This is a genomic window from Nocardioides bigeumensis (assembly GCF_039531755.1).
Taxonomy (GTDB): domain Bacteria; phylum Actinomycetota; class Actinomycetes; order Propionibacteriales; family Nocardioidaceae; genus Nocardioides; species Nocardioides bigeumensis.
The window spans coordinates 1-112,665 of sequence record NZ_BAAAQQ010000001.1 but is presented as its reverse complement, the minus strand read 5'-3'; the positions used below and the strand labels follow the sequence as shown (position 1 = coordinate 112,665).

General features: G+C 70.8%; 109 protein-coding genes, 4 tRNA genes and 2 pseudogenes (1 of these 115 only partly in view). 60 read left to right on the top strand and 55 right to left on the bottom strand.

Annotated features, from left to right (window positions below):
• The 3 genes in view from ABD295_RS00570 to ABD295_RS00560 are tightly spaced (each overlapping or abutting the next) and all read left to right on the top strand, a layout consistent with a single transcriptional unit that may run on beyond the window.
• Window positions 1–730, top strand: partial view of an Ldh family oxidoreductase gene (locus ABD295_RS00570; RefSeq protein WP_344301536.1) — the 3' portion only. Its footprint begins 275 nt before the window's first position; the window shows 730 of its 1,005 coding nt (coding positions 276–1,005); its start codon lies beyond the left edge, outside the window; its stop codon occupies window positions 728–730.
• Entirely contained in the window at window positions 727–1,650 is a 924-nt protein-coding gene (locus ABD295_RS00565; protein WP_344301534.1) for an NAD(P)-dependent oxidoreductase, read from the top strand. The genes ABD295_RS00570 and ABD295_RS00565 overlap by 4 nt, the downstream gene beginning before the upstream one ends.
• Window positions 1,650–2,597 (top strand): NAD(P)-dependent oxidoreductase, encoded by a 948-nt coding sequence (locus ABD295_RS00560; RefSeq protein ID WP_344301533.1) that lies wholly within the window; start codon window positions 1,650–1,652, stop codon window positions 2,595–2,597. The genes ABD295_RS00565 and ABD295_RS00560 overlap by 1 nt, the downstream gene beginning before the upstream one ends.
• A gap of 120 nt (window positions 2,598–2,717) precedes the next feature.
• Here the strand turns inward: ABD295_RS00560 and ABD295_RS00555 are convergent, their stop codons facing one another.
• Entirely contained in the window at window positions 2,718–2,915 is a 198-nt protein-coding gene (locus ABD295_RS00555; protein ID WP_344301532.1) for a hypothetical protein, read from the bottom strand.
• A 164-nt stretch (window positions 2,916–3,079) separates the two neighbouring features.
• Here ABD295_RS00555 and ABD295_RS00550 point away from each other — a divergent pair, with 164 nt between their 5' ends.
• Entirely contained in the window at window positions 3,080–4,471 is a 1,392-nt protein-coding gene (locus ABD295_RS00550; protein ID WP_344301531.1) for a serine hydrolase domain-containing protein, read from the top strand.
• Window positions 4,472–4,713: 242 nt separating this feature from the next.
• Here ABD295_RS00550 and glnA read toward each other — a convergent pair whose 3' ends face one another.
• Window positions 4,714–6,132, bottom strand: a complete 1,419-nt coding sequence (gene glnA, locus ABD295_RS00545) for a type I glutamate--ammonia ligase (RefSeq protein WP_344301530.1) — start codon at window positions 6,130–6,132, stop codon at window positions 4,714–4,716.
• Between the two features lie 196 nt (window positions 6,133–6,328).
• Here glnA and ABD295_RS00540 point away from each other — a divergent pair, with 196 nt between their 5' ends.
• Both ABD295_RS00540 and ABD295_RS00535 read left to right on the top strand, forming a co-directional pair.
• Window positions 6,329–6,769 (top strand): RDD family protein, encoded by a 441-nt coding sequence (locus ABD295_RS00540; protein ID WP_344301528.1) that lies wholly within the window; start codon window positions 6,329–6,331, stop codon window positions 6,767–6,769.
• A gap of 37 nt (window positions 6,770–6,806) precedes the next feature.
• A complete protein-coding gene (locus ABD295_RS00535) occupies window positions 6,807–7,664 on the top strand; it encodes an SCO4651 family lipoprotein (RefSeq protein ID WP_344301526.1) in 858 nt (285 codons plus the stop codon).
• Between the two features lie 54 nt (window positions 7,665–7,718).
• Here ABD295_RS00535 and ABD295_RS00530 read toward each other — a convergent pair whose 3' ends face one another.
• The 11 genes from ABD295_RS00530 to lpdA form a co-directional block, all read right to left on the bottom strand.
• Complete coding sequence (locus tag ABD295_RS00530) at window positions 7,719–8,426, bottom strand: DUF4191 domain-containing protein (protein ID WP_344301524.1); 708 nt, start codon at window positions 8,424–8,426, stop codon at window positions 7,719–7,721.
• A 36-nt stretch (window positions 8,427–8,462) separates the two neighbouring features.
• A complete protein-coding gene (gene lipA, locus ABD295_RS00525) occupies window positions 8,463–9,404 on the bottom strand; it encodes a lipoyl synthase (RefSeq protein WP_344301523.1) in 942 nt (313 codons plus the stop codon).
• Window positions 9,405–9,467: 63 nt separating this feature from the next.
• A complete protein-coding gene (locus tag ABD295_RS00520) occupies window positions 9,468–10,469 on the bottom strand; it encodes an ABC transporter permease subunit (RefSeq protein WP_344301522.1) in 1,002 nt (333 codons plus the stop codon).
• Entirely contained in the window at window positions 10,469–11,428 is a 960-nt protein-coding gene (locus tag ABD295_RS00515) for an ABC transporter ATP-binding protein (protein WP_344301521.1), read from the bottom strand. The genes ABD295_RS00520 and ABD295_RS00515 overlap by 1 nt, the downstream gene beginning before the upstream one ends.
• A 30-nt stretch (window positions 11,429–11,458) precedes the next feature.
• A complete protein-coding gene (locus ABD295_RS00510) occupies window positions 11,459–12,118 on the bottom strand; it encodes a hypothetical protein (RefSeq protein ID WP_344301520.1) in 660 nt (219 codons plus the stop codon).
• Entirely contained in the window at window positions 12,115–12,696 is a 582-nt protein-coding gene (locus ABD295_RS00505) for an RNA polymerase sigma factor (protein WP_344301519.1), read from the bottom strand. The genes ABD295_RS00510 and ABD295_RS00505 overlap by 4 nt, the downstream gene beginning before the upstream one ends.
• A 58-nt stretch (window positions 12,697–12,754) precedes the next feature.
• Window positions 12,755–13,507: a lipoyl(octanoyl) transferase LipB gene (gene lipB / locus ABD295_RS00500; protein ID WP_344301518.1), complete on the bottom strand. Its 753-nt coding sequence runs from the start codon at window positions 13,505–13,507 to the stop codon at window positions 12,755–12,757.
• 9 nt (window positions 13,508–13,516) lie between these two features.
• Window positions 13,517–14,050, bottom strand: coding sequence for a hypothetical protein (locus ABD295_RS00495; RefSeq protein ID WP_344301517.1), 534 nt, complete (start codon window positions 14,048–14,050; stop codon window positions 13,517–13,519).
• 58 nt (window positions 14,051–14,108) lie between these two features.
• Window positions 14,109–14,996, bottom strand: a complete 888-nt coding sequence (locus ABD295_RS00490; RefSeq protein ID WP_344301516.1) for a TIGR01777 family oxidoreductase — start codon at window positions 14,994–14,996, stop codon at window positions 14,109–14,111.
• A 36-nt stretch (window positions 14,997–15,032) separates the two neighbouring features.
• Window positions 15,033–16,967, bottom strand: coding sequence for a 2-oxoglutarate dehydrogenase, E2 component, dihydrolipoamide succinyltransferase (gene sucB, locus ABD295_RS00485; protein ID WP_344301515.1), 1,935 nt, complete (start codon window positions 16,965–16,967; stop codon window positions 15,033–15,035).
• A 97-nt stretch (window positions 16,968–17,064) separates the two neighbouring features.
• Window positions 17,065–18,441, bottom strand: coding sequence for a dihydrolipoyl dehydrogenase (gene lpdA / locus ABD295_RS00480; protein WP_344301514.1), 1,377 nt, complete (start codon window positions 18,439–18,441; stop codon window positions 17,065–17,067).
• Between the two features lie 170 nt (window positions 18,442–18,611).
• Between lpdA and ABD295_RS00475 the strand changes: the two genes are divergently transcribed.
• On the top strand, window positions 18,612–18,977 hold the full coding sequence (locus ABD295_RS00475; protein ID WP_344301512.1) for a hypothetical protein: 366 nt from the start codon (window positions 18,612–18,614) through the stop codon (window positions 18,975–18,977).
• Here the strand turns inward: ABD295_RS00475 and ABD295_RS00470 are convergent, their stop codons facing one another.
• Window positions 18,978–20,504 carry a leucyl aminopeptidase gene (locus ABD295_RS00470; protein ID WP_344301511.1) on the bottom strand — a complete coding sequence of 509 codons (1,527 nt, stop codon included), beginning with the start codon at window positions 20,502–20,504 and terminating at the stop codon, window positions 18,978–18,980.
• 84 nt (window positions 20,505–20,588) lie between these two features.
• On the opposite strand from ABD295_RS00470, the gene gcvT reads away from it, so the two are divergent.
• Complete coding sequence (gcvT, locus tag ABD295_RS00465; protein ID WP_344301510.1) at window positions 20,589–21,698, top strand: glycine cleavage system aminomethyltransferase GcvT; 1,110 nt, start codon at window positions 20,589–20,591, stop codon at window positions 21,696–21,698.
• Window positions 21,698–21,952, top strand: a complete 255-nt coding sequence (locus ABD295_RS00460; protein WP_344301704.1) for a hypothetical protein — start codon at window positions 21,698–21,700, stop codon at window positions 21,950–21,952. Before gcvT ends, ABD295_RS00460 begins: the two co-directional genes overlap by 1 nt.
• A 19-nt stretch (window positions 21,953–21,971) precedes the next feature.
• Here the strand turns inward: ABD295_RS00460 and ABD295_RS00455 are convergent, their stop codons facing one another.
• Window positions 21,972–23,471: an MFS transporter gene (locus ABD295_RS00455; protein WP_344301508.1), complete on the bottom strand. Its 1,500-nt coding sequence runs from the start codon at window positions 23,469–23,471 to the stop codon at window positions 21,972–21,974.
• Window positions 23,472–23,710: 239 nt separating this feature from the next.
• On the opposite strand from ABD295_RS00455, the gene ABD295_RS00450 reads away from it, so the two are divergent.
• From ABD295_RS00450 to ABD295_RS00435, 4 genes are read left to right on the top strand one after another with little or no spacing between them, the layout of a single operon-like run.
• A complete protein-coding gene (locus ABD295_RS00450; protein WP_344301506.1) occupies window positions 23,711–24,568 on the top strand; it encodes a PhzF family phenazine biosynthesis protein in 858 nt (285 codons plus the stop codon).
• A gap of 28 nt (window positions 24,569–24,596) precedes the next feature.
• Window positions 24,597–25,409 carry a thymidylate synthase gene (locus tag ABD295_RS00445; protein ID WP_344301505.1) on the top strand — a complete coding sequence of 271 codons (813 nt, stop codon included), beginning with the start codon at window positions 24,597–24,599 and terminating at the stop codon, window positions 25,407–25,409.
• Window positions 25,406–25,933, top strand: coding sequence for a dihydrofolate reductase (locus tag ABD295_RS00440; protein WP_344301504.1), 528 nt, complete (start codon window positions 25,406–25,408; stop codon window positions 25,931–25,933). Before ABD295_RS00445 ends, ABD295_RS00440 begins: the two co-directional genes overlap by 4 nt.
• A 4-nt stretch (window positions 25,934–25,937) precedes the next feature.
• Window positions 25,938–26,288, top strand: a complete 351-nt coding sequence (locus ABD295_RS00435) for a GntR family transcriptional regulator (protein ID WP_344301503.1) — start codon at window positions 25,938–25,940, stop codon at window positions 26,286–26,288.
• Between the two features lie 23 nt (window positions 26,289–26,311).
• Here ABD295_RS00435 and ABD295_RS00430 read toward each other — a convergent pair whose 3' ends face one another.
• Complete coding sequence (locus tag ABD295_RS00430) at window positions 26,312–28,525, bottom strand: CHAP domain-containing protein (protein WP_344301502.1); 2,214 nt, start codon at window positions 28,523–28,525, stop codon at window positions 26,312–26,314.
• 162 nt (window positions 28,526–28,687) lie between these two features.
• Between ABD295_RS00430 and dapA the strand changes: the two genes are divergently transcribed.
• From dapA to ABD295_RS00390, 8 genes are all read left to right on the top strand, one after another.
• Entirely contained in the window at window positions 28,688–29,593 is a 906-nt protein-coding gene (dapA, locus tag ABD295_RS00425; protein WP_344301501.1) for a 4-hydroxy-tetrahydrodipicolinate synthase, read from the top strand.
• Window positions 29,594–29,666: 73 nt separating this feature from the next.
• Window positions 29,667–31,358 carry a ribonuclease J gene (locus tag ABD295_RS00420; RefSeq protein WP_344301500.1) on the top strand — a complete coding sequence of 564 codons (1,692 nt, stop codon included), beginning with the start codon at window positions 29,667–29,669 and terminating at the stop codon, window positions 31,356–31,358.
• A 72-nt stretch (window positions 31,359–31,430) separates the two neighbouring features.
• Entirely contained in the window at window positions 31,431–33,998 is a 2,568-nt protein-coding gene (locus ABD295_RS00415) for a DNA translocase FtsK (RefSeq protein ID WP_344301499.1), read from the top strand.
• A 5-nt stretch (window positions 33,999–34,003) separates the two neighbouring features.
• Complete coding sequence (locus ABD295_RS00410; protein WP_344301498.1) at window positions 34,004–35,836, top strand: helix-turn-helix domain-containing protein; 1,833 nt, start codon at window positions 34,004–34,006, stop codon at window positions 35,834–35,836.
• Between the two features lie 46 nt (window positions 35,837–35,882).
• Window positions 35,883–36,515, top strand: coding sequence for a CDP-diacylglycerol--glycerol-3-phosphate 3-phosphatidyltransferase (pgsA, locus tag ABD295_RS00405; protein WP_344301497.1), 633 nt, complete (start codon window positions 35,883–35,885; stop codon window positions 36,513–36,515).
• Between the two features lie 85 nt (window positions 36,516–36,600).
• Window positions 36,601–38,931: a bifunctional metallophosphatase/5'-nucleotidase gene (locus tag ABD295_RS00400; RefSeq protein WP_344301496.1), complete on the top strand. Its 2,331-nt coding sequence runs from the start codon at window positions 36,601–36,603 to the stop codon at window positions 38,929–38,931.
• Window positions 38,928–39,422 (top strand): CinA family protein, encoded by a 495-nt coding sequence (locus tag ABD295_RS00395; RefSeq protein WP_344301702.1) that lies wholly within the window; start codon window positions 38,928–38,930, stop codon window positions 39,420–39,422. Before ABD295_RS00400 ends, ABD295_RS00395 begins: the two co-directional genes overlap by 4 nt.
• A gap of 163 nt (window positions 39,423–39,585) precedes the next feature.
• Window positions 39,586–39,906, top strand: coding sequence for a helix-turn-helix domain-containing protein (locus ABD295_RS00390; protein WP_344301495.1), 321 nt, complete (start codon window positions 39,586–39,588; stop codon window positions 39,904–39,906).
• Window positions 39,907–39,909: 3 nt separating this feature from the next.
• Here ABD295_RS00390 and ABD295_RS00385 read toward each other — a convergent pair whose 3' ends face one another.
• Together ABD295_RS00385 and ABD295_RS00380 are read right to left on the bottom strand one after the other, a co-directional pair.
• The gene (locus ABD295_RS00385) at window positions 39,910–40,710 is read right to left on the bottom strand and encodes a DNA-formamidopyrimidine glycosylase family protein (RefSeq protein ID WP_344301494.1); all 801 of its coding nucleotides are present in this window, start codon (window positions 40,708–40,710) and stop codon (window positions 39,910–39,912) included.
• The gene (locus ABD295_RS00380) at window positions 40,697–45,304 is read right to left on the bottom strand and encodes an ATP-dependent helicase (protein ID WP_344301493.1); all 4,608 of its coding nucleotides are present in this window, start codon (window positions 45,302–45,304) and stop codon (window positions 40,697–40,699) included. The genes ABD295_RS00385 and ABD295_RS00380 overlap by 14 nt, the downstream gene beginning before the upstream one ends.
• A 115-nt stretch (window positions 45,305–45,419) precedes the next feature.
• Here ABD295_RS00380 and ABD295_RS00375 point away from each other — a divergent pair, with 115 nt between their 5' ends.
• From ABD295_RS00375 to ABD295_RS00360, 4 genes are all read left to right on the top strand, one after another.
• The gene (locus ABD295_RS00375; RefSeq protein ID WP_344301492.1) at window positions 45,420–45,776 is read left to right on the top strand and encodes a hypothetical protein; all 357 of its coding nucleotides are present in this window, start codon (window positions 45,420–45,422) and stop codon (window positions 45,774–45,776) included.
• 151 nt (window positions 45,777–45,927) lie between these two features.
• Window positions 45,928–46,881, top strand: a complete 954-nt coding sequence (locus ABD295_RS00370) for an ABC transporter ATP-binding protein (protein ID WP_425573922.1) — start codon at window positions 45,928–45,930, stop codon at window positions 46,879–46,881.
• Between the two features lie 22 nt (window positions 46,882–46,903).
• Window positions 46,904–47,737 carry an ABC transporter permease gene (locus ABD295_RS00365; protein WP_344301491.1) on the top strand — a complete coding sequence of 278 codons (834 nt, stop codon included), beginning with the start codon at window positions 46,904–46,906 and terminating at the stop codon, window positions 47,735–47,737.
• Window positions 47,734–48,555, top strand: coding sequence for an ABC transporter permease (locus ABD295_RS00360; RefSeq protein ID WP_344301489.1), 822 nt, complete (start codon window positions 47,734–47,736; stop codon window positions 48,553–48,555). The genes ABD295_RS00365 and ABD295_RS00360 overlap by 4 nt, the downstream gene beginning before the upstream one ends.
• A 3-nt stretch (window positions 48,556–48,558) precedes the next feature.
• Here ABD295_RS00360 and ABD295_RS00355 read toward each other — a convergent pair whose 3' ends face one another.
• Genes ABD295_RS00355 through ABD295_RS00330 form a run of 6 tightly spaced genes read right to left on the bottom strand, consistent with a single transcriptional unit; the run spans window position 48,559 to window position 53,263 of the window.
• Window positions 48,559–49,563 carry a nucleoside hydrolase gene (locus ABD295_RS00355; RefSeq protein ID WP_344301488.1) on the bottom strand — a complete coding sequence of 335 codons (1,005 nt, stop codon included), beginning with the start codon at window positions 49,561–49,563 and terminating at the stop codon, window positions 48,559–48,561.
• On the bottom strand, window positions 49,560–50,462 hold the full coding sequence (locus tag ABD295_RS00350) for a hypothetical protein (protein WP_344301486.1): 903 nt from the start codon (window positions 50,460–50,462) through the stop codon (window positions 49,560–49,562). The genes ABD295_RS00355 and ABD295_RS00350 overlap by 4 nt, the downstream gene beginning before the upstream one ends.
• Window positions 50,459–51,016: a hypothetical protein gene (locus ABD295_RS00345; RefSeq protein WP_344301485.1), complete on the bottom strand. Its 558-nt coding sequence runs from the start codon at window positions 51,014–51,016 to the stop codon at window positions 50,459–50,461. Before ABD295_RS00345 ends, ABD295_RS00350 begins: the two co-directional genes overlap by 4 nt.
• Window positions 51,013–51,882, bottom strand: coding sequence for an ABC transporter ATP-binding protein (locus ABD295_RS00340; protein ID WP_344301484.1), 870 nt, complete (start codon window positions 51,880–51,882; stop codon window positions 51,013–51,015). Before ABD295_RS00340 ends, ABD295_RS00345 begins: the two co-directional genes overlap by 4 nt.
• Window positions 51,879–52,697: a zf-HC2 domain-containing protein gene (locus ABD295_RS00335; RefSeq protein ID WP_344301483.1), complete on the bottom strand. Its 819-nt coding sequence runs from the start codon at window positions 52,695–52,697 to the stop codon at window positions 51,879–51,881. The genes ABD295_RS00340 and ABD295_RS00335 overlap by 4 nt, the downstream gene beginning before the upstream one ends.
• Entirely contained in the window at window positions 52,694–53,263 is a 570-nt protein-coding gene (locus tag ABD295_RS00330) for an RNA polymerase sigma factor (protein WP_344301482.1), read from the bottom strand. Before ABD295_RS00330 ends, ABD295_RS00335 begins: the two co-directional genes overlap by 4 nt.
• Before the next feature lie 141 nt (window positions 53,264–53,404).
• Here ABD295_RS00330 and ABD295_RS00325 point away from each other — a divergent pair, with 141 nt between their 5' ends.
• Window positions 53,405–53,902, top strand: coding sequence for a superoxide dismutase family protein (locus ABD295_RS00325; RefSeq protein ID WP_344301481.1), 498 nt, complete (start codon window positions 53,405–53,407; stop codon window positions 53,900–53,902).
• 703 nt (window positions 53,903–54,605) lie between these two features.
• Here ABD295_RS00325 and ABD295_RS00320 read toward each other — a convergent pair.
• The gene (locus ABD295_RS00320) at window positions 54,606–54,881 is read right to left on the bottom strand and encodes a GNAT family N-acetyltransferase (RefSeq protein ID WP_344301480.1); all 276 of its coding nucleotides are present in this window, start codon (window positions 54,879–54,881) and stop codon (window positions 54,606–54,608) included.
• A gap of 17 nt (window positions 54,882–54,898) precedes the next feature.
• Between ABD295_RS00320 and ABD295_RS00315 the strand changes: the two genes are divergently transcribed.
• From ABD295_RS00315 to ABD295_RS00300, 4 genes are read left to right on the top strand one after another with little or no spacing between them, the layout of a single operon-like run.
• Window positions 54,899–56,047 carry a class I SAM-dependent methyltransferase gene (locus ABD295_RS00315; RefSeq protein ID WP_344301479.1) on the top strand — a complete coding sequence of 383 codons (1,149 nt, stop codon included), beginning with the start codon at window positions 54,899–54,901 and terminating at the stop codon, window positions 56,045–56,047.
• Entirely contained in the window at window positions 56,044–56,238 is a 195-nt protein-coding gene (locus ABD295_RS00310) for a DUF3046 domain-containing protein (protein WP_344301478.1), read from the top strand. Before ABD295_RS00315 ends, ABD295_RS00310 begins: the two co-directional genes overlap by 4 nt.
• Window positions 56,235–57,536, top strand: a complete 1,302-nt coding sequence (locus tag ABD295_RS00305; RefSeq protein ID WP_344301477.1) for an MFS transporter — start codon at window positions 56,235–56,237, stop codon at window positions 57,534–57,536. Before ABD295_RS00310 ends, ABD295_RS00305 begins: the two co-directional genes overlap by 4 nt.
• A gap of 43 nt (window positions 57,537–57,579) precedes the next feature.
• Window positions 57,580–58,383 carry an S-methyl-5'-thioadenosine phosphorylase gene (locus ABD295_RS00300; RefSeq protein WP_344301476.1) on the top strand — a complete coding sequence of 268 codons (804 nt, stop codon included), beginning with the start codon at window positions 57,580–57,582 and terminating at the stop codon, window positions 58,381–58,383.
• A 65-nt stretch (window positions 58,384–58,448) separates the two neighbouring features.
• Here the strand turns inward: ABD295_RS00300 and ABD295_RS00295 are convergent, their stop codons facing one another.
• Entirely contained in the window at window positions 58,449–59,135 is a 687-nt protein-coding gene (locus tag ABD295_RS00295) for a hypothetical protein (protein WP_344301475.1), read from the bottom strand.
• A 209-nt stretch (window positions 59,136–59,344) separates the two neighbouring features.
• Between ABD295_RS00295 and ABD295_RS00290 the strand changes: the two genes are divergently transcribed.
• The 8 genes from ABD295_RS00290 (at window position 59,345) to ABD295_RS00255 (ending at window position 65,996) form a co-directional block, all read left to right on the top strand.
• Entirely contained in the window at window positions 59,345–60,508 is a 1,164-nt protein-coding gene (locus tag ABD295_RS00290) for a sensor histidine kinase (RefSeq protein WP_344301474.1), read from the top strand.
• Window positions 60,505–61,164, top strand: a complete 660-nt coding sequence (locus ABD295_RS00285) for a response regulator (RefSeq protein WP_344301473.1) — start codon at window positions 60,505–60,507, stop codon at window positions 61,162–61,164. The genes ABD295_RS00290 and ABD295_RS00285 overlap by 4 nt, the downstream gene beginning before the upstream one ends.
• 231 nt (window positions 61,165–61,395) lie before the next feature.
• Window positions 61,396–62,454, top strand: a complete 1,059-nt coding sequence (gene recA / locus ABD295_RS00280; protein WP_344301472.1) for a recombinase RecA — start codon at window positions 61,396–61,398, stop codon at window positions 62,452–62,454.
• Window positions 62,438–63,046, top strand: a complete 609-nt coding sequence (locus tag ABD295_RS00275) for a regulatory protein RecX (protein WP_344301471.1) — start codon at window positions 62,438–62,440, stop codon at window positions 63,044–63,046. The genes recA and ABD295_RS00275 overlap by 17 nt, the downstream gene beginning before the upstream one ends.
• 170 nt (window positions 63,047–63,216) lie before the next feature.
• Complete coding sequence (locus ABD295_RS00270; RefSeq protein WP_344301470.1) at window positions 63,217–63,921, top strand: GNAT family N-acetyltransferase; 705 nt, start codon at window positions 63,217–63,219, stop codon at window positions 63,919–63,921.
• Window positions 63,922–63,964: 43 nt separating this feature from the next.
• A complete protein-coding gene (locus tag ABD295_RS00265; RefSeq protein ID WP_344301469.1) occupies window positions 63,965–64,819 on the top strand; it encodes a PPK2 family polyphosphate kinase in 855 nt (284 codons plus the stop codon).
• Window positions 64,816–65,613: a hypothetical protein gene (locus ABD295_RS00260; protein WP_344301468.1), complete on the top strand. Its 798-nt coding sequence runs from the start codon at window positions 64,816–64,818 to the stop codon at window positions 65,611–65,613. Before ABD295_RS00265 ends, ABD295_RS00260 begins: the two co-directional genes overlap by 4 nt.
• Window positions 65,610–65,996, top strand: coding sequence for a DUF3037 domain-containing protein (locus tag ABD295_RS00255; protein WP_344301467.1), 387 nt, complete (start codon window positions 65,610–65,612; stop codon window positions 65,994–65,996). The genes ABD295_RS00260 and ABD295_RS00255 overlap by 4 nt, the downstream gene beginning before the upstream one ends.
• A gap of 4 nt (window positions 65,997–66,000) precedes the next feature.
• On the opposite strand, the gene ABD295_RS00250 is transcribed toward ABD295_RS00255, so the two are convergent.
• The 5 genes from ABD295_RS00250 to ABD295_RS00230 form a co-directional block, all read right to left on the bottom strand.
• The gene (locus ABD295_RS00250; protein ID WP_344301466.1) at window positions 66,001–66,894 is read right to left on the bottom strand and encodes a hypothetical protein; all 894 of its coding nucleotides are present in this window, start codon (window positions 66,892–66,894) and stop codon (window positions 66,001–66,003) included.
• 67 nt (window positions 66,895–66,961) lie between these two features.
• On the bottom strand, window positions 66,962–67,717 hold the full coding sequence (locus tag ABD295_RS00245; RefSeq protein ID WP_344301465.1) for a sirohydrochlorin chelatase: 756 nt from the start codon (window positions 67,715–67,717) through the stop codon (window positions 66,962–66,964).
• A gap of 97 nt (window positions 67,718–67,814) precedes the next feature.
• Entirely contained in the window at window positions 67,815–68,558 is a 744-nt protein-coding gene (locus tag ABD295_RS00240; RefSeq protein ID WP_344301464.1) for a phosphoadenylyl-sulfate reductase, read from the bottom strand.
• Window positions 68,555–68,707 carry a hypothetical protein gene (locus ABD295_RS00235; protein WP_344301463.1) on the bottom strand — a complete coding sequence of 51 codons (153 nt, stop codon included), beginning with the start codon at window positions 68,705–68,707 and terminating at the stop codon, window positions 68,555–68,557. The genes ABD295_RS00240 and ABD295_RS00235 overlap by 4 nt, the downstream gene beginning before the upstream one ends.
• The gene (locus ABD295_RS00230) at window positions 68,704–70,419 is read right to left on the bottom strand and encodes a nitrite/sulfite reductase (protein WP_344301462.1); all 1,716 of its coding nucleotides are present in this window, start codon (window positions 70,417–70,419) and stop codon (window positions 68,704–68,706) included. The genes ABD295_RS00235 and ABD295_RS00230 overlap by 4 nt, the downstream gene beginning before the upstream one ends.
• A gap of 374 nt (window positions 70,420–70,793) precedes the next feature.
• Between ABD295_RS00230 and ABD295_RS00225 the strand changes: the two genes are divergently transcribed.
• Window positions 70,794–72,236, top strand: a complete 1,443-nt coding sequence (locus ABD295_RS00225) for a glycine hydroxymethyltransferase (protein ID WP_344301461.1) — start codon at window positions 70,794–70,796, stop codon at window positions 72,234–72,236.
• Window positions 72,237–72,301: 65 nt separating this feature from the next.
• On the opposite strand, the gene ABD295_RS00220 is transcribed toward ABD295_RS00225, so the two are convergent.
• Entirely contained in the window at window positions 72,302–73,951 is a 1,650-nt protein-coding gene (locus ABD295_RS00220; RefSeq protein ID WP_344301460.1) for an acyl-CoA dehydrogenase family protein, read from the bottom strand.
• Between the two features lie 18 nt (window positions 73,952–73,969).
• Between ABD295_RS00220 and ABD295_RS00215 the strand changes: the two genes are divergently transcribed.
• From ABD295_RS00215 to ABD295_RS21115, 5 genes and pseudogenes are all read left to right on the top strand, one after another.
• Window positions 73,970–74,926 (top strand): YihY/virulence factor BrkB family protein, encoded by a 957-nt coding sequence (locus tag ABD295_RS00215; protein WP_344301459.1) that lies wholly within the window; start codon window positions 73,970–73,972, stop codon window positions 74,924–74,926.
• Between the two features lie 43 nt (window positions 74,927–74,969).
• Window positions 74,970–76,079 (top strand): potassium channel family protein, encoded by a 1,110-nt coding sequence (locus ABD295_RS00210; protein ID WP_425573930.1) that lies wholly within the window; start codon window positions 74,970–74,972, stop codon window positions 76,077–76,079.
• A gap of 668 nt (window positions 76,080–76,747) precedes the next feature.
• Window positions 76,748–77,545, top strand: a complete 798-nt coding sequence (locus ABD295_RS00205) for a hypothetical protein (RefSeq protein WP_344301458.1) — start codon at window positions 76,748–76,750, stop codon at window positions 77,543–77,545.
• A gap of 916 nt (window positions 77,546–78,461) precedes the next feature.
• On the top strand, window positions 78,462–78,992 hold the full coding sequence (locus ABD295_RS00200) for a hypothetical protein (RefSeq protein WP_344301457.1): 531 nt from the start codon (window positions 78,462–78,464) through the stop codon (window positions 78,990–78,992).
• Window positions 78,989–79,033: pseudogene (locus ABD295_RS21115) on the top strand (hypothetical protein); the annotation flags it as partial. The gene ABD295_RS00200 and the pseudogene ABD295_RS21115, both read left to right, overlap by 4 nt.
• 123 nt (window positions 79,034–79,156) lie before the next feature.
• On the opposite strand, the gene ABD295_RS00195 reads toward ABD295_RS21115, so the two are convergent.
• Window positions 79,157–80,356, bottom strand: coding sequence for a cation:proton antiporter (locus tag ABD295_RS00195; protein WP_344301455.1), 1,200 nt, complete (start codon window positions 80,354–80,356; stop codon window positions 79,157–79,159).
• A 106-nt stretch (window positions 80,357–80,462) separates the two neighbouring features.
• On the opposite strand from ABD295_RS00195, the gene ABD295_RS00190 reads away from it, so the two are divergent.
• Complete coding sequence (locus tag ABD295_RS00190) at window positions 80,463–80,885, top strand: PGPGW domain-containing protein (protein ID WP_344301454.1); 423 nt, start codon at window positions 80,463–80,465, stop codon at window positions 80,883–80,885.
• A gap of 237 nt (window positions 80,886–81,122) precedes the next feature.
• A complete protein-coding gene (gene thrS, locus ABD295_RS00185) occupies window positions 81,123–82,379 on the top strand; it encodes a threonine--tRNA ligase (RefSeq protein WP_344301453.1) in 1,257 nt (418 codons plus the stop codon).
• Here the strand turns inward: thrS and ABD295_RS00180 are convergent.
• Complete coding sequence (locus ABD295_RS00180) at window positions 82,340–83,170, bottom strand: SDR family oxidoreductase (protein WP_344301451.1); 831 nt, start codon at window positions 83,168–83,170, stop codon at window positions 82,340–82,342. The two genes, thrS and ABD295_RS00180, sit on opposite strands and share 40 nt — an antisense overlap.
• 1,735 nt (window positions 83,171–84,905) lie before the next feature.
• Between ABD295_RS00180 and ABD295_RS00175 the strand changes: the two genes are divergently transcribed.
• Window positions 84,906–86,027, top strand: a complete 1,122-nt coding sequence (locus tag ABD295_RS00175) for a tyrosine-type recombinase/integrase (protein ID WP_344301450.1) — start codon at window positions 84,906–84,908, stop codon at window positions 86,025–86,027.
• A 17-nt stretch (window positions 86,028–86,044) separates the two neighbouring features.
• Here ABD295_RS00175 and ABD295_RS00170 read toward each other — a convergent pair whose 3' ends face one another.
• The 3 genes from ABD295_RS00170 to ABD295_RS00160 all read right to left on the bottom strand — a co-directional run bounded on the left by ABD295_RS00170 (window position 86,045) and on the right by ABD295_RS00160 (window position 88,445).
• Entirely contained in the window at window positions 86,045–86,557 is a 513-nt protein-coding gene (locus ABD295_RS00170; protein WP_344301449.1) for a hypothetical protein, read from the bottom strand.
• A gap of 201 nt (window positions 86,558–86,758) precedes the next feature.
• The gene (locus ABD295_RS00165; RefSeq protein ID WP_344301448.1) at window positions 86,759–87,112 is read right to left on the bottom strand and encodes a helix-turn-helix transcriptional regulator; all 354 of its coding nucleotides are present in this window, start codon (window positions 87,110–87,112) and stop codon (window positions 86,759–86,761) included.
• 226 nt (window positions 87,113–87,338) lie between these two features.
• A complete protein-coding gene (locus ABD295_RS00160) occupies window positions 87,339–88,445 on the bottom strand; it encodes a phage major capsid protein (protein ID WP_344301446.1) in 1,107 nt (368 codons plus the stop codon).
• Between the two features lie 278 nt (window positions 88,446–88,723).
• Between ABD295_RS00160 and ABD295_RS00155 the strand changes: the two genes are divergently transcribed.
• The 3 genes from ABD295_RS00155 to ABD295_RS00145 all read left to right on the top strand — a co-directional run bounded on the left by ABD295_RS00155 (window position 88,724) and on the right by ABD295_RS00145 (window position 89,931).
• A complete protein-coding gene (locus tag ABD295_RS00155) occupies window positions 88,724–89,101 on the top strand; it encodes a hypothetical protein (RefSeq protein ID WP_344301445.1) in 378 nt (125 codons plus the stop codon).
• Window positions 89,102–89,222: 121 nt separating this feature from the next.
• Window positions 89,223–89,660, top strand: coding sequence for an META domain-containing protein (locus ABD295_RS00150; protein WP_344301444.1), 438 nt, complete (start codon window positions 89,223–89,225; stop codon window positions 89,658–89,660).
• A gap of 121 nt (window positions 89,661–89,781) precedes the next feature.
• Window positions 89,782–89,931, top strand: coding sequence for a hypothetical protein (locus ABD295_RS00145; protein WP_344301443.1), 150 nt, complete (start codon window positions 89,782–89,784; stop codon window positions 89,929–89,931).
• Window positions 89,932–90,129: 198 nt separating this feature from the next.
• Here ABD295_RS00145 and ABD295_RS00140 read toward each other — a convergent pair whose 3' ends face one another.
• The 7 genes from ABD295_RS00140 to ABD295_RS00110 form a co-directional block, all read right to left on the bottom strand.
• A complete protein-coding gene (locus ABD295_RS00140; protein ID WP_344301442.1) occupies window positions 90,130–90,279 on the bottom strand; it encodes a hypothetical protein in 150 nt (49 codons plus the stop codon).
• Window positions 90,280–90,307: 28 nt separating this feature from the next.
• Entirely contained in the window at window positions 90,308–90,547 is a 240-nt protein-coding gene (locus tag ABD295_RS00135) for a hypothetical protein (protein ID WP_344301441.1), read from the bottom strand.
• The gene (locus tag ABD295_RS00130; protein WP_344301440.1) at window positions 90,544–91,179 is read right to left on the bottom strand and encodes a hypothetical protein; all 636 of its coding nucleotides are present in this window, start codon (window positions 91,177–91,179) and stop codon (window positions 90,544–90,546) included. The genes ABD295_RS00135 and ABD295_RS00130 overlap by 4 nt, the downstream gene beginning before the upstream one ends.
• A gap of 5 nt (window positions 91,180–91,184) precedes the next feature.
• Window positions 91,185–91,805, bottom strand: coding sequence for a hypothetical protein (locus tag ABD295_RS00125; RefSeq protein ID WP_344301439.1), 621 nt, complete (start codon window positions 91,803–91,805; stop codon window positions 91,185–91,187).
• Entirely contained in the window at window positions 91,802–92,032 is a 231-nt protein-coding gene (locus ABD295_RS00120; RefSeq protein WP_344301438.1) for a helix-turn-helix domain-containing protein, read from the bottom strand. The genes ABD295_RS00125 and ABD295_RS00120 overlap by 4 nt, the downstream gene beginning before the upstream one ends.
• A gap of 376 nt (window positions 92,033–92,408) precedes the next feature.
• Window positions 92,409–92,480, bottom strand: a tRNA-Val gene (locus ABD295_RS00115).
• Between the two features lie 66 nt (window positions 92,481–92,546).
• Complete coding sequence (locus ABD295_RS00110; protein ID WP_344301437.1) at window positions 92,547–93,368, bottom strand: aminotransferase class IV; 822 nt, start codon at window positions 93,366–93,368, stop codon at window positions 92,547–92,549.
• Window positions 93,369–93,471: 103 nt separating this feature from the next.
• Here ABD295_RS00110 and ABD295_RS00105 point away from each other — a divergent pair.
• The 3 genes from ABD295_RS00105 to ABD295_RS00095 all read left to right on the top strand — a co-directional run bounded on the left by ABD295_RS00105 (window position 93,472) and on the right by ABD295_RS00095 (window position 93,739).
• Window positions 93,472–93,544 (top strand) — tRNA-Gly (locus ABD295_RS00105).
• A gap of 28 nt (window positions 93,545–93,572) precedes the next feature.
• Window positions 93,573–93,643, top strand: a tRNA-Cys gene (locus ABD295_RS00100).
• Window positions 93,644–93,664: 21 nt separating this feature from the next.
• Window positions 93,665–93,739: transfer RNA gene (locus ABD295_RS00095), tRNA-Val, on the top strand.
• A 64-nt stretch (window positions 93,740–93,803) separates the two neighbouring features.
• On the opposite strand, the gene ABD295_RS00090 is transcribed toward ABD295_RS00095, so the two are convergent.
• From ABD295_RS00090 to ABD295_RS00060, 7 genes and pseudogenes are all read right to left on the bottom strand, one after another.
• Window positions 93,804–95,777: a toll/interleukin-1 receptor domain-containing protein gene (locus ABD295_RS00090; protein ID WP_344301436.1), complete on the bottom strand. Its 1,974-nt coding sequence runs from the start codon at window positions 95,775–95,777 to the stop codon at window positions 93,804–93,806.
• A 109-nt stretch (window positions 95,778–95,886) separates the two neighbouring features.
• Entirely contained in the window at window positions 95,887–96,789 is a 903-nt protein-coding gene (locus ABD295_RS00085; RefSeq protein ID WP_344301435.1) for a DUF4231 domain-containing protein, read from the bottom strand.
• 125 nt (window positions 96,790–96,914) lie between these two features.
• Complete coding sequence (locus ABD295_RS00080; RefSeq protein ID WP_344301434.1) at window positions 96,915–97,460, bottom strand: hypothetical protein; 546 nt, start codon at window positions 97,458–97,460, stop codon at window positions 96,915–96,917.
• 83 nt (window positions 97,461–97,543) lie between these two features.
• A complete protein-coding gene (locus ABD295_RS00075) occupies window positions 97,544–99,508 on the bottom strand; it encodes an ATP-binding protein (RefSeq protein WP_344301432.1) in 1,965 nt (654 codons plus the stop codon).
• A 186-nt stretch (window positions 99,509–99,694) separates the two neighbouring features.
• Window positions 99,695–100,375: pseudogene (locus tag ABD295_RS21110) on the bottom strand (AfsR/SARP family transcriptional regulator); the annotation flags it as partial.
• 61 nt (window positions 100,376–100,436) lie between these two features.
• Window positions 100,437–101,249, bottom strand: coding sequence for an ABC transporter permease (locus ABD295_RS00065; protein ID WP_344301430.1), 813 nt, complete (start codon window positions 101,247–101,249; stop codon window positions 100,437–100,439).
• On the bottom strand, window positions 101,246–102,145 hold the full coding sequence (locus ABD295_RS00060) for an ABC transporter ATP-binding protein (protein WP_344301429.1): 900 nt from the start codon (window positions 102,143–102,145) through the stop codon (window positions 101,246–101,248). Before ABD295_RS00060 ends, ABD295_RS00065 begins: the two co-directional genes overlap by 4 nt.
• 137 nt (window positions 102,146–102,282) lie before the next feature.
• Here ABD295_RS00060 and ABD295_RS00055 point away from each other — a divergent pair, with 137 nt between their 5' ends.
• Window positions 102,283–102,615: an STAS domain-containing protein gene (locus ABD295_RS00055; RefSeq protein WP_344301428.1), complete on the top strand. Its 333-nt coding sequence runs from the start codon at window positions 102,283–102,285 to the stop codon at window positions 102,613–102,615.
• Window positions 102,616–102,732: 117 nt separating this feature from the next.
• On the opposite strand, the gene ABD295_RS00050 is transcribed toward ABD295_RS00055, so the two are convergent.
• Both ABD295_RS00050 and ABD295_RS00045 read right to left on the bottom strand, forming a co-directional pair.
• On the bottom strand, window positions 102,733–104,433 hold the full coding sequence (locus ABD295_RS00050) for a bifunctional metallophosphatase/5'-nucleotidase (protein WP_344301427.1): 1,701 nt from the start codon (window positions 104,431–104,433) through the stop codon (window positions 102,733–102,735).
• An 89-nt stretch (window positions 104,434–104,522) separates the two neighbouring features.
• The gene (locus ABD295_RS00045; RefSeq protein ID WP_344301426.1) at window positions 104,523–105,134 is read right to left on the bottom strand and encodes a maleylpyruvate isomerase family mycothiol-dependent enzyme; all 612 of its coding nucleotides are present in this window, start codon (window positions 105,132–105,134) and stop codon (window positions 104,523–104,525) included.
• A gap of 56 nt (window positions 105,135–105,190) precedes the next feature.
• On the opposite strand from ABD295_RS00045, the gene ABD295_RS00040 reads away from it, so the two are divergent.
• The 3 genes from ABD295_RS00040 to ABD295_RS00030 are packed head-to-tail and all read left to right on the top strand — an operon-like array spanning window position 105,191 to window position 108,425.
• Window positions 105,191–105,634, top strand: a complete 444-nt coding sequence (locus ABD295_RS00040; RefSeq protein ID WP_344301425.1) for a MarR family winged helix-turn-helix transcriptional regulator — start codon at window positions 105,191–105,193, stop codon at window positions 105,632–105,634.
• Window positions 105,635–105,659: 25 nt separating this feature from the next.
• A complete protein-coding gene (locus ABD295_RS00035; protein WP_344301424.1) occupies window positions 105,660–106,634 on the top strand; it encodes an NAD-dependent epimerase/dehydratase family protein in 975 nt (324 codons plus the stop codon).
• Window positions 106,635–106,661: 27 nt separating this feature from the next.
• Entirely contained in the window at window positions 106,662–108,425 is a 1,764-nt protein-coding gene (locus ABD295_RS00030; RefSeq protein ID WP_344301423.1) for an FG-GAP repeat domain-containing protein, read from the top strand.
• Here the strand turns inward: ABD295_RS00030 and ABD295_RS00025 are convergent.
• Entirely contained in the window at window positions 108,410–109,096 is a 687-nt protein-coding gene (locus tag ABD295_RS00025) for a winged helix-turn-helix transcriptional regulator (protein WP_344301422.1), read from the bottom strand. The two genes, ABD295_RS00030 and ABD295_RS00025, sit on opposite strands and share 16 nt — an antisense overlap.
• 126 nt (window positions 109,097–109,222) lie before the next feature.
• On the opposite strand from ABD295_RS00025, the gene ABD295_RS00020 reads away from it, so the two are divergent.
• Window positions 109,223–110,086, top strand: coding sequence for a class I SAM-dependent methyltransferase (locus tag ABD295_RS00020; RefSeq protein ID WP_344301421.1), 864 nt, complete (start codon window positions 109,223–109,225; stop codon window positions 110,084–110,086).
• A 6-nt stretch (window positions 110,087–110,092) separates the two neighbouring features.
• On the opposite strand, the gene ABD295_RS00015 is transcribed toward ABD295_RS00020, so the two are convergent.
• Window positions 110,093–111,472, bottom strand: coding sequence for a cobyric acid synthase (locus ABD295_RS00015; protein ID WP_344301420.1), 1,380 nt, complete (start codon window positions 111,470–111,472; stop codon window positions 110,093–110,095).
• Between the two features lie 123 nt (window positions 111,473–111,595).
• Between ABD295_RS00015 and ABD295_RS00010 the strand changes: the two genes are divergently transcribed.
• The gene (locus ABD295_RS00010; protein ID WP_344301419.1) at window positions 111,596–111,859 is read left to right on the top strand and encodes a hypothetical protein; all 264 of its coding nucleotides are present in this window, start codon (window positions 111,596–111,598) and stop codon (window positions 111,857–111,859) included.
• A gap of 490 nt (window positions 111,860–112,349) precedes the next feature.
• The coding region (locus ABD295_RS00005; RefSeq protein ID WP_344301418.1) for a hypothetical protein at window positions 112,350–112,665 on the top strand (316 nt) is incomplete at its 3' end.

The window sequence follows — 112,665 nt, the reverse complement described above, 5'->3', positions numbered from 1 at the left end:
CCAGCGCGCCGTCGAACTGGCCATGGCCTCAGAGGCGACGTCGGTGGCGGCGGTCGGGGTGACCGGCTTCGCCGGCACGACCGGGGCTCTCGGCCATTTCACCGACCAGGTGGCCCGAGGCGGACGTATCGGCCTGTGCATGGTGGCGTGCGAGAGCGGCGTGGCGCCGGTTGGTGGGATCGACCCGGTGCTGGGCACGAACCCTCTGGCTGTCTCCTTTCCCACGGACGCCGACCCGGTGACGGTGGACATCTCGACGGCGGCGGTCTCCTACGGCACCCTCCAGCTGCTCGCGCGGGCGGGGCGACCCGCGCCGGAGGGCACGGTCATCGACAGCGCCGGCCGGTCGTCGACGGATCCTCTGGCAGCGGATTCCGGTGCCCAGCTGCCGATGGCAGCGCACAAGGGCTACGGGCTTGGCCTCGTCGTCGAGCTGCTCGCAGGCGCGATGCTCGGGGCCAAGGTGGGCCGCCTGGCCGCGCCCGGCACCGACGGTCTGCTCCTCGTGGTCGCGCCCGTGGACCAGTTCCGTCCCAGGGACCTGGTGATGTTGGACGCGGGGCGGCTCGTCGAGGAGCTCCGCGACAGCCGGCCCGCGGACCCCGCCCACCCGGTTCGCGTTCCCGGTGACCGTGCCGCGAAGGCTCGGCATCGCTCCCACACCACCGGGACGGTGTCGCTCGACGCGTCGCTGTGGGACGACCTCCTCGCACGGACGGGCGGGTCATGACGCAGGCGGCCCATGTGCTCGTGACCAGCAGGACCTTCTCCTCCGCCACGGTGGACCAGCGCGCGGCCTTGGAGGGAACGGGTGCCCGGGTCACCATCGGGCACAGCGATCACGACCTCGTTGGGACCGCTTCGACCCTGCGCACGGTGACACACTGGATCGCCGGCACCGCACCGGTGACCCGGGAACACCTGGATCTCGCCCCGAAGCTGGAGCTCGTCGCGCGCTACGGGACCGGCTACGACAATGTCGACCTCGACGCTGCCCGGTCACGAGGCGTCTGGGTCACGCACACGCCAGGGGCGAACGCCGCCGCGGTGGCCGACTTCGCGCTCGCGCTGTGCTTGGACGGCTGGACCACGACCAGCGCCCCGCGGCGCGACCTGTCGACGCTCAGCGTCGGTCTGTGGGGCCTGGGACGGATCGGGTCCCGCCTCGCGGTCCGGCTGCGGGCCCTCGGCTGCGAGCTGATGGCCCACGACCCGCATCTGCCCAGCGCCGCGTTCGAGGCGGCCGGGGCCCGCGGTATCTCGGCGGACGAGCTGGGCGGCTGTGACGTGGTCTCGCTTCACCGACCTGGCGGCGAGAAGGTGGTCAACGATGAGTGGCTCGGTCGGGTGAAGCGCGGTCTCGTCCTCGTCAACACGTCGAGGTCCTCGCTCGTCGATGCGCACGCCTTGAAGTCAGCGCTGCTGGACGGCCGCGTGGCGGCCTACCGCAGCGACGTCGACAAGCTCGACGACGATTCCCCCCTGGCCGACCCGGCGGTCAGCCACCTCCTGCGCGTAACCCCTCACCGGGCCTCACACTCGCAGCACGCGATCGACACCACGTCGGCCCGAGTGGTCGCGCAGGTGGTCGCGGTGCTTCGCGGAGAAGCGCCGGACGACGCGCTGGTGAGCGCCGAGGGGAAGGCCTGATGACTCCCACGGTGCTGGTCTACGACCCGATCATCGAGATCCCCTGGGACTACGAGGTGGAACGGGACCTGCTGTCCCGCGCCGGGGTGCGGCTCGTGGTGCCGGAGAACGATGTCGTACGCGACGCAGCGCTTGTCGAGGCCGATGTCGTGGTGGTGTGCTCAGGCATGCCTGATGACGTCCTCGGCAGGCTTCCCCGCTGCGTCGGCATCGTCTGCTACGGCGTGGGGATGAACGCTGTCTCCTCGGCTGCCGCAGCAGCCGCCGGCGTGCCCGTCACCAACGTCCCGGGCTTCTGCACCGAGGAGGTCGCGACCCACGCCCTGGCGCTGATCCTCGCGCTGAACCGCTCGTTGCCATCGTTCGCCGCGGCGGGACGTGCGGGGACGTGGGACCTCACGTCGATCCAGGGCTTCGGCGAGCTCCGGCGGCTGTCCACGCTTCGCGTGGGAGTAGTCGGGATGGGTCGCATCGGGTCAGCCGTCGCCGCCGCGTGCGTTGCCCTGGGGTGCGTCGTAGTCGGTCATGACCCCAACATCACCTCGTCGCCGGTGCCCTCGGCGGACCTGGTCGGTTGGGAGGAGCTGCTCGCCACGAGCGACATGCTCGTGCTGTGCGCATCACTCTCGACGGGGGAGGGGCCGATCCTCGATGCGGCCGCGTTTGAGGCCATGCGGCACGGCGCGAGCATCGTCAACGTTGCTCGCGGCGGACTTGTCGACGAAGGAGCACTCAGCGAGGCCTTGTCGTCCGGGCGCTTGGCCGGCGCAGCCCTCGACGTCCGGGCGACCGAACCGCCGCCGTACGACGATGCGATCACGAAACTCCCCAACGTGATCCTCACGCCGCACATGGCTGCGATCTCGCAGCAGTCCGATGCCGAGCTGCATGGTGGCGCAGCAGGACGTATCTTGGAGCTCCTGCGTCGCAGCGGTCGACTGTCATGACACTCTCGACCTCGCCGCCAAGACATCGCCGGTCATCTGAGGGCAGGTCGCCCGTCGAGCGCTACCTCAACGTCATGACCTCCCAGTGGCAGGGGCATCCCGAGGTCGAGGTCGACGACGTCACCCGGCGTCAGCATCGAGCCATGCCACCTCGTCGTCCGTGAGCTCCGTCGCGAGGTCTCGAGCCATGGCGTCCTGGCGGAGGGCGCGGATCGCCCGGCTCACAGTCTCGTCGATGGTCTCGTGACGTTCCGTGGCCAAACGGCTGATCCGCGCGTGCGTCTCCCTCTTGATACGGATCGTCGTCGTCTCACCCATGCGTCGATCATGACCAATGTAGACATAATCATCTACAGGCTGGTCGTGGCCGCAGCGGGCGTCTCCGAGCGCACGCTAAGCAGCAGATCCGGATGCGTGTAGTTGGCGGCTCACCAACGGCTCCGTGGATGGCGGGACGGGCCATGTAGGGCCACGATGTCAGCATGTCCACCGTCCTCGACCCGATCGCATCCCGTCTCGAGACCCTCGCCGCCAGGTTCCTCGTCGACCAGAGGCTGCCCGGTATGGCGATGGGGGTGGTGCTCGACGGCGAGCTGGCATGGAGCTGCGCGATGGGCTTTGCCGACCAGGCCTCTGGCCGCCGCGTCGAGGCGGACACGATGTTCCGGATCGCCTCGATCACCAAGTCGTTCACGGCGACGGCGATCCTGCAGCTGCGCGACAAGGGGCGGCTGCGGCTCGACGACCCCCTCGTCGCGCACGTGCCCGAAGCCGAAGCCATCGAGGACCCGTTCGGGCCGGTGGAGGACCTGACGCTCCGGAGGCTGTTGTCCCACACGTCTGGGCTCCAGAACGACGTGCCCGCCAACGACGACCTGTGGCAGCTGGCCCTGTGGACCGAGGAGGAGCTGCTCGCGCGACTGGACGGGGTGCGGGTGCTGGCGCCGCCGGAGACTGAGTGGCGCTACAGCAACGTTGCCTACGGGCTGCTCGGCGTCGTGGTGGGTCGGGTGTCGGGACAGCCGTACGACGCGTACGTCCGGGAGCACGTCCTCACCGTCGCTGGACTCAGCTCGACCACGTTCTTCCCCGACACGGCCCAGGCCTCCCGGGTGGCGACCGGCCACGGCCCGCGCCGGTTCGACGATGCGTTGTCCCCGAGCAGAGAGTTCGACTCCTCGACCTACCTCGCCGACGGCGGAATGTGGTCGACGGTTGCGGACCTTTCCCGTTGGGCGACAGTGCAGTTCCACACGAAGGACGAGGACAAGCGCGGGGACGGTGACCGGGTCCTGGACGGCCGCTCGCTGCGCGAAATGCAGCGTTCCGCCGTCCTGGCCGACACGAACTGGAACCTGGCCTACGGGTTCGGCTGGATGTCGCGGCGGCTCGGGGACGCCCGGTGGGTTGGCCACACCGGCTCCCTCTACGGCTGGCGTGCGGAGCTGCTGTTCCGGCCCGAGGACAGCCTCGCCGTGGTCACGCTTGTCAACGGCTCGGCTCGGCCCGCGTCCCTGGTGGACGAAGTGGCGTCGCTGATCCTGCAGGCACATCAGGACCGGCCGCCCGACCTCCCGCAAGGCCCTCCGCAACCTCTTCCAGCGGCGCAACGGGAGCTTCTCGGCAGCTACGAGGAGGACGAGTACGGCTTCGGCATCCGGGTGGAGGCCCGCGACGGCACTCTCGTCGTCCTCGAGGACGGCTCTGCGTCGGCCGCGCGCCTCACGGCCACCGACGACCCGCTGGTCTTCATGTTGGGCGAGGGCGAGTCCGTCGGCGAACGGGTCGTCTTCCTGCGGTCCGCGTCGGGCGCAATCGCCGGTGTCAACTACGTCGGGTTCCCCTTGCACCGCCTGGCGTACGTCGCCCGCTGACCACGCACAGCGTTCTCCGGCCACGGCACGAGGCCGCAGTCCCAAGAATCGCCGGGGCAGGCGGCAAGGTGCTGCGGATCCTCAAGCCCGCTCATCGGCATGAGCGGCAACCTCGACTGCCGGCACGGGGTAGTGGCAGGGCCCTGATGTGCAGTCGTCGAAATGCGAACGCGACGAGGGCCCCGGCAAAGCCGGGGCCCTCGTGCTCGAACGGTGAGTTCGAGCTTTACGTGCACAAGTGACTAGATGTCGAAGTAGAGCTCGAACTCGTGCGGGTGTGGACGGAGCGCCACGGGGGCGATCTCCATGGTCCGCTTGAAGTCGATCCAGGTCTCGATCAGGTCGGGGGTGAACACGCCGCCCTCGAGGAGGAAGTCGTGGTCGGCCTCGAGCGAGTCGAGCACGGCGTTGAGCGAGCCGGGCACGGTCGGGATGTCGGCGTGCTCGTCGGGCGGGAGCTCGTAGAGGTCCTTGTCGACGGGCTCGTGCGGCTCGATCTTGTTCTTGATGCCGTCGATGCCGGCGAGCAGCATCGCCGAGAACGCGAGGTAGGGGTTCGACGACGGGTCCGGGCAGCGGAACTCGATGCGCTTGGCCTTCGGGTTCGAGCCGGTGATGGGGATGCGCACGCAGGCCGACCGGTTGCGCTGGCTGTAGACCAGGTTGACCGGCGCCTCGAAGCCCGGCACCAGGCGGTGGTAGGAGTTCACCGTCGGGTTGGTGAAGGCCAGCAGCGACGGGGCGTGCTTGAGGATGCCGCCGATGTAGTAGCGCGCCATGTCGGACAGGCCGGCGTACCCGGTCTCGTCGTAGAACAGCGGCTCGCCGTCGTTCCAGATCGACTGGTGGCAGTGCATGCCCGAGCCGTTGTCACCGAAGATCGGCTTCGGCATGAACGTCGCGGTCTTGCCGTTGCGCCAGGCGACGTTCTTCACGAGGTACTTGAACTTCATGACGTCGTCGGCGGCCTTGAGCAGCTCGTCGAAGCGCCAGTTGATCTCGGCCTGGCCGGCTGTGCCGACCTCGTGGTGGGCGCGCTCGACGAGCATGCCGGTCTTCTCCATCTCGATGACGATCTCGTCGCGCAGGTCGCCGAAGTGGTCGTACGGCGCCACCGGGAAGTAGCCGCCCTTGTACTTGACCTTGTAGCCACGGTTGTCGGTCTCCGAGCCGGTGTTCCAGGCGCCGGCCTCGGAGTCGATGTGGTAGTACCCGGCGTTCGCCGTGGTCTCGAAGCGGACCGAGTCGAAGACGTAGAACTCCGCCTCGGGCGCGAAGTACGCCGTGTCGCCGATGCCGGTGCCCTTGAGGTAGGCCTGCGCCTTCTTGGCGATGTTGCGAGGGTCGCGCGAGTAGGCCTCGCCGGTGAGGGGGTCGTGCACGAAGAAGTTGACCACCAGGGTCTTGGCGGCGCGGAACGGGTCGAGGTACGCCGTCGTCGCGTCCGGGAAGAGCGCCATGTCGGACTCGTGGATGGCCTGGAAGCCACGCACCGAGGAGCCGTCGAAGTTCAGGCCGTTGTCGAAGACGTCCTGGTTGAAGGAGCTCACCGGCACCGTGAAGTGCTGCATGATGCCGGGCAGGTCGCAGAAACGGACGTCGACCATCTCGACGCTCTCGTCCTTGAGGTACCTCAGCAGCTCGTCGCTGTTTGCGAACATTCGTCCTCCTTGGCTCGGCTGGACGCCGGGCCGACGCGGGTCTAGGAATCGTGGCTACGGGTTGGGGCCAGATATCGGGGAAGCGGTCCCCCTGAACCTAGGCAGGGGCAGTTTCCCGACCGTATCCCGATTGTTTCCTGCGTGTAACAGGTCGCCCGGCCGGTGGAGACAACGCCTCGACACCTAGGCTGGAGCAGTGATCGAGACCGCCTCGTGGGCCCGGCGGACGCTCGCGCTCTTCGTCGACTGGATCGCCAGCACGCTGGCCGTCATCGCCGTGCTCGGCCCCGGCGGCTGGTTGGACGACCGCTACGCCGGCACCTACACGATGGGCGTCTTCCTGCTCGAGAGCAGCCTGCTGACCGCCCTGGCCGGCGGCTCGTTCGGCAAGCTGGCCACCGGCCTGAGGGTGGCGGCGTACGCCGGCGACAAGTCCGGCGGCCGGATCTGGCCGCGCCCGCCCGACCTGCTGCGGTGCGTCCTGCGCCAGCTGCTGATCTGCCTGGTCATCCCGCCGCTGGTGTTCCGGCCGGACGGGCGCGGTCTCCACGACCTCGCGGCCGGCAGTGCAACGGTGCCTCGCGCCGTCTTCGACGGCGTTCGTGGTTCGGCGGACCGCTCACCGGGTCCTCGTTAGTCTGAAAACCACCGAGACCCACACCGGAAGGCCTCACATGCGTACGAACCTGCGCGCTCCACTGCGTCGATCCCTGGCAGCGGCCGCTGCCACCACCCTGCTCGTCGGACTGACCGCCTGCGGCGGCGACGAGCCGTCCGAGCAAGCCGCCGACGAGACGACGTCCAGCTCCAGCGAGGAGCCCGACGCCACCGCCGACGCGGAGGAGACCGACGAGTCGTCCGACGAGGGCGAGGAGGTCGCCGAGGGCGAGGAGATCGACGCCGCGGACTTCCTGGAGGACTTCCAGGCCGGAGTGGAGAACTCCACGACCGCCCACATGACGATGTCCACCGGGATGGGTGGCATGAACATCGACGCCGAGGGCGACATCGACTACCAGACCGAGCCGGCGTCGATGTCGATGACGATGGCGATGCCGAGCATGGGCGGCGAGATCGAGATGCGCTTCGTCGACGGCATCTTCTACATGAACATGGGTCAGCAGTCGAAGGGCAAGTTCATCAAGATGGACCCCAACGACCCCAACAGCCCGATGGGCGACATCAGCGAGCTCACCGACTCGATGGACCCGGTGCGCCAGTTCGAGCAGTTCGCCGAAGGCGTCCAGAAGGTCGTGTACGTCGGCGAGGAGGACATCGACGGCGAGAGCACCGAGCACTACGTCCTCACCCTGGACACCTCCAAGGTCGAGTCGCTGAAGGACGCCGGGACCGCCGGGATCCCCAAGGAGCTCGACTACGACCTGTGGCTCGACGACGACGACCGGATCCGCCAGATGCAGCTGGACCTGGGCGACACCGGGTCCGTCGAGGTGCACCTCACCGACTGGGACGAGCCCGTCGACATCGAGGCCCCGCCGGCCGACCAGATCATGCAGATGCCGAGCAGCTGAGCACCGGCTTCCAAGAGATTCCCCGCGCCGGTCAGCCGGGGAATCTCGGCCGGCTCAGCGACCGCGGAGGTTGCCGCGCATGCCCTTCATGCTCGTGGGGATGGGCCCCTTGGGGAGCGGGAGCGCCGAACGCTGCGCGTCGATCGCCTTGACGCGGTTGAGCACGTCGGTCATGTCGGCCGGCTTGAGGCCCTTGGGGAGGCGCTGCACGTGGCGCACCAGCTTGGGCAGCGCGACCTGTCCCTCGCCGTCGCCGACGATCACCTCGTGCACGGGGGTGTCGGAGGCGACGCGTTCGTACTTGCGGCGCTCGTTGTTGAGCACCGGCCGCAGCCGGTTGGCGTTGCCCTCCGCGACCAGGACGATGCCCGGGCGGCCGATCACGCGGTGCACGACGTCCTGCTGCCGGGTGAAGGCGACCATCGGCGTCGTGGTCCAGCCGCGCCGCAGCACGTTGAGGGCCGCGGCTGCCGCGCCGGGCTTGCCGTCCATCTGCTTGAACGCCGACGCCTGGGCCCGGCGGCTGAAAACCAGCAGCGCGGTGGTGAAGCCGAAGAGCAGCCCGCCGATGACGGTCGCGATGATCTCGAAGATCCCGCCGTCGGGCGGCAGCAGCCAGAAGAGGCCGGCGCCGACGGCCGCGCCGCCGAGGAACGCGAGGAAGACCCAGAGGCCGAGGCGCTTGTCGCCGACCTTGGCGTACTTGTAGGTCTCGACGATCTGCTGGCGCCGGCTCATGTCCTCCGGGGCTGTGGTGCTCATGCGGGAAGCGGCCTCTTGGGTGGTGGGCGGGTGGGGTCAGACGGAGGCCACGCGGGCGTCCATGGCCTGACGGTACAGGCGTCCGGCGCGGTAGGACGAACGCACCAGCGGCCCGGACAGCGCGCCCGCGAAGCCGATCTCGTCGGCCTCCTGCTTGAGCTCGACGAACTCCTCGGGCTTGACCCAACGCTCCACGGGGTGGTGGCGCAGCGACGGGCGGAGGTACTGCGTGATGGTGATGATCTCGCAGCCCGCGTCGTGGAGGTCGTGCAGCGCCTGCGAGACCTCTTCGCGGGTCTCGCCCATGCCGAGGATCAGGTTGGACTTGGTGACCAGCCCGAAGTCACGCGCCGCGGTGAGGACGCCGAGCGAGCGGTCGTAGCGGAAGGCCGGACGGATCCGCTTGAAGATGCGCGGCACGGTCTCGACGTTGTGGGCCAGCACCTCGGGCCGCGACTCGAAGACCTCGCGCAGGAGCTCGGGCTTTCCGTTGAAGTCCGGGATGAGGTTCTCGACGCCGGTCCCGGGGTTGAGCTCGTGGATGGCCCGCACCGTCTCGGCGTACAGCCATGCGCCGCCGTCGGGCAGGTCGTCGCGGGCGACACCGGTGATGGTGGCGTAGCGCAGCTCCATCTTCTGCACCGACTCGGCGACCCGGCGCGGCTCGTCGCGGTCGAGCGGCTGTGGCTTGCCGGTGTCGATCTGGCAGAAGTCGCAGCGACGGGTGCACTGGTCGCCCCCGATGAGGAAGGTCGCCTCGCGGTCCTCCCAGCACTCGTAGATGTTGGGGCAGCCGGCCTCCTGGCAGACGGTGTGCAGGCCTTCGGACTTCACCAGGCTCTGGAGGGCGGTGTACTCGGGACCCATCTTGGCGCGGGTCTTGATCCACTCCGGCTTGCGCTCGATCGGGGTCTCCGCGTTGCGCACCTCCAGCCTCAGCAGCTTTCGGCCTTCAGGGGTCGCGGGCGCTTGGGTCACGTTGCCCAAGTGTACGTGGGACGGTGCAGTGACCCACGGGCCGGACGATCCCGGGAGCGTGGCCTACGGCACGTCGCGCCGACGGAACGTCGCGAGGCCGGCGAAACCCGGCAGCAGCAGGATCAGGGCGAGGTACGACGCTCCGCCGGCCAGCGAGAGCCGCCGCTGCCCGTCGCACGACTCCACGCCGTCCTCGTAGGTGCAGGTGTAGCTCTCGCTGGAGTAGTAGTCGACCCCGTCCTGGACCACCGCGCCGACGTTGGTGTGCAGCATGTAGCGCTCGTTGTCGCCGCCGAGCGGGAGCGCGGCGATGATGATCGTGCTGGCCACGGCAACGCCGAACAGGATGCCCAGGGTGACCACCGTGCTGCGGAAGAGCATGGTCAGGGAGTAGCCGAGCAGCGCCGCGCCGACCACGATCAGCGTGCCCCTCAGCACGATGCCCGGCACGAGGTCCCAGGTCTGGCCGGGCACGGCGATGTCGCGCGAGGCGGCGAGCCCCCGCACGCCCACCCAGAAGAGGGTCTGCACGACCAGACCCACCACGGCTCCGACGATGGCGAGCACCAGCGCCTTCGCAGCCCACACGCGGCCGCGCCGGGGCTCGAAGAGCAGCTGGTTGCTCATGGACCCGGAGGCCCAGTCGGCGCCGACGTACGTCGCAGCGGCGAGCAGCATCAGGACGGCCAGGATGACCGGGATCGCGGTACCGAGGTCGTTCACCACCGAGGGCACGTCCAACGGGGAGCGCTGGAGGTACCACTCGTCCCTGGGTGTGTTGGCGTCGATGCACTCCTGCTCGGGGTCCTCGGTCTCGAAGCCCGGGCCGAAGTACATCTCGGGGTCCTCGAGGCACATCTCGATGCTCTCTTGGACGTATGGCTGCTGGGCCTCCTGCTCCGCCTGCGCCGTCGCCTCGGCGATCTCCGCCTCGGACACCGGCCTGGTCGACCAGGCTGTGCCGCCGAAGACGAACAGCGGGATCACGAACGCCGCTGCCACCAGCACGCGCACCGCACGGCGCCAGCGGAGGCGCGCCAGCTCGACCCCCAGCAGCCTCCCCATCACGCCGCTCCCAGCTGCTCGTCGCGAGTGAGCTCGAGGAAGAACGTCTCCAGGTCGACGCGCACCGGGGTCAGCTCCGCGACCCAGTGGCCGCTCTCGCCGAGCGTGCGGCTGATCTCCTCTGGTGGCCGGTCACCGTCGACGGTCAGGAGCCCGTCCGGCGCGTCGGCGGCATCGAACCCGGCGGCCTTCAGCACCGTGCGCGCACCAGCAGGATCGGCCACGCGCACGCGGTACGACGTACCGGAGGACGCCAGCAGCTCCTGGACGTTGCCCGAGGCCAGCATCCGGCCGTTGCCGATGATCGTCGCCGACGTGCAGACCTGCTGGACCTCGGCCAGGATGTGCGAGCTCAGCAGGACGGTGACCCCGGTCGCTCCGAGCTCGCGGATGGTGTCGCGGATCTCGCGGATCCCTGCGGGGTCCAGGCCGTTGGTCGGCTCGTCGAGGATCAGCAGCTCGGGGTCCTTGAGCAGGGTCGCGGCGATCGCGAGTCGTTGCTTCATGCCGAGCGAGTAGCCCTTGAAGCGCTCCCGGTCGCGGCCCGCGAGGCTGACGGTGTCCAGCGCGCGGTCGACCGCGTCCGGCGCGGCGCCCATCGTGCGCGCCAGCAGCATGAGGTTCTGCCTCCCGGTGAAGTGCGGCGAGAACTTCGGCGACTCCACGACCGCGCCGACCCGGTCGATGACGTCGGGCAGCCGGCTTGGCACGTCGGCGCCGAGCAGTCGCATCGAGCCCGCGGTCGCGCGTGCCAGGCCGAGCAGCATCCGGATGGTCGTGGTCTTGCCGGAGCCGTTGGGTCCGAGGAAGCCGTGGACGCCGCCGGCCGGGACCGCCAGGTCGAGACCGTCGACGGCCACCCGGACCTCGCCTCGACGGGTCCGGAAGACCTTGCGCAGCCCGTGCGTCTCGATCACGAGTCCGCTGCTCGATCGTGCCCCAGGCTCAGCGTTCGTCATCCGGGGATGCTCGCACCCGCACGGGTGTGATCAGCCCAGGCTCGCCGTGGACCAGACCTTCCCGGAGTCGGTGACGAGCTCGATGCTCGCGGCGTGCGGGTCCGACGGCGTGATCCACGTGGCCGTGCCCGAGTCCGGCACCACCCACTCGCCTGCGGGCGCGGTGGAGTCGTCGTCGAGTCGGAGCCGGCAGACGTAGCGGACGCCCGGCGGTCCGTCGGTGATCCGCACGACGAGCACCTCCTCGTCGTCCACCCAGCTGGACAGCACCCGCCCGACCACACGGCCGTCGTCGGTGCGCAGCGCCATCGCGTCCCTCGGCGGCGCGTCGTCGGTGAGGGCCTGCACGCCGAGCAGACCGAGCACGCCGACCACGAGGCCCACTGCGGCGGCGGCCGCCAGGAGGACCGCGCCGCGTACCCGCTGTCGCGGCTGCGGCGTCGCCTCGGTGCGCAACCGTGCCAGCACCCGGCTCTCGAACCCGGCCGGGGGCTCGATCGCGGGTCCGGCGGCCAGGGCCACCTCGAGGTCGCGGGTCAGGTCGTCGTACGTCGCGCGGCAGTCCGCGCAGTCGCGCAGGTGCGCACTGATCGCCGCAGGGTCGGGTGAGGCCCCCATGGCGAGCTCGACCAGGGCGTCCTCGCCAGGGTGCGGGAGGAGCGGCTCCTGGGGGCCCAGTGGCGCCGTCATGGGCTCTCCTCGACCAGTCCGGACCGCAGCGCGCGCAGTCCGGCGCGCAAACGGGTCTTCGCGGTCCCGAGAGGGATGTCCTCGCGCCGGCTGATCTCAGCGGCCGTGCAGCCGAGGATCGTGGCCAGCACGACCGCGCGTGCCTGGGCAGGCGGGATCTCCCGCAGCCTCGCCCGAGCCCGCGCCGACTCCAGCTCGATGCCGGCAGCGTTCTCGGGTGATCGCGGGTCGTCCTCCAAGGTCTCGCCGACCAACCGTTCCAGCGCCTCGCCGTCCACCGGCAGCAGCCGCCTGGCCCGGACCACGTCGATCGCGAGGTTGCGGGTGATCGTGAGGAGCCAGGTCAGCGCCGAGCCGCGTCGTGCGTCATAGCCGCTCGCCGCCCGCCAGGCCCGCAGGAACGCCTCCTGGCTCACGTCCTCGGCGAGGCCGCGGTCGCGCGTGATCGACAGGGCGAGCCCGAAGACCCTGCTCTGGTAGCGCCGCACGAACGCCGTCGTGGCGGCGTCGTCGCCCACCGCCACGCCCGCGAGCAGCGCGGCGTCGTCCGCGCGCTCGGCGCGGGAGTAGAGCTCCACACTGCACAGTACGACGCCGGGGCCGTTCTGGATTGCCGGGCTGAAGGGCCTCCGGACGTCAACGACTCGGCGTGACCAGCTCGATCCTGGGCTCCATCTTGGGCTCGCTCCGGGCTGCCTTGGCCGGGTCGGGGCGCGGCTCGTAGTCGGGCGTGGGGGAGTAGGGGCCCCACGCGAGGTAATGGTCCAGGTGCCGGCGGACGAGCGGCGCCACCTCGTGCGTGGTGACGTCGCGGCCGAGCTCCTCGCTCAGGGTGGTCACGCCGGCGTCGGCGATGCCGCACGGGACGAAGCGGTCGTACCACTCGAGCGAGACGTCGCAGTTGAGCGCGAAGCCGTGCATCGCCACGCCGCGGCTCACCCGGATGCCGATGGCGGCCACCTTGCGCTCGGGGCGGGCTCCGTCGGCTCGCAGCCAGACACCGCTGCGTCCCGGCACCCGGGCGGTGGTCACACCCAGGTCGGCGCACACGTGGATGAGCGCCTCCTCGAGGCGGCGTACGTAGTCGACGACCCTGACGTGGTCGGGGAGCCGGACGATGGGGTAGCCCACCAGCTGCCCCGGGCCGTGGAAGGTGATCTTGCCGCCGCGGTCGACGTCGATGACGGGCGCGCCACCCGGATCGACAGGACGCTCGTGGGGCTCGGTGCGCTTCCCCGCGGTGTAGACAGGCGGGTGCTCCAGCAGCAGCACCGTGTCGCCGCGGCGACCGTCAGCCACGTCGGCGTGGACGGCGCGTTGGAGGTCCCACGCCGCGAGGTAGTCGATCGCACCGGCGCCCAGCCCGCGCGTGTCGTAGTCGAGGGGCACCTCCTCAGACTAGCCCGACCCACCCGCAGGCAGGCGCTCGTGTACGGCGGCGACGACCCAGCCACGACCCCCGCGCACCAGCGTGACCCGACGAGACACGGGTGCACCGCGCGGCAGCGCCGTCGACCAGTCGGCCCCCCTGGCCACGCCACCGACGACGCGGTCGGTGACCGAGACGACCAACCGGCGCGCCGACAGGCTCAGCACCTCTGCGTCGAGCACCTGCGTCGTCAGGCCCTCGACACGCAGACCCCGGTCGAGGTAGCCGCGCAGCAGCCGGACGTCGCGCCTCGCGGCGACCGACCCGGAGGCGTAGAGGGCGCGGAGCGCGGCTGCGTCGCCGGTCGCCCAGGCCGCCGATCGCCGCCTGTCCCAGTCGTGCAGGACGGTGAGAGGGTCCTCGGGGGCGCCCAGGTGGGGGACGGTCACACCCGCAGCGGCCGTCGATGGCTCGGGAGCGAGGGACCCGCCCTCGACGAACGCCGCGCCGACCACCAGCGCGATGATCGCCAGCATCCCGGTTGCTGCTGGTCCTTGTCGCACCCAGCCAGCCTGCCTGCTTCCAGCCGACAGCGTCGGGCGCTGTCCACAGGCGCCTAAGTCAGGACTGCTGGGCCAGGGCGGCCGCGATCACGTCGCGGACGTCGCGGTCGCGGAACTCGAAGCCAGCGGCTTCCAGGGCGGCCGGACGTGCGTTGATCGAGCCGAGCAGCTCCGGTGCCGCCGCGCCGGCGGCCCGGCGCAGGATCGCGGCGGGCGCGGCCAGCCGGGCCTTGCGCCCGAGCGCGGACGCCAAGGCGTCGGTGAACTCCGCGTTGGTCGGGGTGTCGGGGCAGCAGAGGTTGAACGGACCCTCCGCCGACTCGCGATCGAGCAGGAAGAGGACGGCGGCGAGCCAGTCGCGCAGCGAGATGCACGCGAAGTGCTGGCGGCCGTCACCGAGCCGCGCACCGAGTCCGAGCCGGAACGGCAGGATCAGCTGCTGCAGCGGCGCGGCCTTCCGGTCCAGGACCGGAGACGTGCGCAGCACGACCACGCGCGCCCCGGCCTCGGACGCCGGTGACGCAGCCTGCTGCCAGGCGCGGGCCACCTGCGTGAGCAGCGAGTCGCCGAGGCTGCTGGACTCCTCGGTCAGCACCTCGTTGCCGTGGTCGCCGTAGAACCCGATGGCGTTCTGGGCCAGGAACACAGGCTGGCTGGACGACGACGCGATCGCGTTGGCCAACGTGTCCGTGGTCGCCACCCGGCTGCTGAGCATCTCGCGCTGCCAGCGCTTCGAGTGCGGGTTGCCGGCGGTGGCCACGCCGGCGAGGTTGACCACGACGTCGGCCTGCTCGACGGCGTCGGGCTCGAGGCGCCCGGTGTAGGGGTCCCACTGCAGCTCGTCGGCGCTCTCGGCCGCCCGTCGGACCAGGCGCACGACCTCGTGACCCTCGGCCGCAAACGCCGACGTGAGCGCTTGGCCGAGGAACCCCGAGGAACCTGCCATCAAGACCCTCACGTCAGCCCCCGACCCGGACGAGGCTCAGACCTCAAACTGGGCCCCCTCCAGGCGGCCCTTCACGTCGACGAGGAAACGCGCGGCGTCCGCGCCGTCGACCACGCGGTGGTCGTAGGTCAGCGCGAGGTAGACCATCTGGCGGACCGCGATCGTCTCGCCCAGGTTGTCGTCGTCGATCACGACCGCACGCTTGACGACGGCGCCGGTGCCGAGGATCGCGACCTGCGGCTGGTTGATGATCGGGGTGTCGAAGAGCGCGCCCCGGCTGCCGGTGTTGGTGAGCGTGAAGGTCCCGCCCGAGAGCTCGTCGGGCGTGATCTTGTTGGTGCGGGTGCGCTCGGCCACATCGGCGATCTTGCGGGCCAGCCCCGCGATCGATAGGTCGCCCGCCTCCTTGATGACCGGCGTGAGCAGGCCCTTCTCGGTGTCCACCGCGATCGCGAGGTTCTCGCGGTCGAAGTAGGTGACCTCGCCCTTCTCGGTGTCGATCGCCGAGTTGAGCGACGGGTGCTGCTTGAGCGCATCGATCGCGGCCTTGGCGAAGAAGGGCATGTAGGTGAGCTTCACGCCCTCACGGGCGGCGAAGTCGGCCTTGAGCGCGTCGCGCAGCCGGCTGATCGACGTCACGTCGACCTCGACGACCGTGGTCAGCTGGGCGCTCACCTGGAGCGACTCGACCATCCGCTTGGCGATGACCTTGCGCAGGCGCGAGAGCGGTTCGGTCTTGCCACGCAGCGGCGACTCGGTCGCGGCCGCCGCGGGTGCGGCGGCGGGTGGCTCTGCCGGCGTCTCCTGCGCCGCGGCCGGCTGCTCCTTGGCCTTCGCCGCGTCGAGCACGTCCTGCTTGCGGATGCGACCGCCCACGCCCGATCCCGTCACCGTCGCCAGGTCGACGCCGTGCTGGGTGGCCAGCTTGCGGACCAGTGGGGTGACGTACGCCCGGTCGCCGGACTCGCCACCGGTGTTGGCTGCGGGCTCCGCTTGAGCCTCGGGCTGGGACTTCTGCTCGGGCTGGGACTTCTGCTCGGGCTGGGACCTCTGCTCGGGCTCGGACGTCTGCTCGGGCTCAGGCTCAGGCTCTGCCTGCGTCTCTGCCTTCGTCTCCGGCTCGGGCTCTGCCTCCTGCTCCGGCTCCGACTTCTGCTCCGGCTCGGGTGCGGCCTGCTCGGCGTCACCGTCACCGGACGCAGCGCCACCGGAGCCGTCACCTGAGCCGATGATGGCCAGCTCGGCGCCGACCTCGACGGTCTCGTCCTCGCTGACCTTGATCTCCAGCAGGGTGCCGGCCACCGGCGAGGGGATCTCGGTGTCGACCTTGTCGGTGGACACCTCCAGGAGTGCCTCGTCGACGGCGACCTCGTCACCGACCTGCTTGAGCCAGCGGGTGACCGTGCCCTCGGTGACGGACTCGCCCAGCGCGGGCAGCGTGACGGGGGTACTGCCCCCGCCCCCGCCCCCGCCGCCGCTCGAGCCGCCGGACCCGCCGCTCGAGCCGGAACCGGCGTCGTCCGTCGACTCGACCGTGCCCTGGTTGCTCTCCGCTGCCGGCTCGTCGTGCTCGGACGCCGGGGCGTCCTGCTCGGACTGCCCGGACTGCCCGGACTGCCCGGACTGCTCGTCCTCGGGCTCCGAGGCGGACTCGGCCGGCAGCTCCTCCTCGGCAGGTTGGTCTGCCCCCGTGTCGTCCGAGCCGCCGCTGTCGCCGCCGCCCGACGACTCGTCCTTGTCCCCGATGACGGCGAGGAGACCGCCGACCTCGACGGTCTCGTCCTCGTTGGCCTTGATCTCCAGCAGGGTGCCGGCCACGGGAGAGGGGATCTCGGTGTCGACCTTGTCGGTCGAGACCTCGAGGAGAGCCTCGTCGACCGCGACCTCGTCACCGACCTGCTTGAGCCAGCGGGTGACGGTGCCCTCCGTGACGGACTCGCCGAGGGCGGGGAGGGTGACTTCGGTAGCCATGGGGTTCCTTCACGGGGTGGTGGGTGGGGCGGTAAGTCGGGTGGGGCGGTAAGTCGGGTGGGGCTGGTGATCAGGTTGGTGGGGCTCAGTCAGGCGGTCACGAGTGCGCGTGCAGGGGCTTGCCGGCCAGGGCCAGGTGAGCCTCGCCGAGCGCTTCGTTCTGGGTCGGGTGGGCGTGGACAAGGGGGGCGACGTCCTCGGCGTGACCCTCCCAGCCGTAGATCAGCTGGGCCTCGCCGATCAGCTCGCCGACCCGGTCGCCGACGAGGTGGATCCCGACGACAGGGCCGTCGACGAGGCTGACCAGCTTGACGAAGCCCTGGGTCTTGAGGATCTGGCTCTTGCCGTTGCCGCCGAGGTCGTAGGTGAGGGTGCGCACCGCCTCGGCGCCGTGCTTCTCGACGGCCTGTGCCTCGGTCAGGCCGACCGAGGCGAGCTCGGGGTGGGAGTAGGTGACGCGGGGGATCCCGGCCTCGTCGATGAGCGCGGGTGCGAGGCCGGCGATCTCCTCGGCGACGAAGATGCCCTGCTGGAAGCCGCGGTGGGCCAGCTGCAGGCCGGGCACGATGTCGCCGACGGCGTACACCTTGTCGAGGTTGGTGCGCAGCCGGTCGTCGGTGAGCACGAACCCGCGCTCCATCGCGACCCCTTGCTCGTCGTAGCCGAGCCCGTCCGTGGTCGGACCGCGCCCGACCGCCACCAGCAGGAGCTCGGCCTCGAGGACGTCACCGCCCTCGACGGTGACGGCGACCCCCTGGTCGGTGGTCTTGACGCTCTGGAAGGAAGTGCCGGTGCGGAAGGCGATCCCGCGCTTGCGGAAGGTGCGCTCCAGGACCTTCGACGACGCCTCGTCCTCGGCCGCGACGAGACGGGGGAGGGCCTCGACGATGGTCACCTCGGCGCCGAAGGAGCGCCACACGCTGGCGAACTCGACGCCGATGACGCCGCCTCCGAGAACGATCACGGACTCGGGTACCCGATCGAGGCGCAGCGCGTGCTCGGAGGTGATGACCCGCTCGCCGTCGACGTCGAGGCCGGGCAGGCTGCGGGAGTAGGAGCCGGACGCGAGCACCAGGTGCTCGCCTTCGTACGACGTGTCGCCGACGGTCACCTGACGCGGCCCGGTCATCCGGCCCTCGCCCTCGATGACGGTGATGCCGCGCGACTTGATCAGCCCGCTCAGGCCCTTGAAGAGCCGGGAGACGACACCGTCCTTGTAGGCGTTGACGCCGGGCATGTCGATGCCCTCCAGCGTCGCGCGCACACCGAACTGCTCGGACTCGCGCGCCTGGTCGGCGATCTCGGCCGCGTGCAGCAGGGCCTTGGTCGGGATGCACCCGACGTGCAGGCAGGTGCCGCCGAGGTTGCCCTTCTCGACCAGTCCGACGGAGAGTCCCAGCTGCGCGGCACGCAGGGCACAGGCGTAACCGCCGGATCCTGCCCCGAGAACGAGGATGTCGAACTTCTCCGGCACGGTGGTCCTTCCCGATCGGCCACAGGGGTGGTCAGCGTGATGACCAACCCATCCTTGCACTTGCCGGGTCGCAGATCACAAGAGGGCGACCAGGCCGTCGCGGGGTGCCGCGGGCGGCGGACCACGCTCACGTGCGGGTTCCGTGCGGACCTCTCGGGCACAATGTCGCCATGGGATTGTTCGACCGCTTCCGCGGGTCACGGCCGCGGACGCGACGGCCGTCGGGTGACCTCGCGCGCACCGGCTCCACCCGTGTGCGCGCCTCCGAGCGCGCCGACGAGGAACACCTCAACGCGTGGGTGGCCGAGCGCACCGGCGTCGAGGGCTTCGTGGAGCCGCGCACCGCGGTCAGCGACGTGACGCTGCTCCTGGTGGCGCACGACGGCGAGTGGACGCGGCGAAGGGTCCCGTCGGTCGCGTGGGCGCACCAGTTCTGCAACCACCACCGGGTGCCGTCCTACGACGCCGCGGTGGTCGGCATCCCTCAGCGGATGCGCGACTTCAACCGCCGCAAGAAGCGCGACGGCCTGCTCTAGTCAGTCCTTCGACGCGGCGAGCGCGCGGGCGAAGTCGACCAGCGTCGCGACGGCGAAGCCGGTGCCCCCGCTGATCCAGTGGCCGGACGGACCGCCCGAGTTGAACGCCGGCCCGGCGATGTCGAGGTGCGCCCAGTCGATCCCGTCGGTGAACTCGCGCAGGAACGCAGCAGCGTAGAGACCACCGCCGTAGCGCACCCAGTCGTGCTGGAGCAGGTCGGCGATCTTGCTGCCCTTGACCCGCTCCGCCACCTCGTCGGTGATGGGCATCGCCCAGTGGGCCTCGCCCGCGGACTCACCCGCGGCGATCACGTCGGCGACGACCTGCTCGCTGCCGAGCACACCGCCGATCCGCTCGCCGAGCGCCACGACCATGTGGCCGGTCAGCGTGGCCACGTCGAGGATGACGTCGGGCTTCTGCTCCGTCGCCCGCACCAACGCGTCGGCGAGGACCAGCCGGCCCTCGGCGTCGGTGTTGAGCACCTCGACGGTCCTGCCGCCGTACATCGTCAGCACGTCGCCGGGCCGGGTGGCGTTGCCGGAGACCATGTTCTCCGCCATCGGGGCGAAGGTGGACACCTTCACCGGGAGTCCCAGGCGCGCGATGGCGATCGTCGCCTGGACGACCGCGGCCGCGCCGGCCATGTCGCACTTCATGGTGTGCATGCTGTTGGCGGGCTTGATGCTCAGGCCGCCGGAGTCGAAGGTGATGCCCTTGCCCACCAGGGCGAGGTGCGCGACCGCGCCGCGGGGCGCGTAGGTCAGCTCGACCAGGCGCGGCGGGGCCGCCGAGCCCTGCCCGACGCCGAGGATGCCACCGCAGCCGAGCTCGGCCAGCGCCTTCTCGTCGTGGACGACGACCTTGACCTTGGTGCCCTTGACGCCGCCCTTGCTCCTGGAGGCTGCCTTGGCGGCGTCCTGCACGGCGTCGGCGAACGACGGCGGGCGCAGGTCTCCGGGTGCGAGGTTGACCCAGTCGCGGGTGTCGGCGACAGCCGCCGCCACCACCTGCGCCTCCTCGAAGGCCGTCACGACCTCCTGCTTGCGGCCCTCGGCGCTGAGCACCACGACGTCGCTCGGTGCCTCGTCGGCTGCGTCCTTCTTCTGCTTGTACGTCGTGAACGTGTAGCCGCCCAGGTCGAAACCCTCGACGACCGCGCGGACCTGCGCGGGCGTGCTGCCCGGCAGGGCCAGCGCCACCGACGCGGCGTTGGCGACCGAGCGTGCGGCCACACCCGCGGCTCGGCGTACGCCCGCGGGATCGAGGTCGGCCTTGCGCCCCATGCCGACGAACACGACGAGCGGCGACGAGATGACGCCGTTGGTCGGCACCTTCGTCACCTCGCCGGGCTTGCCGGTGGCACCCAGCCCCGCTAGCAGCGGCCGCAGCTTGCGACCGTACGCCGCCGCGACTTCCTCACCGCCCGCGGCGATCTCGACGGTGTTGCGGGCCTGGACGAGGCCGACGACGACAGCGTCGGCCCGAGTCTTCGCGGGGCTCGCGCTCCGCAGCGTGTACGTCGTCACCCGGGAAGGATAGGCCCGAGCACGAGAGAAGCAGACACCGTGGCTGACTCGGGCGCGACCGTGACGTGGAGTACCTTCGCCAGCATGCTGCTCCAGTCCCCGCTTCACGACCGCCACGTCGCACTCGGAGCCAAGCTCGCGGAGTTCGGTGGCTGGTCGATGCCGTTGGAGTACCCCACTGGTGTCGTGAAGGAGCACACGGCCGTTCGCGAGCGGGTAGGAATCTTCGACGTGTCCCACCTCGGGAAGGCGATGGTCACCGGCGCCGGTGCGGCGGCGTACGTCAACGCGACGCTCACCAACGACCTCGGCCGGATCGCGCCGGGCCAGGCGCAGTACACGCTGTGCTGCGACCCCGAGACCGGGGGCATCGTCGACGACCTCATCGCCTACTACCAGGACGACGAGCACGTGCTCCTCGTTCCCAACGCCGCCAACACCGCCGAGGTCGTCCGCCGCCTCCAGGCCGAGGCCCCCGAGGGGGTCACGGTGCGCGACCACCACCGCGACTACGCCGTGCTGGCCGTCCAGGGCACCCTCTCCGACGAGGTCCTGACAGCGGTCGGTCTTCCGGCCGGGCACGAGTACATGTCGTTCGTGGAAGCCGAGTTCGGTTCCGGACCTGACACCGGGGGCGTCGTGGTCTGCCGGACCGGCTACACCGGCGAGCGCGGCTACGAGCTCATCGTTGCCAACGACCTCGCCGGCGAGCTGTGGGACCGACTTCTCGAAGCAGGGGAGCAGCACGGCATGTTGCCGTGCGGGCTCGGGGCGCGGGACACCCTGCGCACCGAGATGGGCTATCCGCTGCACGGCCAGGACATCTCCCTCGACGTCACCCCCAACCAGGGTGGGATCGGCTGGGCCGTCGGCTGGGGCAAGGACACGTTCTGGGGCAAGGACGTGCTGGCCGCGGAACGCGCCGACGGCCCGCGACGGCGGTTGCGCGGCCTGGTTGCCGTCGGCCGCGGCATCCCGAGGCCGGGCATGGGTGTCACGCTGGTGGCCGACGTACCCCTGTGCGACATCACCTCCGGGACCTTCTCGCCGACGCTGAAGAAGGGCATCGGGCTCGCGTTGGTTCCGACTTTCGTGAACCCGGACGCAGAGGTGGGTGTCGACGTGCGAGGCCGCCGGGAGATCTTCCAGCTGGTCAAGCCGCCCTTCGTCCAGCCCTCGGTGCGTGAGTCGTGATGCTGCCTGATCAGCCGCCGACGTTCCGCGAGCCGTCGCCGACCGAGAACCCGTGGTGGTGGTCGCTCGAGGACGACGCCGGCGCTGCCGTCGAGGTGTCGCCCGAGCACGCGGGGCAGCGCTTCCCGACGCAGGCCGACGCCGAGTCGTGGGTGGGCGAGGTGTGGGCCGACCTCGCCGAGCAGGGGGTCGACGGGGTCACGCTCCACGAGGGCGACCGCAAGGTCTACGGCCCGATGTCGCTGCACGCCTGAGCGTCGCGACCCCCGGCCACTACGCCGGGCTGGGCTGCTTCTCCTTCTCGGTGCCGGGGCCGCCGCCCTCGACGTCGGCGTCCTCCGCGGTCAGCGGGGTGGCGATGTTCTCCAGCGACTCACCCTCGGCGTGCACGCCGAACACGATGGCGACGATGCCACCGACGATCATCAACGCGGCGCCGATGAAGTAGCCGATCGCGATGCCGGTGATGTCCTTGGACGCGGACGCGTTCTCGATGAGGGAGCCGAAGAGCAGCGGGCCGGTGATGCCACCGACCGCCGTACCGATCGCGTAGAAGAACGCGATGCACAGGGCGCGCGTCTCCATCGGGAAGACCTCACTGGCGGTGAGGTACGCCGCGCTGGCGCCCGCCGAGGCGAAGAAGAAGATCGCCGCGCCGAACATCGTCAGGGTGACCGCGGTGAGGCTGCCGAGCATCATGCCGGCGATGGCGAGACCGACCCCGGAGATCAGGTAGGTGCCGGCGATCATCTTGACCCGGCCGACGGTGTCGAAGAGCCGGCTCAGCAGGAGGGCGCCGCAGAAGTTGCTGACCGCGAAGATCGCGATGTAGTAGCCGGTCTGCTTGACGTCCATGAAGGTGCCCAGCGTGTCGCCGTAGGTGAAGAAGAAGGCGTTGTAGAGGAAGGCCTGCGCGACGAAGAGCGAGAAGCACAGCACCGTCCGCTTGGGGTAGAGGGTGAAGACCGTCTTCGCGATGAGCACCAGGCTGATCGTCTTGCGCTGGCGCACCGTGATGGTGCCGTCCTCCGGCTCGGGGAGCGAGCCGGACTGTCCCTCGACGGTGTGCTCGATGTCCTTGACGATCTTCTCGCCCTCGTCCTCGCGACCGTGGATGAACAGCCAGCGCGGCGACTCGGGCACGTTGCGGCGCACGATCAGGATGCCGACGGCGAGGATCGCGCCGAGGCCGAAGGCGAGGCGCCAGCCCCACTCAGCGTCGATCAGGGTCGGGTCGAGCAGAGGGATGGTGAGCAGGGAGCCACCGGCGGCACCGACCCAGAACGAACCGTTGATGGCGACGTCGACACGGCCGCGGTACTTCTTGGGGATCAGCTCGTCGATCGCGGAGTTGATGGCGGCGTACTCGCCACCGATCCCGGCGCCGGTGAGGAACCGGCAGGCGAAGTACCACATGGGGTTCATCGAGAAGGCCGTCAGCACCGTCGCGACCGTGTAGACGGCCAACGTGATCAGGAAGAGCTTCTTGCGCCCGAGCTTGTCGGTGAGCTGTCCGAAGAACAGGGCACCGATGCAGGCGCCGGCGACGTAGATCGCGCCGGCCAGGCCGACGTCGAAGCTGGACATGCCCAGCCCCGTCGTACCGTCCTTCAGGGCGTCGGACATGGAGCCGACGATGGTCACCTCGAGGCCGTCGAGGATCCACACGGTCCCGAGGCCGATCACCACCAGCCAGTGGAAACGGGACCAGGGGAGCCGGTCCAGCCGGGCCGGGATGTCGGTGGTGATGGTGCCGGTCTGCACGCCTGCCATGAACGCTTCTCCCTCGCACATGCATGCCCCCCGAGCGGAGGCGCTCTCTCGACATTGCCCCCGCACATCGCGGTGCGGGCAGACCCCCAGGGGTGGTCCGGTCACATAAGTACCCGCGAGTGCCCGGCGCATGAGGAGGTGTTGGTTTGCCGGGCGCGCGCGGCGGCCTGCCGCTGACCCGCCACCGTGAGGACGGAGGCGGCTGGCCGCGGACGATGCTCGTGGGCGAGGCTGGCCCCGTGTCCACCCGACAGGAGTTCCGCGAGTTCCGCCAGGTCGACGTCTTCTCCGCCGAGCCGCACCTGGGCAACCCGGTGGCCGTCGTCCACGACGCGGACGGGATGACGGGGGAGGAGATGGCCCGCTTCGCGCGCTGGACCAACCTCTCGGAGACGACCTTCCTGCTGCCGCCCACCACTGCCGAGGCGGACTACCGCCTGCGCATCTTCACCCCTGCCGAGGAGCTGCCCTTCGCGGGCCACCCGACGCTGGGGAGCGCGCACGCGTGGCTGGATGCCGGGGGAGTGCCCGGACGTGAGGGCGAGCTCGTCCAGGAGTGCGGCGCCGGGCAGGTGCGGGTCAGGAGCCGTGGGCGTCTGGCCTTCGAGGCTCCGCCCCTGGTGCGCTCCGGCCGGGTGACGGCCGAGCAGCGCCGCGCGGTCGTCGCGGCCCTGCGTCTGTCGCCCGAGCAGGTGCTGGACGTCGAGTGGGTCGACAACGGTCCCGGCTGGGTGGGTGTGCTGGTGCCGGACGCCGCGACCGTGCTCGGCCTGCGGCCCGACTGGTCCGCCTTCGCGGGCCTGGAGGTCGGCGTCGTCGGCCGCTACCCGGGCGCCGACGTCGGCGCGGGTGAACCGCTGGTCGAGGTGCGGGCGTTCTGCCCGAGCCTCGGGGTGGTCGAGGACCCGGTCACGGGCAGCCTCAACGCCAGCCTGGCGCAGTGGCTGACGCGCAACGGCACCCTGCCGCCGGCGTACGTCGCCTCGCAGGGAACCTGCCTTGGCAGGCAGGGACGTGTCCACATCGAGACCGAGGGCCGGTCCATCTGGGTCGGTGGCGAGACACGCACCATCGTGGCGGGAACGGTCGTCGTCTGAGGCCCGGTCGGGGCGTAGGGTCGGCGTCGTGCAGCAGTACCTCGACCTTCTCCGGCGGATCCTCGACGAGGGCGTGGAGAAGGGTGACCGGACCGGCACCGGCACGCTGAGTGTCTTCGGCCACCAGACGCGCTTCGACCTCACCGCGGGCTTCCCCCTGGTGACGACCAAGAAGGTGCACACCCGGTCGGTCTTCGGTGAGCTGTTGTGGTTCCTCCGGGGCGACACCAACATCAAGTGGCTGCAGGACCGCGGCATCACGATCTGGGACGAGTGGGCCGACGACGCCGGCGACCTCGGCCCCGTCTACGGCTATCAGTGGCGCTCGTGGCCGGCCCCGGACGGCCGGCACATCGACCAGGTGAAGCTGGTGCTCGACCAGCTGCGCAACGACCCCGACTCGCGGCGGCACCTGGTCAGCGCGTGGAACGTCGCCGACATCCCCGACATGGCCCTGGCGCCGTGCCACGCGTTCTTCCAGTTCTACGTCGCGCCCGCCGACGACGGGGGACCGGCGCGGCTCAGCTGCCAGCTCTACCAGCGCAGCGCCGACGTGTTCCTGGGCGTGCCGTTCAACATCGCGTCGTACGCCCTGCTGACGCACATGTTCGCGCAGGTCCTGGGTCTGCGTGTCGGCGACTTCGTGCACACCCTCGGCGACGCGCACCTCTACGCGAACCACCTCGACCAGGCCCGGCTCCAGCTCACCCGCGAGCCGCGGCCGCTGCCGACGCTCTGGCTCGACCCGTCGATCACGGAGATCGACGGCTTCGACCTCGAGCACGTCGCGGTCGAGGGCTACGACCCGCACCCGGGGATCAAGGCGCCCATCGCCGTATGACCTCCCCTGGCGCGGGCGGCAAGCGCGTCGTGCTGGTCGCGGCCGTCGCCGACAACGGCGTGATCGGCGTCGACGGCGGCATCCCTTGGCGCCTTCCAGAGGACTTCGCGCACTTCAAGGCGGTGACCATGGGCCACACGCTCGTGATGGGCCGGGCGACGTACGACTCCATCGGCAGACCCCTGCCGGGGCGGACGACGGTCGTGATCACCCGTGATCCGGGGTGGTCGGCCGACGGCGTGCTCGTCGCTCACTCCTTCGACGACGCGCTGGCCCTCGCCGTCGACCTGCCCGGCGACGTGATGGTCGTGGGCGGGGCGCAGATCTACGCGCTGGCGCTGCCGCAGGCGACCCACCAGGTGCTGACCGAGGTGCACATGTCGCCGGACGGGGACACGACGTACCCCGCCTGGGACCGGGCCGAGTGGGTCGAGACGAAGCGGGAGCCCGGCGACCAAGCCGACTACGTGTGGTGGGAGCGACGGCCGACCCCCGAGCAGGTGCTGCCCCCGGTGGGAGGCTGACATCGTGATCACCATCGACGCCTCGGCCACCGAGCCGCCGTTCGAGCAGGTGAAGCAGCAGATCACCGCGCAGGTCGCCTCAGGGGCGCTGCAGCCCGGCGACAAGCTGCCGACCGTACGCCGGCTGGCCGCCGACCTCGGGATCGCGCCCAACACCGTGGCGCGGTCCTACCGCGAGCTCGAGGCCGAGGGCGTGGTCGACACCCGCGGTCGCTCCGGCACGTTCGTCAGCGGCAACCAGGTGGACCGGGCCGCGCGCGAGGCCGCCGCGGCGTACGTCGAGAAGATCCGCGCCCTGGGTGTCGACGGCAAGGAGGCCCTGGCGCTGGTGCGTCGGGGCCTCGGCCTCTCCTGAGACAGACTGCAGGTCCGAAAGGTCTAGAAGGCGTCAGCGAGGGCCAGGTCGGTGCCGGTCGAGGTCTCGGTGGTGTCCCACGTCAGGCCGCTCCCGGGAGCCACGTCGAGCCCCGTGCACGCGAGCGACGAGCGGCCGACGGTGCGGCAGTAGGACACCCCGGAGGCGGTCGGCAGGAAGGCGCGGTAGTCGGCGTTGCCCCACGACGTGCGGCCGCTCGTCCGGGTCCAGGTCCAGGAACCGTCTGCCAGGACGTGGCAACCGACCGCCTGCCGCTTCTCCGACCCTGCGCGACCACACAACGCGGGGCCGGCCGCCGTGTCGATCCAGGTGCGGTTCACCGCTTCGAGAGCACCGGAGCGGCCGGCGACCACGTCGGCGCGCCAGCGCAGCTTCTTGGTGTCCAGGCTGGTGCAGGCCGGTCGGTACTTCGACCCGGAGCGGATGGTCCGGCACCACGAGACCCCGGACCCGTCGCCGACGTACGCCTGGGTCATGGCGTGGGAGACCCCGTTGGTGCGGGCCTTCACGAAGCGCCAGCCCGACCAGGTGAGCACCCGGCATCCGGCGGGAGCGGTGCCTCCGCAGAGCGCGGGCCCGGCCGACGTCGGCAGCCAGGTGCCCTCGGTCGGACCCGACGCCTTGGGGTCGGACTTGCGGTCGTAGCCCCAGGCGAGCTTCTCCGCGTAGAACGGCGTGCAGGAGAGCCGGGCAGAGCCGGGCTGCGGGCGGACGGTGCGGCAGTAGGACATCTTGTCGCCCTGGGCGACGAACGCCCGGCTCGTGGGTGCACCCCACAGGATGTCGCGCTTGAGCGAGCGGTAGCGCCAGCCGTGCTCGCCGAGGACCGCGCAGCCGAGTCGCTGGTGCCGGGGACCGCCGGCGAGACCGCACACGGCGGGACCTGCATCGGTCGCCGTCCACGTGCGACCGTCGGCGAGCAAGCGCAGCCGTCCGGACCGGAGGTCGCGACCCCAGGTCATCGTCGTCGAGTCGAGGACCGTGCACACGGCTCGAGGTCGGGCGAGGCGCCCGACGGTGCGGCAGTACGCCGCGTCCCCGGCCACCTCGACGAAGTGCCGACTCCCCACGTGGCCCCAGTCGGTGCGGCGCGGCAGCTGCGCCCGTCGCCAGCCGACGTCGGTCAGCACGGTGCAGGCCACCTTCTGCTTCCCGGTCTTTCCGGTGCGTCCGCAGAGTGCGGTGCCGGCGTCGGTGTCGATCCAGGCGCGGTCGGCCGACTCGGCGCCGGGCGAGAGCCGGACCCGCACGGGCCGTGAGCTGTTGCCGGCGCGGTCGAAGGCCACGACGGTGTAGACGTAGGCCTGACCAGGGGAGACCTGCCGGTCCCAGTAGGTGGCGCGGGTGGTGACCGCCAGCGGGGCGCCATCGCGGGAGATCCGGTACCCCGCCACTCCCCAGCCGTCGTACGACGGGCGCCAGGCCAGGCCGACCCGGCCCTGGTGCGAGACGAGTCTCGGCTTTCCGGGGACGGTCGGCGCGGTGGCGTCGTAAGGGACGACGTCCGCGAGGTGGAGGAACTTGTCGGGCCAGTAGCCGCTGGCGCGCGAGACGGTGACGAAGCGGAAGCCGTTGGCGCCGTCGAAGTTCATCTCCGAGATCACGATGCTGCCGTCGTAGTTGACCTGCTCGACGTAGGCGACGTGGCCGCGCTTGAACCACGCGACCGCGCCCGTGGTGGGCACCTTGTCGGGCTTCTTGCCCATCGACTTCGCGACGTCCTTCCAGTCGACCGCGTCACCCCAGTGCCGACCGGCGTACCAGTTGGAGAAGGAGATGCCGTTGCGCTGGCTCAGCCGGTGGGCGACCCAGGAGGTGCACTGGCCCTGGTAGAAGCCGCGGTTGTCGCCGACGCACGTGGTGCCGAGGGTCGCCTCGTTGCAGTCGGGCGCCTCGGGGTAGCCGTAGCCGTAGCCGTCGTGCGCCGCGTGCGTGCCGGGGGAACCGATGGGCTCCGGCTCCTCCTCCTTCTCAGGCTTCGCGGGCGTCTTCGCAGGAGTCTTGGGGCCGGGGTTCTTCGGTTGGGGGTTGGCCGACGGCTTGGGGCCGGGCTCGGGTGCGCCGGGTCCCCAACCGGGGTCGGCCGTCGCGGCCGCGGTGCCGGAGAGGAGCAGCCCGGCGACGACGAGGACGACGCAGAGAGCGCGCGCCCCAGGCGCGCGGCGTTCAATGCGGTGGCGGCCGCGGGGGCGCGGTCGTGTGGAAAGGCTGGCCACGGTGGACGGTGCTCCTCGAAGGCAGATATGGCGGGCGCCCCCGAGGGCACCCTCCGATGGTGCGATCCACGTGCGGATCGCGGACGAGAACGCACAAACTGATCCACTCGCCAGGGCGATGGGCTATAAGGCTGCGGGTGGTCGGGCGATAGCCTGGGAGGCATGTCCGAGACCACGGCCCCGGCTGCCCCGTTCGGGCGGGTCCTCACCGCGATGGCCAGCGCCTTCCGCGACGACGGGTCGGTCGACCTCGACGGCACCCAACGGATCGCCGCCCACCTGGTCGAGCACGGCCATGACGGCGTGGTGGTGTCGGGCACCACCGGCGAGTCGCCCACCACGACCGTCGCCGAGGACGGCGACCTGCTCCGCGCCGTGAAGGACGCAGTAGGTGACCGCGCGGTCGTCGTCGCCGGCGTCGGCACCAACGCCACCGCCCATTCGGTCGAGCTGGCCCGCCAGGCGGAGAAGGTCGGCGCCGACGGCCTCCTGCTCGTCACCCCCTACTACAGCAAGCCCAGCCAGGCAGGCGTCCTCGAGCACTTCCGGCAGGTCGTGGACTCGACCGGTGTGCCGGTGATGCTCTACGACGTCCCAGGTCGTACCGCCACGACCATCGCCCCGGAGACCTACGCGGCCGCGGCCGAGTGGGACAGCGTCGTCGCGATCAAGGACGCCGTCGGCGACTACGCGCGCGGCGTCCGGATCATGCGCGACACCGGCCTGGCCATCTACTCCGGCGACGACGCCAGCACGCTCGGCTGGCTCGCCCACGGCGCCTGCGGCACGGTCTCCGTGGTGGGTCATGCCTGCGGCGACGACACCAGGCTGATGGTCGACCGCTTCTTCGACGGCGACCGGGCGGGCGCGCTGGCGGCGTACCAACGCATGCTGCCGGCCGTGGACGCGATCATGGGCGTCGCCAACTACGGTGCGACCACCGCCAAGGCCGCCCTCGAGCTGCTCGGCGTCCTCGACAACCGCAACGTCCGTGGTCCCTTGGTGCCCCTGGACGACGACGAGGTCGCGGCGCTCCGCACGGGTCTCGTCGCGGCCGGCGTCCTGTGACCAGCCCGTCCGAGACACACCCTTCTGAGACCACACCAGTCCGCACGACCCCATCCCGACCGAATCGAGTCTCGTGAGCCATCCCCATCCTGAGCTGAGCGCGCCCGGCCCCCTCGCGGAAGGCGGCCTCCGGGTCATCCCGCTCGGCGGCCTGGGCGAGGTCGGTCGCAACATGACCGCCTTCGAGTACGCCGGCCGCCTGCTTCTTGTCGACTGCGGCGTCCTCTTCCCCGAGGAGAACCACCCCGGCGTCGATCTGATCCTTCCCGACTTCGAGCCGATCAGGGACCGGCTCGACACCGTCGAGGCGCTGGTCCTGACCCACGGGCACGAGGACCACATCGGCGCGACGCCGTACCTCCTCCGCGAGCGCGGCGACATCCCGCTCATCGGGTCCGAGCTCACCTTGGCGCTGCTGGACTCCAAGCTGCGCGAGCACCGCCTGCGCGAGACGGTCCACCACGTGGTGTCCGAGGGCGATCGGCTCACGGTCGGGCCGTTCGAGCTCGAGTTCGTGGCGGTCAACCACTCGATCCCGGACGCGTTGGCGGTGGCCATCCGCACGCCCGCCGGGCTGGTGCTGCACACCGGCGACTTCAAGATGGACCAGCTGCCGCTCGACTCCCGGATCACCGACCTGCGCGCCTTCGCCAGGCTGGGGGAGGAGGGGGTGGACCTCTTCCTCACCGACTCCACCAACGCCGAGGTGCCCGGCTTCACCACGCCCGAGGTCGACATCTCGCCCGTGCTCGACCGCGTCTTCGCCAAGAGCGAGAAGCGGATCATCGTGGCCTGCTTCGCCTCGCACGTGCACCGCGTGCAGCAGATCCTCGACGCGGCCGTGGCGCATGGCCGCAAGGTCGGCTACGTCGGGCGCTCGATGGTCCGCAACATGGGCATCGCCCAGGACCTCGGCTACCTCCACGTGCCACCGGGCGTGATGGTCGACCCCAAGGACCTGGCGGACCTGGCGCCGGAGCGCCAGGTGCTGGTCTCCACAGGCTCGCAGGGCGAGCCGTTGTCGGCGCTCTCGCGGATCGCCCAGAACAACCACGACTTCGTGCACATCGCCGAGGGCGACACGGTGATCCTGGCCTCGTCGCTCATCCCCGGCAACGAGAACGCCGTCTACCGCGTGATCAACGGCCTGTCCCGCTTGGGTGCCCAGGTCGTCCACAAGGGCAACGCGCTCGTCCACGTCTCCGGCCATGCCAGCGCCGGTGAGCTGCTCTACTGCTACAACATCGTCCGCCCACGCAACGTCATCCCGGTCCACGGCGAGATCAGGCACATGCGGGCCAACGCCGAGCTGGCCAAGGCCACCGGCGTACCCCCCGAGAACGTCGTGGTCGCCGAGGACGGCGTCGTCGTCGACCTCATCGACGGCAAGGCCCGCATCGCCGGCAAGGTCGACGTCGGCTACGTCTTCGTCGACGGGTCGTCGGTAGGTGACATCACCGAGTCGTCGCTGAAGGACCGTCGGATCCTGGGGGAGGAGGGCTTCATCTCCGTGGTCGTGGTCGTCGACTCGGTCACGGGCAAGGTCGTGAGCGGACCGGAGATCCACGCCCGTGGCTTCGCCGAGGACGAGTCGATGTTCGACGAGATCAAGCAGCCGATCATCGACGCGCTCGACGCGGCCGTGCGCGAGGGCGTCGGCGGCTCCTACCAGCTCCAGCAGACCGTACGCCGCGTGGTCGGCCGCTGGGTCAACAAGGCCCATCGGCGCCGGCCGATGATCATCCCGGTGGTCATCGAGGCCTGAGTCGCGAGCGGTCACCTCGACACGCTCGAATGTGACCGGTGTTGCTCGTGTGACTCACGTAGGGTCGTGAGCATGGCGACCCGGACGTCTTCCCCGCCGGGGTCGCGGAGCAGGAGCACGTCCACACGAGGACGCTCGAGCACCCGATCCCGGAGTTCAGGACGAAGCAGCACTGCACGGAAGGCCGCACCCTCCAAGAGGGGCCGCGGCCGGTCGAAGGCTGCCCGCCCGGCGCCGCGCGCCGTGCGCAGCGGGCCGGGTCCGGTCTTCCGCTTCTTCGCGATGCTCGGTCGCGGCGCCGCCGCGGTCTGGATGGCGGTCGCCCACGGCATCGGCGCAGCCGCCCGCGGCATCGGCCGCTCGGCGCGCGAGCTCGACCCCGAGCACCGTCGTGACGGCGTCGGCCTCCTGCTGATCGGCCTGGGCGTGGTTGCCGCGGCCGCGGTCTGGTGGCAGCTGCCCGGTGGTCCGGCCGAGACGGTCCGCACCATCGTGGCCGGCTCGGTCGGCAAGGTCGGCTGGCTGGTCCCGGTCATGCTGGTCGTGGTCGGCGTGCGCAACATGCGCGACCCCGAGCACAACGGCCCGGTCGGTCGCCAGCTGATCGGTTGGCTCGCCCTCGCCTTCGGCGTCCTGGGCATCGTGCACGTCGCCGCAGGCAACCCCCAGCCCCAGCTGGGCGACGCCAGCCCGCTGCAGGAGGGCGGCGGCGCGATCGGCTACGTCGTGTCCAGCCTGCTGCTCGACCTGCTGCGCTCGGCGTACGTCGTGGTGCCCCTGCTCGCGCTGGTGGCCTTCTTCGGCCTGCTGGTGATCACCGCCACCCCCGTCTACCAGGTGCCCCACAAGCTGGCCGCCTTCCGCGACCGGCTGCTCGGCCGCGAGGCAGCCGACGAGCAGCCCGACGCGGTGCGCGACGGGCTTCACCTCGAGGACACCCAGCCGATCCGGACCAGGCGCCGCAAGCCCTTCGACCCGGACGCGGTGCCCGAGGGCGACCCGGCGTACGACAGCCCGGTGCTCGAGGACCGCGAGATGAGCAAGCGCGGCCGCAAGAAGGCGCAGGTCGAGGACGCCCCGACCGAGGAGACGCACCTCGACGCAGCGGACCTGCAGCCACCTCCGCACACCCCGCTGCCGCAGCGGGTGGAGCAGCTCGCGCTGTCCGGCGACATCACCTACTCCTTGCCCGCCAACGAGGTGCTCAAGCCCGGCTCGGTGCACAAGGCGCGCTCGAAGGCCAGCGACGACATCGTCGGCCGGTTGACCCAGGTGATGGAGGAGTTCGCGATCGACGCCGTCGTGACCGGCTACACGCGCGGCCCGACGGTCACCCGCTACGAGGTCGAGCTCGGCCCGGCGGTGAAGGTCGAGAAGGTCACCGCGCTCTCGAAGAACATCGCCTACGCCGTCGCGTCCGCGGACGTGCGGATCCTCTCGCCGATCCCGGGCAAGTCCGCCATCGGGATCGAGATCCCCAACATGGACAAGGAGATCGTCTCCCTCGGCGACGTGCTCCGCTCCGGCAACGCACGCAGCGACCACCACCCGATGGTGTGCGGCCTCGGCAAGGACGTCGAGGGCGGCTTCGTGGTCGCCAACCTGGCGAAGATGCCGCACCTCCTGGTCGCCGGCGCCACCGGCTCCGGCAAGTCGTCGTTCATCAACTCGATGATCACCTCGATCCTGATGCGCTCGACGCCCGACGAGGTCCGGATGATCATGGTCGACCCCAAGCGGGTCGAGCTGAACTCCTACGAAGGCATCCCGCACCTCATCACGCCCATCATCACCAACCCCAAGAAGGCCGCCGAGGCGCTGGCCTGGGTCGTGCGCGAGATGGACATGAGGTACGACGACCTCGCCAACTTCGGCTTCCGGCACGTCGACGACTTCAACAAGGCGGTCCGCGCGGGCAAGGTGAAGGTGCCGGCGGGCAGTGAGCGGGAGCTGACTCCCTACCCGTACCTGCTGGTCGTCGTCGACGAGCTCGCCGACCTGATGATGGTCGCCCCGCGCGACGTCGAGGACGCCGTCGTCCGGATCACCCAGCTCGCCCGTGCCGCCGGCATCCACCTGGTGCTCGCCACGCAGCGCCCGTCGGTCGACGTCGTCACCGGCTTGATCAAGGCCAACGTGCCGTCCCGACTGGCCTTTGCGACGTCCTCGCTGGCCGACAGCCGGGTGATCCTCGACCAGCCGGGCGCCGAGAAGCTGGTCGGACAGGGTGACGGGCTCTTCCTGCCGATGGGCGCGTCCAAGCCGGTGCGCGTCCAGGGGTCGTGGGTCACCGAGGCCGAGGTCCACCAGGTCGTCGCGCACTGCAAGGCCCAGCTCGAGCCGACGTACCGCGAGGACGTCACCGCGCCGCAGGCGGCCAAGCGCGATCTGGACGACGACATCGGCGACGACATGGACCTCGTCGTGCAGGCGATCGAGCTCGTGGTCTCCACGCAGTTCGGGTCCACGTCGATGCTGCAGCGCAAGCTGCGCGTCGGGTTCGCCAAGGCGGGCCGGCTGATGGACATCCTCGAGAGCCGGGGAGTCGTCGGCCCGAGCGAGGGCTCCAAGGCACGCGACGTGCTGGTGAAGCCCGACGAGATCGACCAGGTCATCGCCACGCTCCAGGGGGAGGGCTGAGCACCATGGGCGCTGCAGAGGCACAGGACTTCGACTTCGACGAGAGCCTGGAGGCGGGCGACCCGGGCGACCCCAGAGACTCGAGTGGCGAGGCGGGTGGCGATTCGGGGCGCACCCGCGCCCTCGTCATCGCCCCGGACGCCGTCGTGGTCAGGCGTGACGGCCGGGTGCACGCCGCCGTCGCGCTGATCGCGGGCGCGGTGGGGGCGGCCTACCTCGTCCGCTCGCTCAGCGGCGGGTCGGCGCTCGACTGGGCGCTGACGGGGCTCATGGCCGCGATCTTCGCCGGGTACGCCGCCGGGCTGGCCGACTCGCGCACACCGCTGCTCGTCGCGGATCCGCACGGTGTGCGCATCCGCCTCGGGCGCACCTGGCGCGGCCTGACCTGGGCCTCGCTCGAGCGGGTCGAGCACGACCCGCGCGGCCGGCTGCGCGATGGTCGCCTCCTGTTCGTCTCGCGGACCCCCCACCACGTCGTCGACGAGCTCACCGGTGCGGCCCGACGGCAGGCACGATGGAGCGAGCGGCTGTACGGCGAGCCGCTGGCCGTTCCGCTGGGGCTGGCCACCCGGGTCAGCCACCACCCGGACGAGCTGACCGCCGCCCTGCAGGAGCTGGCGGGCGGACGCGCCCTCGTGGTCGAGGCCCTGCCCGCCGAGCTCCTCGTCGACGTCGACAGCGACGACAGCGACGGCACCGACGACACCGTCGGCACCGTCGACAGCGACACTGTCGGAGACACCGACCACCACGACGCCGGGCCGGCCGAGGGCGCCGAGCGCCCTGCTGGCCGCTGGCGCCGCCTCGTCCACGACCCTCGGCCCGCACTCGCCGGCACCATCGAGCAGCTGGCTGCCAGCAGCACCCCCGCCCCCCTGCGGGAGACCGTGTCCGGTCGTCGCGCCGAGGTCACGGTCGACCTCAACCGCGCCGCCGACGACGACGAAGCTCTCGACCACGACGTCCGCCAGCCCGGTGAGCTCCGGCGTGCCGGGAGCGTGTCGCTGGTGGAGGACACGCAGGCCTGGGGTGACCGCGAGCTCTTCGCCGAGACCCCCGTCCACCTCGTGGCCCCGACCGGAGACCCCGTCGAGACCCTGCAAGTCGACGACGATGCCCCCGAGCCGGCTCCGGACCCTGTCGTCGGACCCGAGCTCGCGGCGGCTCGGACCCGGCTCGGCCTCAGCGTCGACCAGCTGGCCGAGCGCACGCGGATCCGTCCGCACGTGATCGAGGCGATCGAGGTCGACGACTTCGCTCGGTGTGGTGGCGACTTCTACGCCCGGGGCCACCTGCGCACGCTGGCGCGGGTGCTCGGGCTCGACGCGCCGCCGCTGTTGGCGGCGTACGAAGAGCGCTACTCCCAGGCGCCCGTCGACCCGCGACGGGTCTTCCAGGTCGAGCTGGCGTCGGGCGGCTCGATCCGCTCGACGCGCGGCGGGCCCAACTGGTCGGTGCTCGTCGCCGCGGTGATGGCGCTGGTCCTGGCCTGGTCGATCGCCCGGTTGATCATGGACTCACCGGTCGAGCAGAAGCTCGCTCCTGCGCTCAACGGCTCTGCCGGACCGGGCCACGGCAACCGGGCTGCCGGGCCCACGGTCCCGGTCCTCGTGCGGGCAGCAGGCGGTGGCGCCCACCTGGTGGTGCGCGACGGCACCGGCAAGATCGTCTACACCGGCGACCTGGCCTACGGGCAGACCGCCTCTCTCGAGGTGTCGCCGCCCATCCAGGTCGAGACCTCCGACGGCTCGGTCGAGGTCGTCGTGGACGGCTCCGAGCGCGGCGCCGTCGGCGAGACCGGCCAGGAAGCGACCGAGACGTACGTCGTGCGCGGCTGACCGGGAGGTGGCCGGCGGTTGCCGACCCGGCATACTCGACTCGACCATGAGCACCAGCAACTGGAACCTCCCCAACGTCCTCACGACGCTGCGCATCGTGATGGTGCCCTTCTTCGCCTGGGCACTGCTGCAGGACGGCGGCGACTCGATCCTGTGGCGTTGCGTGGCGTTCGCGATCTTCGTGGGCGCGATGATCACCGACAAGATCGACGGTGACATCGCGCGTGCGCGCAACCTCGTCACCAACTTCGGCAAGATCGCGGACCCGATCGCTGACAAGGCGATCACCGGCATGGCGTTCATCGCGCTGTCGATGGTCGGGGACATCTGGTGGTGGGTCACCATCGTGGTGCTGCTGCGCGAGTGGAGCGTGACGCTGCTGCGTCTGTCGGTGCTCAGGCACGTCGTGATCGCCGCGAAGTCGAGCGGCAAGGTGAAGACCACCTTCCAGGCGATCGCGTTGTCGGGACTGACCCTGCCCTTCCCGCACGGCGACTCCGCGCACGGCGGCGCCTTCGACCAGTTCGGCTGGCCGGGCGCCGCCCTCTTCTACCTCGCCCAGGGGCTGCTGGCCATCGCGGTCGGCCTGACGCTGTGGTCGGGCTACGAGTTCTTCCGCGACGTGTGGCACCAGCGTCACAAGATGCGCGCGTCGGCGCCCGCCGACGGTCAGCGCTGAACCCCTTCAGCCGGGTTAAGGTGACCGAACGGCCGGGTCGCCACGGCGTCCTGCGCTCCGGGACATGACACGAGGGGGACCCGTCTTGCGCACGCACTCCACATCCGTCCGTCGATGCGCCCGGCTCCTCCTCACGTCCGGCGTCGGTCTCGCCCTCGCGGCCACCACGCTCAGCCTGGCCGCGGCCTCCGTCGCCAACGCGGCCCCGGTGCAGATCCAGATCTTGGCGACCAACGACTTCCACGGGCGGCTGCTGCCGGGCAGCAACGGACAGGCCGGCGCCGCCAAGCTCGCCGGGGTCGTGAAGCAGCTCGAGACCGACTTCGCGGGGGAGACCTTCTTCGCTGCCGCCGGTGACCTGATCGGCGCGTCGACCTTCGACTCCTTCATCCAGAAGGACAAGCCGACCATCGACGCGCTGAACGCCGCCGACCTCGACGTGTCGGCGGTCGGCAACCACGAGCTCGACCAGGGGTACGCCGACCTCGTGAACCGGGTGATGGCGCCCTACGACGCGACCACCAACCCCCTGGGCGGCGCCCAGTGGAAGTACCTCGCCGCCAACCTGCGCAAGAGGGCCGACAACTCTCCTGCGGTCGACGCGAGCTGGGTGCAGACCGTCAACGGCGTGCAGATCGGCTTCGTCGGCGCGGTGACCGAGGAGCTCCCGTCCCTCGTGTCGCCCGCCGGCATCGCCGACATCACCGTGACCAACATCGTCACCGAGGTGAACGCCGCAGCCGCCGACCTGACCACCAACCAGGGCGCCGACCTGGTCGTGCTCCTCGTCCACGAGGGCGCGACCACGACCGCGGCGTCCTCGGCGACCGACCCCGCGAGCGCCTTCGGCCGGATCGTCAACGGGGTGAGCACCAACATCGACGCGATCGTGTCGGGCCACACCCACCTCGCCTACAACCACTCCATCCTCCAGAACGGCCGCCAGCTGCCGGTCGTCTCAGCCGGGCAGTACGGCACCAACCTCAACAAGCTCGTGTTCAACGTGGAGAACGGCCTCGCGCCCTCGGTGGTCTCGCAGACCGTCGTGCCCGTCGCGACGACCGCCGTCACCGCCCCCGGCGCGGTGACGCTGCAGAGCTCGGTGCAGACGAACATCATCGATCCGGCGATCGCCAAGGCCGACGTGCTGGGGGCGGTTCCGCTCGGCCGGATCGGCGCGGCCCTCGGACGGGCCAGGCTCTCTGCGGTCGTGGGCGACTCCGACGAGAACCGTGGCGGCGAGTCGACGCTGGGCAACCTCGTCGCCGAGGTGCAGCGCTGGGCGACCAGCGCCCCCATCAGCGGCGAGGCCCAGATCGCCTTCATGAACCCAGGTGGGCTCCGGGAGGACCTGAGCGCCGCGACCTATCCCGCCGTCGTGACCTACCGCCAAGCAGCCGACGTCCAGTCGTTCGCCAACACGCTGGTCAACATGCGGCTGACCGGCGCCCAGATCAAGACCGTGCTCGAGCAGCAGTGGCAGCGCGACGCCGACGGCAACGTGCCCTCGCGGCCGTTCCTGCGACTGGGCACGTCGAAGGGCTTCCAGTACACCTACGACCCGACTCGCAAGGAAGGCGACCGGGTCACCGGCATCTGGCTCAACGGCACGGCGCTGTCGCCGACGACGGCGTACTCGGTGACGGTGAACTCCTTCCTGGCTTCGGGCGGTGACAACTTCCGGGAGTTCGCCAACGGCACGCAGAGGCGCGACACCGGCAAGGTCGACCTGCAGGCGATGGTCGACTACTTCGCCGAGCTCGCCAGCGTGTCGGGTGACCCGCCGCTCCCGGTCGACTACAGCCAGCACTCGATCGGCGTCAGCCGGCCCACCGGCGCCCCGAAGTTCTACCGGATCGGCCAGAGACTCGACCTGAGGCTCACGTCGTGGCGGATGACGGCCAAGACCGACAAGACCGATTCCCAGGTGGCTGCCAAGATCGGCTCGGTCAGCCTGGTGCGACCCAAGGTCGACAACACGGTCGGCACCGACCCGTTCGACGAGTACGGCAAGGCGCTGCTGAACTCGCGTCTCGGGCTGCGGGTGCCGATCGGCGAGCAGACGCTCATCCTCAGAGGTCCCGGCACCGGGACCGTGCTGCGCCTCCCGGTCGAGATCCGCAAGGCCAAGCCGACGGTCAAGGGCAAGGTCTTCCGCAAGAGCAAGATCCGCGTCGACCGCACCCGGCCGAAGATCCGCGTCAAGCTGAAGGTCGAGGGCATCGACAAGATCCAGGGCAAGGTCAGGATCAAGACCGGTGGCCGCACCTACCTCGGCCAGCTCAACGACAACAAGGTCACGCTCACGCTGGCCCGCTACGGGGAGCGCGGCATGAAGAAGATCCAGGTCACCTACCTCGGCACGAAGGCGATCGCCTCCGCGCGCGAGACGCTGCGGGTCAAGGTCCGCCGCTGAGCCGCGCGGCAGATCCGGCGTACGAGTCCGCCGCCCGCCTCCTTCGCACCGCGGAGGGGGCGGGCGCCACGCTCGCCGTCGCCGAGTCGTTGACGGGTGGCCGCCTCGCCGCGGCACTGACCGCCGTCCCTGGTGCGTCCGCCGTGGTGCTGGGCGGCGTCGTCGCCTACTCGCCCGAGATGAAGCGCGACCTGCTCGGCGTCCCCGCGACGCTGATCGAGACCCACGGCGTCGTGTCGGCCGAGTGTGCGCGCGCGATGGCGACAGGTGTCCGGGCGGTCACGGGGGCGACGTACGGCGTCAGCACGACCGGCGTCGCCGGTCCGGAGCCCTCCGAGGGACACCCCGTCGGCACCGTCTTCGTGGGCGTCGACGGCCCGGGCGGCACGACCGCGCTGGCTCTCGAGCTCACCGGGGACCGGGCCACCATCCAGGCCCGGACCGTGGCGGAGGCGCTCGGGGCGCTGGCCGACCGCCTCGCCGAGGGGTAGCCCGTCCGGAGCCGATCGGGGGGCGCCCCGACCTGCGCGACGCGCCGAGCGGCACGGGCGTGCGGGACTCCCCGCGGAAGAAACCCCGACCGGGTAGCGTTGTGCACCTCACCCCGGGTCGACGACGACCGGACCGGGTCTCGTGCGGAGAGGAGAGAGCGCCATGGTGTTGTTCCGCAGCCTGCTCGGTGGCGTGCTGCGCGCGCGCCGCATGCAGCAAGGGCTCACCCTGCGCCAGGTCTCCCAGAATGCACGGGTCAGCCTCGGCTACATCTCCGAGATCGAGCGCGGCCAGAAGGAAGCCTCCTCCGAGCTGTTGTTCTCCCTGTGCTCGGCCCTCGACCTCCCGCTGTCGGAGGTCCTCCGCGAGGTGAGCGACGCGGTCGCGCTCGAAGAGGCCGCGTTGGAGCTGGCCGCGACCCCCTTGCCGGTGGTCCCCGTCGGCCGGCGCACCAGCGGCGACGTGGTCGCCTCGGCCGCCTGACGATCAGTCGCGAACCGGCTGGCACGACGGGCACCAGTAGACGATCCGCTCCTGCCCCTCGGGGCCCATCTCGTCGCGGCGGACCGGGGTGCCGCAGCGCGGGCAGGGCGTTCCGCGCTTGCCGTAGACCCAGAGCTGACGGCCACGCCGCGTGTCGCCGGTGGTGGTGCGCTCGACGCGGTTCTTGTTGAGGTCGAGCATCTGGTGCGCGCGCCGGGCCAGCCGGCGTACGTCGCCGACCTGGGCGATGGGGGTGCGCGGGTGCACTCCGGCGACGAAGCACAGCTCGGAGCGGTAGACCGAGCCGACGCCGGCCAGGCACCGCTGGTCTAGCAGCACCTCCCCGACCGGCCGCTCCGGATCGGCGATCATCCGCCGGACGGCCTCGTCCTCGTCCCAGTCGGGGCCGAGCAGATCGGGTCCGAGGTGGCCCACCACCCGGTCCTCCTCGGCGGTCGGCACCAGCTCGACGACCCCCAGGGCGAAGCCCACCGCCTCGTGCGCGGCGGTGCGCAGCACCACGCGCGCCTCGAAGGCTGGCCGCCGCCACCGGGACCCGGGCGCGTGCACGTGCCACACGCCCTCCATCTTCAGGTGGGTGTGCAGGGTGATCGGCGGCGAGGCGTCGGCCGGCGCGAACCGGGTCAGGAGGTGCTTCCCGCGGCTGACGGTCGTGACGACCGTGGCACCGACCAGGTCGGCGGTCGCGTGCTGGGGCACCCGGAAGTCGGAGGTCGTCACGACGTGCCCGTCGAGGACTCGGAGCCTCCTGGCGGCGGCGTAGACGGTGTCACCCTCGGGCACGGAACCGCAGTCCTCGCGGGGTGGTCACGAAGCCGGCGTCCTCGAGGGCGACGCGCAACGGCGTCGGTCCGCTGCCGAGCAGGTGCTCCCCGTCGGCCTTCTCGACGATCATCCGGCCGAGGGCCCCGCGCCGGGCCGCGTCGGCCAGGGCGTGCGCGGCGGGCCCGAGCTCGTTGCCCGTCTCCGACCAGCTGAGCAGGGTCTTGCCGCCGCGCTCGACGTAGAGCACGAGGGACCCGTCGACGAGCACCACCAGCGCGCCGGCCTTGCGGCCGGGTCGGTGGCCGCCGCGCTGGCCGGTGTCCGGGTCGGTGTCGCCGCTCGGCCAGGGCAGCGCGGCGCCGTAGGGACTCGCGGGGTCGGTGGCCGCCAGGACGATGGCGGCGGGCTTGGCGTCGGCGGACCCCAGGTCGGCCGGCTCGGCGAAGGTGCGCAGCCGGTCGACAGCACCGGACGTGCCGAACTGGGCGGCACCCAGCCCGTCCACGAAGTAGCCCCGGCGGCAGCGGCCGGAGTCCTCGAACGCCGCGAGCACCTTGTAGGCGGCCGCGAAGCCGCCGGCCACGCGCTCGCTGACCACGGCGCCGCGGGTCACGACCCCGTGCCGGTCGAGCAGTCGTTCGGCGACGGCGTGCGCCCGACGGGTCGGATCGGTGTCGATCTCGGGGAGCGCCGCCCACCGGCCCGCCGTCTCGGGAGGTCCCGAGCGCACCGGCATCCGGCCCCGGCCACGGGTGGTGCTGCCCAGGCGAGGTCTGGCCCCCGCCCCCGCGCGCTGGCGCTGCGTCCGATGGGCGCCGCCGGAGCCGACGAGGGCCCGCAGGGGCGCGAGGGTGTCGTTGCCCACGCGTCCCGCCCAGACGAGGTCCCACAGCGCCGAGGACAGCGCCTGGTCGGTGACGGCGCGGTCGAGGCGGCGGGCGACGGAGTCGGCGAGCTGGCGGAAGAACCACGCACCGCCGGGCTCGAGGGCATTCAGCAGCGCCCGGTGGACGTCGTCGACGTCCAGGTCCTGCGCGGCCGGCAGAGTCAGGGCAGCCTGGTCGGCGAGGTGCAGGGAGACCCATCCGTCGGACCCCGGCAGGGGGGCGTGGCCGGCCCAGACGACCTCGCCGCTGCTGGTGAGCTCGTCGAGGTACGCCGGCTCGTAGTCGGGCACGCGCGCCGCCAGGACCAACGGCTCGAGCGCGGATGCGGGCAGTGAGCAACCGGCGAGCTGGTCGACGACGGAGAGGACACCGTCGACGCCCCGCAGGCCCCGGCCGCTGCCGGGCGCGACGTGTGCCCAGGCGGCGAGGAACCGCGCCAGGGCCGCGGGCTCGACGGGCTCGACCTCCTTGCGCAGCCGTGCCAGCGAGCGCCGGCGCAGCCGCCGGAGCACCTCGGCGTCGCACCACTCGGTCCCCGACCCGGCGGGACGGAACTCGCCGTCGAGCACGCGGCCCTGCGCCGCGAGGCGCTCCAGGGTGTGCCGGACCACGGCGACGCCGAGGCCGAGACGGGTCGACACCTCGTCGGTCGTGAACGGTCCGTGAGTGCGGGCGTGCCGCGCGACGAGGTCGGCCAGCGGGTCGTCGAGGGACTCGGTGAAGGCGTCGGGCGTGCCGGGCGGGACCGGGACCCCGAGCCCGTCGCGCAGCCGGCCGACGTCCTCCACGGCCGCCCAGCGTTCCGTGCCGGCCATCCGCACCTCAACGACCCGGCGGGTCTCGGTGAGGGTGCGCAGCCAGTCGTCGACGTCGGCGCCGTCGATCGCGCGGTCACGCACCTCCTGGGTCGACAGCGGGCCGAGCAGGCGCAACAGGTCGGCGAGGCCCTCGGCGTCACGTGCACGCCGATCGGGAGCGGTGCGCTGCAGCTCCGCCTCGACCTCGGTCAGCACCTCAGGGTCCAGCAGCTCGCGCAGCTCGGCGCGGCCGAGCAGCTCGGCGAGCAGGCCCTGGTCGAGCGACAGCGCCGCGGCGCGCCGCTCGGCGATGGGGGAGTCGCCTTCGTAGACGAACTGGGCGACGTAGCCGAAGAGCAGCGTGCGGGCGTACGGCGACGGCGACTCGGTCGCGACGTCGACGACCGACACCTCGCGCCGGTCGACCTGGCGCATCAGCGCGACGAGCGCCGGCAGGTCGTAGACGTCCTGGAGGCACTCGCGGACGGCTTCGAGGACGATCGGGAAGGAGGGGTACTTGGCCGCCACCTCGAGCAGCTGGGCGGCGCGCTGGCGCTGCTGCCACAGCGGACTTCGCCGCCCCGGGTCGCGGCGGGGGAGCAGCAGGGCCCTCGCGGCGCACTCACGGAACCTCGCGGCGAACAGGGCCGAGCCGCCGACCTCGGCGGTGACCAGCTCGTCGATCTCGTCGGGCTCGAAGACGACCACCTCGCCGGTGGGCGGCTCCGCGTCGGTCTCGGGGATGCGGACGACGATGCCGTCGTCGGACGCGACCGCCTGGCCGTCGACGCCGTAGCGCTCGCGCAGCCGGGCGTTGATGGCGAGCGCCCAGGGTGCGTGCACCGGGGTCCCGAAGGGCGAGTGCACCACCAGGCGCCAGTCGCCGAGCTCGTCGCGGAACCGCTCGACCATGATCGTGGTGTCGCTGGGGACCGTGCGGGTCGCCTCGACCTGCTCGTGGACGTAGCCGACGAGGTTGGCAGCGGCGTAGTCGTCGAGGCCGTTGGCCGACGCCCGTGCCCGTGCGGGCCCCTCGGGCAGCGACGCCAGCTCGCGGGTGAAGGCGCCGATCGCGGCACCGAGCTCGGCCGGCCGGCCGAGGGTGTCGCCCTTCCAGAACGGGAGCCGGCCGGGCACGCCCGGCGCGGGTGTCACCAGCACGCGGTCGTGGGTGATGTCCTCGATGCGCCAGCTCGTGGCGCCGAGCGCGAACACGTCGCCGACGCGGGACTCGTAGACCATCTCCTCGTCGAGCTCGCCGACCCGGCGGCCCGGTCCCTCGCCACCGACGAGGAAGACACCGAAGAGCCCACGGTCGGGGATGGTGCCGCCGCTGGTGACCGCGAGCCGCTGGGCGCCGGGACGGCCGCTGAGGCGGCCGGTGACGCGGTCCCAGACGATGCGGGGGCGGAGCTCGGCGAACTCGTCGCTCGGGTAGCGCCCGGACAGCAGGTCGAGCGTGGCGTCGTACGCGCTGCGCGGCAGCTGGCTGAAGGCGGCGCTGCGGCGGACCACGGCGAAGAGCTCGTCGACGTCCCAGTCGTCGACGGCGGTGGCGGCGACGACCTGCTGGGCCAGCACGTCGAGGGGGTTGGTGGGCACCCGCATGGACTCGATGGCGCCCGTGAGCATCCGCTCCACCGCTACCGCGGTCTGGGCGAGGTCGCCACGGTGCTTGGGGAAGAGCACGCCGCGGCTGGTCTCACCGACCTGGTGACCGGCACGCCCCACGCGTTGGAGAGCGCTGGCGACGCTCGGCGGCGACTCGATCTGGATCACCAGGTCGACCGCGCCCATGTCGATGCCGAGCTCGAGGCTGCTGGTGGCGACCACGCACGGGAGCCGGCCGCGCTTGAGGTCGTCCTCGATGATCGCCCGCTGCTCCTTGGAGACCGACCCGTGGTGGGCCTTGGCGATGACGGTGTCGGCGCCGCGCGAGGCGCCCGACTGGGCCATGACATGCGCGGGCGGGCCCGCGTCGTCGTTCGAGCCGGCCGTGACCGCGCCCTCCTCCGCCCGCGCGGTGGCGATCTCGTTGAGCCGGGCCGTCAGGCGCTCGGCGAGCCTCCGGGAGTTGGCGAAGACGATCGTCGACCGGTGCTGCTCGACCAGGTCGACGACCCGCTCCTCGACGTGCGGCCAGATGCTGGTGGAGCGCTGGGGGTCGTCGCCGTCCTCGTCGTACGCCTCCGGGGCGGTCATGTCCTCGACCGGGACGACGACCTTGAGCTCCCAGGACTTCTCGCTGGGCGGCGCGACGATCTCGACCGGCGCCTGCCCGCCGAGGTAGCGCGCGACCTCCTCCAGCGGCCGGACCGTCGCACTGAGACCGATCCGCTGCGCAGGACGCTCGAGGAGCGCGTCCAGCCGTTCGAGGCTGACCGACAGGTGCGCGCCGCGCTTGCCGCCCGCGACCGCGTGCACCTCGTCGACGATGACGGTCTCGACGCCGCGCAGCGACTCGCGGGCCTGGCTGGTCAGCATCAGGAACAACGACTCGGGCGTGGTGATCAGGATGTCGGGCGGACGGCTGACCAGGGCGCGACGGTCGGCCGCGCTGGTGTCGCCGGACCGGACGCCGACCTGCACCTCGGGCAGCCGTTGGCCGAGTCGCTCCGCGGTGTGCCGGATGCCGGTCAGCGGGGCGCGCAGGTTGCGCTCGACGTCGACGCCGAGGGCCTTGAGCGGAGAGATGTAGAGGACCCGGCAGCGCCGCGCCTTGTCGTCGGGGACCGGCTGGGTGAGCAGCCGGTCGATCGACCACAGGAACGCACTCAGGGTCTTGCCCGAGCCGGTCGGCGCCACCACCAACGCGTGCCGTCCGGCGCCGATGGCCTCCCACGCGCCCTCCTGAGCGGGCGTGGGCGCAGCGAACGCCGCCTCGAACCACGTGCGGGTCGGCTCGCTGAAGCCCCCGAGCGCGCTCACCCCGTCCACTCCTCCATCCTGCCGGACGCCACCGACAACCCCCCTGGCGAGCGGCCACCAACCGCAGGTGAAAAACGCCCGAGCCGTTGTCGGTGGCTCGTGCTGGACTTGCGGCATGACGCAGCAGGGGCCAGAAGCACAGGAGCAGACCCGCCGGCGGTTCGACGCGCTGGTGGCGGACCTGGCCGGCAGGCCGGGCGTGACCCCGCCGTCGGGGAGCAGGGCGTTCGGCGGGTCTGGGATGAAGGTCGACGGCTCGATCTTCGCGATGGTCGACGTGTGGGGGCGGTTCGTGGTCAAGCTGCCGGCCGAGCGGGTGGCGGCGCTGGTGGCAGACGGGTCGGGCAGCGCGTTCGACAACGGCAAGGGTCGGGTCATGAAGCAGTGGTTGGTGGTCGACGACGCCCGCCAGGAGCGGGCGCTGACCGAGGAGGCGCTGGCCTTCGTCGGCGGTGCGAGCGTCAGGCACTAGGGGGCGCAAAGGTGCCCGGATCCTCGCGGGGCAGCTGGCCGGACGCGCGTTGAGCGCCACGCCCGACGCCTGAGCCGTCCGGCCACCTGTGCTCGGCGCACCGCCGTCGCATCGGACCACTTCCGGGGGACTGTCGGTAGCGTCGTGGTTCGTGACCTCCAGCAGCACCAGTGCCCCGATGATCAGCGCGAAGGGCGTGCGCAAGAGCTTCGGCGACTTCGAGGCCGTCAAGGGCATCGACGTCGAGGTGCACAAGGGCGAGGCGTTCGGCTTCCTCGGTCCCAACGGCGCCGGCAAGTCCTCGACGATGCGGATGATCGCGGCGGTCTCGCCGGTCAGCGGCGGCGAGCTGCGCATCCTCGGCATGGACCCGGCCGTCGACGGGCCCGCGATCCGTGGCCGGCTGGGCGTCTGCCCCCAGGCCGACACGCTCGACAACGAGCTCAACGTCCGCGACAACCTCTACATCTACGGCCGCTACTTCGGGATCCCGCGCGGGGAGGTGGCCTCCCGCGTCGACGAGCTGCTCGAGTTCGTCCAGCTCGTCGACAAGGCCAAGTCCAAGGTCGAGGCCCTCTCCGGGGGCATGAAGCGACGGCTCACCATCGCGCGCAGCCTGATCAACCGCCCTGACCTGCTGCTGCTCGACGAGCCGACGACCGGACTCGACCCCCAGGCACGGCACGTGTTGTGGGAGCGGTTGTTCCGGCTCAAGCAGTCAGGGGTCACGCTGGTGATCACCACCCACTACATGGACGAGGCCGAGCAGCTCTGCGACCGGCTCGTCGTGATGGACAAGGGCCTGATCGTCGCCGAGGGCTCGCCGCTGACCCTGATCCGCCAGCACTCCACCCGCGAGGTCGCCGAGCTGCGCTTCGGCGTGGCGGCCGAGGGCCAGACCCACGACGGGCTCGCGGAGAAGGTCGCCGACCTCGGCGAGCGGGTCGAGGTGCTGCCCGACCGGCTGCTCGTCTACAGCGACGACGGCGAGGAGGTCATCGCCAAGGTCCACGAGCGGGGGCTCCAGCCGGCCGCCGTGCTGGTCCGGCGCTCCACGTTGGAGGACGTCTTCCTCCGCCTGACCGGCCGCACGCTCGTCGACTGAGCGGCTGGGGGAGGGAGACGACATGAGCTGGGCGGGCAACGTGACCTCCACCCGCGAGGTGATGCTGCGCGGGCTGCCGCTGGGGGAGGGCGTCGGCCGCCAGGTCGACTACTGGTGGACGGTCTACAAGCGCACCTGGCGGGGCACGATCATCTCCTCGTTCCTCGCGCCGATCTTCTACGTCCTCGCCATGGGGGTGCTGCTGGGCGGCTTCATCGAGGGTGACCCCGCCCGGCTCGAGGGTGCGACGTCCTACCTCGCCTTCATCGTGCCGGGACTCGTCGCCGCCCACGCCATGCAGACCGCGGTCGGCGAGACGACGTACCCCGTCATGGGCATGATCAAGTGGCGCCGCGTCTACGACTCGATGCTGGCGACGCCGCTCCAGGTGGTGCACCTGGTCGTCGCGCACCTGCTGTTCGTGACGTTCCGAGTGGCTACCAGCTGTGCGGTGTTCATGCTGGTGCTGACGCCCTTCGGGGTCTTCGAGACATGGTGGGGACCGCTCCTCGCCTTCGTCTCCCAGGTGCTGGTCGGGATGGTGTTCGCCGCGCTGGTCTACGGCTTCACCGCGAGGCTGCACTCGGACGAGGGGTTCGGCGTGCTCTTCCGGCTCGGCGTCTTCCCGCTCTTCCTGTTCTCCGGCGCGTTCTTCCCCGTCACCAACCTCGGCGACGTCGGCGCGTGGATCGCCCGGCTCACCCCGCTGTGGCACGGCGTCAACCTGTCCCGGATGTTCTCGGTCGACCACGTCGACTGGGGGGTCGCGGCGATCAACGTCGCGGTCCTCCTGGCGCTGCTGGCGTTCGGCGTCTGGTGGGCCATCGCCGGCCTGACGAAACGCCTCGTCTCATGACGGCCCCGACCTACGACGGCGACCTCGACCGACCCGGTCGCGTCACCCCGCTCGGCCCGTGGCAGGCGCTCAAGATGATCGTGCTGCGCAACTACCTCGTCTACCGGCGCGTCTGGAAGCTCTTCCTCACTGGGTTCCTCGAGCCGGTGTTCTACCTCCTCTCGATCGGCATCGGGGTCGGCCAGCTCGTCGAGGGCTTCGAGTTCAACGGCGAGCCGATCGAGTACGCCGCGTTCGTGGCCCCGGGGATGCTCGCGGCTTCGGCGTTCAACGGCGCGCTGCTCGACTCGACCTACAACGTGTTCTTCAAGCTGAGGTACGACAAGCTCTACGACCAGATGCTGGCCACGCCGCTGACCACCGGCGACGTCGCGCGCGGCGAGATCGTCTGGGGTCAGCTGCGCGGCGGCTCCTACTCCGCCGCCTTCCTGGTCGTGATGCTGGCCATGGGACTCATCGATTCGTGGTGGGCGCTGCTCGCGCTGCCGGCCGCGCTGCTGATCGGCTTCGCGTTCAGCGCGGTCTTCATGTCGATCACGACGTTCTTCAAGAGCTGGCAGGACTTCGACAAGATCACGCTCGTCCAGCTGCCGCTCTTCCTCTTCTCGGCGACCTTCTTCCCGGTGACCGCCTTCGACGGCTGGCTGCGCTGGGTCGTGGAGGCGACCCCGCTCTACCGCGGCGTGGTGCTCTGCCGCGAGCTCACGACCGGTTCGGTGACCGTCGCGAGCGCCGTGTCGGTGGTCTACCTCGTGGCGATGGGGCTGGTCGGACTGGCCGTCGTCCGCCGCCGTCTCGACAAGCTGCTGCTCACCTGAGGCTCACTCGGCGATGAAGACCTCGGCGTACGCCGCGTCGAGCCGGTCGGTGTCGAGCGAGGTCACCACGGTGTCGTCGCCTTCTCCGGTACGCGACAGCCGACCCAGGTCGTCGTCGAGGTCGACGCTCCACGTGCCGCTGACACCCTTGCCTGCTTCCGGGACCGTGAAGAGCGCTGAGGTGGCGAGGTCCCAGAACCTCGGCGACGGCATCGAGCTGAGCACGCCGATCTGTCCGACCACGGGCGCCGACTTGCCGGCGGGCGGGCCGAGCGGCACCACCTCGTGCGGGACGACGGTGAGCGGGACCGGCCCGTCGAGCACCTCCGCCAGGGCGTCCGGGTCTGCTGCGGCGTTCCACTCACCGATGCCGTCGCCCTGGGAGGCGCCCTCGACGATGCCGGTCATCGCCACGACCCGGTCTATGCGGGCGTACGACGCCGGGTCGTCGCGCAACGTCGCGGCGAGCTCGGTCATCGGGCCCAGCGCCACCACGACCAGGTCGTCGTGCTCCCGGGCCAGGGTGGCCAGCGTCCGGTCCGCAGGCTGGGGCGACGGCCTCCCGGTCCCGGCGAGGTCCCGCTCGAGCCCGCTGTCGGTGAGGGCGCCGATGGTCCACAAGGAGGGGAACGCGACGCCGTGAGCGCCGCGCGGCGTTCGTCCGCAGGACACCGGGACGGGGTCGGCCCGTACCGCCCGGACCAGGTCACCCACCAGGTCGACGCCAGCCGGGCAGGTGACGATCCCGGTCGTCGGGACAGTCACGGCAAGCACCCGCACCCGCGGATGGCGCAGCAGGTAGGCCAGCGCGACGAGGTCATCGGGTGCGAGGTCGCTGTCGACCACGACGGGGACCGCGTCGGGGTCCTTGGCGGCAGCCGGCGCGAGCCGACCCTCGACGAAGAGGTCCCCGTCGTCGTCGCTCGCCCCCGCGCACCCGGACGCCAGCAGCGCCACGATCGCGAGAGCGGCGACTGTCTTCTTGAAGCCGTTCATGAGGTCCTTCACGGGATCACCAGGTACTGGCAGACCACGCCGGTCACGGCGAGGAGCCCGCCGATGACGGTGGGCCAGGTGCGGGCACCGCGGGGGAGTGCCAGGGCGACGAAGAGCAGGGCCAGGCCGATCAGCCACAGGTCGTGGCCGGCAGCGAGGCGGGCGGAGACGAACAGCCGGGCCCAGTGGTCCTGGAACTCACCGGGGGCGCTCAGGAGCCAGTCGGCCGGGAAGGTGAGGGGGTCCGCGCTGACAGGGCCGACCTCCACCGAGACCGGCTGGACCTGCACGACCGAGAAGGGCGTCACCAGCGCGGACTGGAACGCCCAGGAGAAGCCCACGAACGGAAACCAGCCGATGAACAGCGCCAGCATCGCCGACGCGCGGTGCTGGAACCGGCGCCCGGCCGCGGCGCCCACGCCCACCGCGAGCGCCGTCAGGCACACCGGCTGCAGGATCTCCGGAGCGGTGAACTGGGCATGCAGGGTGCGGCCGGGCTCGTCGCCGAGGTCGAGGCCGCCGTACGTGCGCACGAGCATCGCGCCGACGGCGGTCAGCACGGCGGCCACACCGATCAGCACCACGGCGCCGGTGAGCCTCCCGAGGGTGCGCGTCGCCTCCCCGACCGGCGCGTCGGCGGCGAGGCCGACCCGCTCCCGGTGAAAGCTCGAGGCGACCGCGAACGACGCGCAGATCACCAGCGGACCCACGAGGCCCGGGCTCACGGTGTAGCGCGCACCCGACCAGTCCTCCGGGAACTGCATCGAGGCCACGGAGAAGGCCACGGTGAGCACGACCCCGACCCACAGCGCCGGGCTGCGCAGCAGGCGTGCCGCTTCCAGCCGAGCCAGCGCACCGACGACGCCGCGTTGGGTGGTGTCGGCCACGCGCTCCTGCGCCAGCGTGCTCATCGCGAGCTCCCTGCCGCGAGGAGCACGCCGGCGACGGCGAGCAACGGCCACGGGTGCTCGCGCCAGAGCAGGCTGACGTCGCCGACGGGTCCTCCGAAGCTGCCGACGGTCGAGCCGGCGGCCACCCACAGGAGCGGCAGCGCCGCGGCGCGCCCGGGATCCTTGCCGTCGGGGACCCACACGGCGACGGCGAGCGCACAGGTGCTGAGAGCGAGAAGCGCGGGGAAGGCGGTCCCCAGGCCGGCCGCGGGCAGCAGGGCCGTCACGACCAGCCACACCGGCAGGACCGCAACAGCGATCCAGGCGAGCCGGAGCCCCCGCCGGCGCCAGGCAGACAGGGGTACGGCGGCGAGCAGGGCCGCGGCCGGGTCACGAAGGGCGAGCACGGCCAGGGCGGCGAGCGCGCCGACGGTCAGCGACAAGGCCAGCGGAGTGCCGCGGTCCGTGGCCCGGGAGAGGGCAGCGACGGCCACGAGCCCCGTGGCCGTCACGGCGACGGGGGTCCATGCCATGCTGCGCGCGGTCGGCAGCGCAGCCTGCGTCGTGGCGCTCACTGGTGGCCGGCCGAGACGAGGAGGTAGCCGTCGTCCAGCGTCGCCGCCACCAGGTCGGCCCCCGCGGGCGGCGCGCCGATGTGGCGGTAGGTCCCGGCTGCCGTCATCCACGTGCGGAGCGCCGTCGGGTCGGGGTCCTCGGACTCCCAGACCCGGCCCTCCGCCGTGGCGATCAGCTCGGCGGGGGTGCCGAGGAACCACACCCGGCCCTCGCGCATGACCGCCACCCGGTGGCAGAGCGCGGCGACCTCGCCCGTGTTGTGGGTGGAGAGCACCACCGTGCCGCGCTGGGCGCTGGTCGCCAGCAGGGAGCGGAGCTCGAGCCGCTGCTCCGGGTCGAGCCCGGTCGCCGGCTCGTCGAGCAGCAGCAGCTCGGGCGACCCGAGCAACGCGGCCGCCAGCGCGACCCGCTGCTGCATGCCGCCGGACAACGTGCGGATGCGGTGGTGCATCCGATCGCCCATGCCCACCGACTCGAGCACTCGGGTGCACTCGCGACGCCGCCAGGCCACGTCGGTGTGCTCCTTGAGCACGGCGACGTAGTCGACCAGCTCGAGCGGCGTGAACGACGGGTAGAGCCGCGGGTTCTGGGGGAGGTAGCCGAGCCGGCGGCGTACCTCCACGCGCTCCTGCGGGACGCCCGGGTCCCGCCCGAGCAGGCGCAGCGACCCCGAGTCAGGTGCGAGGACCGTGCTGAGCATCCGCAGCAACGTCGTCTTGCCTGCACCGTTGGGACCCAGGAGTCCGAGCACGCCAGGGCCCACGGCGAGGTCGATCCCGTCGACGGCGGCGGTACGGCCGTAGCGCTTGACCAGGCCCGTCGCTTCGACGGTCAAGGCGGTGCGCACGGGGGCTGTCTCGGTCATGCGGTCCTCCGATAGGCGACGTGCTCGCGACGTGTGACGGTGAGGGCGACGGCGGCCAGCGCCACGGCCAGCGCGGTCACCTGGAACCCGGCGCCGCCGAGCACGCCGATCAAGGCGTCACCGGCCGATGCGCGCAGGGCGGCGGGGGCGCCGACGCCGATCGCCCAGGTGGCTCCGAGAGCCGCCGCGGCGACAGCGGGGTCGAGCCGGGTCGTGCCGGCGAGGAGCACGAGGCTGGCCAGCGCCAGCCCGGGCAGGATCCAGGCCACCGCGATCGTCGTGGGGACCCCCGCGAGCAGGGCGCCCAGCACGCCGACCGGGAGCGCGCCAGCGGCGACGAGCAGCGCTCGCCGGGCGACCAGCCGGAGGCCGGCGAGCGGGGCGGCCAGGGCGATCTCGCCGGCCGGGTCGACGTCCTCGCGATAGGCGACGACGACCGCGGCCAGCGGGGCGATCGGGGCCATGGCCATCACCAGCCAGGGCGAGTACCGGCCGAGGAAGGGGTCGGTGACGAGCGGGAAGACGAGGAGCAGCAGGAGGGCGACGAGCCAAGCGCCGAGCAGCGGCCTCGAAGCCAGTCCGAGCCGCAGGAGCGGGCCCTGACGTGGCTGGTCGACCACCGCGACCAGCGACTCCCAGCGACGCCCCTGGCGCTCCCCGGCGACGTCGTCCGCTCCTGCGGCGAGGGCGCTGCGGCACGCGGCGCAGGCCAACAGGTGAGCCTCGACGGAGGCGGCGAGGACAGGGTCGGCGTCGCCGGCGCGGTACGCCGCCAGCGTGGGTTCGGTGACGTGCCACCCGTTCGATGCGGTCACAGCAGTGCCTCCCGGAGCTCGTGGCGGGCTCGGCTCATGCGGCTCTTGACGGTGCCGCTGGGGATGCCGAGCAAGGTGGCGGCCTCACGGGTGGTGAGACCGTCGAGGACGGTGGCCTGGACGACGGCGCGCAGCTCGGGCGAGAGCCGCTGCAGCGCCGTACCGACGTCGCTGTGCTCCACCCGGGCCAGCACCTCCTCCTCCGAGGAGACCGCGCTGTCGCTGCGCAGCCGGACCAGCCGCTCGACGACGTTGCGTCGCGGCCGGAGCTGATGGAGCAGCGAACGGATCGCGATGCCCCAGAGCCACGCCGCGACCTCGCCCTCGCCCCGCCACGACGCCGGCTTGCGCCAGACCGCGAGGAAGGTGTCCTGGAGCGCCTCGTCGACGATGGCATGGTCGGCGCAACGGCGCCCCAGCCGGAGCGACAGCCACGGCTCGTGCCGCACGAAGAGCTCGTGGAGCGCGCCGCGGTCGCAGTCGCGGATCGCGCGGACCAGCTCCGCGTCCGTCCGCTCGTCGCGTCCGACGCCGTCCGACATCACGCTCGACATCACGCCTCCCATCACACCCCCTTGTGGCGCCGAGTGCCCCGAACGGTTCACGCATGTCTCGATGACTTTTTCGCGCGAACCGATCGCCCGGTTCTCCGGCACAAGGAAGTGCCGCAGGTCCCGACGGTCGGGCGCGGAGGGGGGAGATGTCTGATGAACAAGCTGACGAGCGGCGTCGTGGCCGGAGTCCTGGTCCTGGGCGTGCCGACGGCCGCCATCGCCGCGAGGATGCACGTCGACCACGGGCGCGGCCCGACGGTCGTGCACGACGCGGCGTACGGCGCGATCCAGACGCAGGTGCACGCGTGGAGCGGCGACGGGAGCACCCGCGTGCGGCTCATGGTGGACGGCCTGCCCGCGGGGCAGACCTTCGGCGCGCACGTGCACACGCTCCCGTGCGGTTCCCTGCCGGGCGACTCGGGCGGGCACTACCAGCACTCGACCGACACGTCCGTGCCTCTCGCGCAGCGAGAGATCTGGCTCGACGTCACGGCCGGCGCCGATGGTCACGCGTCGACCACGACGGAGGTGCCGTGGGAGATCGCCCCTGGTACCGCGGGCTCCGTCGTCGTGCACGCGCTGCCGACGAACACCACGAACGGCGCCGCCGGGGCTCGGCTCGCGTGCACCACCGTCACGTTCGGTGAGTAGCCCCAGCCGCTGGGGCTGGGTCGTGCCGTTCTTCGCATGCCGAAGCGACTCGTCGTAGGCGTCGTCACAGTCGCGGCGGTCGGCCTCGCCGTGCGCCCGGCGCTCTTCGAGCCGTGCACGTAGGCCCCGCGCGCAAACCACCCCTTCGTTCGTTCCTCACGAAGGGGTGCCGGGCCCATCCACAGCGCCGGGGGGCCTACCTCGACAGAACCCGGCTTTCGCGCAGCAGCGAGGACCAGCGCTGGCGGCCGGCCTGCGGGTCCGCGGGTGGAGGAGCGCGCACCAGGTCGGCTCGGCGAGACGTGCGTCGGCGGCCGGCGGGAAGCCGCCAGCGGACGCCTTGCACGTGACCGCGTCTTGCGCTGCCCCACCCCCGCGGACCCGCGAACCGGCCGCCCGCGTTGGTCCTCGGCGGTGCGCGAAGCCAGGTTCCGGACCACCAAGGCCCCGCGCGCTGTGGATGGGCCTGGCCCCCTCTTCGTGAGGGACGAGCGAAGAGGGTGGTTTGCGCGCGGGGCCTTGGTGGGCCGGGACGCGGCGCACAGCGCAACGACTAGGACCCCAGAAGACCACCCGACCCGACGGGAAACGCAAAGCCCCCCGCAGGGGACCTCACCCAAGAAGCAGCTGGAGCCAAGCGGTGTCGACCCAGCGCCCCTGCTTGTGACCGACCTCCCGCATCACGCCGACGTCCTCGAAGCCGCTAGGCGCGGTGCAGGGCGAGGCTCGCGTCGTTTGTCAGGGCGACCAAGGCCAGGACCGTGTGCACGTCGTCGGCGCGGAGCCGCGCGAGCAGGTCGTCGTAGACCGCCCGGCCGATGCCGCGCCCGCGGGCCTGCCCTGAGAGGTAGAGCGAGGTCTCGCGGGCGCGGGCGTAGGCAGGCTCGAGGTCGAAGGTGGCGACCGAGGTGCGCACGTCGTGGTCGTAGACGGTCTTCACCGCGTCGAGGTCGGAGTCGTGCGCAGGTCGGATCTGCATGCTGACAGGATGACGTCATGCGCATCGAGCCCGACACCAAGGACTGGACCTGGGTGCTGGACCGCCCCTGCCCGGACTGCGGGTTCGACGCCCCGGCTCTCGACCTGTCTCGCGTGCCTCAGGCGATCCGCGACAACGCGACGCTGTGGGAGGTGGTCCTCGAGACCGACGACGCGGCGGTGCGGCCCTCGCCGGTGGTGTGGTCCCCGCTGGAGTACGCCTGTCACGTCCGCGACGTCAACGAGCTGTTCGACCAGCGGCTCGAGCAGATGCTGACCGAGGACGACGCGCACTTCGCCAACTGGGACCAGGACGAGACCGCCGTCGAGAAGGACTACCTCGGCCAGGACCCCGCGGCCGTGGCCGCCGAGGTGGTCGCGGCCGCCGATCGTGTCGCGGCCCGCTACGAGACGGTCGGCGAGGCCGACTGGGACCGGACCGGGACGCGCAGCAACGGCGACCGCTTCACCATCGACACCTTCGCCCGTTACCACCTGCACGACCTGGTCCACCACGCCCACGACGTGTCCCACGTGACCAAGCGGGTCACGGTGGCGTCGTACGACGCGTTCGCAGACGACTACACCGCCGGCGTCGGCGGAGCTGCCGACGAGGTCAGGGCGGCGATCGAGGAGTTCGCCGGTGACCTCGGTCCGGGCGCGCGGGTGCTGGAGGTCGGCAGCGGTCCCGGCTGGGACGCCGAGCTGCTCGAGGCGGCGGGGCTGTCGGTGCGCCGCACCGACATCACGCCCGCCTTCGTGCGCCGGCTGCGCGAGGCGGGTCACGAGGCCGACGTGCTCGACCCGCTGACCGACGACCTGACCGACCCGCGCACCAAGCACGTCGAGGGGACGGGGTACGACGGCGTGTGGGCCGACGCGTCCCTGCTCCACGTGCGACGTGAGGACCTGCCGACCGTGCTCGCCAAGCTGGCGGCCGCGACGCGCGCGGGTGGGCACCTCTTCCTCGCCGTCAAGGAAGGCGACGGGGCGCGCTTCTCGACGCACGGTCACGTGGGCGCCCCGCGGCACTTCACCTTCTGGCGTGAGGGCCCGCTGCGCGAGGCGCTGACGGAGGCGGGGTGGCGCGTCGACCGGATGGACAAGAACGGCGACCACACGGGCCAGGACTGGCTCGTCGTGAGGGCGGTCCGGGCAGGGGCGTGAAGCACACCGAGTTCTGGGGCCGGATGGAGGCCGCGCTCGGGTCGGCGTACGCGCGCTCGTGGGCGCACGACTTCGTGATGGCCGAGCTCGGGGACCGCACGGTCGAGCAGGCGCTCGCGGCCGGTTTGCCGCCCAAGCAGGTGTGGCTCGCCGTGTGGCGGGCGCTGGAGCTCCCCATGAGCGAGCGATGAGCTCCGCCGGCGCCGGTCAGGGCACCGGCGCCTTCCCGGCTGAGGACGCCGCGCTCGTCCAGCGACGCACGATCGGCACCTTGGTCGCCGCCCAGGCCGTGGGTGCGCTCGGCATCACCATCGGCATCGCCACCGCCTCGCTGCTGGCCAAGGAGATCTCCGGGTCCGAGCGCCAGGCAGGCCTCGCGCAGACCTTCCAGGTGCTCGGGGCGGCCGTGGCGGCGTACCTCCTGGCCCGCGTGATGGCCCACCGAGGACGCCGTGTCGGACTGGCGCTGGGCTACCTGATCGGTGCCCTGGGTGCCTTCGTGGCCGTGCTCGCCGGCGTGGTCGGCTCGATGGCGCTGCTGCTGGTGGGAGCGGCGATGCTGGGCTCGACCACGGCGGCCAACAGTGGTTCCCGCTACGCCGCCACCGACCTCGCGTCCACCGAGACCCGTGCCCGGGCGCTGTCCACCGTGGTCTGGGCGACGACCATCGGAGCGGTGGTGGGGCCCAACTTGACGGGGCTCTCGGCGCGCGTGGCGAGGACCCTCGGCATCCCCGAGCTCACCGGCCCCTTCGCGATCGGCTCGATCGGCATGCTGCTGGCCGCGCTGGTGATCTGGCTGCGGATGCGTCCGGACCCGCTCTTCCTCGCCCGCCGGCTCGCGGGTCAGCCCGAGCAGGCCGACGTGACCGGCACGTCGTGGGGGCGGGTCGGCGCCGCCGTCCGCGAGAGGCCGGTGCTGCTCGGCGCGATGGTGGGTCTGTCGGGGGCGCACGCCGCGATGGTCGCGGTGATGGTGATGACGCCGCTGCACATGGAGCACGGCCGTGCCGAGCTGCGGATCATCGGTGTCGTCATCAGCGTGCACGTGCTGGGCATGTTCGCCTTCTCGCCGGTGGTGGGCTGGCTCACCGACACCGTGGGGCGCGGCCCCGTCCTGGCGGCGGGCGGGCTCGTGCTCCTGGTGGCGCTGCTCTTCTGCCGCGCCGCGCCCCCGGGCAGCTCCGCTCAGATCTTCGTGGGGCTCTTCCTTCTCGGTCTCGGGTGGTCGCTGGCGACGGTCGCGTCCTCGACCCTGATCGCCGACCACGCCCCGCTCGACGCCCGCACCGACGTGCAGGGCGCGGCGGACCTGATGATGGGGCTGACCGCGGCGTCGGCCGGGGGAGCGGCGGGGTTGGTCGTGGGGTCCTTCGGCTACCACGTGCTCGCGCTGGCCTCGGTCTCGCTGGCGCTGGCCGTCGTCGTCGCAGCGGTGTCCGTGGGCCGTGGGCGCCAGGACCGTGAGTCGGTGCTGAGCAAGGAGTAGACGAGCAGGTCCGGGGCGACGCCGGACCTGGCAGGGTGTCCGCGTGAGACCGGACCAGGCCGCCGCCGACGTCGCCGTCATCGGCGGCTCGGGCTTCTACTCGTTCCTCGACGACCCGCGCGAGATCGTCGTCGAGACGCCGTACGGCGAGCCGTCGGCGCCGATCTCGGTGGGCGTCGTCGCCGGGCGCTCGGTGGCGTTCGTTCCCCGGCACGGCGCCGGTCACCGGTTCCCGCCGCACGCGATCAACTACCGCGCCAACGCGTGGGCGCTGCGGTCGCTGGGGGTGCGTCAGGTCGTCGCGCCGTGCGCGGTGGGCGGGCTCAGGTCCGAGGTCGCCCCTGGGGACGTCGTCGTCCCCGACCAGCTGGTGGACCGCACCCAGCGGCGGGTGCAGTCCTTCGTGGAGTCCGGGGCGGTGCACCTGCCGTTCGCGGACCCCTACTGCGGACGGCTGCGCCACGCGGTCCTCGCCGCGGGGCCGAGCCTCGTCGACGGCGGGACGATGGTGGTGATCGAGGGCCCGCGCTTCTCGACCCGGGCCGAGTCGGCGCACTACGCCGCCCAGGGCTGGACGCTGATCAACATGACGGGCCACCCCGAGGCGGTGCTGGCCCGCGAGATGCGGCAGTGCTACGCCGCGATCGCGGTGGTCACCGACATGGACGCCGGGGCCGAGGAGGGCGAGGGCGTCGGCCAGGAGGAGGTCTTCGCCCGGTTCGCCGCCAACCTCGACCGGCTCCGCGGCCTGCTGACCGACGTGATCGCCACCCTCCCGGACCCCGACGGCTGCTCCTGCTCCACCTGGGCAGACGGCCTCGAGCTCACCTACGACATCCCCGGCTGAGGTAGGTGACCACGAAAGGCACCTTCCGGAGACCCCCGGATGGTGCCGATCGTGGTCACCTAAGTTCAGCCGGCGAGCCGGGCCCGCTGGATCAGTCGCAGCCCAGCGACGTACGACGGGGCGTAGCACGCGGTCGCCAGCGCGATGCCGATCGCGCCGCCGAGGACCCCGAAGGCGATCATCGGGAGCAGCGACAGCGGCACCAACCACCAGCTGAGCACGCCGGCGCGCGCGAGCCCGGCATACATCACCGGAAAGCCCAGCAACCCGCACACCTTCGCGCTGAGCAGCCAGATCACCATCGACGGCGCGCCGTTGGTGCCCTCGAAGACGGCGACGGCTTGGTCCATGGTCAGGACGTTGCCGGTGGTGGCCAACACCCAGTCGGAGTAGAGCAGCCCCGTGAACTGGATGGCGCCGAACGCCCCGGCCAGTCCGCCGACCGTCGCGAGGGCCCGGCCGCGCCGGCCGCGGACCAGGCCGATCGAGGCGATGGCCGCGAAGGCGAAGAGCACCCACGAGTAGTGGAAGAGGTTCGCGGACAACCCGGACACGAACGGGTCCTCGGCGAGCGAGGCGATGTACGCCGCTGCGCTGGCGTCCTCCTGCGGCGGTGACGTGGCGGCGCCGGCGACGAAGAGCAGCGGCGCGGAGATCGAGGCGAGCCCGGCCAGGAGACCGAGCGTGCGTCGGCTCCCGGTGCGCTCCTCCTCGATCGCGGCGGTCGAGGTGTGGGTGGTGGTGATGGTCATGACGAGCCCCTCTCGGCTGGTGGGCCGCTCCGGTCGAGCGGCGACGAGGAGAACTCTCCGGCGAACCGCCACCTCGGCGGATCGGCTCGGGAGCCCGACCGTCCGGCACCGGACGACGACGTCCACGACCCCGGGTCGTCCACAGGGAGGACGCGCGGTCGTTCCCGGAGACGACCTCAGGCGCTCCAGGTGCTGCCTAGAGTGACGCCGTGACCAGCACCTTCCGCCGCCCGGGTCCGCTGCCCGCCATGGCTGCGGCCCTCGTGATGGCCGCGGCCGCACTGTTCGAGGCGGGTTGGGGCGGTGAGCGCGCGGAGCTCTCCCCGCTGAGCGTGACCTCGGCGCTCCTGACCGGCGTGTCGCTGCTGGCGGCGTACTTCTCGCCCGCCGGAGGTGTCGCCGTTCTGGCCGCCACGGTCGGCGTGCCGGGGCTGTTCGTTGACGACCTCCCGCCGAGCGGCGGGGCGCAGCTGATCGCGTCCATCGTCCTGGTGGGGTACGCCGGTTACCGCCTTTCAGCGCGTGGCGCTCTGATCGCCTACCTGCTGCTGGCGTTCGTCCCAGCCGTCACGATCATCTCCCTGGGCGAGTCGGTCTGGGAGCTCCTCTTCTACGCGCTGATCCTCGCGCCTGCCTGGGTCGTCGGGGTTCTGCTGCGTCGCGAGCAGGTGCGTTCCGCCGAGCTGGCCAGGCTCGCGGCGGAGCTGCGCGCCGAGCGGGAGAGGCAGGCCGAGGTCGCGGTTGCCGCAGAGCGCACCCGCATCTCCCGCGAGCTCCACGACGCAGTGGCCCACACCGTGAGCGTCATGACCCTGCAGGTCGGCATCGCCCGCCGTCGGTTGGGGGGCGACTCCGTCGAGGGGGAGCTGCTCCAGGGTGCGGAGAAGCTCGGGCGGCAGGCCGTCGACGAGCTGCGGCGGATCGTGGGTCTGGTCCGTGAGGGGGAGCATGCCGCGCTGGCACCGATCCCGTCACTGACGCAGCTCGACGAGCTCGTCGACCAGGTCCGCGCGGCCGGGGCCGAGGTCCGGGTGCACGTCGACGGGCGGCTGGAGGAGGTGCCGCAGGCGGTGGGGATCTCGGCGTACCGGATCATCCAGGAGGCCCTCACCAACGTGCTCCGCCATGCCCCGGGCGCCGCCTGCGACGTCACGGTCGTCCTTGCCGCTGACGAGCTGCGCGTCTCGGTCACCAACGGTCGCGCCACCCGCACACTGCTGACGGACGGCACCCCGGGAGGCCACGGTCTCACCGGCATCCGGGAGCGGGTGCACGTCCTGGGAGGCCGGTTCGAGTCCGGCCCGGTGCCAGGAGGCGGATTCGCGGTCCGTGTGGAGCTGCCCCTCCCGGAGTCAGAGAAGGTGGACGCATGAACGCGCTCCGGGTGGTGCTGGCCGACGACGAGGCGATGGTGCGCGCCGGGCTGCGGCTGCTGATCGACACCGAGGACGACCTCGAGGTCGTGGGTGAGGCGGTCGACGGCGAGGACGCCGTGCGGGTGGTGGCGGCGACGTCCCCCGACGTGGTCCTCATCGATGTGCGCATGCCGCGCCTGAACGGGCTCGACGCCGCCGTGCGCATCCTGTCCGAGGCGCCGGACACCCGGGTCGTCGTGCTCACCACGTTCGACGAGGACGAGGTCGTCGACGAAGCACTCCGGCGTGGTGTCGCCGGATTCCTGCTCAAGAGCTCTCCGCCGGAGGACATGTTGGAGGCGATCCGACGCGCCAGCCGCGGGCAGGGCGTGCTCGACCCGAGCGTCGTGCCTGGCGTGATCTCGCGGTACGCCGCCACGCCGGCCGCGCTCGGTCGTGCCGCGGCGCTCGACCTGCTCACGCCGCGCGAGACCGACGTCCTGCGGCTCGTCGGACGCGGTCGCAGCAATGCCGAGATCGCGGCCGAGCTCTACCTGGGGGAGACCACCGTCAAGACCCACCTCGGGCGCATCCTGGACAAGCTCGAGCTCCGGGACCGGGCCAGGGCGATCGCCTTCGCCTACGACTCGGGCCTGATCTCGCCGGGGGAGTGACTCGCCGGCGGCCGACCGGGAGAGCCGGGCGGCGCGACCTGCCACCAGCCGACGGGCGACACGCCGACCCGGCAACTCGTATCGAACACCTGTTCGGCCTAGATTGTCTCCACAGGTGACGTGACCGGGCGGTTCTCCACAGGCGGCCCGACTCGTCGGAGGTCGATGTCGGAGCCTCCGTCTAGCGTCCCCCACACAGACGTTGAAACCATCGGAGAAGGGGATAGCCAGATGGCTGGAGGAGACCGCGACAAGGCGCTCGACGCCGCACTCGCCAACATCGAGAAGCAGTTCGGCAAGGGCTCGGTCATGCGTCTGGGCGACGACGTGCGGGCGCCTCTGGAGGTGATCCCGACCGGCTCCATCGCGCTCGACGTGGCCCTTGGCCTCGGTGGCATCCCGCGTGGGCGGGTGGTGGAGATCTACGGCCCGGAGTCCTCCGGCAAGACGACGGTCGCCCTGCACGCGGTGGCCAACGCCCAGCGCGCCGGGGGCATCGTGGCGTTCATCGACGCCGAGCACGCGCTCGACCCGGAGTATGCGAAGAACCTCGGCGTCGACACCGACGCGCTGCTGGTCTCCCAGCCCGACTCCGGTGAGCAGGCGCTCGAGATCGCCGACATGCTGGTGCGCTCCGGTGCCCTCGACCTGATCGTCATCGACTCGGTCGCCGCGCTGGTGCCCCGCGCCGAGATCGAGGGCGAGATGGGCGACTCCCACGTCGGCCTCCAGGCCCGGCTGATGAGCCAGGCGCTGCGCAAGATGACCGGTGCGCTCAACGGCGCCGGCACGACCGCGATCTTCATCAACCAGCTGCGCGAGAAGATCGGCGTGATGTTCGGCTCGCCCGAGACCACGACCGGTGGTCGGGCGTTGAAGTTCTACGCCTCGGTCCGCCTCGACGTGCGCCGCATCGAGACGCTCAAGGACGGCACCGACGCGGTCGGCAACCGCACCCGCGTCAAGGTCGTGAAGAACAAGGTGGCCCCGCCGTTCAAGCAGGCCGAGTTCGACATCATGTACGGCAAGGGCATCAGCCGTGAGGGCGGGCTCATCGACGTCGGGGTCGAGGCCGGCCTGGTCCGCAAGGCGGGCGCTTGGTACACCTACGAAGGCGACCAGCTCGGCCAGGGCAAGGAGAACGCGCGCAGCTTCCTCAAGGACAACCCCGACCTGGCCAACGAGCTGGAGAAGAAGATCCTCGAGAAGCTCGGCGTCGGCCCCACGGTCGACACCCCGGCCGCGATCGACGACCTGTCCGACGAGCCCATCGGTGTCGACGACTTCTAGGTGGCAGGGCGACGTCTCCGTCGGGGTCGACGCCTGGACCCGGCGGGACTCGACCGCTCCGCCACCTGACCCGGCGGCGGAGGGGCCCGACGCCGACCACGAGGCGGTCGCCCGCAAGATCTTGCTCGACCAGCTCACCGGCCGGGCTCGCACCCGCCGAGAGCTGGCCGACAAGCTCAGCGCCCGCAACGTCCCTGACGACCTGGCACAGGCCCTGCTCGACCGGTTCGAGGAGGTCGGGCTGGTCGACGACGAAGCCTTCGCCAAGGCGTGGGTGGCCGACCGGCAGCGGGCCCGCGGCCTCGCGCCCCGGGCCATCGCGCAGGAGCTGCGACGCAAGGGAGTCGACGACGAGGTCGCCCGGGAGGCGCTCGACGAGCTGACCGGTGAGAGCCAGGCAGAGGCTGCCCGGACGCTGGTCCGCCGCAAGCTCAGGTCCACACGCGGCCTCGACACAACGGTGGCCACCCGCCGTCTGGTGGGGATGCTGGCTCGCAAGGGTTACCCCGCCTCCCTCGCCTTCCGGATCGTCAAGGACGAGCTCGGCGCCGACCTCGAGGATGCGGGTATCGACGAAGCGGGTCTCGACTGATCGGGTCTCGACTTTCCGCTCGCAAGCTCGCTGCTCGACCACCGGGACTGCTCGACCACCGGGGCTGCTCGACCACCGGGGCTGGTCGACCACCGGGGCTGGTCGACCACCGGGGCTGTTCGACCACCGGGGCGCTGCTCTACGGCCGGGCGCGTCGATACTCTCCCCGGGTGACCACCCACCTCACCGTGCGCGACCGTGGCCACGAGCTGAGCGGGGTCGTGCGCGAAGGTGAGTCATGGGCGGCGGCGGCCACGCGCACCTGCGCGAGCCTGACCCACGATCCGGTCCCTCTCGACCTGTCGGGAGAGGTGAAGCGCTTCTCGATCGACCACGACACGACCGTGACGGTGCGCGCCATGTCCCGCGGCGACCTGCCCGACGTGGTGCGGTGGCGGCAGGCCGCGCACGTGAAGAAGTGGTGGATCAGCGACGGCGAGCCCACCGAGGAGCGCGTCTTGGCGCAGTACCTGCCCGACATCGACGGCCGCACCCCCACCCGGATGTGGGTCGTCGAGATCAACGGCCGGTCGGTGGGGTTCGTCCAGGACTACCGGCTCTCCGACTACCCCGAGTTCGCCGTGCTGACCCCTGACCCGGCCGCGATCGGCGTCGACTACGCCATCGGCGAGCCGACCTGGGTCGGCCGAGGGTTCGGGGTGCGGGTGCTGTGGGCGTGGATGCTGCGTGCTCGGCATCGCTTCCCCGACGCGACGGCCTACTTCGCGGCGCCCGATCACCGCAACGAGCCGTCGCTGAGGGTGCTCGACAAGGCGGGCTTCCAACGCGGGATCTGGTTCGACGAGGCGTTGGCCGACGGCACCACCGGGACGGTCGTGGGCTGCACCCTCGACGTACGCCGGGTGCTGGCCTGAGGTCGAGGCGCACGTGAGCGATGATGGGCGCCATGATGAGCGCATGAGCGACGCCCCCAGCACGATGGTCCCCAGGCTTGAGCGGGGTTCGGTCGACCTGACGTCCATCGAGACCGATGCGGCCCCAGGCTTCGACGGCAAGAAGGCCGACGGCAAGGCGGCGCTCGCGGCGATGGGCGAGGAGCTGGCCGACCTGCAGGAGCGGTTGTTCGCCGACCGCTCGACGGGCGGTACCCGCCGGATCCTGCTGGTGCTGCAAGGCATGGACACCTCCGGCAAGGGTGGGACGCTGCGCCACACCGTCGGCCTGATGGATCCGCAGGGCATCAAGATCACCTCGTTCAAGGCGCCGACCGACGAAGAGCGCTCCCACGACTTCCTGTGGCGCATCGAGAGGGCCTTGCCGCAGGCGGGCTACATCGGTGTCTTCGATCGCTCTCACTACGAGGACGTCCTGATCGCGCGGGTGCGCGAGCTTGCGCCGGCCGAGGAGATCGAACGCCGGTACGGCGCGATCAACGACTTCGAGGCCAGGCTGGTCGGCGAGGGCACGACCGTCCTCAAGTGCATGCTGCACATCTCGGCGGACGAGCAGAAAGCCCGGCTGCTCGAGCGGCTGGACGACCCGGCCAAGCACTGGAAGTACAACCCCGGCGACCTCGACGAGCGGGCGCTCTGGCCGGCGTACCGTGACGCGTACGAGATCGCGCTCGAGCGCACCAACACCGACGTCGCCCCGTGGCGGGTGATCCCCGCCGACAAGAAGTGGTTCCGCAACCTAGCGATCGGCGACCTGTTGCTGCAGACGCTTCGTGGCTTCGGGCTGGGCTGGCCGGTCGCCGACTTCGACGTGGCCGCCGAGCGCAAGAGGCTCGCCGAGGAGAAGCCCGTCACGTGACCCTCGAGACCGTGCGCGTCACCCGCTACGTGACACCGCTGCGCGAGGGCGGCTCGTTGCCGGGGATCGTCGAGGCCGACGACCTGGGCACCTACGTCTGCAAGTTCCGCGGCGCCGGGCAGGGCGTGCGCGTGCTCGTGGCCGAGGTCGTGGTGGGCGAGCTGGCCCGTCGCCTCGGCCTGCGCACGCCGCGCCTGGTCACGCTCGACCTCGACCCGGCGATCGCGCGCTACGAGGCCGACGAGGAGGTCCAGGACCTGCTCAACGCCAGCCCCGGGCTCAACCTGGGCGTCGACTTCCTGCCCGGTGCGTTCGGGTACGACGGACCCAAGGACGGCGACGGACCCGGACAGGGTGCGTTCGCCGGCATCGCGGCGAAGGTGCTCTGGCTCGACGCGTTCACCGCCAACGTCGACCGCTCCTGGCGCAACCCCAACCTGCTGACCTGGCACGGCGACCTGTGGGTGATCGACCACGGCGCCGCTCTCTACTTCCACCACGGCTGGTCCGGCGGGATCGGGGACCCGGTGCGCTTCGCCCAGCAGGCGTGGAGCGTCGACGACCACGTGCTGCGTTCGTATCGTGCCGGTCTGCCCGAGACCGACCGCGAGGTGTCCGCGCTGCTCTCGCCCGACGTGCTGGCCGAGGTGGTCGGCTGCGTGCCCGACGTGTGGCTGGAGCCGGTGCCAGGCGCCGAGTCCCCGGAGGCCCTCCGCGGTGCCTACGTCGCCTACCTGGCTGCCAGGCTCGCCACTCGGCAGTGGTTGCCGGCTGCACACGGCGGTGCCGCATGAGTGCGTCAGAGCTGCCCTACCAATACATCGTCCTGCGCTGCGTCCCGCGACCCGAGCGGGAGGAGTTCGTCAACGTCGGGGTGGTGCTCTACTGCCAGGCCAGCGACTTCCTCCAGGCCGGATGGCGCGTCGACGTCGAGCGGCTGCACGCGCTGGACCCGCGAGTGTCGACCGACCAGGTCTGCGCCGCGCTGGAGTTCATCGACGCCGTCTGCGCGGGCGACCCGCGCGGGGGTGCGGCCTCGGAGCAACCGCGCGGCACGAGGTTCGGGTTCCTGAAGGCACCACGCAGCACGGTCCTCCAGCCGGGGCCGGTGCACGGCGGCGTCACGACCGACCCGGCTCGCCAGCTCGAGCACCTCGTCTCGACCCTGGTCGGCTGATCCTCTACAGACCCGGCGCTCCCTCGTGCCACCACTGGGCGGTCTGCAGCATCCAGAACGTCGCGAACGGCACGAGCAGGGCGAGCTCGACGGCGAAGACCCAGTACTCCCAGCGGCCGGCCGGGTCGCCACTGGTGGCGAGGAAGTACACCGCGGCCACGAGCAGCGCGAGGATCATCACGACCGCGATGAGCGCGTAGCGCAGGTCCACCGAACGCCCGCGCATCATCGAGGTGCGCGCGCCGGCCTTGGGTTGCAGGGCGTTGCTCACCGCGACGTACGCGAGCGCGACGAACAACGGGACGGCCGCGACGTAGTGACCCCACTGCACGTAGGTGTCGTGCCAGCCCACGTCGAAGACCACGAAGCCGACGTACACGAACGTGGCGAACGTCAGCCCGACCGTTGCCTGCTTGCGCTGCAGCGTGTCCCAGCCGACCCGGCCGTCCTTCACCGCGAGCACGACGACCGCCACCAGGGCGACGGCTCCGACGATCCCGAGCGTCCAGGCGCCGTTGGTGATGCCCGGCTCGAAGGTGGTCGGCACGCACGACGTCTTGGCGCCGGGACAGTCGACCGGATCGTCGTTCACGATGGTCCCCTCGGCGACCGCCGCCGGGATCAACGCCACCACCGGGGCGAGCATCCCTGCGACGTTCAGCATCACGTCCTCGAGCAGCCGCTCGCGACCCTTGATCGCCACCAGCGCCACCCCGACGCCGATCAGCGTCCCGACGAAGACGCTGCGTGCGGGGGTGAAGTAGTAGGCGCTGATCGACCCGAGGCGGGTGTCGTTCACGAAGAACTCGTAGGCGACGGAGACGCCCAGCAGCGTCACCAGGGCGAGGACGCCCAGACGGAGGTAGTTGTACGTCGAGATCGCAGGCGTGGGGGGCATGCCTCCGATTGAACGCCCCCATCGCCGTCAAGGGGACGCGGACTAGACCGCGTCCCCCGACGACCAGCTAGACCGGAACGAGCTCGACCGCGCCGACGGCGTACCTGGCCAGGACGACGCGCGCGATCTCCTCGTGCGCACCGAGCGGCTCGGACACCGCGACCGCGCCGGCCTCGAGCGCCAGCTCCTTGGCCCGGTCGGGGAGGAAGCCGGGCGCCAGGAAGAGCGAGGCGACGGCGATGTGGCGGCGGCCCTCTGCGCGGAACGCACGCACCGCCTCACCCGTGGCGGGCGGCGAGGACGAGGCGAAGGCGGCGGTCACCGGCAGCTTGTGGTGGGTGCCCCAGACACGGGCGAGCCGCGCCACTGCCTGGTTGGCGAGCGGGTCGGTCGACCCAGCCGCGGCCAGCACGAGCGCGTCGAGCTCACGCACCCGAGCGTCCTTGAGCGCCTCGCGCATCCGCAGGTCGAGCACCTCGAGGAAGCAGCTCTCCAGACCGAGGATGCGGGTGGCCCGGATCTGCAGGCCCTGCCCGGTCGTGGCGTGCCGGGCCGCAGCCTCGGCGATCGCCTCGGGCACGTCGACCTTGGCGTGGTAGGCCTCGGTCAGCAGCAACGGGACGACGACGATCTCGTCGTAGCCGGCCTTGACCAACCGGTCGACGACCGTGTGGAAGGACGGCTTGGAGAGCTCGAGGAACGCGGGCTCGATGCGAAGGTCCGGGCGCATCGCGCGGACCTCGGTGACGAGGGCGGTGATGGTCTGGGCGGATCGCGGGTCACGGCTTCCGTGGGCCAGGGCGATCAGTGCGGGTGCTGCCATCGGGGTCAGCCTCCGTTCGTTTCGGTGGTGCGGGGGTGGGGCGGTGGAGTTCGACGACGTTGTCGGGGATGCGGGGGTCTGGGGGACCAGGCGGGCCTCAATGGATGCCGCACTCGGTCTTGCCGGTGCCGGCCCATCGGCCGCTGCGCGGGTCGTCTCCCGGAGCGACGCGGCGCGTGCAGGGCCAGCAGCCGATCGAGGGATACCCGTCGTAGACGAGCGGGTTGACGAGCACGTTGTTGTCGACGATGTACTGCTCGAACTGCTCGTCGCTCCAGCGGGCCAGCGGGGAGACCTTGACCTTGCCCTTGCGGGCGTCCCAGCCGACCACCGGCGCGATGACCCGGTTGTGGGTCTCGGCGCGACGCAGGCCGGTCGCCCAGGCGTCGTACTCGGTCAGCGAGTCGGTGAGCGGCTGGACCTTGCGCAGCTTGCAGCAGAGGTCGGGGTCGGTCTTGTAGAGGTCCTTGCCGTACGCCGCGTCCTGCTCGGCGACGCTCTGCACCGGCGTGATCGTGAGCAGGTTGACCGGCATGGTCACCTCGACCGCGTCGCGGGTGCCGATCGTCTCGGCGAAGTGGTAGCCGGTGTCGAGGAAGACCACGTCGAGGCCGGGTGCGACCTTCGAGGCGAGGTGCGCCAGCACGGCGTCGCCCATCGACGAGGTGACGCAGAAGCGGTCGCCGAACGTCGCCACGGCCCACTCGATGATGTGCTCCGCCGGGGCCAGCTCGAGCTCCGCGCCGACGTGCGAGATCAGCGCGCGCAGCTCCTCGGGGGAGCGTCCCTCGGTGTGCGTGCCGCGGAACTCCCGCGCCGCCCGGGTGGTCGCGGTGCTCATCGGGTGACGTCCGGTCGAGCGATCTGGCCGAGGAACGTGACAGAGAACGCGCGCAGGCAACCGCGGCACTCCCAGCCGTCCTCGCGGGGGAAGAGGTTCTCCTCGCCGCAGTAGGGGCAGTGGAACGGGCTCGCGTGGCGCGTGCTCATGCGGTGGTCACCACCCTCTCGCCGCGGAGCAGCTCCTCCTCGGCCCGAGCAGCCCAGGTGGCGAACGACTCGTCCTCGAGGCGGTCGGCCAGGAAGTTGGTGACGACGTTGCTGACGTAGTCGTCCAGCCCGGCGCTGGTGACCTTGTGGGCGCGGAGCTTGCGGCCGAAGTTGGCCTGCAGCCCGGTCGCGCCGCCGAGGTGCACCTGGTAGCCCTCCACCTGCGCGCCCTCGTGCATCACCAGCTGGCCCTTGAGGCCGAAGTCGGCGACCTGGGTGCGGGCGCAGGCGTTGGGGCAGCCGTTGACGTTGACGGTGATCGGCACGTCGAGGTCGGGGAACCGCCGCTCGAGCTCGTCGACCAGGTCGCGCGCCCGGTTCTTGGTGTCGACGATGGCGAGCTTGCAGAACTCGATGCCGGTGCAGGCCATCGTGTTGCGGCGCCACTGCGACGGCCGTCCGGACAGCCCGATCTCGTCGAGCCGGTCGAGCAGTGCGTCGACGCGGTCGGGGGCGACGCCGATGAGCACGATCTTCTGGTACGGCGTCAGCCGGGCGCCTGCGACGCCGTGCTCCTCCATCGCGTCGGCCAGGTCCTTCAGCAGCGAGCCGGAGACCCGGCCGGCGGTGGGCGCGACGCCGATGTAGAAGTTGCCGTCCTTCTGCTCGTGCACGCCGATGTGGTCGCGGTGGCCGACGGGCGACGGTGGCGACGGGTTGGTGACGAGGGCGCGGCCGAGGTACTCCTTCTCGAGCACCTCGCGGAACTTCTCGACGCCCCAGTCGGCCACGAGGAACTTCAGGCGGGCGCGGGAGCGCAGCCGGCGGTAGCCGTAGTCGCGGAAGATCGACGCCACGCCTGCCCAGGCGTCGGCGATCTCGTCGACGGGGATCCAGACCCCCATCTTCTGGGCCAGCATGGGGTTGGTCGAGAGGCCGCCGCCGACCCAGAGGTCGAAGCCGGGCCCGAGCTCGGGGTGGACGGTCCCGACGAACGACACGTCGTTGGTCTCGGGGGAAACGTCGTGGCTGGGGTGGCCGGTCAGCGCGGTCTTGAACTTGCGCGGCAGGTTGGAGAAGTCCTTGTCGCCTATGTAGCGCTCGAAGATCTCCGCCAGCGCAGAGGAGCCGTCGATGATCTCGTTCTTCGCGACGCCGGCGACCGGCGAGCCCAGGAAGGGACGCGGCGAGTCGCCGCAGGCTTCGAGGCTGCTGAGCCCGTTGTCGTCGAGCAGCTGCCAGATCGCGGGGACGTCCTCGATGCGGATCCAGTGGTACTGGATGTTCTCCCGGTCGGTGACGTCGGCGGTGTCGCGGGCGTAGTCGACGCCGATGACGCCCAACGCACGCACGGTGGCGGGGGAGAGCAGCTGGCCGTCGGTGCGGACCCGCAGCATGAAGTAGCGGTCGTCGAGCTCCTCCTCCTCGAGCACGGCCGTCTTGCCGCCGTCGATCCCGGGCTTGCGCTGGGTGTAGAGGCCCATCCAGCGGAACCGCCCGCGCAGGTCCGCGGGGTCGATCGAGTCGAAGCCACGCTTGGAGTAGATGTTCAGGATGCGCGCCCGGACGTTGAGCGGGTCGTCGTCCTTCTTGGACTGCTCGTTCTTGTTCTGCGGCTCGGCGTAGCCGAAGGACCACTGGCCCTCGGCCCGCTTGGGGCGCGGGACGTCGGTGTGGCGCGGAGGCTGCGACTGGTAGCGCAGGTCAGGCATCGGAGGAGTCCTTGCTGAGGTTCGCTGAGGGCCGCGCGCGACGGTGAGCGCGGAGGGGACGAGAAGCTGCGGCGTGGATCAGCGATGCCAACAGATCATGCTGCGCGTACGCATGAGGTCCACGTGGCGACGTACCACGAGGTGCGCGTGCGTTGCAGCGGAGACCATGTCAAGCAGTCTCAGGGGGCGGACACCCGGTCCACAAGTCGAAATCTCGTGATGTGGGACGTCGTGCCAGCATGTGAGACCGCTCGTCGCCCGCAGCGCAGCCGGCGTGAGCGACCTCACGATGTGGAACTCCTGCGGGCCGGCCTCCGTCCGGCGTCGCTCGGGCGCCCTGCGTACCGTCCGAGCGCGGCCCTAGGATTCGCCGCATGACCGACCAGTCCGCTCTCATCAGCAGCGCCTACTCGCAGGCACTCTCCGTCATCGAGTCCGTGGAGCCGCGCATCGCGGAGGCGACGCGCAAGGAGCTCGCCGACCAGCGCAGCTCGCTCAAGCTCATCGCGAGCGAGAACTACGCCTCGCCCGCGGTGCTGCTGACGATGGGCACCTGGTTCAGCGACAAGTACGCCGAGGGCACGGTGGGTCACCGCTTCTACGCCGGCTGCCAGAACGTCGACACCGTCGAGGCGCTCGCGGCCGAGCACGCGCGTGAGCTGTTCGGGGCGCCCTACGCCTACGCGCAGCCGCACTCCGGCATCGACGCCAACCTCACCGCCTTCTGGTCGATCCTGGCCCACCGCGTGGAGGGTCCGTGGCTGGAGAAGTTCGGCGCCAAGAACGTCAACGAGCTCACCGAGGCCGACTGGGAGACCCTGCGCGGCGAGCTCGGCAACCAGCGGCTGCTCGGCATGTCGCTCGACGCGGGCGGCCACCTCACCCACGGCTTCCGGCCCAACATCAGCGGCAAGATGTTCTACCAGCAGCAGTACGGCACCGACCCGGAGACGCAGCTGCTCGACTACGACCTCGTGCGCGCCAAGGCGCGCGAGTTCCAGCCGCTGATCCTGATCGCGGGCTACTCGGCGTACCCCCGCCGGATCAACTTCGCCAAGATGCGCGAGATCGCCGACGAGGTGGGCGCGACCCTCATGGTCGACATGGCGCACTTCGCAGGGCTCGTCGCGGGCAAGGTCTTCACCGGCGACGAGGACCCCGTGCCGTTCGCGCACATCACCACCACGACCACCCACAAGTCGCTGCGCGGCCCCCGTGGCGGGCTGATCCTGGCCCAGGAGGAGTACGCCTCCTCGGTCGACCGCGGTTGCCCGCTGGTGCTGGGCGGCCCGCTCTCGCACGTGATGGCGGCCAAGGCCGTGGCCCTGGCCGAGGCTCGCCAGGACTCGTTCCGCACCTATGCCCAGCAGGTCGCCGACAACGCCAAGTCGCTGGCCGACGGGTTCCTGACGCGGGGCGCCAAGCTGGTCACGGGTGGCACCGACAACCACATCGTGCTGCTCGACGTGACGTCCTTCGGGCTCACCGGCCGTCAGGCCGAGTCGGCGCTCCTCGATGCCGGTGTCGTCACCAACCGCAACTCGGTGCCCAACGACCCGAACGGCGCGTGGTACACCTCCGGCGTCCGTTTCGGCACGCCCGCCCTGACCACCCGCGGCTTCGGCCACGACGAGTTCGACAAGGTCGCCGAGCTCGTCGTCGACGTCCTGAAGAACACCCGGCCCGGCTCCACCAAGGCGGGCGGGGCGTCCAAGGCGACGTACGAGCTGGGCGACGGCGTCGCCGACCGCACCCACGCCGCCTCGGCCGAGATGCTCGACAAGCACCCGCTCTACCCCGGCCTCGAGCTCACCTGACCGCGAGATGGTTGACCACGATCAGCACGGGTTCCGAGCATCTGGCCCGTGCCTTTCGTGGTCAGTTATCCGACCGTCGGGGTGGTGCGGGCCACGATCGCCCGGAGGTCGTCGGAGCCGACGTCGAGGGCGCCGAAGGTGGCGGCGTACGACGGCGTGAGCCGCGACGCCATGAAGGTGTCGGCGACCGCGGCGGGGGAGTGGCGCACCAGGAGCGACCCCTGGAGGCAGGCCGCCATCTGGCCGGCCAGCCTCCGGGCCGCGCCCTCGTTGGCGGCGCCCTCGCCGAGCAGGGTGAGGGTGTCGTCGACGGCCCGGTCGAGGCGCTCATCGGCCCCGCGGGCCCGCCCGACCTCCTTCACCCACGCCTGCAGCGCGGCCGGCTCGCGCGACAGTGCGCGCAGGACGTCGAGGGCGTTGACGTTGCCGGAGCCCTCCCAGAGCGAGTTCAGCGGCGACTCGCGGAAGAGCATCGGCAACACCGACTCCTCTACGTACCCGTTGCCGCCCAGGCACTCCAGCGCCTCGGCCACCACGACGGGTGTGCGCTTGCAGACCCAGAACTTCGCCAGCGGCAGCGCGATCCGCCGCAGAGCCACCTCGTGAGGGTCGTCAGGGGCGTCGACCGCGGCCGCGAGGCGCAACGCGAGCGCGGTGGCCGCCTCGGACTCGACGGCCAGGTCGGCCACGACGTTCTGCATGAGCGGCTTGTCGGCCAGCAGGGAGCCGAAGGCCGAGCGGTGCGCCACGTGCCACGACGCCTCGGCGACGGCGCGCCGCATCAGTGACGCCGACCCAAGCACGCAGTCGAGCCGGGTCGCCGCGACCATCTCGATGATCGTGCGCACGCCCCGGCCCTCCTCGCCGAGCCGCACGCCCCACGTGCCGTCGAGCTCGATCTCGGCCGAGGCGTTGGAGCGGTTGCCGAGCTTGTCCTTGAGCCTGACGATGTCGATCCGGTTGCGCGTGCCGTCAGGCAGCACGCGCGCGACGACGAAGCACGACAACCCCTCCAGCGCCTGCGCCAGCACCAGGAACACGTCGTCCATCGGCGCCGAGGTGAACCACTTGTGACCGTGCAGCGTGTAGCCGCCGTCGCCGGTCGGGCGCGCCTCGGTGACGTTGGCACGCACGTCGGAGCCGCCCTGCTTCTCGGTCATGCCCATGCCCGCGAGCGCGCCCGTCTTCTCGCTGGCTGGCCGGACGCCTGGGTCGTACGACGTGGCTGCCAGCAGCGGGACCCACTCCTTCGCGATCGAGTCGTCGACGCGCAGGGCCGGCACGGCGGCGTACGTCATCGAGATCGGGCACCCGTGGCCCGGCTCGGTCTGCGACCAGGCCAGGAAGCCGGCCGCGCGGCGTACGTGCGCGTGCGCGGCGCCCGCCTCCTGCTGCTCCCAAGGGGCCGCCTGCAGCCCGTGCCCGACCGCACGGGTCATCAGCCAGTGCCACGACGGGTGGAAGCGCACCTCGTCGACCCGGCGCCCGAACCGGTCGTACGACGCCAGCTCGGGGTGGTGCCGGTTGGCGAGCAGACCGTGCTCCCTGGCCTCGGCCGAGCCCGCCTGGGCGCCCAGCGCGACCAGGTCGTCGAGCACGTCGGCCCCGGCGTACGTCAGGACAGCCTCGCTCAGCGCAGCGTCGGACATCACGACGTTGTGGTCCTCGAGCGGCGGGGCCTGGTTGGTCGTTGCGCGCAGGTCTGGCGTCCCCATGTGGCTACGGTAGAGGCCATGGCGACGACCGAGGAGCCGGCCGAGTCCGCGCCGTCCTCGCGTCTGATCAGGGTGCGCGAGACGCTGTGGCGGCTGGTGGTGACGACGGTCGGCTCGTGCCTGCGCTATCGGGTGACCGGCCTGGCCGCCGAGGCGGCCTTCTTCGCCGTGCTGTCGGTGCCGCCGCTGGTCTTCGCGCTGGCCGGCGCGATCGGCTTCGTGTCCGAGCGGTTCAGCGCCGCGCAGGTGCAGGACATGCGCAACGCCGTGATCGACCTCTTCTCGCAGGCCCTCACCGAGCGTGCCGTGCAGCAGATCATCGTGCCGACGATCAACGAGGTGCTCTACTCGCCCCGCTACGACATCATCTCGCTCGGCGTCATCCTGGCGCTCTGGTCGGGCAGCCGGGCGCTCAACGTCTTCGTCGACACCATCACGATCATGCACGGGCTCGGCGGCCAGCGCGGGATCGTGAAGACCCGGGCGCTGTCGTTCCTGCTCTACATCCTCGCCATGGTCACCGGCGGGCTGATGATCCCGCTCATCGTCGCCGGTCCGACGCTGGTGCGCCGGGCGCTGCCCGAGCGGGCTGAGTTCCTGATGGCGTTCTACTGGCCGCTGGTGATCGTGGTCTGCATCTGCTTCCTCGCCACGCTCTACCACGTGTCGGTGCCGGTGCGGACGAACTGGAGCTTCAACCTTCCCGGCGCCACGTTCTCGCTGCTGGTGTGGATCCTCGGCTCCGCCGGGTTGCGCTGGATCCTGACGGTGACCGCTGCGCAGTCCCGGTCGATCTACGGGCCGCTCGCCGCGCCCATCGCCGTGCTCCTGTGGCTCTACCTCCTCTCGATCGCGGTGCTCATCGGTGCCGCCGTGAACGCGTCGTTCGACACGGTCTTCCCGCAGAAGTCGACGAGCAGCGCCCGAGCCGAGCTGATGGCGCGCCTGCGCAGTGCGATGGGCGGGCGGTCCTGAGTGGGAGACTCCTGACGTGCTCGACGATGCCCCGACGTCTTCCTTGGCGTCCTCGACGGCGCCTGCCCCTCTCGTGGGGTCGACGACCGGCAAGGTCTCGCTCCCGGAGCGGACCCGCTCGCCGTGGTGGGAGCTGGGCCGACGGCTGCTCCTGGCGATCTTCATCCTGGTCGGCACGGTCATGCTGGTGTACTTCGACCGGGACGGCTACCGCGACAACAACGACCCCGAGAACAACTACGCGCTCAGCCTCATCGACGCGTTCTACTACACGACCGTCACGCTCAGCACGACCGGGTACGGCGACATCGCGCCGGTCAGCGACCAGGCCCGCTTGATCAACGCGTTCGTCATCACTCCCGCCCGCATCGGCTTCCTCGTGCTGTTGATCGGGACCACCCTGGAGGTGCTTGCCTCGCAGGGCCGCGAGATGTTCCGGGTCGCCCGGTGGAGGAAGAAGATGGGTCACCACATCGTCGTCGTGGGCTACGGAACCAAGGGCCGCAGCGCCGTGGAGACCATCGTCGGCAACGGCCTGAGCCGCGAGAGCATCGTCGTCGTCGACCCGAGCCGGGCCGCGCTGGCCGACGCCCATGCCGACGGGCTCGCCGTGATCACCGGCGACGCCACGCGGCGTACCGTGCTCCGCCAGGCCGGCGTCGAGTCCGCCACCCAGGTCATCATCACCACCGACCGCGACGACTCCAACGTGCTGTCGTGCCTGACGGTGCGCCAGCTCAACCCGGACGCCTACATCATCGTCTCGGCCCGCGAGCACGAGAACGTCCCGCTGATGAAGCAGTCGGGCGCCGACTCGGTGATCACCTCCTCCGACGCCGTCGGCCGGCTGCTCGGCCTGTCGTCGCTGTCGCCGACGCTCGGCTCGGTGATGGAGGACCTGCTGACCTACGGCGACGGGCTCGAGGTCGCCGAGCGCGAGCTGCTCGTCACCGAGGTGGGCAAGCCGCCGCAGTCTCTGCCCGACCAGGTCATCGCGGTCGTGCGCGACGAGAAGGTCTACCGCTACTTCGACCCCATCGTCTCCCAGCTCGCTCGCGGCGACCGCCTCATCGTGGTCCGCTCCGCCAAGGAGATGCCGTGGGCCCCGCGCCCCGGTACGCACGGCGAGGACGTCTCCACCGACGACGAGTGATTCCGGTTCGAGCCGCTCATCCACAGGCTCGACCCCCTGGCCGTTGCCTAGTCATCTAGTTGGCTAGGCTGGGCCACGGCCCCCACCGATAAGTTCTCGGAGGGCCTCATGTCTGCTCGTCGATCCCTGTACGCCGCGATCGGGCTCCTGCTCGCGTTGTGTGTCGCCTGCTCGGGCGATCCTGAGCCTCAGGTGGAGCCAGCGCCGAGTACGCCGACGGCGGACCCGTTGCCGACTGAGTCTCCGACGCCCGAGCCGAGCGAGGAGCCGGAGACGGCTGAGGAGTTCCTGCGACGGTGGGTAGTCGAATACGAGGACATGCAATCCACCGGCGACTCAGCCCCCTTCAGGGCCACGTCTCGCGGTTGTCGTGAGTGCCTCGCCATCGCAGACAGGTTCGAGGGCATCTATTCGTCGGGAGGCTTCATACGAGGTGGGGCCATCACGGTGACCGATGTCCGGAGGGCCGGGAGGATCGGAACGGCAGAGTCGTGGATCTTGGAGTTCGATGCGACGAGGACTCGCTATCGAGAAACCTCCGGCGCTCCGGCTCAAACCCTTCAGGGGGGTCACTCGGGATTTCGTTTCGTCCTCGAGCCTGACGGGGGCGCATTCACGATCCGCGAGCTGTACCAGGAGTCCCTGTGAGGGGCCGAGCCTGGTTGGCCGTGTTGCTTGCCGTTCCGATCGTCGCGTTTACAGGTGGTCCAGCAAGCGCATGTGGGGCTGACGCCGTGTTGGGGCAAGTCGGACTCGTCTGCTTTGAAGGCGGGCAAGACTTGACCAACTACGCGAGTTCGGCAGAGGGGTCCATGTACTCCTTCAGAGTCAGTCAGTTGTGCCAGGACGACGGCGACCAGCAGACATGCGACAACCCGCGGGCGTGCAACACAGAAAACGTCGTCGGCACGCTCTTCACCGTCTATCGGCGATTGATCGCCACCCCCAATGCCGACTGGGAGGCGTTCGCCGTGGTGTGCCTGATCGCGGGGGAGGAGCCGCGGTTCGAGGTGATCACCTGGCAGCGGGTGTTCGAGGTGATGAAGACGCTGGAGTGGCCCGAGGCGGAGTTGGCGATCCAGCCGGTGGGTGGCAAGACGTTGGTGAACTTCGAGACGAACTTCTTCACCACCACGACTGAGCCGAGCACCCAGACGGTGCGGCTGCTGGGCCGGGAGGTTCAGATCGAGGCGACGCCGGTGTCGTACACCTGGCACTGGGGCGACGGGAGCGACGCGTACGAGACCGACAACCCGGGCGCGGAGCACGTGGATGGCGAGGAGCATCAGGTGTTCCACGTCTACACCGACGCCGACGTGACCGAGCGGCCGTCGGTCGACGTCACCTACCGAGGTCGCTACAAGGTCGAGGACGAGCCGTGGCGGCCCATCCACGAGACCCTGACCGTCACCGGTACTCCGGTCCCGCTCGAGGTGGTGACGGCGCGTGTCCACCTCGTTGGTTGAGATCGTGTGGCCCTTGTCGTGCCAGGTTCGTCGAGGACCACACAGTCCCGCTGGTGGGCCGCGAGGCTGGTACGCCGCCATGGTTCTCGTGCTCGCGTTGTGTGTCGCCTGCTCAGGTGATCCTGAGCCACAGGTGGAGCCAGCGCCCAGTACGCCGACGGTGCACCGGTCGCCCACTGAGTCGTCGACGCCCGAGCCGAGCGAGGAGCCGGAGACGGCTGAGGAGTTCATCCAGCGATGGGTGGACCTCTACATGGACCTTCAAGCAACTGGGCGCTCGAGCGAGTTTGGGCAGATCTCTGACGAGTGTGAAGCCTGTGCGGACACGGTTGCTCGGTACTCGCGGATTTATGAGCTCGGCGGCGTGATTCGCGGACGGCGTGATGACTATCTCGTCGCTGAAACAACTCGCCGTGTCCCGGGGAACGGAGACGTGGATCGCCGCGTTCGACGTGACACCGACCAGGTACCGCGAGAGCTCACGCGGAGAGTGGCAGCGCCTCAAGGGAGGGGACATTGCATTCCGCTTCGTCCTGACACACGACCGTCGTCACGGGTACAACGTTTCAGAGCTGTACCAGGAGTCGGTGTGAGGCGGGCTGCTGCTGGACTGCTCTTCGTTACGGCGCTGGTCCTGCTGCCGGCCAGCGCCGCCTTCGCCGACTGCACCAGCGACGCATCGCTGTTGGCCGGACAAACGCGTTGCTTCAACAGTGGCGCTGAGCTGACCGAGTATGTGAGCTCCGCGGAGGGGGCTGCGTACTCGTACCGGCTGAGTCAACTGTGCTCCGACCTGGGTGATTCTGGGGTCTGCGACAACCCGCGCGCGTGTGTCTCGGGGAAAGATCCCGGGACCCTCTACTCGGTTCTCCGGCGGCCCGTCACGTCACCCAATGCCGACTGGGAGGCGTTCGCCGTGGTGTGCCTGATCGCGGGGGAGGAGCCGCGGTTCGAGGTGATCACCTGGCAGCGGGTGTTCGAGGTGATGAAGACGCTGGAGTGGCCCGAGGCCGATCTGGCGATCCAGCCGGTGGGTGGCAAGACGTTGGTGAACTTCGAGACGAACTTCTTCACCACCACGACTGAGCCGAGCACCCAGACGGTGCGGCTGCTGGGCCGGGAGGTTCAGATCGAGGCGACGCCGGTGTCGTACACCTGGCACTGGGGCGACGGGAGCGACGCGTACGAGACCGACAATCCGGGCGCGGAGCACGTGGATGGCGTGAAGCATCAGGTGTTCCACGTCTACACCGACGCCGACGTGACCGAGCGGCCGTCGGTCGACGTCACCTACCGAGGTCGCTACAAGGTCGAGGACGAGCCGTGGCGGCCCATCCACGAGACCCTGACCGTCACCGGTACTCCGGTCCGGCTCGAGGTGGTGACGGCGCGGGTCCATCTCGTCGGGGGAGTGTCGCACTCGTCCCCCCCGGCGTCGCGGCGGTGACGATCACCTGGTTCCTCGGCATCTGGCTGGTCGTCCGGGGGCTGGTCACGCTCGTCGGGGCAACCACGGCCGGACCGCGCTCGACATCACCTGGCTGCTGGGCCTGGTCGCGGTGATCTGGGGCAGCGCGATGATCGCGATCGGCCTGCTCACCCGCAAGGCGCTCAGCCAGGCAGGCCGGGCGTCGATGTCGGGGCCGGCTCCCGTCTGAGCACGACCGTCGCCAGCAGCGGACAGATCAGGACGGTCAACGCTCCCGCGCTGACCAGCAGCGACGCGTTGTCGCTCGTCATCTGACCGGCGTCGAGGGACACCGAGGTGACAGCGACGATGATCGGCAGCCCGGTGGCGGCGAAGGACCCCACCGCCACGCTCTCGCGGGAGCCGAGCGGCGGCCGCCGGAGCAGGCGGCTCGCGAGGAACACGGGTACGCCGCGGATCGCGATGATCAGCAGCACCACCAGCGCCAGCTCGCCCGGGTGGCTCGTGATCGCGTCCGGGTCGATCGCCATGCCCGAGGTGACGAAGAAGACCGGCACCAGCAGCCCGAAGGCGATGCCCTCGATCTTCTGCTCGAGGTGATGGTTCCCCTCGGGAACGGCCAGCCGCAGGATGAAGCCCGCCGCGAACGCCGCGAGCACGATGTCGAGGTCGAACACCTCGGCCACCGTGATCAGCGTGACCAGCATCAGCATCGTCATCCGCACGGTCGTCTGGCCGGTCGTGTCGGCCCCCTGACGGACCAGGCTCCCCAGCCGCGAGGTTCCGCGCCGGAGCTGGAGCGGCGCCAGCGCGAGGACCACCGCCACGAGCGCGAACGCAGCCAGCACGAGCAGCGACTTCAACGCTCCGCGCGTCCCCAGCAGGATCGCGATGGCCACGATGGGCCCGAGCTCGCCGTAGGCGCCGTGCCGGAGCACGGCCGCGCCGACCGGCGTCCCGAGGATGCTCTGGTCCTTGAGGATCGGCAGCAGCGTGCCGAGCGCGGTGGACGTGAGCGCGATCGCCACCGCGACCTCGTTGACGAGCTGCCCGGCGGCGGCCAGCAGGCCCACGACTCCGAACGCCAGCGCGAGGCAGGTCAGCCAGGTGCCCAGCGCGACCCGACCGGCGCGGCCGCTGAGCTCGGAGGGTTCGATCTCGAAGCCGGCCAGCAGGAACAGCATCGCCAGACCGAGCTCGCGCAGCAGCTCGACGGAGGTCTCGGTGCCGGCCAGGTCGGCCACGAAGGGCCCGATCATCACGCCGAGCGCGAGCAGCAGCACCACCTCGGGGACCAGCCGACGAGGGACCAGGGCAGCGACGAGTGGGGCCACGGCGGCCGCGAGGAGGATCCAGAACAGCGAGGTGAAGGCGCTCTCCACGTCCACCACCCCCGTTGCGCGGCTCGAGCCCGACCAGCGAGCGAACTCTAGACCCGCCGGGTGGGAAGTCCGGGTCGGCCTTGCCCTCGTCTGACAAGGTGTGGCCATGAAGAGCGCAGCGCGCCGGGTCGCGCTCGAGAGCCTGGGCTGGATCCTCGTCGTGGCCGGCATCGCCGCGCTCATCCTCCCCGGACCCGGCCTGCTCATGATCTTCGCGGGCATGGCGATCCTGTCGCAGCAGTACGACTGGGCCGAAAAGCGCCTGGAGCCGGTCAAGAAGCGCGCGCTCGGTGCCGCCGAGGAGAGCGTCGAGACCTGGCCGCGGATCGTGCTCGGCTGCCTGAGCGGCGTTGCCGTGATCGGGTTCGGCTTCTTCTGGGGTCTCGGGCCCGACGCGCCCGGCTGGTGGCCGATCGACGACAAGTGGTGGCGCTTCGGCGGCTGGGGTCCCGGTACGACGCTGATCCTCTCGGGGCTGATCGGCATCGGGCTGATCATCTACAGCTACCGCCGCTTCAGGTCTGCTTGATCGTTCCGGGGTTTCGTGACGTCGCCCAGCGGCTCCTCCTCAACGACCGGCGGCAAACCGAGCGACAAGGTCAGCGCACCGGCGTACCCTTGACCACATGAGGCACCTGATCGAGACGACGACGGCGGCACCACTCCGGCGCTGACCGTCCCTCGAGCGAGACCAGACCAAGCCCCGGAGCCAGGCTCCGGGGCTTCGTGCGTTCCTGGGCCGGCTCCACGATCCAGGAGACCGATCATGAGCAGACCAGCCGCCCCGCCCCTCGACCATCGCGAGATCAACCAGCACCTCAAGATCTTCGCCACCGACCCGCTGGCGGGTGCCGGGCTGCCGCTGTGGTTGCCCAACGGCGCGGTGATCCGCGCCGAGCTGGAGGCGTTCGCCCGCGACATCGCCCGCGCCGACGGCTGCCAGGGGGTGTACTCGCCCGTGCTCGGCAAGCGGGCGCTCTTCGAGCGGTCGGGACACTGGGCGAAGTTCAGCGACGACATGTTCCCGCCCATGCCGGTCGGTGGGGAGGAGCTCGTGCTGCGTCCGGCCAACTGTCCCCACCACACCTTGGTGTACGCCGCCGAGCGGCACTCCTACCGCGACCTGCCCGTGCGGCTCCACGAGGTCGGCGCGATGTTCCGCGCCGAGCGCTCGGGCGTCCTGTCCGGGCTGGGGCGTGTGCGCGAGATCCACCTCGACGACACCCACGTCTTCTGCCGACCCGACCAGCTCGCCGCGGAGGCCGAGCGGGCCCTGCGCAGCGCCCTGCACGCCCAGGACGTGCTGGGCCTGAGCATCGACCACGTGCGGCTGTCGCGGCGCGGCGAGGGTGACGGCTACCTCGGCGCGGACGAGGACTGGGAGCGCGCGGAGCGCCAGCTCGCCGAGGCCGCGCACGCGGTCGGGCTCTCCGAGCGAGGGCTCGAGCTGGTCGACGGCCAGGGGGAGGCGGCTTTCTACGGTCCCAAGCTCGACGTGCAGGTCGCCGACGCCCGCGGGCACGAGGAGACCATCGCGACCGTCCAGGTGGACTTCAACCAGCCGGAGCGCTTCGACCTCACCTACGACGACGCCGACGGATCGCGCAAGCGCGTGGTCATGATCCACCGCGGCACCGTCGGGTCGATGGAGCGCGTGGTGGCGGCGTTGCTGGAGCGGTACGCCGGCCGGTTGCCGTTGTGGCTCGCGCCGGTGCAGCTGTGCGTGCTGCCCGTCTCGTCTGCCCAGGACGACGCGGCCCGGAGGATCGCCGACGAGGCCCGCGGCGCGGGGCTGCGGGTGCGCGTCGAGCACGACGGCTCGCTCGGCGCTCGGATCCGGGCCAGCAGACAGCGTCGCGACTGCGTGATGGCGGTGCTCGGTCCGGCGGAGGTGGAGCACGGCCAGGTGCAGGCGATCGACCCCGGGGCTGGCCAGGACGGCGTGGTCGCGCTCGAGCGACTGGTCCCGCTCCTGCGTGACGCCTACGAGTCCCGCGGGGACGTGGACTGGCCGCCGGCCTGAGCCCACGCGCGGGCGATGACGTCGGCCATCGACCGCGGCGGCCGGCCCAGCAGCAGCCCGGCGACGCGGTTGGCGGCGAGGAACCCGTGGTCGTCGTAGTAGTCGAACATCGCCCGCAGCCCGACCCGTTTGTGCTCCGGCAGGGCGGCGCCCGCTTCGCGCTCCCACTCGTCGGGGTCGACGCGCTCGACGGCCACCGTCCGCCCCATCACCTCGGCCGCCGACTCCGCGGCCTCGCGCACCGTGACGAGCGGTCCGCCGAGCTCGTAGGTCGCGCCGACGTGCCCGTCCTCGAGCAGCATGGTCGCGGCGACCTCGGCCACGTCGGCCAGGTCGACGAGGGCGTGCGGCAGATCGACGTCGTACGGCACCCGGATCGCGGGCTCGTCGGCGAGCAGTCCCGGCAGGAGGTTCTGCGCGTAGGCGCACGGCTGGAGGATCGTCCAGTCGCGCCCGCTGCGGCGTACGACGGCCTCACCCTCGGCCTTGCCGAGATGATGCGGCATCGCGGGGAGGTAGGGCGACGCGACCGAGTGGTAGACCAACCTCGACACGTCGGCCCCGCCGGCGGCGTCGACCGCCTCGGCGACGTACCCCGACTCGTCCAGATGGAAGTTGGGAGCGATGACGTAGACGGCCGAGCAGCCGTCGAGCGCCGCCTTCAGCGAGGGCCACTCGGCGCGACCGATGGAGACCACCTCCGCGTCGCGTGCTCGCAGGGAGTCGGCCACCGCACGACCGGTCTTGCCGTGACCGCCGAGGACGGCCACGCGGGGGGAGGGAGTGCTCATGGAGGGACGCTACAGAACTTCGGGGGAACCCGCGCCGCCCCTCTCGGCGGGGTCTCCCCTGAGGGCCATCCCTGACGTGAAGGTTAAGGAGGTTCAGGCGCTCGTGCGGGCGGAAACGCCCGAGACCACCCGACCGGGGCTCAAGAACAGACGATGGTCGGAGTTGTCGGTGATCCGGGGACAACCGCCCGTTCATGCGCTAGACAGCACGCGCTGGACAGCAGCCTCGGCTCCATCTCCGGCCGGCGGCGGTCGCGGCTGAGCGAGCCGAGGTCGAGAAACCCCCGAGTGTCGGCGGGTTAGACGGCGCCCCGGGGGGTGTGGGGCGCCTGGCCCGGGCCCGGACGCGCATGGGGAGGCGGCCGGGAGCCCCCGGGCGTGTTCGGAGTCTCGTCCCCTCCCTGACGAACGTCTACCTACTAATGAATGGCGTGAGATGCCGGACGCTTCTTAGGTCACGCTCCACCCCGCCCTGGGACCGACGCCGAGCGGGACGCCCGTCCACGAAACTGGGTCAACCGGCAGACGGGCCTGCCTCCCACCCAGCGTCTCCAGGAGCAGGCTTGTCGTCGTCCCCGAGCAGCTACGCACCCACTCGAACCAAGCGCGTCCAGGTCCGGATGGGTGAGGGTTGGGCCTACGGATACGTCTGGGACTGGTCGGTCGACGACGCCGGAACCTGGTGGGTGCACATCTGGTGTCGGGGTGCGGCGGGCGAGCCACCCCGGCTGCACACCTTCCGGCATGCCGAGGTGCTGAACGCTCAGCCGAATGTCTGACGAGCTGCTCAGCTGCGGGGTCCACGCAAACGAGTCCGCCCCGGCGCTGGCTCAGGCCAGGACGCCGGGGCGGCTCCACGTTGGTAGGTCGGCAAGACACATCCCCCCAGAGGTCTCGCGCAGTTCCCCCCTACCCGTGAGACCCATTCTGCAACGAACAAGGCCCCAAGTGGCAGGAAAATCCCCCGGTTCAAGGCAAAACTTCAAGAATTGCTACTTCCGGCTCTTGCGCAGGGTCATGTCGATGCACTCGTTGTGGTCCGAGCCGCCTCGAGGTCGAGGTCCAGGACACACCATTGCCGGCGGCGGGACCGTGCTGGACCGGACCGTCGAGATGCCGACAGCACCGCCCCGGCGGCTCGGGGGGTAGCGCCGAGGCGGGCTGCTGGCGTAGGTCACGTTAACCGGACATCTTGACGCCTGCCCAGAAAATGCGGAATCCGCTGTCAGTCCTGGGCGCGGAAGACGCCGCCACGTCAGTCGAGTGAACGCATAGCGAGGCGGCGTCCGCCATTGGCGAGGGCCACGCACCCGAAAGGTCAGCGTGGCCCTCTAGCGACCGACAGCTCCTGCCGACCGCATTACCCCCCAGCTGACCGAGATCAAAGGCCCGACGAGGGAGTACATGTCGTGGCTGACGCTACGCCGAGCCGGGTGTCCGTGAATCACCCGAGAGTGTGCAATTCGTGCACGAGGCCGGCTCCCCAAATGGGATACCGGCCTTCGACCTGCGATCGAGCGTGTGGGCGATACTGGGTTCGAACCAGTTTTCATGCAACTTTCTCGGCGCGCGCGTATGGGTCTCGGTACGTCTCAGTGGGAGCGGAAAACCCGCTCTGACCTGCGCAAACGTCGGCGGCAAGTAGGGACTTGCGGCCCTTCGGGCGTACGTTCGGGGTGCTGCCGAATGGCACGCGGATTGCACGCGGATCGCACGAAGACCGAGAAGAGGGACCATGGCAGGACGCGCAGGACACCGAGGCTTCGGGTCAATCAGGAGGCTCAAGTCCAAGAGGTGGCAGGCCTCCTACGTCGGGCAGGACGGCGAGCGTCACAGCGCACCAACCACCTTCTTCGCCAAGCCCGACGCCGAGGCCTGGCTGGCCAACGAGCGGCTGCGGCTGAACTCCGGTGCGTGGTCCTCGCCCGTGGAGCGCAAGGAGGTCGTCGCCGCCAGGGCCGTCACGTTCGAGAAGTACGCCACTACCTTCATGGTCGACCGGACCCTCAAGCCGAAGACGCGTGAGCACTACGAGTCGCTGCTTCGCAAACATCTCCATCCGACGTTCGGGGCGTTGCCGGTGAAGGCCATCACCCCGTACGTGGTGAAGGCGTGGCACACGCCGTACGCCGACCGCACGCCGACACTGCGCTCCCACGCCTACGGACTGCTGCGGACCATCTTGGGCGAGGCCGTCCACGACGGAGTGATCCCGGCCAACCCGTGCCACATCAGGGGCGCGGGCAACGCGAAGAGGGTCCACAAGATCAAGCCAGCCAGCCTCGCGGAGCTGGAAGCGATCACGACGGCCATGCCGGAGCGCTACCGGCTGATGGTGCTGCTCGCGGCGTGGTGCGGGCTGCGTTTCGGGGAGTTGACCGAGTTGCGGCGCCGCGACGTGGACGTGAAGGGCGGCGTTTTGCACATCAGGCGTGGTGTTACGCGGGTGGGCGGCGAGTACGTGATCGGCACCCCGAAGACCGACGCTGGCACCCGAGACGTGTCGATCCCGCCGCACCTGCTGCCCGTGGTCCGCGAGCACCTGACGAGCAACATCACAGGAGGGCGCGACGGGCTGCTGTTCCCGGCCACCGATGGGGTGAGCCACATGGCCTCGTCGAGCCTCTACAAGGTGTTCTACAGGGCTAGGAGCCTCGCGGGGCGGGACGACCTCCGCTTCCACGACCTTCGCCACACCGGGGCAGTTCTCGCAGCATCCACGGGAGCGACGCTGGCGGAGTTGATGGCTCGGCTGGGCCACTCCACCGCTGGCGCGGCGCTGCGCTACCAGCACGCCAGCCAGGACCGGGACAAAGTCATCGCTGAGGCCCTGTCGGCGTTGGTGCAGCAGCGCTGAGGGGTCGTGCTCGCTGCTCACCCGAGGATGGCGAGGCCCGCGCCGACCAATGTGATGAGCAGTCCCCGGACCTCCCAGCGCATCGCTGCCGTGGCTGCCTGGCGACCCTCCTCGTGCCGGGTGGTCACGAGATGGTCCAACGCGGCGATGCGTTTCGACAGGCCGTCGGCTACCTCACGAGCGCTCTGACGATCCTGCGCGCGAACGTCCTGCACGCTCTGTGCGAGAGCGTCGACATTCTTCGCCAGCTTGTCCACCCGCACGGCAATGTCGTCCTCGGGCCTGATGGGATGCCAGACCAAGATGGTGCCGGCCATTGCCGCTGAACTTGCCATCGCTGCTCCTCCCACCTCGATGTTGATCGACTTCGTGAGGCCCAGGGTTCGGCGCACCCAACCGTGGGCGGCGCGCCACCGCGCGGTGAGGCCGGGCTCGAGATCCGCGATGGAGACGCCGCTGTGTTGGCCCAGGTACGCAACGAGGGTGACCAGAATGCCTACGACGGTGAGCAGGTTGCCGAACGCTTGCATTGGGGCAGTGTGCCTGGCGGCAGCTCCAACCCTTCGCGCGGCGCGCGCCTTTGCGGGCAACGGCGCCAGAGCTCCAGAACCGCAAGCTGAGCGCCTTGGCACCCATGGATGCGGGTCGTGGGCAGGGCGGCGCGGGCGAGGGCGTCAGCTCAGGCGAAGAGGCCCCGTCCAAGTGAACGGGGCCTCTGTCGCGTGCTGGGGCTACTGGGCGGCGACGGCCTTCTTCGCCGTGGTGCGCTTCGCCGTGGCCTTCTTGGCCGGAGCCTTCGCGGCGGGGACCGCCTTCACGGGGCGGCGAGCCTTGAGGGCCTCCGCGAGCTGGAAGTCCGCGACGGCCTGCCACATGAGCGTCACGCTGCTGCCGGTGGCCTCCGCGAACTTGATCGTGAGGTCCGGGGACGGCACGCCCGCCTTGCGGAGGATGCGCGACAGCCCGGCGACCGATGCGCCCATCTTCTCCGCGACGGCGCTCTGGCTGAGGCCGGTGTCCGCGATCACGCCGCGCCACACGTCGCCGGGGTGGACCTGGGTGTCCGTGGTGGTGGTCTTCGTCATGGTGGTTCGCTCCTTGGTTGGTTGGTGACCGCAACGTCGCACCACCGCCCGTGCGCAAGGCAACAGCGCGTAGGAGTCCCCGTGACGCGCCAGTGCCGCGCCTCCCGTCCACAAGGACGGCAGGAGGCGCGGCACCTTCGTTGACCTCGACGCGGCCCCTAGCCCGCCAGCCGGATATGGAGTGACAGCCGGACGGGTCTGCGTCGAGGCGACGTTCTCAGGCGGATCAGGTCAGGACCAGCTTGCTGAGCGCCGTGGGGCGAGTGACAGCAACGGCCAGACGCTCCTCCCCGATGACGGTGCGCGTGTTGGTGGCGAAGTTGTCGGCGCTGGTGCCGATCTCAAGGTGTGCGCCCCCCCGCCGGTAGAGGGTGACGCCGGACCCGACGACGACCCAGACGTTGTCGGAGGGCACGGCGGGGCTGCTGACGATGCGGACCCCGTGGAGCATGGTCGGGGCCGTCGAGAGGATGTCCACGTTGTAGACCCCGCTCGTGGTCGCCTTGGACTTCCGAATGGTGGCCACCACGCTGGGCGCGGCCAGGATCGCCGAGGGAGTGCTGCCGGAGACGGACTCCTGGGCGCTGATCGCGTCGGCGATCATGTCCACGATGGTCGTCCCGGCGCCGGTCGCGGTGAGCACACCAGAGGTCGCAGCGAAGGTCGTCAGGATCAACGCGTTCTCCGCAGCGATCAGGGCCGCCATCAACTCCGACTGCAAGAACGCCAGCAGGTACGGGGCATCCTCGGCCATCTCGGTGGAGAACTCGGCGCGAGCGGCCAACTTGGACAGGAGAACGTCCACGGCGGCGAACGAGATGCCCGCATCGGGCTTGAGCGCACCCTCGGCGACGACAGCGGCGGTGCCAGCGGTCGTCCTGTAGTAGCGCACCGACGGACCGTCGGCGGCCTGCTGCTGGAACAGGGTGGCGATGGGGAACTGAGTCGGGTGCAGCCCGCCCTCGACGTAGGTGCCCGAGGTGGGGAGCAGAGCGCCCGTGGTGATCGCGGCCTTGACGTTCAGGTCGGCCCGGTAGGCGGTCCGCGACTTCGCCGCGTGGATGATCCCGGCCTTGTCGGTGTCGGAGAACAGCGAGCCCGACGCTGTGGGGCCGTGGGTGTCCTCGACGTTGGTGAGGCCGACGACGGAATCGACCAGCGCCTTGCCAGCGATCTGCTTGTCGATGGTCTTGACGGAGGAGAGGCAGGCTGTGACCTGATCGGTCTCGGACGAGGTGAGCTCGCGGCCTGCGGCCTGGGCGCGCTCCACAATGTCGCGGGCGCTCTTAATGTTGACGATGCGCTTCTCGTGGAGCGCAGTGGACGTGGACATGAGGTTGCTCCGATTGCACGGCGCAGTAGCGCAGCGTGCTGGAAGGGGAGCAGTGCCTGGCGGAGCGGCTCACTCACGGGCGTGGAGGCTCGCGGTGCATGGCCCAACGGGGTCGCTGGCCGACTTACGCCGCTAGGGCTCCTCGTCCTTGGCCCCTAGGGGCTCCTCGGACTTGGCCTTCGCCGTACGTCTCGTCGGCATCTTTATTGTTACACAGACATGAATGCGGCGTCTGCTTTAGTGAGATCTGATTGGCCGACGGCACCTAGAATCAGTTGATGGTGATCAAGGTGCGGATGTTCGCCGACGACTACAGCGGCGTCGCCCTATGGCGCGAGCATGGCGGCGACGGGCGGCTGCCACCTATCCCTGATGACCTCCAAGCTGATCTCGACGCATGGATCGACAACTGGGAACTCCTGCACGGGTCCAAGTCGTGGCCAGCCAACGCCATGTTCGACCACGACATCCGGGGCTGGGACATCGCACAACGGCTACAGCGCGCTTTCGGCCCGGACTACTACGTCAAGTTCGAGTTCGAGACAGACGAAGCTCGGGCAACGGTCGCAACCGACACTCCGCCACCAGTTGGAGCGCGTCCGCCTCGCCCGCGTGCGCGATGGGGGTGGGTCGCCGGGAGGGAAAGAGGGAACTAACGGAAGAGTGGCTCGGTGGCGCGGTCACGTTGTGGCGTTAACCCCCTTACCAGCGGGCGCTCGGGTCTCGGTTCGGCAACGGCCCTGGTCAACAGCGCGCCTCGGAGTTCACCATCGACGCATGTCTGCCCGGCTTGGCCTGGTCGTCGCCAGCGCCGCCATGGTCGTGACCCTTGGCGCGTGCGAGGACGAGCCGCCTTCTGATCGTGTCGAGGGCAAGTGGGTTCTGCTTGAGGGCACATCACCCAGCGGCGCGTTCACGGGGGTGCGCAGCTACGGCGTCACCCTTGAATCTGATGCTCACGGCAACGATGGGGTCGTGGGTGGTCGCACTCCGTGCAACAACTACGGCTTCCAGCCGTCATACGACGGCGGTGCCCTCGTGGGCGACGGTGTTGACCGCACACTCCAAGGTTGCCGTGGTGCCGCTGGGGAGGTGGAGAGCGCGTTCTTCGAGGCATTAGCGCTTGTAGAGCACGTCGACGAGGAAGAAGACCGCTTAACTTTGACTGGCCCAGACGCGAGTTTGCTCTTCGAACGCGGTCCCGTGGGGAGCTAAGCGCCGAAGGAGCGACCGGGGGCACCCCGGTCCCGATAGGGGCCTGCGCGGGGCTCAGCTCCGCGCTGCTGGCCCGCTGGATGCCGGTGCCGCGCCCGCTGCCCAAGGAGACGGTGGCTCCATGACCTCGACCCGCTTGCGCGACCTGTACGACCGGCACATCGACGCGGGCGATGACGGCGCCGCCGAGCAGGTGGCGGGCTTCGTGGACGACGTTGAGGCCGGGGTCCTCACTGAGGCGCAGGCGCTCGCCGCTCTGGCGTCGGTCTGACGCTCGGGCTCCAGCCCGAGGATGCCTCCATCGTGGGTCGATCCTGGGAGTCCTTGCGCTTGCGGGGCTTGCGTCTGTGGTTGCGGCGAGGCATCACTCGTTACCCGCGCGGCCGTCGGGGTCGAGGAGGGAGGCCCGGAGCTGGTCGGCGAAGTCGGGCACAGCTACAGCACCGACCCGGGCGAGCCGGTTGACCAATCAGAACAGCATCCCTGGCACTCCGGTCGGGTCGTCCATGACCTCGTTGAGCACGAGGTCTAGGGCGTACTTGTCGCCGGCCAGCCAGGCCAATACGGCTCGGGTGGCGCGGGTCTCGTCGGCGTGGGTGGTGGTGGCGCTGAGGGTCATGGCTTCTCCTTGGTGGGGCGGCGCGGGCTCACGACGCGTGGCCTTCTTGGCCGGCTAGGCGCTTGCCGGTGACGTACGGGCCGAGCTGCTCGTGGGGTGCGCAGTGGGCGCAGTTGCAGCCGGTCTCCCCGTCCACATCCGGCGACAGCACCCAGAAGGACTCCTCGCCGTTGGCGTTGACGCAGACCGCGACGGCGAAGGCTCCTTCGAGCAGCGCGAGCTGGTTGGTGTCGATCTCGGGCCGGAGGTCGTGTGCGGCTTGGGTCATGGTGTGGCTCCGGTCGTTGGCATGGTGGCGGTCTTCATCGAGGTGGGTGCGGCGGTCGGCTTGTGGGTGCTCGCAGGCTCGAGCGTGGCCGTCGGAAGGTCGGCAGGCATCACGTGCATCACGTCGTCCGGCGAGGGTGTCTTGGTGTCGTCGTCAAGCACCTGCGCGAGCACTCTCCTCATCGTCGCCAGCCACTTGTCCGTCTGGGTTGTGGGCACGACGAAGCAGACAGATGCCTCGTGCTTCCAGAAGTCCCCGTCACTCCACGGGCTAGTGACGCCGATCTCGTACAGGAACCCACAGTTGTCGTAGAGATCGTCGGTTGGGCACCGGTGCGGGTCGTCCTGTAACTGCGGGTAGCGCTGCGCCTCGCTGAACTCGTCGGCCAGCGCCACGGTGACGCGGGCTACGATCCCCGCCGCCCAGCGGCGAGCACTCAGCACCTGTTCTGGCGTGTAGCCATCCAAGGCGACTTCGACCTGCTCGATGTGGACGTGCCGATGCGGCCGGGCCTTCCACTCGGCCCGAGTCAAGGGAACGTCGTCGCCCATGTCGTCTCGCTTCGTGAAGCGCTTCTCCCACTTCGGGGCGTCGACCTTGATCTGGTACATCTGGCTGGGGTTCTTGGACATGGACTTCACAACCATTCCGAGTAGGGGCGACCGTCGATCAGGGCGACGTGACCCGGTGGTACGCCGTAGGACGCCGCAGGTGAGGCGGGGGCGAGCGCAGCGAGGCCTCCGTCCGAGCCGGAGGCGTGGTCCTCATCGACCTCCTCCTCCCTCCTCCCTTCGGTCGGTCGGTCGGTCGGACGGTCGGTCGGACGGGTGCCGTTCTGCCCGGCGTCCGGAACGGCGTCCGGAACGGCGTCCGGAACGCGTCCTGTCACACACCCACGCTTGGGATCGCAGAGGCTGTGGTCGTTGTCGCCGTGGAGCCTGAACCTCCGCCTGCGCAACTTGGCAGCCGCACGGTCGCGCTCCTCGTCGGCGGCGCTCGGCTGGTCCACGAGGAACGTCAGGATGGTCCAGCCGCTCTCGGTCGCCTGCCAGAGCCCGACCTCCACGAGCTGGGCGGCGGCGGCCACCGGGTCGTCCTCGTCGGTCACCCTACGCAGCGCGAAGCCAGGGATCGTCCCGTCCGTGCCGTGCTGGTTGCACCACACCATGCCCTCAACGTGCATCCAGCGGATGCCGCGTGGCAGTTGGAGGAGACGCGGGTCGTCGGGCAAGGCGCTGTCGATCTTCGTCCACGTCACCGCGCGTCGCGGATGGTCTTCGGTCTCAGCAGCGTCGCGTGGAGTTCTTCGAGGTCCACGCGGACAACGCGCGGCCCAAGGTCGTAGGCGTTGAGCCGCCCATCGTTGATCCAGCGCCGCATGGTCTTGACGTCGACGCCGCAGTAGTCGGCGGCCTCCGGGACAGAGATGAGGCGGCGGCGGCTGATGGGCGGCGCCGTGGGCAGGGGTGGGGTCTTCTTGGGCATGGCTCGGTCTCACTCCGTGTCCAGGCGCGCATGGACGCCTACGAGGGTTGACGAGCCTCAGCTATGGGTGGTCAGACCAACCCGCTGCTCGCGTGGGTGCGACAGAGCACCCGACTAGTTCCAGGGGACCACGCGGCATGCGGGTGTAGCAAGCGATGTCGGCGGAATCGGCTCCCTACTTGCGGCAGCGCCGCGCGGCGCTGGCCAGGCCGTCCCGTTGCCGCTGGGCGGCACGCCAGGACCCCGCTTGCATGGCACGCCCGGATGGCACGAAGACGGACATGAGACCCGCTCGAGCGGCTCATCCGAATGGTTCAGGGATTGCACGCGGGGCTGGGTTTGGTGCCCATACCGGCTCTGACCTGCGGTTATTCAGTGGGCGATACTGGGTTCGAACCAGTGACCTCTTCGGTGTGAACGAAGCGCGCTACCACTGCGCCAATCGCCCCTTGTCGTGCGGCGGGAACTCTAACGCATGCCCCCCAGCCGCCTCACATCGTCACCCGGCCGACGCCTACGGATCCTGGTCAGCTGCTTCCCGCTCGCGCCAGGTCGCCTGCACCTGCTTGGTGACCGGCCCGACGTCGTACGTCTTGTCGTCCCACCGCACGACCGCTTGCGCGTCGCGGGTGGTGGACGCCAGGAAGACCTCGCTGGCCCGCGCGCGCACCTGCTCCAGCGGCTCGTCGATCTCGACGGCCCCGCTCCACTCGACGATCAGCGCGCGGGTGATGCCGGCGAGGCAGCCGGAGGCGATGGTCGGCGTGCGCAGCTCGCCGTCGACCACGTAGAAGACGTTGGAGCCGGTGCCCTCGCACAGGTGGCCCTGCAGGTTGGCGAAGATCGCCTCGCTGGCGTCGCGCTCGTGGGCGTGGTGGAGCGCGATGACGTTCTCGGCGTACGACGTCGACTTCACCCCCGCCAGCGCGCCCCGCTCGTTGCGCGGCCACGGCACGGTCACGACCTCGGTCTTCTCGGGCCAGCGACCAAGGGGAGCGACGGCGACGACCAGCGTGGGCTCCGCGTCGCCGCGGCCCGAGCCCAGGGGAGCGGGTCCGGCGGTGTAGGTGATCCGCAGCCGCCCGGCCGGCTCGTCGTACCCGTCGAGCACCGCCTCGATCCCGCGGCGTACGACGTCGTGGTCGATCTTGGGCAGCGCCAGCGCGGCCGCCGAGTCGTCGAGCCGCGCGAGGTGCCTGGTCAGGGCGAACGGCGTGCCGTTCACGACCTTGATCGCCTCGAACACCCCGTCTCCCACGGTGAACCCGTGATCGGTGATCGCCACCGCCGGAGCGGTCGCGTCGTCGAGGAGGCGGCCGTTCATCCATACGCGCATGGTCGCCACTCTAGGAGTGTGTCGGGGCTGGATTTTGGGCGCCCCAACGGTTCGGCTATGGTTCTCAACGCACCTCGCCGGGGACGTTCTCGGTGAGTCGCAAGCGGACGTAGCTCAGTTGGTAGAGCGCAACCTTGCCAAGGTTGAGGTCGCGAGTTCGAGCCTCGTCGTCCGCTCGGAGCGGGTCTCGGCAGACCCATCCACGGTGGGTTGGCCGAGAGGCGAGGCAACGGACTGCAAATCCGTGTACACGGGTTCAAATCCCGTACCCACCTCGAAAGATCACATCTCCATCGGGGCGATTGGCGCAGCGGTAGCGCGCTTCCTTGACACGGAAGAGGTCACTGGTTCAAACCCAGTATCGCCCACCAGCACGTTTCTGCAGGTCAGCGGCGCAATGGGCCCCTCAGCCGAAGGCCGAGGGGCGCCCGCCGTCTACGTCGTGATGACCGGATGGCTCGCGAAGCCCTCGAACATCCTGCGCAGGTCGTTGAGACTGGTCTCCCGGGACCGAGCGGTAAGCAGACCCCAAGCAGCGTCACCCGAGTTGGCGAACCAGAAGAGTCGCGCGAGGCCTGAGCGAGTCTGTGAGGGAACCACCACGCCCGAGAGCCCTGTGTCGTCACTCCACGACCACTCTGAATCGCTTCGGAAGCGATAGCGGGCTGCGGAGAGGCTTTCTCGCTGCAGACCGAAGCTGGTCGTCACCGCGGTGGCGGCGCAGCCCTCCGGCGCGCAGCACGTGACGTGCTCGCTCTCGTCAGGCACCACGGGGAACCCCTCGACGCAGCCTTGGATCTGGTCGGGCGTCAAGAAGCGCTCCGCGAACAGTCGCAGCGGCGAGTTCCCGGAGGACGGGTTGACCGACAGCTCGAAGGCCTCCGGCACCGGGAACTTGGTCTCGTCGACCCCGATGGACTCGAGCAGCTGGTTGGCGACGTCGCGCGTGAGGGGATCGCTCGTCCGGTTCTCGGACTTGAACTCCGCCGAGCCAGGGTGTTTCGCGGTGTCGACGTCGTACAGGACGAGCTCGACGACGTCGTCGCCGGTGTCTCGCACCTCGTCGACACCTGGTGCCACGTAGGTCATCAGGTACGCGTGCAGGCTCGGCGTGACCGGTTGGATCGCCACGATCTTGTTCGGTCCCGGCCGTTTGATCGAGTCCGGGAGACCGTGTGCGTCGGTCGTGAGGGGGTCGCCGTTGTTGAAGTCGACGTAGAAAGTGGGGTGCTCCCTGAACGTGCACCGCACCTCGGCATATTTGGAGTCGGTCGGCGCATTGTTGGTGCACGGCGACTCGAAGACCTCCCGCATGACATCCGGGTCGCCGAAGTGTCCGAACGTGTCGACCTCGACCACCGTCGAGATGGGGACGTCGTGGCCCATGCCCGTCGGTCCACCCGTCGGGGAGTCCCCACCGTCGGGCGACGGGCGCGTCAGCGCGTACGCGCCCATCCCACCGACGATCAGCGCGACGAGCGCTGCGGCCCCCAACACTTTGCCGCGGCCGCGTGCCGACGCAGGTTCGTCTGGACCGGTCCGTCCGGGCCCGGCCCGGCCGGGAAGAAGCCGCTCCTCGCGGGGCATGGACGAGCTCAGCTCCGCAGGGGACGACGCTCCGAGAGGCCCAGCATTCGGAGGCTCCTCGCCGGGTGCCGCATCCGCCGGCGGGTCGGGTGCAGTCGGCGGAGTCGCGGGAGGCGCCTCGTCGACCGGGGCGGGCGCCGCGGATGCCGACAGCGGGTCTGCGGGCGGGGGCCCCTGCTTGAGGGCTGCCTCGATCTCGCGCCAGCTGGTGTAGCTGATGCGCGGGTTCTCCTGCAGCTCGCCGAGCAGCCGGCGGGCAAGGGCGTCCTCGCGCGTGCCGAGCCTGCCCTTGAGGGTGGCGATCACGACCAGCTGACGCTCCCAGTCGAGCGGCCCGGAGATCTCGCGCTCGAGCTCGCCGTAGTAGGTCATCGGGATGTCCGGACGTGGAGCGGTCACGGGGGGACGGATCCCTGGCTGGATGGTGCGGAGCGCGTGTGAGAGCCGCGCCAGGGAGGAGCGACCCTCGAGCTCGTAACGGACCCAGTTCGCGTCGGCGATGGCTCGGGGACACAAGCGGGGATCGACGCGAGCGACATCGATCGGCACGAAGGGCACGCCCACCGTCGCTGCCCAGTTCGTCTCCTGGTAGCACGCCTCGGAATCCAGGTAGTGGGGGGACAGGACGGGCAAGAACACGTCGGAGGCCTCGATGCGGTCGAGCAGCGTGTCCCACCAGCGCTGGCCACCCGTCATGTCGGAGTCGAAGAAGGGCTGATAGCCCAGATCACGCAGCTCGCCGACCAGCGCGTCGACGATGGCCACGTCGGCGCGCGCGTAGCTGATGAACAGCTGATGCTGGCCCTCGTCGCGCCGGGTCATGGGACCTCCTCCGAGCTCCCCCGAGACCCGGCGATCCGCCTGTTGCTCCGAGCACCAGGATCTGCCGACTCTGCCTCGCGCGCAAGGGCCTTACCGGAGCCCTCGGATGTCAGGCGCCGCCCCCGCCGGTGCGGGCCGCGCGCCACATGGTGTGCTCACGGGAGATGGCACCCTCGGCCGAGTCGACGAACTCGCTCCACTCGGCCTCCCCGAGCGGTTGCGCCAGAAGCACGCGGATCGACGTCAGCTCCTGGTGCGCGATCGTGTACGCCGCGGCAAGGTTGCCGAACTGCTTGGCCTGGGTCCAGGCAGTGGCCGCGGCGATCAAGGTGGCGACGACGCCGAGCAGCGTGCCGGGCCCGAACGGCCCGAAGTCGGTTTCCGGGTCCAGGCTCACCACCGCCATGGCGGCTCCCAGGCACTCCATCAGCAGTACGCCGATGCTCCAGCGGTAGCTGTTGGTGGCAGACGTGCGAGCCCTCAGGGCGTACCAGGCGCGCTGGTCGTCGATCCGGGCCGCCTTGTACAGCTCCTGCCGCTCCGTGAGCGGCAATGCGCGTGAGCCTCGCATCCACCCGGTGATCTGGTCTTCCGCAGTCTCCGAGGGAGGTGTCACGTTCACCCGGGACAGGTCGGCGATGATCGCGTCGAGCCGGCTGACGAACTCCCGGTCGACCTCGGCGTCATCCAGCTGCCGACCGAACGGCATGGCGCAGGTCGCGTAGCGCCAGCACAAGGTCTTGACCGACTCGGCCGCCGCCCGCCCTTGGTGCCAGTCGGCCAGGGGATTGCTCGAGGTCCGTGCCGCCCGCATGACGATCGCCAGCACGAAGCCGCACGCGGCCATGAGGCGGGCCGCGCGGTTGTCGATCGCGCCCAGGAGGGCTCCCAGGATGACCACTGACAGCTCGAAGCGCAGCATCCAGAGGTGCCGGCGCTGACCGCGCGACGACGCGTCGTCGGCCATGGTGAAGACGCTCGAGTAGTGCGGCGCTGAGGCCACGAGGTCCATACCGTATCCATACCGCACTTCGTCCCGCCGGGCATCGGGAGCGGGTCGCCTGACGCAGCCGGGCACCAGCTGGGGCACTAACCGTCCTTGAGCCCAGGAGGCCCGGTGTCGTGGCGGTGCCCGCTTCAGGCACCCGTCGCGAGCGAGATCGTCCCGTCGAACCGCCCCACCGTCTGGCCGCCGACGCCAGTGGCGGCGTCTGCCAGACGCTTGGTGGTGAACGTGCCCCTTGCCCCGGCGAACCGCCCTGTCGAAAGCTCCGGGTCGATGACGGCGACTTCGGTGATGAGAACGGTCCCGGGCTCGACGAGCGACGAGGATCCGGTGTGGGCGGCCACGAGACGGTCGCCGTTCGCCGCAGTGAACGCGTAGGTGCCGGCTCCCGTCACCGGCCGCGCTCCGAAGTCGACGGTGGCCTCGATGACCAAGGTGAACTGTCCAAGGAGGCTGGCCTGTCCGTCGGCCTCGAACCGGTCGAACACGACCGGTGGCGAAACTGGGGTTCGGCTGACGTGCACACCCTCGAGCGTGCCTTTGAACGTCAGCGTGCGCGCCGCATGCACATGGGGGGCGTCGCTTGCTGCAGCCGCCATTGCTGCCGCTTGGGCACTCAGGCAGCCCGCCAGCACGAGAACGGTGACCGCGAAACGGTGCCTCAACCTGGTCATCATCATTTGCCTCCTGGTCGACATGGAGACGAGCCCTGTGGCCCGACCCGACAACGGGAGGTTCGGACAAGGGCGTTTCATTTCCGTTACAAGACGTGGTCGCCGGCCAACGCCTCGGCCGAGGCCGCGTCCGGTGTGAGAGCCCGCCCTGCCTCGAGTGCGAGCTGCAGCAGGTCCGCTGGCAACGCAGGACGAAGCGTCCCCAGGGTCACCTGTCGTACGGCCGCCTCGGCCGGCTGGATCGTGCTGCCCCCCTCACGGCGCAACGACTCGCCCGCCCCCAGGAGTCGCGCAGCACGCACGAAGTCCCGGCGCTCGGCCGCCACCAGAGCGAGCCCTTCGCAACACCAGCCCGCAGTCTCGAGAAAGTGCAGGGCGCGGGCGTGTTCCAACGCTTCGGTGAGGTGCTCGGCCGCCTCGTCCGGCAGGTGCTCGAGGGCGGCCGCGATGCCGAGCCGCGCCAGCACGATGGAGATGACTTCCGGGTCCCCTGATGTCCGAGCCAGCGCGAGCGCGCGGCTGCCGACGTCGCGAACGTCGGCGTACCTGCCGTCGTGGAGCAGGGCTTCAGCCAGGACGAACAGGGCAACCGCTTCGAGCCGGACATCACCCGCCGAGCGAGCAACAGCCACCGACTCCTCGCAGTGTCCGGCAGCGCGCTCGAAGTCGCCGGCTCGCGCGGCGAGCGTCGTGAGGACGTTCAGCGAGACGGTGAGCGCGCGAGGTGGCCCCGCAGCCCGTCCGAGCGCGACTCCCTCGAGTGCGAAGGTTTCAGCACGGGCGTCGTCGCCGAGCAGCCGCGCGAAGAGCGCGGCCCCCGCGAGCGCCATCGAGCGCAGCGGTCCCGGGACCGCCGTGGGAAGGCTCAGCGCCTGTTCGAGCCACTCGAGTCCCTGACGGCGATGGCCCCGGACGAGCCAGTATCGCCACAGCCAGGCCGCCAGCGGCACTGCCAGGTCAGACCCGGCCGCGAGCGTCCATCGCATGGCGGAGTGCAGGTTCTCGCGTTCCGCGTCCAGCAGGTCGAGTGCCTCCGCCTTGCCTTCACGGCCCTCCGTGCGTGCGTGCTCGGCGACATCCAGGAAGTACTCCGCGTGCGACCGACGGACCAGGTCGGGACGACCGGACGCGGCGAGACGCGCTGCTGCGTACTCGCGCACCGTCTGCAGCAGTCCGTACCTCACGCGACCCGAGCCCGGCGTCACCACGACGAGCGAAACGTCCACGAGCCGGCTGACCAGCTCGTCCGCTCGGGCGACGTCGCCCTGGCAGAGGACGGCGGACACGGAGTCCAAGGTGAAACCTCCGGCGAAGACCGAGACTCCCGCCAACAGCTCCCGTTCATCCGCCTCGAGCAGCTCGTAGCTCCAGTCGAAGGTCGCGCGGAGCGTCTGATGGCGCGGAGAGGCCGACTGGTGCCGCGAACGAAGCAACCGGAAGCGGTCGTCGATACGGTCGGCTATGTCCTCGACCGACAACGACTTCGCCCTCGCGGCGGCAAGCTCGATCGCGAGCGGCAGCCCGTCGAGCTCGCGGCAGATCCTGGCCACGGACATCATGTGCGTCGCCGTCGACGCCAGATCACGTCGAACCGCTCGCCCACGCTCAAGGAAGATGCGGACCGATGCGAATTCCGAGATCCGGTCGAGCGAGAGGTCGTCCGTCGGTGTCGGCAGGGGTTCTACGGCGTAGTCGATCTCGCCCGGTTCGCCGAGGGGGATACGACTCGTGGCCAGCACGCGCACGAAGGGGGACGAGCGAAGCACGGCGTGAACGACTTGCGCGCAGGCCGTCAAGACGTGCTCACAGTTGTCCAGGACGATCAGCAGCTCTGCGTCCCGACAGTGCTCGACGAGGGTGTCCATCGCGGACAGGTCCGGACGTTCGCGGACTCCCAAAGCCCGGCACACGGCGTTCGCCGGCGACCTCGGATCGTCGTTCGCCGTCAGGTCGACGAACCACACGCCACCGGTCCAGGATCCCGCCTGACGCGTCCCTAGCTCCAGGGCGATCCGCGTCTTGCCGGCGCCGCCGACCCCGCTCAGCGTCACCAGACGATGGGTCCGCAGGAGCTCGGCGACCTCGGCGACCTCGCGCTCGCGGCCCAGCAGGCTCGTGACGGGTGCCGGGATGCTGTTCCGCTGCGCAGGCGTGGCGACAGGGTCGAGATCCTGACGGAGGACGGCCCGCTCGAGGGCTTGGAGCTCCTCGCTCGGATCGACACCGAGGCCGTCGGCAAGGATCTGTCGGGCCCGTCGGTACGCGGCGAGCGCGTCCGCCTGACGCTGAGAGCGGTGGAGTGCAGTGAGGAGCTGACGCCACAGGCGCTCGCGCAGCGGTTCCTCGGCAACGAGGCGCTCCAGCTCGCCGACCAACGCGGAGTGACGCCCGAGCAGCAGGTCCGCTTCGATCCGCTCCTCCAGGGCCGCGATCCGCAGCTCGTCCAGTCGACTGGCCTCGCGCGCGAGAAGGCCGCTGTCGCGAACATCCGCGAAGGCCGGGCCGCGCCACAACGCCAGTGCCGCCGTCAGGCGATCCGCCGCCATCCCAGCAGCACCCCGAGCCAGGGCGTCGCGCCCCTCGGCGTACATCCGCTCGAACCGCCACGCGTCGACCTGCTCGGGCTCGATGTCGAGAACGTACCCGGGAGGGCTGGCCGCAAGGGATGAGTCGCCCAGCGTCGCACGAAGGCGCGAGACGTACACACGGAGCGTGCCCTCTGCGCTCGGCGGGGCATCGCCCTGCCAGAGCTCATCGATCAACCGATCGCTCGACACCGTCCGTCCCGGTTCGACGAGAAGCAAGGACAGCAGGCAACGTTGCCGTCGGCCCCCCAGCTCGACCGCCCGTCCAAAGCTGGCTGCTCCCACCGGCCCCAGCACCTGGAACGAGTCGGTCGAGGCAGTCACAGTGCTCATCCTCAGACGGTCACGCCCCACCGACAACCCGATGCCGGCCCGTGCGTTCACGAAGGGAGTCCTACTTCACCTCGGAGCGGCGCAGGAACAGCAGCCCGACGACGAGCGGCACCGCGATCCAGATGGCCGTGGTCGAGCCGAGCATGGCCCATTCCCTGGCTGTGTCCGTGCTGCCGTCGAACAGGGCGACCTGCGTGTAGTTCCAGTCGATCCACGGCTGCAGGTCGCTGAACCAGTCCCGCACCTGAGCGAGCAGGACGAGGATCCCCGGCATGACGAGGGACACGACGAAGTAGCCGACGATCGCGGCTGCGGAGTTGCGCAGGACGACGCCGAGCGTGAAGCCGATCGCCATGCCGACGAGGTTGCCGAGCACGATCTGCGGCGCGGTCGAGAGCGAGATGTTCCAGACCGTGTCGACGCCCGCAAGCGCGGAGCCGGCGAGGTTGCCCAGGGCACCGACAGCGAAGGCGACGGCCATCGAGACCACGCCGACCAGGCACGTCGCGATCGCCTTGGCGCCGATCACGCGGCCGCGGCTCGGCACCAGGGTGAACGTCGTGAGCCCCGTGCGCTGGCTCCACTCGCTGGTGACGCCGAGGATCGCGATCATCGGCAGGATCACCGACATCGGAAAGCCGATCGCGGTGGCGAAGCTCTCGTAGGTGACCTCGTCGTCGGGCGCGAAGATGATGACCGCGCACGTGGCCAGGACCGACAGCAGGCCGATGCTGATCAGCATCCAGTAGCCCGACCGGGTGTTGAACATCTTGCGCAGCTCGCTCTTGACCAGGCGAGACGTGGGAATCCCGCGGACCGCTCCTCGAGCTGGTGCGGCCGCTGTGGTGCCGGGGGAGACGGTCGTGGCGGTCATGCCGCAACTCCTTCGCGTTGGGTGTCGGCAGTGAGCGACAGGAACATGTCTTCGAGGCCCGCACCTTCGGCGGAGCGGAGCTCGGTGAGGGCGATGCCGGCCTCGAGAGCCACCGTTCCCACGCGGGCCGGATCGGCGTCGGTACGCACCGAGCCGTCACCTGCGAGCGTGCTGGAGATCCCGGCCTGCTCGAGTGCGTGCGCGAGGTCGCGCGGCGACGCGGAGCGGACAAGGGTGCCGGCGGCTGCGAGGAGCTCCTCCTTGGTGCCGGAGGCGACGATCCTTCCGTTGCCGATGACGACGAGGTCGTCGGCGATGACCTCGATCTCGTGCAGGAGGTGCGAGGACAGCAGCACGGTCCCGCCCCTGTCGGCGTAGCCCCGCAGCAGGTCGCGCATCCAGCGGATACCGGCTGGGTCGAGACCGTTGGCGGGCTCGTCGAGGATCAGCACTCGCGGGTCGCCGAGCAGCGCAGTGGCGATGCCGAGGCGCTGGCGCATGCCGAGGGAGTAGTTGCGCACACGGCGCTTGGCCTCGGCCGGCGTCAGGCTCACCAGCTCGAGCATCTCGTCGACGCGCTTGCGGGGCAGGCCCATCGTGTCGGCGGCGACGACGAGGATCTCGCGACCGGTGCGGCCTGCGTGCTGGGCGGAGGCGTCGAGGAGGACGCCGACCTCGAGACCCGGGTTGGGGAGGTCGGCGAACCGGACTCCGTCGATGGTGGCCGAACCGGACGTCGGGGCGGTGAGACCGACCATGACGCGCATCGTGGTGGACTTGCCGGCGCCGTTCGGACCGAGGAACCCGGTCACGCGGCCGGGCTGAGCGGTGAAGGAGGCGTTGTCGACGGCGGTGAAGCCGCCGTACCTCCGGGTCAGTGAGTCAACGGTGATCATGAGCAGACCCTCGCGGCCGGACACCGGTCGGCGCATCGGGTGGATACCCCAAGGCCCCACCCACACGACCCCTGCCCAACCCGGAGCTCACCCTTTGGTGTGAGTTCGTGACACGCGTTCAGAAGTAGACTCGCCCGGTGGACTTCACCCGTGCCACCTGGACGTGGAACCGGGAGTCTCAGACCCTCATCGTCACAGGCAGCGTCGACGAGATCGTGATCGACGACCTTCGCCTCGCCATCTACGAGGCCACCAGCCACTACAGCCGAGACCTCACCATCGACCTGAGCGGGGTGGACTTCCTCCCCAGCATGGGCATCGGCGTCCTGGCCTCCGCCATGCGCCAGGCCGCGGAGAACGAGACGACCGTCCGCCTGCTGGCCCCCAGCAAGTCGCTCGCCGACAAGATCCTGACCCTCAGCGGAATCCCGCACGCACCCGAGCCCGACGCCCCCCTGTCAGTGACCTGACCGCGGCGCGGACAGGGTCGAGGAGGTCGACGAGGTCGACGAGGCGTAGTACCGGACGACGACAGCCCCTGACCTTCGTTTCCGAAGGGCAGGGGCTGTGCGCCGTTCAGGGTGTGGTTACGGGATGGACGTGATCCGGTTCTGCGGCCCCGGGTCCACGGTGCCCAGGAACTCGACATACCGGGAGAACGCGTCCGAGTCGATCTCCCCGACGAACCGGTTGGTGCCCTGGCGGAGCACCGAGTAGCCGTCGCCACCGTCGGCCAGGAAGTTGTTGACCGTGACGCGGTACGTCGTCGCAGGATCGAGCAGCACCCCGTTGATCCGCACGTTCGACACCTTCGAGCCGGTCGGCGCGGACTCCGAGCGGTCATAGGTGAGAGACGCAGGGATCTGCAGGACGCCGTTGCCGCCGCTGAACTGCTGCTCGAGCAGGTCATCGATCTGGGTACCCGTCATGTCCATGGTGACCAGGACGTTGGCGAAGGGCTGGACGCTGAACGCCTCTCCGTAGGTGATCGGGCCGGCGTCGATGGCTGCGCGGATGCCACCGGAGTTCATGAACGAGACCACTGCCGGCGCGCCGTGGGACCAGCCTGGCCCTGAGGTCGCCCACAGCTGCGCGTCGGCGATGATGTCGCCGAGCGAGGACTCGCCGTACGCGTTGTTGGTGCGCGACAACGCAGCCGAGGCGGTGCCGATCACCCTGTTCTCGATCGGTGCCGCGATCTCGCCGTAGTGGTTGATCAGCTCGGTGATGTCGGCCGCGGGAGCGAACTCGGTGCGCTCCACGATCACGTTGTTGATGCTCGCGGAGACGACCTCCTTCGTGGCCCGGCTGATGGTGAGGTCGACATCGGTCACGACACGACCGACGGACGCGGCGCCCGTGACCATGATCCCGGTGCCGGCCAGGTTCGGGCAGTTCAGCGCCCAGTTGGTGTGACCCGTGACGACCAGGTCGATCTCAGGGTTGAACCGCTTGATCACGTCGACCGCCGCGCCGGTCGGGTTGGCGCACGAGTTGACCGTCGTCTCGTTCAGCGACGCTCCGGCGCTGCCACCCTCGTGCATCAGCACGACGATCGTCTCGATGCCTGCCTTCTTCAGGACGGGCACGAGCGCGTTCACAGAGTCGGCCTCGTCTTGGAACTCGAGGTTCTCCGTGGCGGCCGCAGTCACGATGTTGGGGGTCCCCTCGAGCGTCATCCCGACGACGGCGACGTCGACGCCCGGGAACTCGTGGATGGCGAACGGCGGGAAGATGGTCTCGCCGGAGTCCTTGTAGGTCACGTTGGCCGCGAGGAACTCGAAGTCGGCGCCCTCGAAGCCGTCACCGCCGAAGCAGCCCTCGACCGGGTGGCAGCCGCCCTCCTGCATGCGGGTCAGCTCCTCGGGTCCCTCGTCGAACTCGTGGTTGCCCACGCCGTTGTAGTCGAGGCCCATGAGGTTCATGGCCTCGATGGTGGGCTCGTCGTGGAAGATCGCCGAGACCAGCGGCGTCGCGCCGATCACGTCGCCCGCGGAGACGAAGAGCGAGTTCGGGTTGGTCTCTTCCAGGCTGCGGACGTACTGCGCGAGGTACTCCGCGCCTCCGGCCGGCGTCGTCCCGATCCGGCCGCCTGAGCTCGTCGAGTCAGGTGGACGGAGCTGGCCGTGGAAGTCGTTGAGAGCCAGGATCTGCACTTCGGTCGTCTTGGCCTTCGTCTCGGCTGGGCCGCCTGGCTTCGGCTTCGCCGACGCGCCCGGCGCGACGGCCGCGACCAGCAGCGCAGACGCGGCGGCGGTGACCACGAGACCTATGGATCGGGTTCGCATGTTGATGGTGACTCCCCTTGTTAGTTCGCCCGAGCGGGCTGGCGGCAAACGCTAAGCGAGAGAGGAGCCGATGTCATTGGCCGATTTCGCTAAATCGGTGTCGCGGTACCACGTCCCAGTTGTGCTGATGTGGGGGAGCGACCGGTCAGAGTGAGCAGCAGGTGCTGGATGGGGGCCCTGAGGACCGTGCCGTCGCCGTAGGACCAGTCGACGTCGGTGGCCACGAGGCGGACGCCGGGCTCCGGCTTCCACAGGCTCAGTGGCCAGGGGGTGTTGAGCACTCGGTCTGCGGCAGCCGCGGCTGCATCAGGCGGCATCTTGTGGTCGATGCCGAGCGGCTGGCAGATGTCCTGGACGTGGACCAGCGTGTCGATCAGCGGCTCGTAGTCGGAGATCATCGGGGCCTTGCGGCGGGACCCGACGAAGCTGCGGATCTTGGCGACGATCTCGTCGTGTGTGAGCGGGCTGTGGACGGCGGCGTGGTCGATCATGGCGTTGTAGCGGAAGCCCGTGCGGATCGCCGGCCAGAGGATGTCGCGCATGCGCGAGTGCGCGCACGTGAGATGCGCAGCCACGTCGCGCACGGTCCAACCGCTGCAGAGGCTCTGGACCTCCCAGGACTCCTCGGGAAGCGAGTCGAGCAGGTCGGCGATCCAGGCACGCTCGCGGTCGATGTGTCCCCACAGGGTGTCGCTGTCCACGGCGTGTCACCAGCCTTCCCGTCTTATTAGACAGAGTCTCTGTCTAATATGGTGCCATGACCGACAGCCGTCAAGAGCCGGGCCTGGCCGTTCTGCTGTTCATCGCCAACCGGGCGCTCGAGCAGCGGGCCACCGACGCGGTGGCGGCCGCCGGCTACACCGACATCACGCTGGCCCAGGCGCGGATCGCGGCCCGGATCGGCCCTGGCGGGACGCGCGTCTCCGAGCTCGCAGCGCAGGCGCGGGTGACCAAGCAGAGCGCGGCGTTCCTGGTGGAGCAGCTCGAGACGGCCGGGTACGTCGAGCGTGTGCCGGATCCCTCCGACGGTCGGGCCCGGCTCGTGCGACTCACCGAACGGAGCGCGGGCATGGCCGAAGCGGCGAACGCGGAGGTCGATCGGGTGCTGGGGGAGTGGGCGGAGCATGTGGGCGCCGACCGGCTCGCGGTCGTGCACGACGTGCTTCGCGACCTGCGAGAGATCACCGACCCCTGGAGATGAGAGGGACGCCGCCTAGGCTCGCGGGATGAGGATCCTGATCATCGGAGGCACCCGGTTCGTCGGTCACGCGATGGCCGAGGCGGCGCTGGACGCGGGGCACGACGTGACCTTGCTGCACCGCAACCCGACCGACGAGCTGCCCGGGGCGACGCACCTGCTCGCCGACCGCAACGACGACCTGTCCGTGCTCACTGACGGTGAGTGGGACGCGACCATCGACGTCTGTGCCTACGTGCCTGACCAGGTCACCGCGATCCACGACGCGCTCGGCGTCCGCGGTGGTCACCACGTCTTCGTGTCGACGGTGTCCGTGTACGTCGACCAGGAGGCGCCCGGGGCGGACGAGGATGCGGAGCTGTTCCCCGAGCCGGCGCCCGGGACCACCGAGGTGACCAACGAGACCTACGGTCCGCTGAAGGTCGCCTGCGAGCGGGTCGCCCGCGAACGGTGGGGCGACCGGCTCACGATCATCCGGCCGACGTACGTCGTCGGACCGCGCGACATGACGGGCCGCTACCCGTGGTGGGTGCTGCGCGCCGCCCGCGGCGGAACCATGCTGCTGCCCGGCCCGGCGGACGCCCCCATGCAGTGCATCGACGCCCGCGACATGGGCGCGTGGACGATCAGGCTCGTCGAGGACGGGACGACCGGGATCTTCACGGCCGCCCGTCCGACGACGTCGTTCGGCGAGCTCGTCTCCGAGACCGTGGCGGCGGTCGGCGTACCGGCCGAGCTGGTCGAGGTCGACGGTGCCTTCCTGGTCGAGCAGGGCGTCGACGGTGCCCAGCTGCCGCTGTGGTCGGAGGGGGCCGCGGAGCAGGTGCTGGCGATGAGCACGGCACGTGCCGAGGCGGCCGGACTCACCCACAGGCCCTTCGCCGAGGTCGTCCGCGACACCCTGGCATGGGCCCAGGCCCACCCCGACCTGGCCAGCCGTGACGGACTCGGGCTGGCCCCCGAGCGCGAGGCTGAGCTGATCGACGCAGCGGCGAGCGGATGACTCCGGAGGTGTAGGTAGGGTCCGGGCATGCCGCCCTCCCCTCGGGTCGCACCGGCCCGTGTCGCCCTGGCCCTCGGCGTCGCCCTCGTGATCGGCCCGATCGGCTCGAGCGCGGTGAGCAGCGCCGTCCCACCGCCGCGTGCGGTCACGCCCGCGCCCGCAGCCGATGGGGCGGCCACGGCCTGTGTCGGCAGCGGGTCGGGTCGTGACGTACGCCGGCCTCGGCACGTCCGGCGCATCGACGCCGGGGAGACCGGGTGGTTCTCCTCGCCGGGGCTGGTCGACCTCGACGGCGACGGACGGCTCGAGATCGTGGCGCCGTTCTACTCGACCTTCGTGTACGACGCCGCCGGGAAGCTGCTCGGCAAGGGCACGGCCGGTGCCGGCCGGGTCTACCCGCCCTCGGTGGTGGCCGACCTCGAGGGCGACGGGGTCGTGGACATCGTCACCGCCGGCAACGAGGGGACGGTGGCGGCGTACGAGTTCCGCGCCGGCAAGGTGGTCGGCAAGCCTGGTTGGCCGGCGTCGACCCGCAGCGGCGGTCAGGCGCCCGAGGCTCGGGGGATCGCCGCGGCTGACCTCGACGGAGACGGCACGGTCGAGGTCGCGGTGACCACGACGAACACCTCGGACACCGGTGCCCAGGTCTTCGTGTTCGACGCCGCCGGGCGCCTCTTCCAGCCCGCGGGCGGGCACTCGCCGGCATGGCCCCGCTACAACCAGCTGCCCGGACCTGGCAACGACCGTGACTTCAACGGCGTCGGCAACCACGGGTACGGCGCCTACGGCGAGAACGTCGCGATCGGCAACATCGACGACGACAGCGACCTCGAGATCGTCGTCACCTTCGACAACCACCAGATCAACGCCTTCAACCTCGACGGCACGTCGGTGCTGGCCTCGTCGTGGTTCACCAACCGCTCGTCCGAGGCGGAGGGTGAGCGGCTGGGCTGGGGGCAGTTCATCCGCTGGGCCGACCCGCGGGTCGAGCGCCGTCACTACCACCGGCACACGGGGGCCTGGCCGAGCCCGGAGAAGCAGGCCTGGCTGCAGTGGACGGCGTCGCCGCCCGCCATCGCCGACCTCGACGGCGACGGCCGCCACGAGGTGATCGGCATCCCCAACGTCGAGCGCCACATCCCCTACAAGACCGTGGCGCACGCCTTCATGGTGCTCGACGGCGCGTACGGCGACGGCAGCCGCTCGGCGCGCCGCCACCCGGGCTTCACCAGGCTGCCGATGTCGAACCGGCCGGTGCACCGACCGAGCGGCGACTGGTACCCGCCCACGGGGATCCCCGCGCCGACGATCGTCGACATCTCGGGTGACGACCGCCAGGAGATCGTCGCCGCGCTGCCCGGCGGAAAGGTGTACGCCGTCGGGCCGGACGGCAAGCGGCTCTGGTCGGCCACGTATGCGCCGCGGCGCGCCAAGGTCTTCGCCTCCGAGGTGGTGGCGGCCGACCTCAACCGGGACGGCCGGCCCGAGCTGGTCTTCGGCACCTATTCCCTCAAGCCGGGAGGGGGCCGTCTCGTCGTGCTCAGCGCCTCGGGACGCAAGCTCTTCGACCAGAAGCTCAAGGGTCAGCGCCGCGACGGCAACGGCATCGGCGTCGCGGCGGCGCCGTCGATCGCCGACCTGACCGGCGACGGGCCGCTCGAGGTCGTCCTCACGACGATCGACCACGGCGTGGACGTCTACACCGTGCCGGGGTCCGCGTCTGGGTGCCTTCCGTGGCCGACGGGTCGCGGAAGCCTGCTGCGCAACGGGACGGTTCAGCCTCCCGCGTGACGTCGCCGGGTCGGCGCGAAGGCGCTGGCGCCGAGCCAGTCCCAGAACCGCTCGGCGTCCCGTCGGGGGCCGATGACGTCGAGGTCGCGCGAGCGCAGCACCTCCGTCGGGGTGGCGTCGCCGGTCCACACCTCGGTGAGTGCGCGCACCGTCGACCGCACCTGCAGCGTGAGGTCGTGACCTGGGTCGTCGCGACAGAGGTCGGCGACACCGCCTTCCACCACCAGCCACCAGTCCTGCTCGCGCTCGCCCGCGTCGGGGAAGTGGAAGTGGATGACCACGCGCTGGTCCGGGAACTCGTCGAGCCGCACGAAGCGTCGTACGTCCCACATCAGGAAGCCCGCGTCGAGCTGGCCGGGCGCGAGCCGGCTGCCGATCCAGCGCGATCCCCAGTGGCCGAGCGCCATCACGATCGGGCGCAGCTCCTCGCCCGCCGGCGTGAGCGCGTACGACGTCTGCCGGCCGTCCTCGTGGCGGCGGACGACTCCGAACTCCTCCAGGGTGCGCAGCCGTCTGGCCAGGAGCGTCGGACTCATCCGGGGCACGCCCCGGCGAATCTCGTTGAACTGCGTGCTCCCGCAGAGCAGCTCGCGGACCACGAGAGGCGTCCAGCGATCGCAGATGACCTCGGCACCTCGGGCGACGGTGCAGAACTGGCCGTAGTCGGGCATGTCCCGACGCTAGAACCGCGGACGCGCGCCCACTAGTACAGATCGTGGACTAGTCGCGGGTCTGGTCCGGGTCGAGGCTCGTCGTCGCCGGGCGCTGGGCCCGGCCACTCGACCCAGGGGGACTCCATGACCACGCAGACCTTCGACCCGGTGGCCTTCAAGCAGACCACCCGCCGCCAGTGGCAGGACGCCGCCGAGGCGTGGCACCGATGGGGCGACTTCATCGGCCGGTGGCTGGGTGAGTCCACCGAGGCGATGATCGACCTGGCGAGGATAGGACCGGGCAGCCAGGTCCTCGACGTGGCGGCGGGCGCGGGCGAGCAGTCGCTGCGGATAGCCCGCAAGGTCGGACCCGCCGGCCGGGTGCTCGCGACCGACCTGGCGCCCGACCTGCTGGCGAGGGCCCGGGCCGACGCGGTGGCGCAAGGGCTCGACAACCTGGAGACGCTCGAGCAGGACGGCGAGGACACGGGCTCGCTGCCCCCGGGCTCGTTCGACGCCGTGGTGAGCCGGGTGGGCCTCATCTACTTCCCGGACCGCGCGAAGGCCCTGGCCGGCATGCGGTCGGCCCTGCGCGACGGTGGTCGGATCAGCGTCGTGACGTACTCGACCCCCGACGCCAACGGCTTCTTCTCGGTGCCGGTCGGGATCATCCGAGAGCGTGCCGAGCTCGGGCCGCCGCTCCCGGGACAGCCCGGTCCGTTCTCGCTCGGCGCCGACGGGGTGCTGGAGCAGACGCTCGCCGACGCAGGCTTCGTCGACGTCGAGGTACGCCGGGTGCCGTCGCCGGTCGTGCTCCCGTCGGCGGCCGAGTGCGTGCGCTTCCAGCAGGAGTCGTTCGGGGCGCTGCACCAGCTGATGGCCGGCTTGTCGGAGGCCGAGCGTGCGGACACGTGGGCCGAGGTGCACGAGGCGCTGACGGCGTACGAAGGGCCCGATGGTTTCGTCGGACCCTGCGAGATGCTCGTCGGTGCCGGGACGAAGGGGTAGGTCCCCTCAGCGCAGCCCGTCGCGCGCGAGCGTGAGCAGGGCGTCGACGTCGAGGTGCTCCTCGACCAGGTCGCCGAGCAGGTCGAGCCGGCGCTCGCGGGCGGCGGGGAACGACGCCCGGCTGGTGACGCCCAGCGCGTCGAGGAGGTACGCCGCCCGGGTGGCGTCGTCCTCCAGCGAGCCATGCGTCATCGTGCCGGTGACGCGGCCGGCGGTGAGGGAGCCGCGCACGCGGCCGTGGTGGATCTCGTAGCCGGAGTCGTGGAGCCGGAGCACCTTCTCGGGCGTGAACTCCGTGGTCAGGTCGAGCAACCCGAGCCCGTCGACCGCCCCTGAGGGACCCTCGACGGCGTACGGGTCGGAGATGGATCGCCCGAGCATCTGCGCGCCCCCGCAGATCCCGAGCACGGGCCGTCCCGAGGTCGCGTGGTCGACGACCACCCGGTCGAGGCGGCGCTCGCGCAACCAGGCCAGGTCTGCCCGGGTCGCTCGCGTGCCGGGCAGCACGATCAGGTCGGCGTCGGCGAGCGCGCGCGGCGTCGAGGCGAAGACGACGTCCAGCTCCGGCTCGATCCCGAGAGCATCGACGTCGGTGAAGTTGCTGATCCGCGGGAAACGCACCACCGCGACGCGGCGGGTGCCGACGCCGGGGTCGGTGCGGCGGCCGTCGAGGTCGATCGCGTCCTCGCTGTCGAGCCACACGTCGGGGTGCCAGGGCAGGACGCCGAGGACGGGCCGGCCGGTCCGGTCGGTCAGCATGTCGAGGCCGGGCTGCAGCAGGTCACGCCCGCCGCGGAACTTGTTCACCACCCACCCGGCGACCAGGCGGGCGTCGGCCTCGTCGAGCAGCGCGAGCGTCCCGACGAAGGCCGCGAACACCCCGCCGCGGTCGATGTCGCCCACGATGACGACCGGAAGGTCGGCGTGCCGCGCCAGCCCCATGTTGACGTAGTCGCTGCGCCGCAGGTTGATCTCGGCCGGGCTGCCGGCCCCCTCGGCGACCACGGCCTCGAAGCGGCTCGCCAGGTCGTCGTACGCCGCGTGCGCAGCCGCCGCGAGCCGGGCCCGGCCGGACTCCCAGTCGGTCGACGTCACCTCGCCCGCCGGCTGGCCCATGACGACGACATGGCTCCGCTCGTCCCCGCCGGGCTTGAGCAGCACGGGATTCATCGCGGCCTCGGGCTCGACGCGGGCGGCCAGGGCCTGGATCCACTGCGCCCGGCCGATCTCGGCGCCACCGGCGGTGACCATCGAGTTGTTGGACATGTTCTGCGCCTTGTAGGGAGCCACACGTACGCCGCGGCGGGCGAACGCCCGGCAGAGCCCGGTCGTGACGACCGACTTGCCGGCGTCGGAGGTGGTGCCCGCCACCAGCAGCCCGCTCACCCGGCCGGACGGTAGCAGTCGGTCCACGGCGCGCCGCCACCGCTGTGGGCGACCGCCGTCCTAGTCTCAGCCGCGGGGGAGGGGCTGTATCCGTTCGCGCTTCATCAGGTCCAGGAGGACCCAGTGGCTTCCCCAGCCGAGCACCCGCTCCACCCTGCCCTCAAGGCCGTCGACCGCGCCATCGACCGGGCGATCGACTCGCACGGCATCCCTGACGCCGTGACCCGCCTGCTCACCTCCGCCGAGCTGCAACGCCGGGCGGCGATCCTCGCCACCGGCCGCGACGACCACAAGAGCGCGGCCAAGCACCACCGCGCCGCCGCTCGTGACTACGCCGAGGCGTTGGCCCTGCTCGAAGGCGCCGCCTCGCGCACCGCGGTGGGCTGACGGCTCGATCACTTCTCCAAGTCGCAGTTGCCGTCCGACCCGCGGGCTCGGTTCGGCGGTGCCCCGGTGGTCGAGCAGTGAGCTTGCGGTGCCACGGTGGTCGAGCAGCGAGCTTGCGAGCGGCGGTGCCCGGTGGTCGAGCAGCGAGCGAAGCGAGCGGCGGTGCCCGGTGGTCGAGCAGCGAGCGGCGGTGCCACGGTGGTCGAGCAGCGAGCGAAGCGAGCGGATAGTCGAGACCACCATCACGGTGCCGGTCGTGACGGGCCGCGGGTGATGGCGCGCGGATAGGCAGCAAGAGGGAGCGGTGCGCTTCGTGTTGCGGTCTCTGCCCGGCCCCGGTGGTCGAGCAGCGAGCGAAGCGAGCGGCGGTGCCCCGGTGGTCGAGCAGCGAGCGAAGCGAGCGGATAGTCGAGACCACCGTGAAGGCGGGTGTTGGCCTGGGGAAACCGGCTGGTGTTCGAACAGGTGTTCGAGTAGAGTGCTGACCACGATGACCCACCCCGCCGACACCCATCCCACACCCGCAGACCTCCTGGAGGAGGTACGCCGGGTCGACGCGGTGCGCGTGAAGGCCGAGGCCGACCTGCTGGCGTTGGCGTGTGCGTGGGCCGACGCGCACCCCGACCTGGACCAGCGTCCGGTGGTGGCGGGGTTGGGGCCGGACTGGTTCCCCGAGCACCACCAGCCGATCCTGGGCGACGACCCGGCCGATGAGGACCTGTTGATCCCAGGTGTCGCTTGGGACGCCCCGGCGGGGTTCTCGGCGGTGTTGGGGATGTCGACCCAGGGCGGGGAAGGGCTGATCC

Coding starts and splice junctions, on each gene's coding strand:
- glnA (WP_344301530.1), bottom strand. CDS start 6,132: ATGTTCGCAAACAGCGACGAGCTGCTGAGGTACCTCAAGGACGAGAGC.
- ABD295_RS00230 (WP_344301462.1), bottom strand. CDS start 70,419: ATGCCTGACCTGCGCTACCAGTCGCAGCCTCCGCGCCACACCGACGTC.
- ABD295_RS00555 (WP_344301532.1), bottom strand. CDS start 2,915: ATGGGTGAGACGACGACGATCCGTATCAAGAGGGAGACGCACGCGCGG.
- ABD295_RS00320 (WP_344301480.1), bottom strand. CDS start 54,881: ATGCAGATCCGACCTGCGCACGACTCCGACCTCGACGCGGTGAAGACC.
- ABD295_RS00150 (WP_344301444.1), top strand. CDS start 89,223: ATGTCTGCCCGGCTTGGCCTGGTCGTCGCCAGCGCCGCCATGGTCGTG.
- ABD295_RS00350 (WP_344301486.1), bottom strand. CDS start 50,462: ATGAGCACGCTGGCGCAGGAGCGCGTGGCCGACACCACCCAACGCGGC.
- ABD295_RS00490 (WP_344301516.1), bottom strand. CDS start 14,996: ATGGCAGGTTCCTCGGGGTTCCTCGGCCAAGCGCTCACGTCGGCGTTT.
- ABD295_RS00535 (WP_344301526.1), top strand. CDS start 6,807: ATGCGTACGAACCTGCGCGCTCCACTGCGTCGATCCCTGGCAGCGGCC.
- recA (WP_344301472.1), top strand. CDS start 61,396: ATGGCTGGAGGAGACCGCGACAAGGCGCTCGACGCCGCACTCGCCAAC.
- ABD295_RS00340 (WP_344301484.1), bottom strand. CDS start 51,882: ATGACCGAGACAGCCCCCGTGCGCACCGCCTTGACCGTCGAAGCGACG.
- ABD295_RS00375 (WP_344301492.1), top strand. CDS start 45,420: ATGACGCAGCAGGGGCCAGAAGCACAGGAGCAGACCCGCCGGCGGTTC.
- ABD295_RS00090 (WP_344301436.1), bottom strand. CDS start 95,777: ATGACCCGGCGCGACGAGGGCCAGCATCAGCTGTTCATCAGCTACGCG.
- ABD295_RS00025 (WP_344301422.1), bottom strand. CDS start 109,096: ATGCCCGACTACGGCCAGTTCTGCACCGTCGCCCGAGGTGCCGAGGTC.
- ABD295_RS00250 (WP_344301466.1), bottom strand. CDS start 66,894: ATGCCCCCCACGCCTGCGATCTCGACGTACAACTACCTCCGTCTGGGC.
- ABD295_RS00360 (WP_344301489.1), top strand. CDS start 47,734: ATGACGGCCCCGACCTACGACGGCGACCTCGACCGACCCGGTCGCGTC.
- ABD295_RS00135 (WP_344301441.1), bottom strand. CDS start 90,547: ATGACCCAAGCCGCACACGACCTCCGGCCCGAGATCGACACCAACCAG.
- ABD295_RS00060 (WP_344301429.1), bottom strand. CDS start 102,145: ATGATCACCGTTGACTCACTGACCCGGAGGTACGGCGGCTTCACCGCC.
- ABD295_RS00560 (WP_344301533.1), top strand. CDS start 1,650: ATGACTCCCACGGTGCTGGTCTACGACCCGATCATCGAGATCCCCTGG.
- ABD295_RS00235 (WP_344301463.1), bottom strand. CDS start 68,707: ATGAGCACGCGCCACGCGAGCCCGTTCCACTGCCCCTACTGCGGCGAG.
- ABD295_RS00190 (WP_344301454.1), top strand. CDS start 80,463: ATGAAGAGCGCAGCGCGCCGGGTCGCGCTCGAGAGCCTGGGCTGGATC.
- thrS (WP_344301453.1), top strand. CDS start 81,123: ATGAGCAGACCAGCCGCCCCGCCCCTCGACCATCGCGAGATCAACCAG.
- ABD295_RS00215 (WP_344301459.1), top strand. CDS start 73,970: ATGGCGACGACCGAGGAGCCGGCCGAGTCCGCGCCGTCCTCGCGTCTG.
- ABD295_RS00145 (WP_344301443.1), top strand. CDS start 89,782: ATGACCTCGACCCGCTTGCGCGACCTGTACGACCGGCACATCGACGCG.
- ABD295_RS00285 (WP_344301473.1), top strand. CDS start 60,505: ATGAACGCGCTCCGGGTGGTGCTGGCCGACGACGAGGCGATGGTGCGC.
- ABD295_RS00295 (WP_344301475.1), bottom strand. CDS start 59,135: ATGACCATCACCACCACCCACACCTCGACCGCCGCGATCGAGGAGGAG.
- ABD295_RS00220 (WP_344301460.1), bottom strand. CDS start 73,951: ATGGGGACGCCAGACCTGCGCGCAACGACCAACCAGGCCCCGCCGCTC.
- ABD295_RS00330 (WP_344301482.1), bottom strand. CDS start 53,263: ATGGGAGGCGTGATGTCGAGCGTGATGTCGGACGGCGTCGGACGCGAC.
- ABD295_RS00255 (WP_344301467.1), top strand. CDS start 65,610: ATGAGTGCGTCAGAGCTGCCCTACCAATACATCGTCCTGCGCTGCGTC.
- ABD295_RS00520 (WP_344301522.1), bottom strand. CDS start 10,469: ATGGGGAGGCTGCTGGGGGTCGAGCTGGCGCGCCTCCGCTGGCGCCGT.
- ABD295_RS00165 (WP_344301448.1), bottom strand. CDS start 87,112: ATGACGAAGACCACCACCACGGACACCCAGGTCCACCCCGGCGACGTG.
- ABD295_RS00040 (WP_344301425.1), top strand. CDS start 105,191: ATGACCGACAGCCGTCAAGAGCCGGGCCTGGCCGTTCTGCTGTTCATC.
- ABD295_RS00140 (WP_344301442.1), bottom strand. CDS start 90,279: ATGACCCTCAGCGCCACCACCACCCACGCCGACGAGACCCGCGCCACC.
- sucB (WP_344301515.1), bottom strand. CDS start 16,967: ATGGCTACCGAAGTCACCCTCCCCGCCCTCGGCGAGTCCGTCACGGAG.
- ABD295_RS00460 (WP_344301704.1), top strand. CDS start 21,698: ATGCTGCCTGATCAGCCGCCGACGTTCCGCGAGCCGTCGCCGACCGAG.
- ABD295_RS00170 (WP_344301449.1), bottom strand. CDS start 86,557: ATGCAAGCGTTCGGCAACCTGCTCACCGTCGTAGGCATTCTGGTCACC.
- ABD295_RS00020 (WP_344301421.1), top strand. CDS start 109,223: ATGACCACGCAGACCTTCGACCCGGTGGCCTTCAAGCAGACCACCCGC.
- ABD295_RS00415 (WP_344301499.1), top strand. CDS start 31,431: ATGGCGACCCGGACGTCTTCCCCGCCGGGGTCGCGGAGCAGGAGCACG.
- ABD295_RS00110 (WP_344301437.1), bottom strand. CDS start 93,368: ATGCGCGTATGGATGAACGGCCGCCTCCTCGACGACGCGACCGCTCCG.
- ABD295_RS00130 (WP_344301440.1), bottom strand. CDS start 91,179: ATGTCCAAGAACCCCAGCCAGATGTACCAGATCAAGGTCGACGCCCCG.
- ABD295_RS00550 (WP_344301531.1), top strand. CDS start 3,080: ATGTCCACCGTCCTCGACCCGATCGCATCCCGTCTCGAGACCCTCGCC.
- ABD295_RS00245 (WP_344301465.1), bottom strand. CDS start 67,717: ATGGCAGCACCCGCACTGATCGCCCTGGCCCACGGAAGCCGTGACCCG.
- gcvT (WP_344301510.1), top strand. CDS start 20,589: ATGCTGCTCCAGTCCCCGCTTCACGACCGCCACGTCGCACTCGGAGCC.
- ABD295_RS00410 (WP_344301498.1), top strand. CDS start 34,004: ATGGGCGCTGCAGAGGCACAGGACTTCGACTTCGACGAGAGCCTGGAG.
- ABD295_RS00440 (WP_344301504.1), top strand. CDS start 25,406: ATGACCTCCCCTGGCGCGGGCGGCAAGCGCGTCGTGCTGGTCGCGGCC.
- ABD295_RS00390 (WP_344301495.1), top strand. CDS start 39,586: ATGGTGTTGTTCCGCAGCCTGCTCGGTGGCGTGCTGCGCGCGCGCCGC.
- ABD295_RS00225 (WP_344301461.1), top strand. CDS start 70,794: ATGACCGACCAGTCCGCTCTCATCAGCAGCGCCTACTCGCAGGCACTC.
- ABD295_RS00035 (WP_344301424.1), top strand. CDS start 105,660: ATGAGGATCCTGATCATCGGAGGCACCCGGTTCGTCGGTCACGCGATG.
- ABD295_RS00175 (WP_344301450.1), top strand. CDS start 84,906: ATGGCAGGACGCGCAGGACACCGAGGCTTCGGGTCAATCAGGAGGCTC.
- ABD295_RS00050 (WP_344301427.1), bottom strand. CDS start 104,433: ATGCGAACCCGATCCATAGGTCTCGTGGTCACCGCCGCCGCGTCTGCG.
- ABD295_RS00085 (WP_344301435.1), bottom strand. CDS start 96,789: ATGGACCTCGTGGCCTCAGCGCCGCACTACTCGAGCGTCTTCACCATG.
- ABD295_RS00030 (WP_344301423.1), top strand. CDS start 106,662: ATGCCGCCCTCCCCTCGGGTCGCACCGGCCCGTGTCGCCCTGGCCCTC.
- ABD295_RS00265 (WP_344301469.1), top strand. CDS start 63,965: ATGAGCGACGCCCCCAGCACGATGGTCCCCAGGCTTGAGCGGGGTTCG.
- ABD295_RS00240 (WP_344301464.1), bottom strand. CDS start 68,558: ATGAGCACCGCGACCACCCGGGCGGCGCGGGAGTTCCGCGGCACGCAC.
- ABD295_RS00475 (WP_344301512.1), top strand. CDS start 18,612: ATGGGATTGTTCGACCGCTTCCGCGGGTCACGGCCGCGGACGCGACGG.
- ABD295_RS00315 (WP_344301479.1), top strand. CDS start 54,899: ATGCGCATCGAGCCCGACACCAAGGACTGGACCTGGGTGCTGGACCGC.
- ABD295_RS00365 (WP_344301491.1), top strand. CDS start 46,904: ATGAGCTGGGCGGGCAACGTGACCTCCACCCGCGAGGTGATGCTGCGC.
- ABD295_RS00120 (WP_344301438.1), bottom strand. CDS start 92,032: ATGCCCAAGAAGACCCCACCCCTGCCCACGGCGCCGCCCATCAGCCGC.
- ABD295_RS00530 (WP_344301524.1), bottom strand. CDS start 8,426: ATGAGCACCACAGCCCCGGAGGACATGAGCCGGCGCCAGCAGATCGTC.
- ABD295_RS00180 (WP_344301451.1), bottom strand. CDS start 83,170: ATGAGCACTCCCTCCCCCCGCGTGGCCGTCCTCGGCGGTCACGGCAAG.
- dapA (WP_344301501.1), top strand. CDS start 28,688: ATGTCCGAGACCACGGCCCCGGCTGCCCCGTTCGGGCGGGTCCTCACC.
- ABD295_RS00305 (WP_344301477.1), top strand. CDS start 56,235: ATGAGCTCCGCCGGCGCCGGTCAGGGCACCGGCGCCTTCCCGGCTGAG.
- ABD295_RS00325 (WP_344301481.1), top strand. CDS start 53,405: ATGAACAAGCTGACGAGCGGCGTCGTGGCCGGAGTCCTGGTCCTGGGC.
- ABD295_RS00515 (WP_344301521.1), bottom strand. CDS start 11,428: ATGACGAACGCTGAGCCTGGGGCACGATCGAGCAGCGGACTCGTGATC.
- ABD295_RS00065 (WP_344301430.1), bottom strand. CDS start 101,249: ATGACCGCCACGACCGTCTCCCCCGGCACCACAGCGGCCGCACCAGCT.
- ABD295_RS00510 (WP_344301520.1), bottom strand. CDS start 12,118: ATGACGGCGCCACTGGGCCCCCAGGAGCCGCTCCTCCCGCACCCTGGC.
- pgsA (WP_344301497.1), top strand. CDS start 35,883: ATGAGCACCAGCAACTGGAACCTCCCCAACGTCCTCACGACGCTGCGC.
- ABD295_RS00155 (WP_344301445.1), top strand. CDS start 88,724: ATGGTGATCAAGGTGCGGATGTTCGCCGACGACTACAGCGGCGTCGCC.
- ABD295_RS00080 (WP_344301434.1), bottom strand. CDS start 97,460: ATGATGACCAGGTTGAGGCACCGTTTCGCGGTCACCGTTCTCGTGCTG.
- ABD295_RS00160 (WP_344301446.1), bottom strand. CDS start 88,445: ATGTCCACGTCCACTGCGCTCCACGAGAAGCGCATCGTCAACATTAAG.
- ABD295_RS00455 (WP_344301508.1), bottom strand. CDS start 23,471: ATGGCAGGCGTGCAGACCGGCACCATCACCACCGACATCCCGGCCCGG.
- ABD295_RS00565 (WP_344301534.1), top strand. CDS start 727: ATGACGCAGGCGGCCCATGTGCTCGTGACCAGCAGGACCTTCTCCTCC.